Origin of the sequence: Altererythrobacter sp. H2 (genome assembly GCF_035319885.1) — a bacterium.
Lineage (GTDB): Bacteria > Pseudomonadota > Alphaproteobacteria > Sphingomonadales > Sphingomonadaceae > 34-65-8.
Window position 1 is genome coordinate 785,216 of the sequence record NZ_CP141285.1, and the last position, 111,983, is coordinate 897,198.

At 64.7% G+C, this 111,983-nt stretch carries 111 protein-coding genes, 2 tRNA genes and 5 pseudogenes (1 of these 118 cut by a window edge); 46 read left to right on the top strand and 72 right to left on the bottom strand.

The window, feature by feature from the left end:
* Positions 1 to 340: 340 nt before the first annotated feature.
* From U4960_RS03845 to U4960_RS03855, 3 genes are read right to left on the bottom strand one after another with little or no spacing between them, the layout of a single operon-like run.
* Positions 341 to 685, bottom strand: coding sequence for a hypothetical protein (locus U4960_RS03845; RefSeq protein ID WP_324262268.1), 345 nt, complete (start codon positions 683 to 685; stop codon positions 341 to 343).
* 2 nt (positions 686 to 687) lie between these two features.
* Positions 688 to 2,100 (bottom strand): efflux transporter outer membrane subunit, encoded by a 1,413-nt coding sequence (locus tag U4960_RS03850; protein WP_324262269.1) that lies wholly within the window; start codon positions 2,098 to 2,100, stop codon positions 688 to 690.
* A complete protein-coding gene (locus U4960_RS03855; protein WP_324262270.1) occupies positions 2,097 to 4,175 on the bottom strand; it encodes an efflux RND transporter permease subunit in 2,079 nt (692 codons plus the stop codon). Before U4960_RS03855 ends, U4960_RS03850 begins: the two co-directional genes overlap by 4 nt.
* Positions 4,176 to 4,575: 400 nt before the next feature.
* Here U4960_RS03855 and U4960_RS03860 point away from each other — a divergent pair.
* Positions 4,576 to 5,709 (top strand): annotated as a pseudogene (locus tag U4960_RS03860) (SulP family inorganic anion transporter); the annotation flags it as partial.
* A gap of 300 nt (positions 5,710 to 6,009) precedes the next feature.
* Here the strand turns inward: U4960_RS03860 and U4960_RS16050 are convergent.
* Positions 6,010 to 6,462, bottom strand: a pseudogene (locus U4960_RS16050) (NAD-dependent epimerase/dehydratase family protein); the annotation flags it as partial.
* A gap of 89 nt (positions 6,463 to 6,551) precedes the next feature.
* Between U4960_RS16050 and U4960_RS03865 the strand changes: the two are divergent.
* The gene (locus tag U4960_RS03865) at positions 6,552 to 7,124 is read left to right on the top strand and encodes a DUF1269 domain-containing protein (RefSeq protein ID WP_324262272.1); all 573 of its coding nucleotides are present in this window, start codon (positions 6,552 to 6,554) and stop codon (positions 7,122 to 7,124) included.
* Between the two features lie 68 nt (positions 7,125 to 7,192).
* Positions 7,193 to 7,540 (top strand): hypothetical protein, encoded by a 348-nt coding sequence (locus U4960_RS03870; RefSeq protein ID WP_324262273.1) that lies wholly within the window; start codon positions 7,193 to 7,195, stop codon positions 7,538 to 7,540.
* A gap of 443 nt (positions 7,541 to 7,983) precedes the next feature.
* On the opposite strand, the gene U4960_RS03875 is transcribed toward U4960_RS03870, so the two are convergent.
* Both U4960_RS03875 and U4960_RS03880 read right to left on the bottom strand, forming a co-directional pair.
* The gene (locus tag U4960_RS03875) at positions 7,984 to 8,226 is read right to left on the bottom strand and encodes an STAS/SEC14 domain-containing protein (protein ID WP_324262274.1); all 243 of its coding nucleotides are present in this window, start codon (positions 8,224 to 8,226) and stop codon (positions 7,984 to 7,986) included.
* A 151-nt stretch (positions 8,227 to 8,377) separates the two neighbouring features.
* Positions 8,378 to 8,602 (bottom strand): annotated as a pseudogene (locus U4960_RS03880) (efflux RND transporter permease subunit); the annotation flags it as partial.
* A gap of 365 nt (positions 8,603 to 8,967) precedes the next feature.
* Here U4960_RS03880 and U4960_RS03885 point away from each other — a divergent pair.
* The 8 genes from U4960_RS03885 to U4960_RS03920 all read left to right on the top strand — a co-directional run bounded on the left by U4960_RS03885 (position 8,968) and on the right by U4960_RS03920 (position 18,274).
* A complete protein-coding gene (locus U4960_RS03885) occupies positions 8,968 to 9,336 on the top strand; it encodes a hypothetical protein (RefSeq protein WP_324262276.1) in 369 nt (122 codons plus the stop codon).
* A gap of 65 nt (positions 9,337 to 9,401) precedes the next feature.
* Entirely contained in the window at positions 9,402 to 10,631 is a 1,230-nt protein-coding gene (locus tag U4960_RS03890; RefSeq protein ID WP_324262277.1) for a TolC family protein, read from the top strand.
* Positions 10,628 to 11,866, top strand: coding sequence for an efflux RND transporter periplasmic adaptor subunit (locus U4960_RS03895; RefSeq protein WP_324262278.1), 1,239 nt, complete (start codon positions 10,628 to 10,630; stop codon positions 11,864 to 11,866). Before U4960_RS03890 ends, U4960_RS03895 begins: the two co-directional genes overlap by 4 nt.
* A gap of 14 nt (positions 11,867 to 11,880) precedes the next feature.
* On the top strand, positions 11,881 to 15,051 hold the full coding sequence (locus U4960_RS03900) for an efflux RND transporter permease subunit (RefSeq protein WP_324262279.1): 3,171 nt from the start codon (positions 11,881 to 11,883) through the stop codon (positions 15,049 to 15,051).
* 17 nt (positions 15,052 to 15,068) lie between these two features.
* The gene (locus U4960_RS03905) at positions 15,069 to 15,791 is read left to right on the top strand and encodes a HupE/UreJ family protein (RefSeq protein WP_324262280.1); all 723 of its coding nucleotides are present in this window, start codon (positions 15,069 to 15,071) and stop codon (positions 15,789 to 15,791) included.
* Positions 15,792 to 15,821: 30 nt separating this feature from the next.
* Positions 15,822 to 16,445 carry a transmembrane anchor protein gene (locus tag U4960_RS03910; protein ID WP_324262281.1) on the top strand — a complete coding sequence of 208 codons (624 nt, stop codon included), beginning with the start codon at positions 15,822 to 15,824 and terminating at the stop codon, positions 16,443 to 16,445.
* Between the two features lie 22 nt (positions 16,446 to 16,467).
* Positions 16,468 to 16,917 (top strand): YqaA family protein, encoded by a 450-nt coding sequence (locus U4960_RS03915; RefSeq protein ID WP_324262282.1) that lies wholly within the window; start codon positions 16,468 to 16,470, stop codon positions 16,915 to 16,917.
* 22 nt (positions 16,918 to 16,939) lie between these two features.
* Positions 16,940 to 18,274, top strand: a complete 1,335-nt coding sequence (locus U4960_RS03920) for an MFS transporter (RefSeq protein ID WP_324262283.1) — start codon at positions 16,940 to 16,942, stop codon at positions 18,272 to 18,274.
* A gap of 72 nt (positions 18,275 to 18,346) precedes the next feature.
* Here U4960_RS03920 and U4960_RS03925 read toward each other — a convergent pair whose 3' ends face one another.
* The 22 genes from U4960_RS03925 to U4960_RS04030 all read right to left on the bottom strand — a co-directional run bounded on the left by U4960_RS03925 (position 18,347) and on the right by U4960_RS04030 (position 36,955).
* Positions 18,347 to 19,153: a TlpA disulfide reductase family protein gene (locus tag U4960_RS03925; RefSeq protein WP_324262284.1), complete on the bottom strand. Its 807-nt coding sequence runs from the start codon at positions 19,151 to 19,153 to the stop codon at positions 18,347 to 18,349.
* A gap of 26 nt (positions 19,154 to 19,179) precedes the next feature.
* Positions 19,180 to 20,949 (bottom strand): SulP family inorganic anion transporter, encoded by a 1,770-nt coding sequence (locus U4960_RS03930; protein WP_324262285.1) that lies wholly within the window; start codon positions 20,947 to 20,949, stop codon positions 19,180 to 19,182.
* Between the two features lie 5 nt (positions 20,950 to 20,954).
* Positions 20,955 to 21,296: a TIGR01244 family sulfur transferase gene (locus U4960_RS03935; RefSeq protein ID WP_324262286.1), complete on the bottom strand. Its 342-nt coding sequence runs from the start codon at positions 21,294 to 21,296 to the stop codon at positions 20,955 to 20,957.
* Between the two features lie 7 nt (positions 21,297 to 21,303).
* Entirely contained in the window at positions 21,304 to 21,750 is a 447-nt protein-coding gene (locus U4960_RS03940; RefSeq protein WP_324262287.1) for a YeeE/YedE family protein, read from the bottom strand.
* 2 nt (positions 21,751 to 21,752) lie between these two features.
* Complete coding sequence (locus tag U4960_RS03945) at positions 21,753 to 22,181, bottom strand: YeeE/YedE family protein (RefSeq protein WP_324262288.1); 429 nt, start codon at positions 22,179 to 22,181, stop codon at positions 21,753 to 21,755.
* A gap of 12 nt (positions 22,182 to 22,193) precedes the next feature.
* Complete coding sequence (locus U4960_RS03950) at positions 22,194 to 23,096, bottom strand: MBL fold metallo-hydrolase (protein ID WP_324263169.1); 903 nt, start codon at positions 23,094 to 23,096, stop codon at positions 22,194 to 22,196.
* Between the two features lie 33 nt (positions 23,097 to 23,129).
* A complete protein-coding gene (locus U4960_RS03955) occupies positions 23,130 to 23,468 on the bottom strand; it encodes an ArsR/SmtB family transcription factor (RefSeq protein WP_324262289.1) in 339 nt (112 codons plus the stop codon).
* Between the two features lie 152 nt (positions 23,469 to 23,620).
* Entirely contained in the window at positions 23,621 to 24,346 is a 726-nt protein-coding gene (locus tag U4960_RS03960; RefSeq protein WP_324262290.1) for a PepSY domain-containing protein, read from the bottom strand.
* The gene (locus tag U4960_RS03965; protein ID WP_324262291.1) at positions 24,343 to 25,047 is read right to left on the bottom strand and encodes a PepSY domain-containing protein; all 705 of its coding nucleotides are present in this window, start codon (positions 25,045 to 25,047) and stop codon (positions 24,343 to 24,345) included. Before U4960_RS03965 ends, U4960_RS03960 begins: the two co-directional genes overlap by 4 nt.
* A 72-nt stretch (positions 25,048 to 25,119) precedes the next feature.
* Positions 25,120 to 25,920, bottom strand: coding sequence for a DUF305 domain-containing protein (locus U4960_RS03970; protein ID WP_324262292.1), 801 nt, complete (start codon positions 25,918 to 25,920; stop codon positions 25,120 to 25,122).
* 32 nt (positions 25,921 to 25,952) lie between these two features.
* Complete coding sequence (locus U4960_RS03975; protein ID WP_324262293.1) at positions 25,953 to 26,432, bottom strand: DUF305 domain-containing protein; 480 nt, start codon at positions 26,430 to 26,432, stop codon at positions 25,953 to 25,955.
* Between the two features lie 12 nt (positions 26,433 to 26,444).
* Positions 26,445 to 27,134, bottom strand: a complete 690-nt coding sequence (locus U4960_RS03980; RefSeq protein WP_324262294.1) for a DUF2231 domain-containing protein — start codon at positions 27,132 to 27,134, stop codon at positions 26,445 to 26,447.
* 1 nt (position 27,135) lies between these two features.
* Positions 27,136 to 27,630 carry a YybH family protein gene (locus U4960_RS03985; RefSeq protein WP_324262295.1) on the bottom strand — a complete coding sequence of 165 codons (495 nt, stop codon included), beginning with the start codon at positions 27,628 to 27,630 and terminating at the stop codon, positions 27,136 to 27,138.
* A gap of 13 nt (positions 27,631 to 27,643) precedes the next feature.
* Positions 27,644 to 28,438 (bottom strand): copper resistance protein B, encoded by a 795-nt coding sequence (locus tag U4960_RS03990; protein WP_324262296.1) that lies wholly within the window; start codon positions 28,436 to 28,438, stop codon positions 27,644 to 27,646.
* Between the two features lie 493 nt (positions 28,439 to 28,931).
* On the bottom strand, positions 28,932 to 30,914 hold the full coding sequence (locus U4960_RS03995) for a copper resistance system multicopper oxidase (protein ID WP_324262297.1): 1,983 nt from the start codon (positions 30,912 to 30,914) through the stop codon (positions 28,932 to 28,934).
* A gap of 77 nt (positions 30,915 to 30,991) precedes the next feature.
* Positions 30,992 to 31,231: a hypothetical protein gene (locus tag U4960_RS04000; RefSeq protein WP_324262298.1), complete on the bottom strand. Its 240-nt coding sequence runs from the start codon at positions 31,229 to 31,231 to the stop codon at positions 30,992 to 30,994.
* Positions 31,232 to 31,267: 36 nt separating this feature from the next.
* Entirely contained in the window at positions 31,268 to 31,597 is a 330-nt protein-coding gene (locus tag U4960_RS04005; RefSeq protein ID WP_324262299.1) for a hypothetical protein, read from the bottom strand.
* A 97-nt stretch (positions 31,598 to 31,694) separates the two neighbouring features.
* Positions 31,695 to 32,087 carry a Cu(I)-responsive transcriptional regulator gene (gene cueR / locus U4960_RS04010; protein WP_324262300.1) on the bottom strand — a complete coding sequence of 131 codons (393 nt, stop codon included), beginning with the start codon at positions 32,085 to 32,087 and terminating at the stop codon, positions 31,695 to 31,697.
* A complete protein-coding gene (locus U4960_RS04015) occupies positions 32,084 to 34,456 on the bottom strand; it encodes a heavy metal translocating P-type ATPase (RefSeq protein ID WP_416379098.1) in 2,373 nt (790 codons plus the stop codon). The genes cueR and U4960_RS04015 overlap by 4 nt, the downstream gene beginning before the upstream one ends.
* Positions 34,457 to 34,648: 192 nt before the next feature.
* On the bottom strand, positions 34,649 to 35,488 hold the full coding sequence (gene ygiD, locus U4960_RS04020) for a 4,5-DOPA dioxygenase extradiol (protein WP_324263171.1): 840 nt from the start codon (positions 35,486 to 35,488) through the stop codon (positions 34,649 to 34,651).
* 96 nt (positions 35,489 to 35,584) lie between these two features.
* Positions 35,585 to 36,166, bottom strand: a complete 582-nt coding sequence (locus U4960_RS04025; RefSeq protein ID WP_324262301.1) for an NADPH-dependent FMN reductase — start codon at positions 36,164 to 36,166, stop codon at positions 35,585 to 35,587.
* Positions 36,167 to 36,256: 90 nt separating this feature from the next.
* Entirely contained in the window at positions 36,257 to 36,955 is a 699-nt protein-coding gene (locus U4960_RS04030; RefSeq protein WP_324262302.1) for a pirin family protein, read from the bottom strand.
* On the opposite strand from U4960_RS04030, the gene U4960_RS04035 reads away from it, so the two are divergent.
* Positions 36,911 to 37,714 carry an AlpA family phage regulatory protein gene (locus U4960_RS04035; RefSeq protein WP_324262303.1) on the top strand — a complete coding sequence of 268 codons (804 nt, stop codon included), beginning with the start codon at positions 36,911 to 36,913 and terminating at the stop codon, positions 37,712 to 37,714. The genes U4960_RS04030 and U4960_RS04035 overlap by 45 nt on opposite strands.
* 85 nt (positions 37,715 to 37,799) lie before the next feature.
* Here U4960_RS04035 and U4960_RS04040 read toward each other — a convergent pair whose 3' ends face one another.
* From U4960_RS04040 to U4960_RS04070, 7 genes are all read right to left on the bottom strand, one after another.
* Positions 37,800 to 39,278, bottom strand: a complete 1,479-nt coding sequence (locus U4960_RS04040; protein ID WP_324262304.1) for a bifunctional metallophosphatase/5'-nucleotidase — start codon at positions 39,276 to 39,278, stop codon at positions 37,800 to 37,802.
* An 11-nt stretch (positions 39,279 to 39,289) separates the two neighbouring features.
* On the bottom strand, positions 39,290 to 39,937 hold the full coding sequence (locus U4960_RS04045) for a DsbA family protein (RefSeq protein WP_324262305.1): 648 nt from the start codon (positions 39,935 to 39,937) through the stop codon (positions 39,290 to 39,292).
* Between the two features lie 568 nt (positions 39,938 to 40,505).
* Entirely contained in the window at positions 40,506 to 41,027 is a 522-nt protein-coding gene (locus U4960_RS04050) for a DsrE family protein (protein ID WP_324262306.1), read from the bottom strand.
* A 14-nt stretch (positions 41,028 to 41,041) separates the two neighbouring features.
* Positions 41,042 to 41,824, bottom strand: coding sequence for a substrate-binding domain-containing protein (locus tag U4960_RS04055; RefSeq protein WP_324262307.1), 783 nt, complete (start codon positions 41,822 to 41,824; stop codon positions 41,042 to 41,044).
* Between the two features lie 94 nt (positions 41,825 to 41,918).
* Positions 41,919 to 44,075: a protein-disulfide reductase DsbD family protein gene (locus U4960_RS04060; protein WP_324262308.1), complete on the bottom strand. Its 2,157-nt coding sequence runs from the start codon at positions 44,073 to 44,075 to the stop codon at positions 41,919 to 41,921.
* Between the two features lie 85 nt (positions 44,076 to 44,160).
* Positions 44,161 to 44,847 (bottom strand): DsbA family protein, encoded by a 687-nt coding sequence (locus tag U4960_RS04065; RefSeq protein WP_137894155.1) that lies wholly within the window; start codon positions 44,845 to 44,847, stop codon positions 44,161 to 44,163.
* A gap of 1 nt (position 44,848) precedes the next feature.
* Positions 44,849 to 45,622, bottom strand: a complete 774-nt coding sequence (locus tag U4960_RS04070) for a TlpA family protein disulfide reductase (RefSeq protein WP_324262309.1) — start codon at positions 45,620 to 45,622, stop codon at positions 44,849 to 44,851.
* Positions 45,623 to 45,734: 112 nt separating this feature from the next.
* Here U4960_RS04070 and U4960_RS04075 point away from each other — a divergent pair, with 112 nt between their 5' ends.
* Both U4960_RS04075 and U4960_RS04080 read left to right on the top strand, forming a co-directional pair.
* A complete protein-coding gene (locus U4960_RS04075) occupies positions 45,735 to 46,397 on the top strand; it encodes a winged helix-turn-helix domain-containing protein (RefSeq protein ID WP_324262310.1) in 663 nt (220 codons plus the stop codon).
* The gene (locus U4960_RS04080; RefSeq protein ID WP_324262311.1) at positions 46,394 to 47,743 is read left to right on the top strand and encodes an ATP-binding protein; all 1,350 of its coding nucleotides are present in this window, start codon (positions 46,394 to 46,396) and stop codon (positions 47,741 to 47,743) included. The genes U4960_RS04075 and U4960_RS04080 overlap by 4 nt, the downstream gene beginning before the upstream one ends.
* Before the next feature lie 318 nt (positions 47,744 to 48,061).
* On the opposite strand, the gene U4960_RS04085 is transcribed toward U4960_RS04080, so the two are convergent.
* The 8 genes from U4960_RS04085 to U4960_RS04120 form a co-directional block, all read right to left on the bottom strand.
* Positions 48,062 to 48,514 (bottom strand): methyltransferase family protein, encoded by a 453-nt coding sequence (locus U4960_RS04085; protein ID WP_324262312.1) that lies wholly within the window; start codon positions 48,512 to 48,514, stop codon positions 48,062 to 48,064.
* 165 nt (positions 48,515 to 48,679) lie between these two features.
* Positions 48,680 to 49,120, bottom strand: coding sequence for a rhodanese-like domain-containing protein (locus U4960_RS04090; RefSeq protein ID WP_324262313.1), 441 nt, complete (start codon positions 49,118 to 49,120; stop codon positions 48,680 to 48,682).
* Positions 49,121 to 49,224: 104 nt separating this feature from the next.
* Positions 49,225 to 50,763 carry an IS66 family transposase gene (gene tnpC, locus U4960_RS04095; protein WP_431193972.1) on the bottom strand — a complete coding sequence of 513 codons (1,539 nt, stop codon included), beginning with the start codon at positions 50,761 to 50,763 and terminating at the stop codon, positions 49,225 to 49,227.
* Positions 50,764 to 50,825: 62 nt separating this feature from the next.
* On the bottom strand, positions 50,826 to 51,173 hold the full coding sequence (tnpB, locus tag U4960_RS04100) for an IS66 family insertion sequence element accessory protein TnpB (RefSeq protein ID WP_324260343.1): 348 nt from the start codon (positions 51,171 to 51,173) through the stop codon (positions 50,826 to 50,828).
* Entirely contained in the window at positions 51,170 to 51,598 is a 429-nt protein-coding gene (gene tnpA / locus U4960_RS04105; RefSeq protein ID WP_324260344.1) for an IS66-like element accessory protein TnpA, read from the bottom strand. The genes tnpB and tnpA overlap by 4 nt, the downstream gene beginning before the upstream one ends.
* 180 nt (positions 51,599 to 51,778) lie before the next feature.
* Positions 51,779 to 52,453 (bottom strand): SAM-dependent methyltransferase, encoded by a 675-nt coding sequence (locus tag U4960_RS04110; RefSeq protein WP_324262314.1) that lies wholly within the window; start codon positions 52,451 to 52,453, stop codon positions 51,779 to 51,781.
* Between the two features lie 152 nt (positions 52,454 to 52,605).
* Positions 52,606 to 52,944, bottom strand: a complete 339-nt coding sequence (locus U4960_RS04115; protein ID WP_324262315.1) for an ArsR/SmtB family transcription factor — start codon at positions 52,942 to 52,944, stop codon at positions 52,606 to 52,608.
* Positions 52,941 to 53,612: a peroxiredoxin gene (locus U4960_RS04120; protein WP_324262316.1), complete on the bottom strand. Its 672-nt coding sequence runs from the start codon at positions 53,610 to 53,612 to the stop codon at positions 52,941 to 52,943. The genes U4960_RS04115 and U4960_RS04120 overlap by 4 nt, the downstream gene beginning before the upstream one ends.
* A 98-nt stretch (positions 53,613 to 53,710) precedes the next feature.
* On the opposite strand from U4960_RS04120, the pseudogene U4960_RS04125 reads away from it, so the two are divergent.
* Both U4960_RS04125 and U4960_RS04130 read left to right on the top strand, forming a co-directional pair.
* A pseudogene (locus U4960_RS04125) lies at positions 53,711 to 54,352 on the top strand (MBL fold metallo-hydrolase); the annotation flags it as partial.
* Positions 54,353 to 54,422: 70 nt separating this feature from the next.
* Positions 54,423 to 54,887 (top strand): NUDIX hydrolase, encoded by a 465-nt coding sequence (locus U4960_RS04130; protein WP_324262317.1) that lies wholly within the window; start codon positions 54,423 to 54,425, stop codon positions 54,885 to 54,887.
* Positions 54,888 to 55,297: 410 nt separating this feature from the next.
* Here the strand turns inward: U4960_RS04130 and U4960_RS04135 are convergent, their stop codons facing one another.
* Together U4960_RS04135 and traA are read right to left on the bottom strand one after the other, a co-directional pair.
* Positions 55,298 to 56,062 carry a DUF6118 family protein gene (locus tag U4960_RS04135; RefSeq protein ID WP_324262318.1) on the bottom strand — a complete coding sequence of 255 codons (765 nt, stop codon included), beginning with the start codon at positions 56,060 to 56,062 and terminating at the stop codon, positions 55,298 to 55,300.
* 10 nt (positions 56,063 to 56,072) lie between these two features.
* On the bottom strand, positions 56,073 to 58,958 hold the full coding sequence (traA, locus tag U4960_RS04140) for a Ti-type conjugative transfer relaxase TraA (protein ID WP_324262319.1): 2,886 nt from the start codon (positions 58,956 to 58,958) through the stop codon (positions 56,073 to 56,075).
* 172 nt (positions 58,959 to 59,130) lie between these two features.
* Here traA and U4960_RS04145 point away from each other — a divergent pair, with 172 nt between their 5' ends.
* Complete coding sequence (locus tag U4960_RS04145) at positions 59,131 to 59,436, top strand: conjugal transfer protein TraD (protein WP_324262320.1); 306 nt, start codon at positions 59,131 to 59,133, stop codon at positions 59,434 to 59,436.
* A gap of 22 nt (positions 59,437 to 59,458) precedes the next feature.
* Positions 59,459 to 59,695 carry a conjugal transfer protein TraD gene (locus tag U4960_RS04150; protein ID WP_324263172.1) on the top strand — a complete coding sequence of 79 codons (237 nt, stop codon included), beginning with the start codon at positions 59,459 to 59,461 and terminating at the stop codon, positions 59,693 to 59,695.
* On the opposite strand, the gene U4960_RS04155 is transcribed toward U4960_RS04150, so the two are convergent.
* The 5 genes from U4960_RS04155 to U4960_RS04175 all read right to left on the bottom strand — a co-directional run bounded on the left by U4960_RS04155 (position 59,676) and on the right by U4960_RS04175 (position 64,859).
* On the bottom strand, positions 59,676 to 60,836 hold the full coding sequence (locus tag U4960_RS04155) for a hypothetical protein (protein ID WP_324262321.1): 1,161 nt from the start codon (positions 60,834 to 60,836) through the stop codon (positions 59,676 to 59,678). The two genes, U4960_RS04150 and U4960_RS04155, sit on opposite strands and share 20 nt — an antisense overlap.
* A gap of 54 nt (positions 60,837 to 60,890) precedes the next feature.
* A complete protein-coding gene (locus U4960_RS04160) occupies positions 60,891 to 61,808 on the bottom strand; it encodes a nucleotidyl transferase AbiEii/AbiGii toxin family protein (protein WP_324262322.1) in 918 nt (305 codons plus the stop codon).
* A gap of 4 nt (positions 61,809 to 61,812) precedes the next feature.
* Complete coding sequence (locus U4960_RS04165) at positions 61,813 to 62,601, bottom strand: type IV toxin-antitoxin system AbiEi family antitoxin domain-containing protein (RefSeq protein ID WP_324262323.1); 789 nt, start codon at positions 62,599 to 62,601, stop codon at positions 61,813 to 61,815.
* Positions 62,602 to 62,727: 126 nt separating this feature from the next.
* Positions 62,728 to 63,936 (bottom strand): phospholipase D family protein, encoded by a 1,209-nt coding sequence (locus U4960_RS04170; RefSeq protein ID WP_324262324.1) that lies wholly within the window; start codon positions 63,934 to 63,936, stop codon positions 62,728 to 62,730.
* A gap of 11 nt (positions 63,937 to 63,947) precedes the next feature.
* The gene (locus tag U4960_RS04175) at positions 63,948 to 64,859 is read right to left on the bottom strand and encodes a type I restriction-modification system subunit M (RefSeq protein WP_324263173.1); all 912 of its coding nucleotides are present in this window, start codon (positions 64,857 to 64,859) and stop codon (positions 63,948 to 63,950) included.
* Between the two features lie 97 nt (positions 64,860 to 64,956).
* Between U4960_RS04175 and U4960_RS04180 the strand changes: the two genes are divergently transcribed.
* Positions 64,957 to 66,128 (top strand): IS3 family transposase gene (locus tag U4960_RS04180; RefSeq protein ID WP_324262325.1). Its coding sequence is split into 2 segments (ribosomal slippage): positions 64,957 to 65,209 and positions 65,209 to 66,128, totalling 1,173 coding nucleotides; the frame shifts between segments, so codons are not numbered across the junction.
* A 29-nt stretch (positions 66,129 to 66,157) separates the two neighbouring features.
* On the opposite strand, the gene U4960_RS04185 is transcribed toward U4960_RS04180, so the two are convergent.
* The 5 genes from U4960_RS04185 to U4960_RS04205 are packed head-to-tail and all read right to left on the bottom strand — an operon-like array spanning position 66,158 to position 69,611.
* The gene (locus U4960_RS04185) at positions 66,158 to 66,757 is read right to left on the bottom strand and encodes a porin (RefSeq protein WP_324262326.1); all 600 of its coding nucleotides are present in this window, start codon (positions 66,755 to 66,757) and stop codon (positions 66,158 to 66,160) included.
* Between the two features lie 53 nt (positions 66,758 to 66,810).
* The gene (locus tag U4960_RS04190) at positions 66,811 to 67,584 is read right to left on the bottom strand and encodes an alpha/beta hydrolase (RefSeq protein WP_324262327.1); all 774 of its coding nucleotides are present in this window, start codon (positions 67,582 to 67,584) and stop codon (positions 66,811 to 66,813) included.
* Complete coding sequence (locus U4960_RS04195) at positions 67,577 to 68,521, bottom strand: hypothetical protein (RefSeq protein WP_324262328.1); 945 nt, start codon at positions 68,519 to 68,521, stop codon at positions 67,577 to 67,579. Before U4960_RS04195 ends, U4960_RS04190 begins: the two co-directional genes overlap by 8 nt.
* Positions 68,522 to 68,523: 2 nt before the next feature.
* Positions 68,524 to 68,844: a hypothetical protein gene (locus U4960_RS04200; RefSeq protein WP_324262329.1), complete on the bottom strand. Its 321-nt coding sequence runs from the start codon at positions 68,842 to 68,844 to the stop codon at positions 68,524 to 68,526.
* 2 nt (positions 68,845 to 68,846) lie between these two features.
* Positions 68,847 to 69,611 (bottom strand): hypothetical protein, encoded by a 765-nt coding sequence (locus U4960_RS04205; RefSeq protein WP_324262330.1) that lies wholly within the window; start codon positions 69,609 to 69,611, stop codon positions 68,847 to 68,849.
* A 210-nt stretch (positions 69,612 to 69,821) separates the two neighbouring features.
* Here U4960_RS04205 and U4960_RS04210 point away from each other — a divergent pair, with 210 nt between their 5' ends.
* The 4 genes from U4960_RS04210 (at position 69,822) to U4960_RS04225 (ending at position 74,386) form a co-directional block, all read left to right on the top strand.
* A complete protein-coding gene (locus U4960_RS04210; RefSeq protein ID WP_324262331.1) occupies positions 69,822 to 70,754 on the top strand; it encodes a hypothetical protein in 933 nt (310 codons plus the stop codon).
* 34 nt (positions 70,755 to 70,788) lie between these two features.
* Complete coding sequence (locus tag U4960_RS04215) at positions 70,789 to 71,505, top strand: 7TM domain-containing protein (RefSeq protein ID WP_324262332.1); 717 nt, start codon at positions 70,789 to 70,791, stop codon at positions 71,503 to 71,505.
* A 1-nt stretch (position 71,506) separates the two neighbouring features.
* Positions 71,507 to 72,496 carry a sugar-transfer associated ATP-grasp domain-containing protein gene (locus U4960_RS04220; protein ID WP_324262333.1) on the top strand — a complete coding sequence of 330 codons (990 nt, stop codon included), beginning with the start codon at positions 71,507 to 71,509 and terminating at the stop codon, positions 72,494 to 72,496.
* Positions 72,497 to 72,637: 141 nt separating this feature from the next.
* Positions 72,638 to 74,386, top strand: a complete 1,749-nt coding sequence (locus U4960_RS04225; RefSeq protein ID WP_324262334.1) for a DEAD/DEAH box helicase — start codon at positions 72,638 to 72,640, stop codon at positions 74,384 to 74,386.
* 47 nt (positions 74,387 to 74,433) lie between these two features.
* On the opposite strand, the gene U4960_RS04230 is transcribed toward U4960_RS04225, so the two are convergent.
* Positions 74,434 to 74,910: a DUF3422 family protein gene (locus U4960_RS04230; RefSeq protein ID WP_324262335.1), complete on the bottom strand. Its 477-nt coding sequence runs from the start codon at positions 74,908 to 74,910 to the stop codon at positions 74,434 to 74,436.
* 208 nt (positions 74,911 to 75,118) lie between these two features.
* On the opposite strand from U4960_RS04230, the gene U4960_RS04235 reads away from it, so the two are divergent.
* Positions 75,119 to 75,580 carry a ferritin-like domain-containing protein gene (locus U4960_RS04235; protein WP_324262336.1) on the top strand — a complete coding sequence of 154 codons (462 nt, stop codon included), beginning with the start codon at positions 75,119 to 75,121 and terminating at the stop codon, positions 75,578 to 75,580.
* A gap of 10 nt (positions 75,581 to 75,590) precedes the next feature.
* Here U4960_RS04235 and U4960_RS04240 read toward each other — a convergent pair whose 3' ends face one another.
* The 3 genes from U4960_RS04240 to U4960_RS04250 all read right to left on the bottom strand — a co-directional run bounded on the left by U4960_RS04240 (position 75,591) and on the right by U4960_RS04250 (position 79,586).
* Complete coding sequence (locus U4960_RS04240) at positions 75,591 to 76,706, bottom strand: ATP phosphoribosyltransferase regulatory subunit (protein WP_324262337.1); 1,116 nt, start codon at positions 76,704 to 76,706, stop codon at positions 75,591 to 75,593.
* A gap of 28 nt (positions 76,707 to 76,734) precedes the next feature.
* Positions 76,735 to 78,321 carry a phosphoglycerate dehydrogenase gene (gene serA, locus U4960_RS04245; RefSeq protein ID WP_324262338.1) on the bottom strand — a complete coding sequence of 529 codons (1,587 nt, stop codon included), beginning with the start codon at positions 78,319 to 78,321 and terminating at the stop codon, positions 76,735 to 76,737.
* A gap of 137 nt (positions 78,322 to 78,458) precedes the next feature.
* Complete coding sequence (locus U4960_RS04250; protein WP_324262339.1) at positions 78,459 to 79,586, bottom strand: phosphoserine transaminase; 1,128 nt, start codon at positions 79,584 to 79,586, stop codon at positions 78,459 to 78,461.
* 165 nt (positions 79,587 to 79,751) lie between these two features.
* Between U4960_RS04250 and U4960_RS04255 the strand changes: the two genes are divergently transcribed.
* Positions 79,752 to 80,903 carry a glycosyltransferase family 4 protein gene (locus tag U4960_RS04255; protein WP_324262340.1) on the top strand — a complete coding sequence of 384 codons (1,152 nt, stop codon included), beginning with the start codon at positions 79,752 to 79,754 and terminating at the stop codon, positions 80,901 to 80,903.
* Between the two features lies 1 nt (position 80,904).
* Here U4960_RS04255 and U4960_RS04260 read toward each other — a convergent pair whose 3' ends face one another.
* Positions 80,905 to 81,330, bottom strand: coding sequence for a hypothetical protein (locus tag U4960_RS04260; protein WP_324262341.1), 426 nt, complete (start codon positions 81,328 to 81,330; stop codon positions 80,905 to 80,907).
* Positions 81,331 to 81,463: 133 nt separating this feature from the next.
* On the opposite strand from U4960_RS04260, the gene U4960_RS04265 reads away from it, so the two are divergent.
* From U4960_RS04265 to U4960_RS04295, 7 genes and pseudogenes are all read left to right on the top strand, one after another.
* Positions 81,464 to 82,777 (top strand): replication-associated recombination protein A, encoded by a 1,314-nt coding sequence (locus tag U4960_RS04265; protein ID WP_324262342.1) that lies wholly within the window; start codon positions 81,464 to 81,466, stop codon positions 82,775 to 82,777.
* Positions 82,777 to 83,661 (top strand): hypothetical protein, encoded by an 885-nt coding sequence (locus U4960_RS04270; RefSeq protein WP_416379132.1) that lies wholly within the window; start codon positions 82,777 to 82,779, stop codon positions 83,659 to 83,661. Before U4960_RS04265 ends, U4960_RS04270 begins: the two co-directional genes overlap by 1 nt.
* A 52-nt stretch (positions 83,662 to 83,713) precedes the next feature.
* Positions 83,714 to 83,789: transfer RNA gene (locus U4960_RS04275), tRNA-Thr, on the top strand.
* Between the two features lie 155 nt (positions 83,790 to 83,944).
* Complete coding sequence (locus U4960_RS04280; RefSeq protein ID WP_324262344.1) at positions 83,945 to 84,982, top strand: Fe(3+) ABC transporter substrate-binding protein; 1,038 nt, start codon at positions 83,945 to 83,947, stop codon at positions 84,980 to 84,982.
* A 20-nt stretch (positions 84,983 to 85,002) separates the two neighbouring features.
* Positions 85,003 to 86,562, top strand: coding sequence for an ABC transporter permease (locus U4960_RS04285; RefSeq protein ID WP_324262345.1), 1,560 nt, complete (start codon positions 85,003 to 85,005; stop codon positions 86,560 to 86,562).
* Complete coding sequence (locus tag U4960_RS04290; RefSeq protein WP_324262346.1) at positions 86,517 to 87,605, top strand: ABC transporter ATP-binding protein; 1,089 nt, start codon at positions 86,517 to 86,519, stop codon at positions 87,603 to 87,605. The genes U4960_RS04285 and U4960_RS04290 overlap by 46 nt, the downstream gene beginning before the upstream one ends.
* A gap of 101 nt (positions 87,606 to 87,706) precedes the next feature.
* Positions 87,707 to 88,702, top strand: a pseudogene (locus tag U4960_RS04295) (SDR family oxidoreductase).
* Positions 88,703 to 89,088: 386 nt separating this feature from the next.
* On the opposite strand, the gene U4960_RS04300 reads toward U4960_RS04295, so the two are convergent.
* Positions 89,089 to 90,037, bottom strand: a protein-coding gene (locus U4960_RS04300) for an IS630 family transposase (protein WP_324262347.1) whose coding sequence is annotated in 2 segments (ribosomal slippage) — positions 89,089 to 89,698 and positions 89,697 to 90,037 — 951 coding nt in all. Because the reading frame shifts where the segments join, the coding sequence is not laid out codon by codon here.
* 124 nt (positions 90,038 to 90,161) lie between these two features.
* Between U4960_RS04300 and U4960_RS04305 the strand changes: the two genes are divergently transcribed.
* On the top strand, positions 90,162 to 90,956 hold the full coding sequence (locus U4960_RS04305; protein WP_324262348.1) for a hypothetical protein: 795 nt from the start codon (positions 90,162 to 90,164) through the stop codon (positions 90,954 to 90,956).
* Between the two features lie 7 nt (positions 90,957 to 90,963).
* On the opposite strand, the gene U4960_RS04310 is transcribed toward U4960_RS04305, so the two are convergent.
* Together U4960_RS04310 and U4960_RS04315 are read right to left on the bottom strand one after the other, a co-directional pair.
* Entirely contained in the window at positions 90,964 to 91,218 is a 255-nt protein-coding gene (locus tag U4960_RS04310) for a hypothetical protein (protein WP_324262349.1), read from the bottom strand.
* Complete coding sequence (locus U4960_RS04315; RefSeq protein ID WP_324262350.1) at positions 91,202 to 91,468, bottom strand: hypothetical protein; 267 nt, start codon at positions 91,466 to 91,468, stop codon at positions 91,202 to 91,204. The genes U4960_RS04310 and U4960_RS04315 overlap by 17 nt, the downstream gene beginning before the upstream one ends.
* 290 nt (positions 91,469 to 91,758) lie before the next feature.
* On the opposite strand from U4960_RS04315, the gene U4960_RS04320 reads away from it, so the two are divergent.
* Entirely contained in the window at positions 91,759 to 92,211 is a 453-nt protein-coding gene (locus U4960_RS04320; protein ID WP_324262351.1) for a tRNA (cytidine(34)-2'-O)-methyltransferase, read from the top strand.
* Between the two features lie 36 nt (positions 92,212 to 92,247).
* Here the strand turns inward: U4960_RS04320 and U4960_RS04325 are convergent.
* A tRNA-Leu gene (locus U4960_RS04325) sits at positions 92,248 to 92,334 on the bottom strand.
* A 215-nt stretch (positions 92,335 to 92,549) separates the two neighbouring features.
* Between U4960_RS04325 and U4960_RS04330 the strand changes: the two genes are divergently transcribed.
* The gene (locus tag U4960_RS04330) at positions 92,550 to 92,768 is read left to right on the top strand and encodes a hypothetical protein (protein ID WP_324262352.1); all 219 of its coding nucleotides are present in this window, start codon (positions 92,550 to 92,552) and stop codon (positions 92,766 to 92,768) included.
* Between the two features lie 28 nt (positions 92,769 to 92,796).
* Here U4960_RS04330 and U4960_RS04335 read toward each other — a convergent pair whose 3' ends face one another.
* Positions 92,797 to 93,684: a zinc-ribbon domain-containing protein gene (locus tag U4960_RS04335; RefSeq protein ID WP_324262353.1), complete on the bottom strand. Its 888-nt coding sequence runs from the start codon at positions 93,682 to 93,684 to the stop codon at positions 92,797 to 92,799.
* Between the two features lie 130 nt (positions 93,685 to 93,814).
* On the opposite strand from U4960_RS04335, the gene ftsE reads away from it, so the two are divergent.
* The 4 genes from ftsE to U4960_RS04355 are packed head-to-tail and all read left to right on the top strand — an operon-like array spanning position 93,815 to position 96,696.
* Complete coding sequence (gene ftsE / locus U4960_RS04340; RefSeq protein ID WP_324262354.1) at positions 93,815 to 94,549, top strand: cell division ATP-binding protein FtsE; 735 nt, start codon at positions 93,815 to 93,817, stop codon at positions 94,547 to 94,549.
* Positions 94,546 to 95,484 carry a cell division protein FtsX gene (locus U4960_RS04345; RefSeq protein WP_324262355.1) on the top strand — a complete coding sequence of 313 codons (939 nt, stop codon included), beginning with the start codon at positions 94,546 to 94,548 and terminating at the stop codon, positions 95,482 to 95,484. The genes ftsE and U4960_RS04345 overlap by 4 nt, the downstream gene beginning before the upstream one ends.
* Positions 95,481 to 96,011 carry a YdcF family protein gene (locus U4960_RS04350; RefSeq protein ID WP_324262356.1) on the top strand — a complete coding sequence of 177 codons (531 nt, stop codon included), beginning with the start codon at positions 95,481 to 95,483 and terminating at the stop codon, positions 96,009 to 96,011. The genes U4960_RS04345 and U4960_RS04350 overlap by 4 nt, the downstream gene beginning before the upstream one ends.
* Before the next feature lie 7 nt (positions 96,012 to 96,018).
* Entirely contained in the window at positions 96,019 to 96,696 is a 678-nt protein-coding gene (locus tag U4960_RS04355; RefSeq protein WP_324262357.1) for a lysophospholipid acyltransferase family protein, read from the top strand.
* Positions 96,697 to 96,702: 6 nt separating this feature from the next.
* Here U4960_RS04355 and U4960_RS04360 read toward each other — a convergent pair whose 3' ends face one another.
* Together U4960_RS04360 and U4960_RS04365 are read right to left on the bottom strand one after the other, a co-directional pair.
* Positions 96,703 to 97,614, bottom strand: a complete 912-nt coding sequence (locus tag U4960_RS04360) for a prephenate/arogenate dehydrogenase family protein (RefSeq protein WP_324262358.1) — start codon at positions 97,612 to 97,614, stop codon at positions 96,703 to 96,705.
* Positions 97,611 to 98,726, bottom strand: coding sequence for a pyridoxal phosphate-dependent aminotransferase (locus tag U4960_RS04365; RefSeq protein WP_324262359.1), 1,116 nt, complete (start codon positions 98,724 to 98,726; stop codon positions 97,611 to 97,613). Before U4960_RS04365 ends, U4960_RS04360 begins: the two co-directional genes overlap by 4 nt.
* A 96-nt stretch (positions 98,727 to 98,822) precedes the next feature.
* On the opposite strand from U4960_RS04365, the gene metX reads away from it, so the two are divergent.
* Positions 98,823 to 99,923: a homoserine O-acetyltransferase MetX gene (gene metX / locus U4960_RS04370; protein ID WP_324263174.1), complete on the top strand. Its 1,101-nt coding sequence runs from the start codon at positions 98,823 to 98,825 to the stop codon at positions 99,921 to 99,923.
* On the top strand, positions 99,916 to 100,515 hold the full coding sequence (metW, locus tag U4960_RS04375) for a methionine biosynthesis protein MetW (RefSeq protein ID WP_324262360.1): 600 nt from the start codon (positions 99,916 to 99,918) through the stop codon (positions 100,513 to 100,515). The genes metX and metW overlap by 8 nt, the downstream gene beginning before the upstream one ends.
* 6 nt (positions 100,516 to 100,521) lie before the next feature.
* On the opposite strand, the gene U4960_RS04380 is transcribed toward metW, so the two are convergent.
* The 5 genes from U4960_RS04380 to U4960_RS04400 all read right to left on the bottom strand — a co-directional run bounded on the left by U4960_RS04380 (position 100,522) and on the right by U4960_RS04400 (position 104,867).
* Positions 100,522 to 101,082, bottom strand: coding sequence for a hypothetical protein (locus U4960_RS04380; RefSeq protein ID WP_324262361.1), 561 nt, complete (start codon positions 101,080 to 101,082; stop codon positions 100,522 to 100,524).
* Positions 101,079 to 102,422: a sensor histidine kinase gene (locus U4960_RS04385; RefSeq protein ID WP_324262362.1), complete on the bottom strand. Its 1,344-nt coding sequence runs from the start codon at positions 102,420 to 102,422 to the stop codon at positions 101,079 to 101,081. The genes U4960_RS04380 and U4960_RS04385 overlap by 4 nt, the downstream gene beginning before the upstream one ends.
* Positions 102,422 to 103,108, bottom strand: a complete 687-nt coding sequence (locus U4960_RS04390; protein ID WP_324262363.1) for a response regulator transcription factor — start codon at positions 103,106 to 103,108, stop codon at positions 102,422 to 102,424. Before U4960_RS04390 ends, U4960_RS04385 begins: the two co-directional genes overlap by 1 nt.
* Before the next feature lie 80 nt (positions 103,109 to 103,188).
* Positions 103,189 to 104,073 (bottom strand): SH3 domain-containing protein, encoded by an 885-nt coding sequence (locus U4960_RS04395; protein ID WP_324262364.1) that lies wholly within the window; start codon positions 104,071 to 104,073, stop codon positions 103,189 to 103,191.
* A 101-nt stretch (positions 104,074 to 104,174) separates the two neighbouring features.
* On the bottom strand, positions 104,175 to 104,867 hold the full coding sequence (locus U4960_RS04400; protein WP_324262365.1) for a queuosine precursor transporter: 693 nt from the start codon (positions 104,865 to 104,867) through the stop codon (positions 104,175 to 104,177).
* Positions 104,868 to 104,997: 130 nt separating this feature from the next.
* Here U4960_RS04400 and U4960_RS04405 point away from each other — a divergent pair, with 130 nt between their 5' ends.
* The 5 genes from U4960_RS04405 to U4960_RS04425 form a co-directional block, all read left to right on the top strand.
* On the top strand, positions 104,998 to 106,311 hold the full coding sequence (locus U4960_RS04405; RefSeq protein WP_324262366.1) for a NupC/NupG family nucleoside CNT transporter: 1,314 nt from the start codon (positions 104,998 to 105,000) through the stop codon (positions 106,309 to 106,311).
* 19 nt (positions 106,312 to 106,330) lie between these two features.
* Complete coding sequence (locus U4960_RS04410; RefSeq protein ID WP_324262367.1) at positions 106,331 to 107,257, top strand: isopenicillin N synthase family dioxygenase; 927 nt, start codon at positions 106,331 to 106,333, stop codon at positions 107,255 to 107,257.
* A gap of 247 nt (positions 107,258 to 107,504) precedes the next feature.
* On the top strand, positions 107,505 to 110,972 hold the full coding sequence (locus tag U4960_RS04415; protein WP_324262368.1) for a TonB-dependent receptor: 3,468 nt from the start codon (positions 107,505 to 107,507) through the stop codon (positions 110,970 to 110,972).
* A 135-nt stretch (positions 110,973 to 111,107) separates the two neighbouring features.
* Positions 111,108 to 111,830 carry a hypothetical protein gene (locus tag U4960_RS04420; RefSeq protein WP_324262369.1) on the top strand — a complete coding sequence of 241 codons (723 nt, stop codon included), beginning with the start codon at positions 111,108 to 111,110 and terminating at the stop codon, positions 111,828 to 111,830.
* Positions 111,831 to 111,873: 43 nt separating this feature from the next.
* Positions 111,874 to 111,983, top strand: the 5' end (the start) of a protein-coding gene (locus tag U4960_RS04425; protein WP_324262370.1) for a mannose-1-phosphate guanylyltransferase. 919 nt of this gene lie beyond the right edge of the window; 110 of the gene's 1,029 nt are visible here — the first part of the coding sequence; the start codon lies at positions 111,874 to 111,876; its stop codon lies off the right edge, out of view.

Genomic DNA, 111,983 nt, shown 5'->3' on the forward strand with positions numbered 1-111,983 from the left:
TTCAGCCACCAAAACGCATCGCGAAGAAAATTTTTCGACCTATTGCGATTGAAGGCTTATTTTCCTCAATCAGACGAAACTTTGGAACGGCAGCTTTCAGGCTTGTCCTCGCCTGACTTTATGGCCGCTATTGGGGCGCAATGCAGACTGACTGCTATTGGGCCGAAAGCAGACGGACCGCTAAGGGGTGAGCACTTCGCTGAAGCTGACTGAGCCTCGGGATACGCGGAAGCTCCGCACCTCAACTGTTGCCAATCATATGTAAGCGGGACCTTCCCAGGAGTCTCGACCGAGTGCAAGACAGGGAATGACGCCAGCCATCCGTAGACGATGGCCAGGATTAAATAGGACCCTCGCCGCCTTTGGGATCCAGCGCCGTCTTCATCTGATTGATGTCGCCGATGGAGGCCCCGCGGTCTCCCTCTTGGCCCTGAGGAAAAATCGCGTCGAGCCGGTCCCTGAGCACTGTGCTGAATTCGTCTCGATCATGCCGCCGTCCCTGCGTTACCATGATCTCGCTGTGGATCGCCGTCTTGATCCGCTCAACTGCTGCGATGTCGATCGCTCCAGCACGCACCAGCTCGGAGCAGAGTTGGAGCAGGCCGGCCGTGGTCGCGTGTGCGCGCAAGCCGATGTAATCAAGTGTAGCGTGAAGCTGTCGGGTATCGTCGGGTTGTCCGGCCATTATTATAGCTCCTGCTCCTCTCGGCTCGCCTGCTCCCAGCCGCCGCCGAGCGAGAGGAATACCGCGATTTGATAGGTCGACAACTGCGCCTCGGCTTGGGCGAGCGCAGCTTCGGTCTGGGACAGCGACCGCTCGGCCTCCAGAACGACCTGAAAGTTCTCGCGCCCTGCTTGGTAGCGAAGCCGCGCAATGCGTGCGGCTTCGGCGCTGTGCTCGCGCGCGCGCCGCAAGATCGCCACCCTGTCGAGTTCGTTGGCGTAGCGGGTCAGGGCGCTTTCGGTTTCCTCCAATGCGCCGAGCCAGGTGCCGTCGAAGCGCGCCAGCGCGGCCTCGGCGCCGGCTTCCGCCTGGGCTATCCGTGCGCGCGCCACCCCGGTGTTGGGGAAGCTCCAGCTGATCAGCGGTCCGAGCCCGAAGCGGAAGCCGTCGCCCGACGTCAGGCCGCCGAGTGAGGATGCGGTCGAGCCGATCGAGCCGCCCAGAGTGATGTCCGGGTAAAGCTCCGCCGTCGCAACTCCGACCCGCGCCGTCGCTGCGGCGAGCTCTCGCTCCGCTTGGCGGATGTCGGGGCGGCGGGCGAGCAGGCTGGCGCCGTTTCCGACAGGGATCGGCTGCGAGAGTGCAGGCGAAGTGGCGCATTGCGCAACCGCCTGAGAGAACTCCGCGGGCGGCTGCCCGGTCAGGACCGATAACCGATAAAGCGCGGTGCGCTGCTGGGCTTGCAGCGTGGGAAGCTGCGCGCGGGTCTGCTCGAGCAGGGAGCCGGCCTGCGCGGTGTCGAGCGCGGTGCCGCGCCCCCCCGCCACCAGCCGCCGCGTCAGGTCGAATGTCTGCTCCTGGATGCCCACGCTCTGCTCGGCGACATCGAGTTGCCGCCCGGCATTGCAGGCATCGACATAGGCGCGCGCGGTTTCCGCTGCGATGGTCACGCGGGTGAAGTCGAATGCCGCCTGCACCGCCTCCACATCCGCCCGGCTTGCCTCGACGGCGCGGCGGATGCGGCCGAACAGGTCGATCTGGTATCCGACGTCGAGGCCGGCGTCGAAGACCGTGTCCGCGTCGCCGGGGCCGGGCTCATCGGCGTATTGGGCAGCGCCCGAGACTGTGGTCGACGGCAAACGGCCGGCGCGCACTTCGCGCAGCACCGCGCGCGCCTGGGCAAGGTTGGCGGCGGCGACCCGAAGGTCCGTGTTGGCGACCAGCGCCTGTTCGACAAGATCGTCGAGCACCGGATCACCGTACAGGCGCCACCACTGGCCCGGCGGCTCGTCACCGGTGAAGGCGGGCGACGCGGCGCTTACAAAGGGCGCCTGCGCGGGGGTAGAGGCTTCGGGCACCCGATAGTCCGGCCCGACCGTAGCGCAGGCGGCCAGCGCGGAGGCGCTGGCGGCGGCAAATAGCAGCTTGCGGATCATGCTTTCGCTCCATCCTCGGGCAACCCCGGGTGTGGCGTGGTCTCGTCATCGGCAATTGGCCTGGTGCGCGTCCTGCGCCGCAGTTTGCCGAGCCAACCGCCCATCCCTCTGCTCACGACGTAGAACACCGGCGTGAAGATGAGGCCGAACACCGTGACGCCAAGCATTCCGAAGCTCACCGCGGTGCCCAGCGCTTGTCGCATCTCCGCGCCGGGGCCGACCGCGATGGCGAGCGGGATGACGCCGAAGATGAAGGCGAAACTGGTCATCAGGATCGGCCGCAGGCGCGAACCGGCGGCGCTGACCGCTGCCTGCATGGGGTTCATTCCCTCCTCGTCTTCGGCCTGCTTGGCGAATTCCACGATCAGGATCGCGTTCTTGGCCGCCAGCGCCACCAGCACGACCAGCCCGACCTGCGTGAGGATGTTGTTGTCCATCCCGCGCAGCAGCACGCCCACCAGCGCGGCCAGAATGCACATCGGCACGATGAGGATCACCGCCAGCGGCAGGGTCAGCGCTTCATATTGCGCCGCCAGCACGAGGAAGACGAACACTACCGCCAGCAGGAACACGATCGCCGAGCTGCCGCCGGCGGCTTTCTGCTGGTAGGCAAGGCCCGTCCACTCGTAGGTCATGCCCTGCGGCAGGCTTTTGGCGGCCAAGTTCTCCATCGCGGCCAAGGCCACACCCGAAGACACGCCCGGCGCGGCATTGCCCTGGAGTTCCACGGCGGGGGCTAGGTTGTAACGGACCACACGGCCCGGCCCGCTGGTGTCGCTGAGCGTCGCCACCGATGAGAGCGGAACCATGTTGCCGCTCACCGAACGCACCTGAAGTCGGCCAATGTCGGACAGATCGTCACGCGCGGAGGGCTCGGCCTGCGCGGTGACCCGGAAGGTCCGGCCGAGCAGGTTGAAGTCGTTGACGTAGGTTGACCCTAGGTATGTCCCCAGCGCTTCGTAAATTTGAGCGGGCTGGACGCCGAGCAACTGCGCCCGGTCGCGGTCCACGTCGGCCTCCACGCGCGGAGACCCGGTGTTAAACAGCGAGAAGACCTGCGTGACCTCGGGAGTCTGCGCGGCTGCGCCCATCATCGCTCCAGTCGCCTGTTCGAGCGCTTGGTAGCCGGCCCCGGTGCGATCCTGGATCATCATGGTGAAGCCGTTGCCTGTGCCAAGACCCGGCACGGCGGGGGGCGCGATCACGAAGACATTCGCCTCCTGGATCTCGCCACCCATCGCCTGGGTCAGGCCTCCGGACAACTCCGCCGCGGAAAGGCCTTCCCCGCCGCGCTCACCCCAATCACGAAGCTTGATGAACATCGTGCCTGCGTTCGACGACTGCGAGAAGCTGGCGCCGTCGAGACCCGCGAAGGTCGCGGCATCCACGACGCCATGGTTCTTGCGCACGATGGCATAAGCCCGACCGAGAACCTCGCTCGTTCGTTCGAGCGAGGAGCCGGGCGGTAGCTGAACCACGCCGATGAGCACGCCCTGGTCTTGTTCGGGGATGAAGCCCGTCGGGGTCGACGTCAGCGTCACCCCGGTAGCCGCAAGCAGGACTCCGTAGATCGCCAGCATGACGGTCGTCTTGCGCACCAGCTGCCCGGTAAAGCGCCCGTAGCGATCTGAGAGCCAATCGAAACCCGCGTTGAACTTGTCGGCCGCACGCCGGATCGGCCGGGTAAAGCGGTTACCTTCACCGTGGTGCTCCTGATGGGGCTTGAGAAGGATAGCGGCCAGCGCGGGGGAAAGGGTCAGCGAGACGACCAGCGATATCAGTGCGGCAGCGGCGATGGTAACCGCGAACTGTCGGTAGAAGATACCGGGAATGCCGGCGACGAAGCCGGTGGGGATGAAAACCGCCGTCAGCACCAGGCCGATGGCGATCAGTGCGCCAGACACTTCGCGCATCGTTCGGTGGGCGGCCTCGCGCGGACTTAGCCCGTTGCGGATATGCTTCTCCACCGCTTCGACGACCACGATGGCGTCGTCCACGACGATGCCGACCGCAAGAACAAGGGCGAACAGAGACAGCGAATTGATTGAGAAGCCGAGGCCGAGCTGGTGCGCCACGGCAATACGCCTGATGTGTGCCGCGCGCGGTACAGGATGCAGACGCCGGAAGGAATACAACAAGGTGATGCTGTCACAGCGGCCCCTCGACGGTTGGCCTTCAGCGAGGGCTGCGGCATGCGTTGTCAGCAGCAGGACAACGGGCTGATCGTCAGGCTACGGTCGGCTCCCAGAGGTCGCTCTTTATAGGCTGTGACTATCGGGAGCGTGCTACGCTTTCGATTGGCCTCAATGCCTCCGGCGACCGCATAGGCAGCGAGGGGACAGTTTTCCGCTATTGCACGAACGAGGAGTGGGCAGCCGCCAGACAGCGGCGCGCCAGTCCTGTCTGCACCCAAGCTGGGACGCTCGGATACACAGAAGAACTCAATTTGCAGGTCGAGCAGGTGGCTAATCCGTTATGACAGAACGCACTCTCCCCGGCGGCTACCGGCTCTCGAATCTGAAAGGCGACCTATCAGGCGGACTGGTCGCAGGCGTCATAGCCCTGCCGTTGGCACTCGCGTTCGGCGTTCAATCGGGCTTGGGGGCCGCCGCCGGCCTCTACGGCGCCATCGCACTGGGCATCATCGCCGCGGCGCTCGGAAGCACGGTGACGAACGCCTCCGGCCCGACCGGTCCCATGACGGTGCTTTCGGCGTCGATTATCGCGATCGCCATCGAGCGCACCGGCAGCCTGCAAAGCGGTCTTGGCATCATCCTGCTCGCGTTCTTGCTGGGCGGGGTTCTTCAGATCGCGATCGGGCTGCTGGGTGTCGGCAAGTACGCCAAATATTTTCCCTACCCTGTAATCTCGGGCTTCATGAGCGGTGTCGGCCTGATCATCATCGCTCTGCAGGCCTGGCCCTTTCTGGGATCCGCGGCTCCCGGATCCGTTCTGTCCGCCGTGACGGGGCTCGCCGAGCCGATCCGCAATGCGAACCGGGACGCGGTGCTGCTGGGTGTCATCACCGTCGGTACCTACTATCTGTTCCCGCGCATCACCAAGGCCATTCCTGCGGCGCTGGTGGCGTTGCTGGTCGGAACCCTTGTCGCCGTGTTCGCCGGGTTCGATGTGCCGATGATCGGCGACATCCCCGCCGGGTTGCCCGAACTGCGGCTGGGAGAGATATTCGCCGTCGCTCCGGAGCACTACCCTCTCATCGTCCAGCTCGGACTGACGCTGGCTCTGCTAGGTTCGATCGACACCCTGCTCACGTCGGTGATCGTCGATAACATGATCAAGACGAGACACGACAGCAGGCGCGAACTGGTCGGCCAGGGGCTCGGCAACGCGGTTGCGGCGATGGTCGGCGGGATACCGGGCGCAATCGCCACCAAGAACACGCTCGTCAACATGAAGGCCGGCGGAACGACCCGCTTGTCCGGCATCGTCCACGGGCTGTTCCTGCTTGGGGTCCTGCTTGGGCTCGGACAGTTCGTTGCCTACATTCCCCTGAGCGTCCTCGCAGGCCTGCTGATCCCGGTGGGGCTGTCGATCATCGACTACAAGGCGCTCAAGCACCTGCGGCACTTGTCCCGCGCGGACGGAGCGGTGTGGTTCATCGTGATGGCGATGACAGTCTTCGGCAGCTTGATCTATGCGGTAGGCGCGGGCGTGGCGCTGGCCAGCATCCTCTTCATGAAACGGGCGGGCGATCTTGCCGAAGCGAACGCCTCGGTCGCGCCTCTGCCGGAGGAGCCCTGGGACGACGAGCTCGAGATCCGCAAGACCCATTCCGGTCAAGTCTACGTCAAGCATCTTTACGGGCCATTGTTCTTCGGCGCCGTGCCGCGTGCCCTCGACATTGACCTCGCGGTAAGCGGGGCGGTCCTCGCCGGTAAAGTCGAAATAGGCGGCAAGGTGGACAACGCTTGCGAAGCGTCTGCCAAATCGCTTCGTGATGATTTCGAGCGCCGCGTCGACCGACCGCTGGTCGGCCAGGTCGGCCTCGACCAGCGGATAGGGAGCGGTGGCCCCGGGCCGGTCGATTCCGACCACGGTATAGCTATCCTGCAGGGCGGCGACGAGCGAGCGGCCGACGTTGCCGCCTGCTCCCGTAACCAGTACAACCGGTCTTGATCCCGCCATCGCGCAGCCCCCTCCCGCGTCCGGCGAGCGGCTACGCATATCAGCGGACTTCGACATAGGCAAGCCGGGGCGAAACGATCGGTCAGAGGCGTTCTTGGACCCAGCGACCCTTGCCGTCGGGTAGCCACGCTCGCCGAGGTGCAGGCTGAGGCGCGGTCGCTCAGGACTTTGCCACGGGACCGGTCTGCGGCAATGGCCCTGGGCGCATAGAAGCATCTTATCGGTGGATCGCTTCTCTTTCTATTTCCGCAGGACCCGCCCCGTCTCCATTATCGCTCTACCAATTGTGAAGGAGTGATACTGAAATGTCCGATCTCATTGTCGTGGGCTTCGACCGGCCCGAAGAAGCCGACCGCGTGCTGATGCAGCTGAACCGGATGCGCCGTGAATATCTGATTGACCTGGCCGACGCAGTGGTTGTCATTCGCGATCCAGACGGCAAGGTGCAGATCAAGCAGTCGATCAGCATGATCGGGCAGGGGGCGAGCTACGGCACCCTGTCAGGAGCCCTCTGGGGCACGTTGATCGGTTTCCTGTTCCTCAATCCTCTGGCGGGTATGGCAATCGGCGGCGCTGTCGGCGCAGGCAGCGGTGCGCTCACGGGAAGCCTCGTCGATTATGGCATCAACGACGATTTCATCCGCGAGATGGGCCAGACGCTGACCCCCAATTCGAGCGCACTGTTTCTGCTGGTCCGGAAGGTGCAACCTGAGAAGGTGCTCGCGGAGCTGTCGGCATTCAACGGCCGCGTCCTTCGGACCTCCCTTTCGCCCGAGCAAGAGGCACAGCTTCGCGTAGCATTGGCGCGCGAGGGGGCGGTGGGCGACGCCGAGCCTGCCTCCAGCGAACGGCAAAGTCCCGAACCGGCTCTGACCTGAATCGAGGCAGCCGCTGAACGGGCGCCCCCCCGTGAGTGTCCAAACACAACTCGCCGTAAGGAAAAGCCATGACGAGATATATCTTGCCTGCCATTCTCGCGTTCGGGCTCGCTGCATGCGGCAATGATGGCGCTGGCGAAGAGGCTCAGCGCAACAGCATAGGGGAAGCAATTGACGAAAAGGCACTGGTAGAGGCGGTCAACTCATCGATCGACCGAAATGCTGTGGAAGGCTTGGCGCGCGAGGCGATTTCCAGTGCAGTTCAAGAGGCCATACCGGCCGAGGTCCGGGCTGCTGGGGTGGTGGTAGATGAGAAGGCATTGGCCAAGGGCATCGACCAGGCAATTGACGTCAAGACACTCCGCAGCGCCGTCGAGAACGCCGCAGTAGCGGTCGAGAATCCCTCGCAGAGGTGAGCGGATCGTCTCGCCCCGTCAGCACTTCGGAGCAGCCAGCGCCAAGACCGCGCCGAGCGCCATAGTTGGAGAAATGCAAAGAAGCCCAGCCCTCAAGAAAACCCTAAGAAGGATTACGCGCTCATTCAGTTCATCCAGAAGTTCCACCGTCTCGCTGACACGCTGGTCCAGCGCTTTGAAATCAGCATTGCCCGGGCCACCTCAGTCTCGAATGCATGGTTGGGTCCCGGATTTTCAGCGGTCGCAACGAGCGCCGATGAACCTCGGCGCCGCAGATGACGCTGCCTTTGCCCTGCACTCGACGGCTTCCAGAGTTCATGGTGACGCTTAGCGATGTCCCAAGTCCGCTTGAGGATTTTAGCGACTGCCGGACGACAGGGTGATGGCGATCCACAGGGTGCGGCGCTTTTCGGACGAATCGAGGTTGAGTTCTCCTTCGCCGCTCATGCCGCATTCCTTTCGTCTCTCGCCCAACTTTCGGCGGCATCCCGCTCGAGAGGCTCGAAGAATTTCATCTTCGCGCGGAAGTGCGGATCGGAGACCTTCGTGCCCCACTCCTCCCACTTGCGGTCACCGACGATCGCAATCCGGCCGAAACTGTCCTTGTGCTTCGCGTCGAACTTGAGGTCGCGCCAGATCCCGCCGGGATCCCAACCCGTGAAGTCGGGCGACAGCTCGATCAGCATCGGGACCGTACCTTGCTCGCGCATGGCAATGCGCTCGAACTGGGCACGAAGCGATCGTAGTCGGAACTGTCGAGGGTTCCACCGGCTCGCACCAGGATCAATCCGTTCTCTTCGGCGCTGTTCAGCAGTTTGCCTTCTCCATTCTGTCCGGTCACGCGATGTCCGTCAGCTCACGCTGCTCCTGTCGCGTCACGTTGCGGCGCAAGGGCTCCCACCACTCTCGACGCCAGCTCTGCTCGGTATCCGAGCCGTGCGGCACGAGGCGGGCAATCGCGGGCAAAACGAACAGGATCAGCGCGGTCGCCGTGATCAGTCCACCAATAAGCACCGTAGCCAATGGACGTTGCACCTCGGCACCGGTTCCGATGGCGATCGCCCCTATACGATGCATCGCGATTTCGGATGCGGATGCTGCATGGCTTGGGCGGAGCCCGCGCGCACGCGGCTGTCAGCCGAAGTGAAGGCACGCGAAGACATCCCGATGGCGCGCGTCAAAAGCCGACGCGGCGTTCCCGAGGTCCTTTCATCGTGCCACACCACGCTGATCGAAGCATCCGCGATCCACGATCAATGCCCGCTCGCGAGATCGCGGGCTGCTCAAGGATCGGCACGATGACATCGGGCGGGCGCCGGTAAATGCCGCGTGACTCCCGGGGATGGAAGCGGGCAGACGCACACGGCCAATTGAAGTGATCGCGTACGACAGCTTCGGCCGACGCGTCTGCGGACTATCCAAAGCGTATGGCCTACGCTAACGAGCATCGCGTGCGTGCGGTTATCGCCCTTTTCGGCCTCCTTGCGATGGTGCTGTCCGGTCTTCACGCCGGGCCGGTCGCTGCGCACGAGAGCGATGGGACACACTGGAGCGATGTTGCCAGCCACGGGCACGGTCATGGTGAGCACAATGGCGGCGGCGGGGATGATCCGAATGATTCCCCCGCTGACCTTGATGCGGATCAAGGGCATCATCACTGCCCGTCCGCCGCGGCGCCGCAGCTGCCGCAGGCCGAACTGAATAGCCACCTTAGCAAACAGATCCTCTTCGCGGCGGAAGTCTCGTTCCTCCGCCTGGGCGCTGCTGCGCCACCGCTAGACCCTCCCAAAGCCTGACACCCTTGCTTCGCTGCGCGGAGGAGTCCGCGCGACTTGCATTCGGGCGTCAGGAGACCTCCCCGATGAAATATGGAATCGTTGCAACTCTCCTGGCGGGAGTTGCCGGGCTTGCTGCAAGCCCCCTGGCGGCTGAGCCGCTCACGCTGGAACAGGCGGTCGATAGGGCCGTCGCGGCCGCGCCCGAACTTGCAGCCAACGAGGCGAGCGTCGATGCCGCGCGGGCCAGCGCCCGGCAGGCAGGCTTTCGTCTGAATCCGACCGTGGCGGTCGAGGCCGAGAACCTCGCCGGGACCGGCAATTACAGCGTGCTCGAACAACCCGAGGTGACCGTCACCTATTCGCAGCCAATCGAGCGTGGCGGCAAGCGCGCCGCACGGATGGCCTATGCCGCGCGCGGCATTGATCTGGCCGAAGCGCAGACCCGGCTCGCACGATTGCAGATCGGGCAGGAGGTCCAGCGCGCCTACATCGATACGCAAATCGCCGATCAGCTCGTCTGGATTGCGGAGCAGCGCCTCACCACCGAGAAGGAGCTGCGGACCGAAGCGCTCCGTCGGGTCCGCGGATACAAGGATCCCTTGTTCGTCGAGACAGCCGCTTCGGCTCGAGTGACGGCAGCCGAACTTGCTCTGGATGAGGCGAAGTCGCGGGCGGCTTCGGCGCGCAATCTGCTCGCATCCTATTGGGGCGGAAGCGGCACCGGGCTGGATGTCGCGAAGGGGATCGTGAGACCGCCTGTGCGCGACGATCTCGCGTCCGCCGATGCCGCCGTCCGCCAAGCGGCCCTTGCCCGCGCCAGCGCGGAAGTCGTGGTCGAGCAATCTAGGGCCGCGCCCGACTACACCGTCAGCGGCGGGGCACGGTTCTTGCGCGAAACGAACGACGTCGCGCTTGTTGCCGGTGTCTCGTTCCCGCTCGGCCGGTTCGACCGCAATCAGGGCAATATCGAGCGTGCCCAGGCAGAGCGCCGCAGGTTGGAGGCCGAGGCCGAAGCGGACCGGCTGGCGCGCCTGCGCCGTCTGGTCTCGCTTCGCGCGCAGGCAGAGGCCGCTTCGCAGCGTGCCGATGGCCTGATCGAGAAGGTCTACCCACAGGCCCAGAAGACGCTGGCGCAGGTGCGCGAGGGTTACAACCGCGGGGGCTTCCGTTTCTCCGATATCCAGGCCGCGGCCGACGCCATCATCGAGGTCCAGCAGCAGTGGGTCGAAGCGATGATCGCCTGGCGCGACGCCCAATCCGAAATCGATCGTTTGACCGGCCGCTTCGACGTGGCCGTGGAGACTGTGCCATGACCAAGACGTTCCTTGCTCGCGTCGCGCCACTGGTGCTGATCGCGCTCCCCCTGGCCGCCTGCGGATCGGCAGAAACCGACGAAGCGGAGCAATCCGAAGAGGCCGAGGCGCCCGAAGGGCCGCATGGCGGCCGTCTGCTCACTGACGGCAAGCTGTCGGTCGAGGTCACGATCTACGAAGCGGGACAGGACCCGCAATATCGGGTCTATCCGTATCTCGATGGCAAGCCACTCGACCCGGCAAAGGTCAACCTCCAGATCGTGCTGCGCCGGCTCGGCGGACAGATCGACCGGTTCCGCTTCACACCGCAAAAGGACTATCTGGCCGGCAACGGCGTGGTGGGTGAGCCGCACAGCTTCGATGTAGAAGTGATCGCGGTGGTCGATGGCAAACGCAGCCGCTGGACCTACGACAGTTACGAAGGCCGTACGACCATCACCCCCGAGGCCGCGCGGCAGGGCGGGATCGAGGTCACGACCGTCGGCCCCGCCACCATCGGTGACGCGCGCGAGCTGTTTGGCACGGTTCAACTCAACCCCTCGGCGCGATCCGAGATCCGCGGCCAGTTTCCCGGCCGGGTGGTCTCCGTCACCAAGGGCGTCGGCGATTATGTCCGGCGCGGCGAGCTGCTGGCGCGCGTTGAATCGTCGGAGAGCCTCCAGACCTATCCGGTCTATTCCACGGTCAGCGGCGTCGTGGCCGAGCGGCCCGGCAACCCGGGCAATATCACCGGAGACCAGCCGCTCTATGTGATTACCGACCCGGCGGCGACGACGGTGGTATTCAACATCTTTCCCAAGGATCTTGGGATCGTACGCCCCGGCATGCGAGTGGAGGTCGCTTCGCAGGACGGCCGTGCAGTGGGCGCGACCACGCTCGGCGAGTATCTGCCCGAAGGCAATGCGCAAGCCGGCACCGCGCTGATCCGCGCGGCGATACCCAACCGGGGCGGCTGGATCCGGCCGGGGATGACCCTGCGCGGCAAGCTCCAGGTCAACCAGCAGGCCGTCCCGCTGGCGGTGCGGACCGAAGCGATCCAGCCGTTTCGCGATTTCCAGGTCGTCTATGCCCGCTTCGGCAACACCTACGAGGTGCGGATGCTCGAGCTGGGCCGCAAGGGCACCGAATACACCGAAGTCCTTTCCGGCATCGAACCGGGCACGCCGTACGTGACCAAGGGCTCCTTCCTCGTGCGCGCCGATGTCGAAAAGTCCGGCGCGAGCCACGATCACTAAGAGGAACCCTCGCCATGCTTGAACGCATCGTCGGACTATCGATCCGCCAGCGCTGGTTCGTCCTCGCGCTCGTCACCCTGTTCAGCGCGATCGGGGTGTGGAGTGCAACCCGGCTGCCGATCGACGCCGTGCCGGATATCACCAACGTCCAGGTCCAGATCAACACCGAAGCCGCCGGCTATTCGCCGCTCGAATCCGAGCAGCGGATCACCTTCCCGATCGAGACGGTCATCGCCGGTATCCCGAACCTCGACTATACCCGCTCGATCTCGCGCTACGGGCTCAGCCAGGTCACTGTCGTCTTCAAGGACGGGACCGACATCTTCTTCGCCCGCCAGCTAGTCAACGAGCGCATCCAGCAGGTGAAGTCGCAGCTTCCCGAAGGGATCGAGCCCCAGATGGGGCCGATCGCGACGGGGCTCGGCGAAATCTTCATGTTCGCCATCGAGCCCGAACCCGGCGCACGCAAGGCCGACGGCAGTGAATGGACGCCCATGGACCTGCGCACCCTGTCGGACTGGGTCGTGCGGCCGCAATTGCGGACGATCCCCGGTGTCGCCGAGGTTAACACGGTCGGCGGCTACGAGCGGCAGTACCATGTCACGCCCGATCCGATGCAGCTCGCGGCGATGGGTCTGTCGCTTTCGGACGTGGTCGAGGCGCTCGAACGCAACAACGCCAACCGCGGCGCCGGCTATGTCGAGCGCGGGGGTGAACAGATCCTGATCCGCGTACCGGGGCAGGCGGCGAACGAGGAAGACCTCGGCGGCATCGTCATCGCGACGCGCGGCGGCGTTCCGATCCGCGTCTCCGATGTGGCGCAGATCAACATTGGCTCCGAGCTGCGCTCCGGCGCCGCGACCGAGAACGGCAAGGAAATCGTGCTCGGTACCGTTCTGATGCTCACCGGCGGGAACCCGAGCGTAGTGGCGCAGGCCTCGGCCGACAAGCTTGAGCAGATCACCGCCTCGCTTCCCGAGGGCGTCGTTGCCCACCCGCTTTACGACCGCACCGAACTCGTCGGCCGCACGATCGCTACCGTCGAGAAGAACCTCGCCGAGGGCGCTCTTCTGGTCGTCGTCGTGCTGTTCCTGCTTCTCGGCAACCTCCGCGCCGCTCTGATCACCGCCGCGGTGATTCCGATCGCGATGCTGATGACGCTGACCGGCATGCTTGCCACGCGCACCTCCGCCAATCTCATGAGCCTCGGCGCGCTCGACTTCGGGCTGATCGTCGACGGGGCGGTCATCATCGTCGAGAACTGCCTGCGGCGATTGGGCGAGCAGCAGCACCGTCTTGGCAGGCTGCTCGACCGCGAGGAACGGTTCGGACTGGTCGCATCGGCCAGCGCCGAAGTTATCCGACCGAGCATCTTCGGGATAGTCATCATCACCGCGGTCTATCTGCCGATCTTCGCGCTCGAAGGCATCGAGGGGAAGACCTTCCACCCGATGGCGATCACCGTCGTGCTCGCGCTGACAGCGGCGATGATCCTTTCGCTCACGCTGGTCCCGGCTGCAGTGGCGATGTTCGTGACCGGCAAGGTCGAGGAGAAGGAAAACCGCGTGATGCGGTGGATCTCCACGCGCTATGCGCCACTGCTCGATCGAGTGCTCGCACGTCCCCGGCCGGTGGTCGCCGGCGCCCTGCTGCTGGTTGCGCTGGCTGGCGCGGGCGCGACGCGGCTCGGCTCGGAGTTCATCCCCCAGCTCGACGAAGGCGACATCGCCATGCACGCGCTGCGCATACCAGGGACCAGCCTGTCGCAATCCATCGAGATGCAGACGGCGCTCGAAACCCGGATCAGGCAGTTTCCCGAGGTGGAGCGGGTGTTCGCCAAGATCGGCACGCCCGATGTCGCGACCGACCCGATGCCCCCGTCCGTTGCGGACAACTTCATCATGCTGAAGCCACGCGAGGACTGGCCCGATCCGCGCAAGCCACGCGACCAGCTCGTTGCCGAGCTCAATGCTGCGGTCGACCAGATTCCCGGCAACAATTATGAGTTCACCCAGCCGGTGCAGATGCGCATGAACGAGCTCATCGCCGGCGTTCGGGCCGATGTGGCGGTCAAGCTCTTCGGCGACGATCTCGACCAGCTCATCGCCAGCGGGCAGGCACTCGAGGAAGTGGTGGGCGCGGTGCCCGGGGCCGCCGACGTCAAGCTGGAACAGGTAACGGGGCTGCCGGTGCTGTCGATCGTCCCGCGGCGCGAGATGCTGGCGAGCTACGGTGTCAGCGTCGAAACCGTCCAGGATATCGTATCGACCGCCACGGGCGGGCAGAACGCAGGGCAGGTGTTCGACGGCGACCGGCGTTTCCCGGTGGTCGTGCGCTTGCCCGAAAACCTGCGAACCGACCTCGATGGTTTGCAGAACCTGCCGGTTCCGCTCGCCAACGGAGCCTCGGTGCCGCTCGGCGAGCTCGCGGACATCTCTCTCGCGTCAGGGCCGAACCAGGTCAGCCGCGAGAATGGCAAGCGCCGCGCGGTGATCACCGCCAACGTGCGGGACCGCGACCTCGGCAGCTTCATCGACGAGCTCCAGACCCGGATCGGCGAAGAGGTCGAGCTGCCCAACGGGTACTACGTCGAGTACGGCGGGACGTTCGAGCAATTGCAGTCGGCCGCGACCCGGCTGTCGATCGTCGTTCCGCTGGTGCTGCTGCTGATCTTCGGATTGCTCTACACGCTGTTCCGATCGTGGCGCGATGCCGGAATCGTATTCACCGGTGTGCCGCTGGCGCTGACGGGAGGGGTGGCCGCGCTTGCGCTGCGCGGCATCCCGTTCTCGATCTCGGCAGGCGTCGGCTTCATCGCGCTGTCGGGCGTGGCGGTGCTCAATGGCGTCGTCATGCTGTCTTTCATCAGCGACCTGCGCATCCGCGGCGAAAGCCTGCTCGAGGCGATCAGACATGGAGCACTGACCCGGTTGCGGCCGGTTCTGATGACGGCGCTGGTGGCCTCGCTCGGGTTCGTGCCGATGGCGCTCAACGTCGGCGCCGGTTCCGAAGTCCAGCGCCCGCTCGCGACAGTCGTGATCGGCGGGATCGTCTCGTCTACGATCCTCACGCTACTGGTGCTGCCGGCGCTCTACTGGCTGGTGCACCGGCGCGACCGTGATGAGGAAGCCCGTGAATTCGCTGAAAGCGACCGGCAATCTCTGCTGCCAACGCCACCCTTATGAGTACCAGGAGTCTGACGATGACGACCCTAGCTAGGATCAATTCTGCCCATTTCCCGCGCCGCTACCTCGCGGCCGCGATATTCCTGCTTCTTTTGCTTTGTACGAGCGTCGAGGTCTGGGCGCACAATGTCGCCGAGGGCGACAAGGGCTATATCCAGGAGATGAGCGGGGTGCAGATCCTGCCCTACATCTACCTCGGCGCCAAACACATGGTGACGGGATACGACCATTTGCTGTTCCTGTTCGGCGTCATCTTCTTCCTCTACCGGTTGAAGGATATCGGCATCTATGTGACGCTGTTCGCCATCGGCCATTCGACCACGCTGCTGTTCGGCGTGCTGACCGGGATAAGCGCCAACGCCTACCTCATCGACGCGATCATCGGACTGTCCGTGGTCTACAAGGCGCTCGACAACCTCGGGGCCTTCCAGCGCTGGTTCGGGTTCCAGCCCAATACCAAGGTGGCGACGTTGGTCTTCGGCTTCTTCCACGGCTTTGGCCTCGCGACCAAGATCCTCGAGTTCGAGATGCCGAGCGAGGGACTGGTCGCCAATCTCATCGCCTTCAATGTCGGTGTGGAAATCGGCCAGCTGCTGGCGCTCGTCGGCATTCTCGTGGTGATGGGCTATTGGCGGCGAACCTCCAGCTTCATGCGCCATGCCTTTGCCGCGAACGCCATCGTGATGACCGCGGGCTTCATGCTCGTCGGCTACCAGCTCGCCGGTTACGCGGTCAGCTGATCCCCCAGTCTCGAATTCGGAGTTTCCACCATGTTCAATTCGCAACGTCCCAACATCGACGACCTTCCCACCTCGCGCCAGCTCGTTCGGGCAACTGCAATCTCTGCGGCAGTCGCGGGCGCGCTGCTGATAACGGTTGTCCTGCCCGCCGAATACGCGATCGACCCGACCGGCATCGGAGGTGTGCTCGGCTTCACCGAAATGGGCGAGATCAAAACGCAGCTGGCCCAGGAAGCCGCCGCCGACCGCCCCGCCACCGCATTGGCAGCTGAGGCCGCTCCTGCTGCCACTGCCGCCCTAGCCACAAAGTCCGGCGTTGTCGGCGCGGCCACCGGCGCCCGCTCCGACGTAACCGAGCTGACGCTTACGCCCGGTCAGGGCGCCGAGATCAAAGCGACGATGGCCGAGGGAACGACGCTGACCTACGACTGGTCGGTCTCGGGCGGCGCGGTCAACTACGACACCCATGCCGATGCGCCGGGGATCGACTACCACGGCTACGACAAGGGTACGAACTCTGCTGGCCAACGCGGCAAGCTGGTAGCGCCGTTCGACGGCAAGCACGGCTGGTTCTGGCGCAATCGCGGTGACGCGCCGGTTACGGTCACTCTGCGCACCCAGGGCGCCTACACCGAAATCAAGCGCGTCGTCTGATCGCCCGTCCAGATGCCGGGAGATGATCCCCGAAACTCTCTTCGCCGGTTACGCCGGACTGTTCGCGGCCGCCTTCGTTGCGGCGACGATCCTGCCCGCGCAATCCGAGCTCCTGCTCGGCGCGATGCTGGTCTCGGAGCGGTTCGATACCGCCGCGCTGCTGGCGGTGGCGACGGCAGGCAACGTGCTGGGCTCGATCGTCAACTGGCTGCTCGGACGCTATTTCGCTTATTACCGCGAGAAGCGCTGGTTCCCGGCATCGGCTGCCACAATGGCGCGGGCCGAGGCTTGGTTCGCGCGCTTCGGCCCCGCAGTGCTGCTGTTGTCATGGGTGCCGGTGATCGGCGATCCGCTCACCGTGGTCGCCGGGGTGCTGCGGATGCGGTTCGTCCCCTTCCTGCTTGTCGTGACTCTCGCCAAGGGCGGGCGTTATCTGTTCCTGACCTTTGCGGTCATGAACCTGCTGGCGTGAACGGGACCTAGGAAAAATCGCGATGCTAAAGGTTCTCGCCAATCGCCCCTACCGCCACCTGTTCTTCGCGCAGGTCATCGCGCTGGTGGGCACCGGGCTGGCGACCGTTGCGCTCGGCCTGCTCGCCTATGAGATTGCCGGCGCCGACGCTGGTGCGGTTCTGGGGACCGCGCTGGCGATCAAGATGGTCGCCTATATCGGCATCGCGCCGGTCGTGGGCGCATACGCCGACCGCCTACCCCGCAAGAGCCTGCTGGTGGCGATGGATCTGGTGCGCGCCGGCGTCGCGCTTGTGCTGCCCTTCGTCGACGCGGTGTGGCAGGTCTACCTGCTCATCTTCCTGCTGCAATCGGCTTCGGCGGCCTTTACGCCGACCTTCCAGGCCACCATCCCCGAAATCCTGCCAGACGAGGAGGAGTACACCAACGCGCTGTCGCTCTCGCGACTGGCCTACGACCTCGAAAGCCTGCTCAGCCCGATGCTGGCGGCGCTGCTGCTGACCGTCATCAGCTTCCACTGGCTGTTCGCGGGAACTTCGGTGGGCTTCCTCGTCTCGGCGCTGCTGGTCGTGACGTCGGCGCTGCCGCACCGCAAGGCGGCAGCACGCGCGGTCGAAAACGCGTGGCGAAAAACGACTCGCGGGGTGCGCATCTATCTCAAGACGCCGCGGCTTGTTGGTCTGCTGGCGGTGACTCTCGCGGCCGCGGCGGGCAGCGCGATGGTGGTCGTCAACACCGTGGTTCTGGTCAAGGGGATGGGTGGCTCGCAGCAGGACGTGGCGCTGGCGCTGGCCGCCTATGGCGGCGGCTCCATGCTGATTGCGCTGGCGCTGCCACGTGTCCTGCGAAGGCTGAGCGAGCGCACTACGATGCTGATCGGAGCCGGCGTACTGTGCGCGGTGTTGCTCGCGTTCGCCATGGCGACTCCCACGCTGCCGCCCGATGCGATGTGGCCGTTCCTGCTGGCGGAATGGCTGGTCATGGGCGCGGGCTATTCTCTGTGCGTCACCCCCGGTGGACGTCTGCTGCGCCGGTCCTCCAACGAAGCGGACCGTCCGGCGCTATTCGCGGCCCAGTTCGCGCTGAGCCATGTCGGCTGGCTGCTCGCCTATCCGGTAGCAGGTCAGGCCGGTGCGCTTCTCGGGATGCCGGCGGCATCCGGGCTGCTGGCCGCCATCGCCGCGACCGGACTGGTCGCCGGCCTGTGGAAGTGGCCTGCGGTCGATCCCGAAGCGGTCGAACACGACCACTCTGACTTGCCTCCCGGCCATCCCCATCTTCGCGGGCAAGGCGCCGGGCCCCATCGGCACCCCTATGTGATCGACGATCTGCACGTGGAATGGCCGGGCAGGAACTAGAGTCGGAATCTGTCTAGGCACACGACTTATCACCGTTCGGGGTCGATCTTGCGGCGTGGTGCGAACTTCGGCTTACTCGGCGCCGGATCGTTGAAGATCGCTGATCGAAGCCATGAGCGCAGCTCTGGAAATCTCCCCAACGTGCACTTCGGTGACCACGCCATCTGCCGAAACGAACGCAGTCGTCGGCAACGCCGCTGACCCCAGCGCTTGGCCGACAACGCCTTGGGCGTCCCGCAAGACGTTCGAGGAAACCAGTCCCTCTTCTCGAAGAAAAGCGGAAACCCGCTCCGCATCTTCGCCTTGGTTGATCAGCAAGACCGGTACGTCACGGTTTGCTGCGGCGACCTGCGCAAGCATCGGCATCTCGCGTCGACACGGTCCGCACCATGTCGCCCACAGGTTAATGACGAAGGGCCGTCCGCGGAACGAGTCCAGTGCGACCGATCCTCCATCGAGGCGCTCGACCGCAAGCGACATGGGCAGTGGGTTAGGGGGCGGCTGTATCTGGCGATCCGCAATAGCCCAGATCGCGGTGACCCCGATCAACGCGGCAAGAGCGAGCGCAAGCGCCGTGCCGCGTAGCATCACAAGAAGAGCCAGGACGGCGGCTGCGAGGCCGAAGGCCGGAGAAAAGCCCCCTTGCCACAGATAGGCAGCGGTCCAGGGCTCGACGGCAAATGCCGGCCAATTCTCGGCGATGAAACCAGCTCGGGCAGCGACAATCCCGACGGTCATGGCGATAAGGGAAGGCCGGACCGGTTCGCCATCGGTCCACCTGCGGCCATACGAAACCACCGCGACGAACGCCCAAAGCGCTGCGACCGCAAGCAAGCGCTCAGCGGCAATAGCAAGCGGGCCGAATTGGAGCGTGTTCATTGGGTTGTCGCAGCCGCAGCAGTCGTTCAAATGAGGCCGCGCGCGAGCCAAAGGTCCTCGCGCCGTTCAACAGCTTCATCGTCAGCCGATGAAACCAGGGTTGCAAACGCATCGTCCTGCGACAGGAAGATCCGCCCGGTCAGGTCACCGAGCAGGCGCGATCGCCGGAGCCGGTCCATGACGGGTCCCTTCACCTCGGACAGGTGCAACTTGATCCCCGCGTCGGCAAGGCGATGATTGATGGCTTCCAGGCTTTCCAGTGCCGACGCGTCGACCGCGTTGATCGCCGAGCCCATGAGAATGAGATGGCGGACCTCGGGCCTTTCCGCGACGACCTCCAGCACATGCTCCTCGAGCCAACGGGCGTTAAGGTACGTCAAACTTTCATCGACGCGGATTGTCACAATCTTGGGATCGGTGATTACTTTATGCCTTTCGACGTTGCGGAAGTGCTCGGTGTTCGGCACGCGGCCCACGATCGCCGAATGAGGCCGCGAGGTCCGCCACAGCAATAAGGCGAGGCTGAGGCCAACTCCCGCGACGACGCCAGGTTCTACTCCGAGGCCCAGGGTAACGAGAATGGTGGCGGCCATGGCTGCGAAATCGGCCCGCGAATATCGCCACACGTTTCGCACGGTTCCGAAATCGACGAGGCTCAGCACCGCCACGATAATCGTGGCGGCTAGGGTAGCAATCGGGAGCGACACCAACAGCGGGGTCAGAAACAACGCGGCGATGGCGATACCCACGGCGGTCATCGCACCGGCGGCGGGGGTTTCCGCCCCGGCATCGAAATTGACGACGCTGCGGGCGAACCCGCCGGTCACGGGATAGCCGCCCGAGAAGGAGGCGGCGATGTTGGCCGCGCCGAGGCCAATGAGCTCCTGGTCAGGGTCGATCCGCTGCCGCCGCTTCGCCGCCAGCGTCTGGGCGACGGAGACAGACTCTACGAAGCCGATCACTGACAGCAGCAAGGCAGGCACCAGCAACTGCTGCCACAGACCAAGATCCAACAAAGGGATCGTCAAGGGAGGGAGGCTTTGAGGTATCTCACCCACCACCTTCACGCCTTGGCTTTCCAGGTCGAAAACGATGACAGCAAGGGTGGAGACCGCCACAGCGGCAATGGGAGCAGCCTTGGCGACCAGGTCCGCGGGGCGGGCGGGCATGCCGCACTTTATCAGGCTCGGCTTCAAACCCTTGCGCACCAAGAACAGAAAGACGAGCGAGGCGCTCCCGATCACGAGCGTCGGTAAATTGGTCGCGCCCAGATTGCGCGCCAAGGTAACGAGCAGTTCGGGCATCGCCTCGCCCGACGCCTGGATGCCCAAGATCGACTTCAACTGGCTGGTCGCAATGATGATGCCCGATGCGGTAATGAAGCCTGAAACGACGGGATGGGAAAGCAGATTGGCGAGGAAGCCGAGCTTGAGCACCCCCATCAGCACGAGGATCAGACCGGACAGAAGAGCCAGCACCAGCGCCGCGGCTATGAACTCGGCGCTGCCCGGGGGCCCAACGGTGCCGGCCGCCGCCAGGGTCATGAGCGAGATGACCGCCACCGGGCCTACCGCGAGCGTGCGGCTCGTGCCGAAGATCGCATAAGCGATGATTGGAAGGATCGAGGCGTAAAGGCCGACTTCGGGCGGCAGCCCCGCGAGCATGGCATAGGCCAGGCTTTGGGGGATAAGCATGATAGTGACGATGCCCGCCGCCACGCCGTCATTTGCAAGCGTCTGGCGGTTATAGCTCCTGCCCCAAGCGAGGAGGGGCAGATAGCGGTCGAGCTTCGCCACGAAAGTCAACGCGGCTTGTTGGCAAGGTCCCACAGACCAGCGGCTCTCGCCCCGGTTCGGCAGAAGCCGACGACCTTGCCGTCGCACTGACTTACCGCCTCGGCGAACCTGGCGGCGTCTTCGGGGGTGGCCTGGCCTGGCACGACCGGGATATGCGTGTAGGCAAGGCCATGTCGCTTGGCCTCGGCCTCCAGCTCGGCTGATTTGGGTTGTCCGGGCTCTTCGTCGTCTGGCCGGGCGTTGATGATGCCCGTGTAGCCTTGCGCGGCAAGCTCGCTGATCTCTGCCGGTTCGACTTGCGGGCGCACGGCGAGGTTCGGTGAAAGCTGTTTGTATTCCGTCATCATCGGTCTCCTAACTTGCGGATTGTGTTGTCGGCACAGTATTTGCGGGCACGGGCAGCAGGCGATGTGCGATCATGCCGACGAGCATGGCCGCCACGAACAGCCACGCTTGCCACGCGCCCAGCGCCAGCCCCGCCAGCGCGGGTCCGGGGCAGAAGCCGGCAATGCCCCAGCCGATACCGAACAGCGCCGCACCGCCGAGCAGGCGCCTGTCGGGCGCAGCGTTCTCCGGAACAAAGAACCGGCTCGCGAGGACGGGCTGCGCGAGCTTGCGTCGGATCATGTAGGCGAGCGCGGACGGAATAAGGGCTGCGCCCATCACGAACATCAGCGTAGGATCCCATTGCCCGGCGACGTCGAGAAAGGCCCGGACCCTTGCAGGGTTGACCATGTCGGACAGGACCAGTCCCGCGCCGAAGATCGCGCCGACCAACAGCGCTGCCAAGACGTTGCGCATCGTCAGATTCCCAGCAGGTGGCGCATGACGAACACTGTCAGCGCGGCGGTGGCCATGAAGGTCAGCGTGGCAAAGATCGAGCGTGGCGCCAGCCGCGCCATCCCGCAGACACCGTGCCCGCTGGTGCAGCCATTGCCCAGCCGCGTGCCGAACCCGACCAAGAGGCCTGCGACGATAAGAGCGCCGGGTGACGCGTCTATGATCAGATCGGGCCGGCGCACGAAGGTGGCGATCAAGACGGCGCCCAAGGGCAGGCCGACGATAAAGGCCCCCGCCTGCCGCCACGGCGGGCCGCCTGGGTCGACCCGGGTCGCCGTGGCGAGCATCCCGGAGACGCCAGCGATGCGGCCATTCAGCAGCAACAGCAGCGCCGCTGCGGCGCCGATCAACAACCCGCCCGCAATCGCCACAAAGGGTGAGAGTGGTTCCATGTCTCTGGCTTCCTATCGCAGCACGTTGAGCGGCAGCTTCAGGTAAACCTCGCCGTTGTCCTCGGGCTCGGGCAAGTGGCCTGCACGCATGTTGACCTGGATGGCCGGCAGGATCAGCTTGGGCATGTCCAGCGTGGCGTCGCGCTGGGTGCGCATCGCGACGAACTCGTCCTCGCTCACGTCCTTATGCAGGTGTACGTTTCCGGTCCGCTCCGCGAGCATGGTGGTTTCCCATACGAAGTGATCGCGATTGGGCGCCTTGTAATCGTGGCACAGGAACACCCGGGTTGCGTCGGGAAGTTCCATCAAGCGGCGCACCGAGCGGTACAGCGCGCGGGCGTCGCCGCCCGGAAAATCGGCGCGGGCAGAACCATAGTCCGGCATGAACATCGTATCGCCGGTGAACAGCGCGTCGCCGATAACGTAAGCCATATCGGCAGGCGTATGCCCGGGGACATGCAGCGCGATCAGCTGGAGTTCCCCGATCCGCAGCGTGTCGCCGTCGTTCAACAGCACATCGAATTGCGAGCCGTTACGCTGAAACTGCGTACCCTCGTTGAAGATCTTGCCAAAGACGTTCTGAACCGTGATGATTTCTGCCCCGATGGCGAGCTTGCCACCGAGCTTTTCCTGCAAATACGGCGCAGCCGAAAGATGGTCGGCATGCGCATGTGTTTCTAGCAGCCAGTCTATGCTCAGACCTTCCTGCTGCACATAGGCGATCACCGCATCGGCCGAAGCGTGGCTGGTGCACCCAGACGCCTGGTCGAAGTCGAGCACGCTGTCGATGATCGCGGCTTTGCCCGTTGCGGGGTCGCTGACGACGTAGGTGGCGGTAAAGGTCGGCTCGTCGAAGAAGGCCTTGACCAGCGGCGTAGCTTGCGTGCCGGCAAGCACCGCATCGACCTGGGCGATGGCACGTTCGAGATTGATGTCGGTCTGCACGGATCAGCTCCTGTTTTCTTCAATGGTCCCTGCTTGCCCGAGATCGGGGCAGAACAGGTCATGGAGGAGAGCAAGCACCTGAAGCGCTTTTGGATCGCAAACGCTGTAGAAGACCGTTTGAGCATCCTTGCGTGTGTTCACCAGCTTTTGCTCGCGAAGCTTGGACAGGTGCTGCGACAGGGCCGATTGGCCAAGCGCCACTCGGCTGGCCAGCTCGCCAACCGAAAGCTCGCCGCTCTGGGCCAGATGACAGAGAACCAGCAGGCGCGGCCTATTTGCCATCGCCTTCAACAGCCCGACTGCCTCGGCTGCCTGAGCCTCAAACTGCGCAATGAGATCCACACTTCTCTCCATTAGGAGAGTCTAATTTAGGCAATTCTAATGGAGATTCAAGAGGGGCTTCGATATTTGTGTGCGAACGCTGGCCTTTCGATGGAAAAACAGGATGCTGGGTTCGCGGTGTTGAGGAGAAAGGCCGCCCGAGGCCAACCGATTCAAGGGTGACGGGCCATATTTAGGTCTCGAATCCACGAAAGATCGTGCCGCCACATCGTCCGGAACAGCAGCCAGAATCCGGTCACCGCCAGCCAGGCCATCGCCACGCCTGCGGTGATGATCAGCGGATGGTTGAAGCTCGTTCTGTCTGAATAATCCATGTTGTGGAGCATCCAGAAGAAATCCCACCAGCGCCAAGTATCATTCCGCCGCTCGAGCACAGCGCCCGTCGTCGCCGAGACGTAATAGGTGCTGGCGTCTTTGTCGGCGAAATCGACTTGCCAGATGGGCGGCTCGTGGTCCCTGATCGGGAGCGATGGTCTGGTGAGAAGCTTTGCCGGGCCGGGACTTGTCCGATTGGGATGGTTTGACCTCGCGATCGCGCGAGCGGCTTCCGCATCGATCGTCACTCGCACCCCCGTTCGAGCGTCGAACATCCGGGTCGATCGCGCGGTCCGCACTTCGACGACCGGCCGATCGATGAGCGTCCTAAGCCGCAGCCCCTCGATCGTCTCGCTGTTGAGCTGCCGCACGATCGTTGGCCAACCGCTCGCCTCGCCGGCGAGTGCGGATTGGATCGCTTGGGGCCGGGGGCCTCCGGCGACCGTTTCCATGTCGAGCAGCGCCATCGCGGTGCCGCTGATCGCCCAGAGCACGAACTGCAGGCCAATGGCGAGTCCGACCCACTTGTGGATCCTCCGCAGCCAGATCGACTTGATTGTCATGGGGTGCTGCGCCCCTTCTTCTTGCGCTTGGGAAAGGCGTAGAACAGCAACCAGATGCCCGACAGCGCCATTAGCACCGCACCCCAGGTAAAGGCGCGCAGTAGCGGATTGTTGACGTTCTCGCGCTCGTCGTAGTCCATGATGTGGAGCATCCACACGAAGTCGAACACCCGCCACAGCTCGTGCCGCCGCGCGAGAAGTTCGCCGGTGGCTGGTGAGAGATAGAAGGTCGGCCGGTTCCAGTGAGCGAACTCCACGCGCCAGAGCGGCGGCGTCCGTCCGCGGATTTCCCCGGGAACGTCGGTGATGAGTTCGGCCGACGCGATGGGCTCGGAGCCTGTGTAATGGGACGAAGCCAAGGCTCTGATTGCCTGCTCGTTTGGGGGTTGTAGCAGTGCAGCCGAGGTTGCCGCGAAGGCGCGCTCTCCCAACGGTCCTTCGGTCACGTAGATCGGGCGCTCGTCGACCCAGGCCAGCCTGATGCCGGTCGACTCTTCCCGGGCAGCAAGCACGAACGGATCTTGCAAGGCGCCCGCCTCGATGCCCGGACTGGACGCCTCACGAACGAGATGGTCGCCGTGGATCGTATCGATGTGAACGACGGTCATGTAGATGCCGCTCAGCGACCAGACGACCACCTGCAGGCCGATGAACAGGCCGAGCCATTTGTGCGTCTTGCGGGCGATAACATGGGTTCGCATCTGCGGGCGAAAACTCCGGTTCTGGATGAGAATGGCCCCGGCGAAGTCATCGCCGGGGCCATCAAGCGGCGATCAGCAGTGTCCCGCCGCCCGGTGCTCGGGAGCGCAAGTAGGCGAGGCCTCGGGCTCGGCCGCAGACTCTGCGGTTGGCGTGGCCGCGGCCGGCTTGGCGGGGGCCGCCTTTGCCGCCGCGGCTTTGGGAGCAGCAGGTTTCGCGGTAGCCGCCGGCGCGGCCGCAGCGCTCTTAGCTTGCGTCTGCATAGTCATCGGCTCGCCGCGCAGCATGGCTTCGACCATGGCGATTTCCTCGAGCTGCTCGGCCCGCGTCTCCTCGATCTGCGCCCGCACGGCCCCGGTCGCGCCGTTGGCGAGCGCGATGTCCGACATGGCGACAGCGCCGCGGTGGTGGGCAAGCATCTTGGCGAGGTAGGTCTCCGAAGGGGTAGCCCCCGATGCCGCCATCATTTCGCTGTGCATCTCGGTCATCGCCGCTTCGTAGAGCCGGGCGCTTTCGGGATCGGCGGTGCCGTTGCGGGCGAGCGCCTTGAGCGCTTCGATCTCGGCGCCCTGGTTGTCGATCGTCATCTGCGCCATCTTCGCGACATCGGCGGTGGGCTCGAGGCCGAGCACAATCCGCGACATGGCGATCGCGCCGTCATGGTGCGCGATCATCTTCTTGACCCAGGTGTCGCCAGCATCGACGCCGACCGCGGCCTTCATCGCCTTGTCCATCGCCATCTCGGATTTCGCATAGGGGCCGTCCATGTCCATTTCGGCAGCGGGTGCGGTGTCGTCCGCCGGCTGCTCAGGGCTTCCGCAGGCGCCGAGCGACGCGAGGAGCGCGAGCGCGCCGATTCCGGTCATTTTGATCATTGAATATCTCCGTAGTTGTGGGTCGTGTCGGATTACAATCGGTCCATGATCCGCTTCATCTCGGCGATTTCTTCCTTTTGGGCCTGGATGATCTCGCCGCAGAGCTGGCGTATCTCGGGATCGGTGAGCTTGGCTTCCTCGCACATCAGTATCGCGCCGGAATGGTGCGGGATCATCGAGCGCAGGAACTGGTCGTCGCCGACCAGGCTCTGCTGGCGAATGCCGAGGAGCGACAGGACGAAGATCGCGGCGAAGGCGGCGTAAAGCACGGCGTTCAGTCTGCGTCTGCGATACATGCCCCCCATCGTCGCCAGCATGATCGCGCCCATCGGAGCCCACATGACCAAAGCCATGTAGAAGAAGTTCACGTTCTGGATGAACTCCCCCCAGCTCCAGATCATGGCGAACATGGCGAGATACATCACCAGCAGGCTCAGGCCGAGATTGACCGCCAGCATCATGTAGGGCTTCGAGCCGCCCTCGTGATGCGCGGACTTTGCGTGGTCTTCCATCGGTCGTTCTCCTTACCAGTTCAGGTGGTCGACGCCGTGCACGAGCGCACCGCCGAACCAACCCTGCACGAGGATCGCCGCTGTCAGGATCGACAGACCGACGATCATGCGGGAGCCGCGGTCCTGCTCGGGGCGCCTGAGCGCGAACACACCCAAGGCGAACGCGCCGATCCCGATGCCGGTCCCGAGCCAGCGGTGGCTCTGCATCATCCAGTCGTCGAGGCCGAGTTCGAACCCGCCGCTCAGCCAGCCCGACAGCATGGCGAACGGAGCGGTCACCCCTGCGGTCACCACCAGGAACTGGACGGGCTTCGCGAAGCCGGGCCGCTTGCGCCCGACGATGGCGGTGAAGAGCGCCGCCGGGATGAAGGCGATCGGAAAATGCACCAGCATAGGATGGAAGCGGCCGAGCCAGTCGAGCAGTCTGGCCGCGAAGCTCTGCGGCGGATCGTCTGCTGCGTCCATCGCCGCCATGGCCGCGGCATGACCCGGCATCGCAGGATCGTGGGCCATGGGAGCCGCGTCCCGCGTTCCGCCAGCCGCCGCGCGTTGTGCCTCGAGTTGCGCTGCCTCCTGCTTCGCTTTGTGATCCTTGTGCGCCGATACAGGTGCCGCTGGCATCGACAGGACAGCGATGGCTGCAAACATCGCCAGCACCGACCGCGCCAGCAAGCGATGCGATCGTCGGATGAACATGCTCATCTCAGGTCCCCTTCGGCTTGCGCGCCGAATTGTGCATGACCAGGATCTTCCAGCCATCCGCCGTTCTCGTGAGCACGCTCGTGGCGACGCCCCTGCGCATCGCGATTTCCCCGCTCTTCGTCTCGATCCGGTAGTTATAGGTCTCGGTCGCGAGCGCGAGATCGCCTTCGATGCGCACCGCGACCGCGTAGTCGGAGAATGCGAACGAGCGGAAAGCCGCGAGCTCGGGCCCCAGATGGTGCGCGAGATACTCCTTGTAGGTGCCTTCGACACCGCCGGTTTCGAACACTGCGGAATCCTCGGTGAAGAGTGCTTCGGTGCCGCTCGCGTCCAACCGCTCGATCGCGGACTTGTAGCGCGCCAGCACCGCGCGAACGGCGCTCTCGTCGGCGCCAATAGGCGCGGTTTGCGGTGCCGTCGGCCCCGCGTGTGAAGCATGGTGCCCAGGTGCCGCCTGGAGCGCCAGAAAGGCTGCGATCATCGTCGTTGCAAGCATCGTTTTTCTCCCCTCAGAACCACACGCGGATGCCGGCCAGGAAACTCCAGCCACCGGTCGCTTCGCCTTCGTCGCGCAGGAAATCGCGGGTCCTGCCGAAGGCGCGCTCGTATTGGACGCCCACGTAAGGAGCGAATTCGCGGGCGATGTCGTAGCGCAGCCGAACGCCGATCTCGGCATCGGTCAGGCCCGCGCCGACGCCGATATCCTCGCTGCTCTGCGCCGCGAAATTGAGCTCGGCACGCGGCTGCAGGATCAGCTTCTGGGTGATGCGCTGGTCGTAGTAGCCTTCGAGCCGGCCCAACAGCTCGCCCCGATCCGACAGGAACAGCGCGCCCTCGACATCGAAGAAACCCGGCGCCAGCCCCTCGAATCCGACCGTGGCGTAGACGCGCGATGGGTCTGGCTCGAAATCGTACCGGACACCGGCCTGAAGATCGAAGTAGGGGCCAATGGCGCGGCTATAGAGCGCCTGGACCTCGGCGGATTCCACCCCGGCGCCGAACTCGCCTTCACCTTCGGTTTTGACGACCAGCCGATTGATGTCCCCGCCATACCAGGCCTCGCCACCCCATTCGTAAGAGTCCCGTCCGCTCTTGATCTTCACCTCGGCGATGTTGAGCATGACCATCGAAAAGTTCTGGCCGCCGTGATGCAGCGACAGATGGTGACGCCCCATGGCCATCGCGGACGGGCCATAGATCGCGTCCGCGGCGTAGTCCGTGGGCACGGGCGGAGCCGTGCCCGAGCCGGCAGGGAGGTTCGTCCCCTCTGCCGTGATCGTTTCGGCCGGGGTGCAATGTCCCATCGCCGCGTGTTCCGGCGCGCACGTCACCTGAGCCGCAGGTTGCGCTGCGGGGAGTGTGCAGTGCCCCATCGCCGCATGCTCCGGCGAGCAAGTGTTTTGGGCCGGGAACGCGGTCTGTGGCGTCGCTGTGGGAGAGGCAGCGGGACGCGTGCAATGGCCCATTGCAGCATGTTCGGGCAGGCAAGTGCTCCGCGCCTGAGGTACCGGAAGTGGCTGAGCGGCAGCCGGTTGGTTTTCCGGTAGCGTGCAATGTCCCATCGCGGCGTGCCCGGGCAGGCAGGTCGGCGGCGCTTTGGGCGCGGGCTGCGGCTGAGCGACCGCCGATCGATTTGCCGGCAGCGTGCAATGCCCCATGGCAGCATGCTCGGGAGTGCAACTCGCCGCTGCGGGAGGGACCGATGTCTGGTCCGGCGAAGCCTGTTCTTGCGCGACTGCTGGCACGCTGGCGAAAGCCGCCACGGCAAGCAGGGGAAGTCTGTGAAGCCAGATCATCTTACGCGTCTCCCTTGTCGGGACGCACGGTGACGACACGCATCATCCCGGCGGTCATATGGTAGAGGTTGTGACAGTGGAACGCCCAGTCGCCCTGCGCATCGAGGGTGACGTCGAAGGTCGCCGTCCCGCCCGGCTGCACGTTCACCGTGTGCTTGCGCGGCGACCAGGCGCCATGCCCGGTCACCAGCTCAAAGAAGTGGCCGTGCAGATGGATCGGGTGCTGCATCATCGTGTCGTTGACGAGCCGCACGCGCACGCGCTCGTTGTGGCGGAAGGGGATCGGCTCGGCCGGTTCGCTCATCTTCACCCCGTCGAACGACCACATGTAGCGTTCCATGTTGCCGGTCAGGTGGATGTCGAGCTGACGGGATGGCGCGCGCACGTCGGGATTGCGCTCGAGCGCCATGAGATCGCGGTAATTCAGCACGCGGTGGCCGACGTCTTCCAGACCCGTTCCTGGATCGCCCATGCGGTCGACCGGCATCGGCGAGATCGTCTGCACGCCCGGGTTCTTGTCGACCTCCGGCGCGTTTGCGAAGTCGCGCATGCCCATCGAGCCGTGGTCCATTGGCGCCGCTGCCTGGCCGGCGGCCGCCGGGGCCGTGTGTCCCATCGCGGCGTGGTCCATGGGTGCTGCCGCTGGAGATGCCGCAACGGAGCCATGCCCCATCGCCGCGTGATCCATACCCGCCATGCCAGCCGCCGCTGCCGTTGCAACTACGGCGCCTGTCTCTTTCCAGCCGGTCAGCTTCCACAACTCGCCGGAGGCGTTCTGTTGGGCAGTCGGATCGACCCCGCGTACCTTCGCCGGGTTCGATGATCCACTGCCCATCGCGCCATGATTCATCCCGGAATGGTCCATGTCGCCCATGCCCATGTCCTTCATGGTCAGGAGCGGGCGCGGGCGCAGCGGCGGAACCGGCGCGCTCATGCCCTCGCGCGGCGCAAGGGTCGCGCGGCCCAAGCCCGACCGGTCGCTCGCCTCGCTGACAAAACTGTAGGCGCGGTCCCCGGGTGTAACGACGACGTCGTAGGTTTCGGCGGTGCCGATCTGAAACTCGTCGACGGCCACCGGACGCACGTTGAGGCCATCCGCCTGCACCACCGTCATCGGCAGCCCGGGGATGCGGATGTTGAAGGTCGTCTGCGCCGAGGCATTGATGATGCGCAGCCGTACGCGTTCGCCCGGCGTGAACAGGCCGGTCCAGTTGTCGAACGGGCCGAAGCCGTTGATGGTGAAGGCGTAGGTCGATCCGGTAACGTCTGCGATGTCGGCAGCATCCATCCGCATCTGCGCCCACTCCCAGCGCTCCTTCGCCGTCAAGTCACGCCCCGCGAGCAAGCCGGACAGGGTCATGCGCTGGCGGTTGAAATAGGGCCCACCCATCTGCTTGAGCTTACGGTAGATGGTCGCACCGGCGAGCGGGCTGTGGTCGGACAGCACCAGCACATGCTCGCGGTCGTAGGCGACCGGATCGGGCCCGGCCGGATCGATCACGATCGGACCGTAGACGCCATCCTCCTCCTGGTAGGCGCTGTGGCTGTGATACCAGTAGGTTCCGGCATGGCTGAGATCGAACTCGTAGTCGAAGGTCGAGCGCGGCATGATGCCGGGGAAGCTGACGCCCGGGACGCCATCCATCTCGAACGGCACGAGAAGGCCGTGCCAGTGGATCGAGCTGTCCTCATCGAGCGTGTTCTGGACGCGCAGGCGTACCCGCTGGCCTTCCTTGAGGCGGATCAGCGGACCGGGCACGGTTCCGTTGATTCCGATCGCGCGGCTGACCTTGCCGTCGACCTCGACGCTGACCTGACCAATGGTCAGGGCGATCTCGTTGCCGCTGACGGTGGGCAGCGGGCGCACGAGGCCTTTCGAGAGCGGCTGGGCCCAGGCGGGCAGAGCCTGCGCCAAGCCGAAGCCTGCGCCGGATATAGCGGCGGCGCGCAGCAGCGCACGCCGTCCGAGGACGAGTTCATTCATCGAGAATTCCTTGGCTCACTGGCGTTAAGACGATCGTCTGTCGGCGGGAGCAGGCCCCCGCCGGCAGTCAGTCGTGCCTAGTGGTGCGCGTGCCCGTCGGCCGGGGCCGCGGGCGTCATGTCATGGCCTGCATGCGGGTCCGACGAAGACGCGTCGGTGCCGCTGGCGGGCTTGGCCGCCATCTTGTCGCAGCACGCGCACTTGTCCTTCATCTTCTCGCAGCATTCCATCTTCGGCTTTTCCGCAGGAGCAGCCTGGGCGTGCGCGACGCCGGGAAGAGCGATCGCGAGCGCGACCGCAGTGATCAACTTGTTCATGTTCCTGTACTCCGTGAAATCGAAAAAAGGACGATTTCACGCAAGTCTGGGAGGGGGCGTGGGCAGCTTTGCCAGGAACGCCCGATGCCCGCTCGTCCGGAACCCGGCGAGGATGGGTGCATGATAGGCGACCAGTTCGAACGCGGGCGCGCCGAGCGGAGCCAGGGCGGAACACATCGCGACACAGCACTGCGTCATCGCACCGGGCTCGTCGTCCCTGCCGGGTTCCTCGTCGCCGCAATGCCCTGTTTGAGCCATCTCGCGATGATCCATCGGCGTCGCCGCCATAGCCATGCCCGACTGCATCGCCAGCGGTGCGATCAGCATGGCCAGCGCTGCCAGTATGAGATGAAGACGACGGAGCATTACCGAAATGTCCTAGGCCCGGGGGTTAACAGGGTCAATTTTCTTGTGGAGCCAAAGGTACGCGCGTCGTTTCCGCGTTTGCCCTTATGCGCCCGCATCATCCCACGGACTCAAGGTCATCGAGGATGGGGCAGTCGGGCATTTGGTCGCCGTGACACTCGGCGGCCAGGCGCTCGAGCGATCGGCGCATCGAATCCAGCTGCCGAGACTTGGACTTCAATTCGGCCGCACGGGCGAGAGCAAGTGCCTTGACTTCCGCACTGGCGCGGCTGCGATCCTGCCAGAGTCCCAGCAGCTGCCGTATTTCCTCGATACCGAAGCCGAGATCGCGAGCCCGTCCGATGAAAGCGAGCGTGTGAACGTCTGTCCGATCATAGTCCCGGTATCCCGAATCTCTCCTTGGGGCAGCAGTGATCAAACCCACCTTCTCGTAATGCCGGATCATCCGCTGGCTCACGCCTGACGCGTTCGAGGCTTCGCCGATCTTCACAAGTGGATGCTCCGCAACCGCAGCGAATTGCCGATGACCGCCACCGAACTGAACGCCATCGCCGCACCTGCGATGATCGGACTCAGCAGGAGGCCGAACCACGGGTACAGAACCCCGGCCGCGATGGGCACGCCGGCGGCGTTGAACACGAACGAGAAGAACAGGTTCTGCCGGATATTCGCCATGGTCGCGCGGCTGAGCTTGCGCGCGCGGACGATGCCCCGCAGATCGCCCTGCACCAGGGTGATCGCCGCGCTTTCCATCGCCACGTCGGTGCCCGTGCCCATCGCAATGCCGACATCGGCGGCTGCGAGAGCAGGAGCGTCGTTGATACCATCCCCCGCCATCGCCACACGCCGCCCTGCGCGACGAAGCTCCTCCACCTTCGCCTGCTTCTGCTGCGGAAGGACATCGGCCATCACCTCGTCGATCCCGACCCGGCGGGCGACCGCTTCGGCCGTCCGGCGATTGTCGCCGGTCATCATGACGACGTGGATGCCGCTCTGGCGGAGCTCCGCGACGGCCTCGGCAGCGCTGTCCTTGATCGGATCTGCCACCACCACGATGCCGGCCAGCCTCCCGTCGATAGCGACGAACATGACGCCTTCGCCCTCGGACCGATGCTGGTCTGCCTGACTTTCGAGCGGGCCGGTGTTTGCTCCGATCGTTTCAAGGAGGGCTGCGTTGCCCAACGCGACACGGCGTCCATCCACCTCCCCGGTTACGCCCTTGCCAGTGACCGAGGCGAAATCGGAACTCTCCGGCAGCACGATCCCCCGATCGTTCGCGCCTTCGACGATCGCCGCAGCCAGTGGATGCTCGCTGCCGCGCTCCAGCGCCGCGGCGAGGCGGAGGACCTCGTTCTCGTCGAAGCCATCCGCCGGCTGGATTTTGACCAGCTTCGGCTTGCCGACCGTCAGGGTGCCGGTCTTGTCGACGACCAGCGTATCGATCCTTTCGGTAAGTTCGAGCGCTTCGGCGTTCTTGACCAGTACTCCGGATGTCGCCCCCCGGCCGGTTCCCACCATGATCGACATCGGCGTCGCCAGACCCAGCGCACAGGGACACGCGATGATGAGGACCGCCACCGCATTGACCAGGGCGTGCGCGGCGCGCGGCTCGGGTCCGACGAAATTCCAGACGATGAAGGTAGCGATGGCGATCAGGACCACACCCGGGACGAACCAGCCGGAGACCCTGTCCGCAAGCGCTTGGATCGGTGCACGCGAACGCTGCGCGTCGGCCACCATGCGGACGATCTGCGAGAGCATGGTATCGCGTCCAACGCGATCGGCGCGCATGACCAGACCGCCGGTACCATTCACCGTGGCGCCGGTGACCCGGTCGCCTTCCCCCTTCTCGACCGGAACGGGCTCGCCGCTGATCATCGACTCATCGATCGAGCTCCTGCCCTCGACCACGATGCCGTCGACCGGCACCTTCTCGCCGGGTCGGATGCGCAGAAGATCGCCGACCTGGACGAGGTCCAGCTCGACGTCCTCGTCGTTACCGTCGGAGTTGACCTTTCGGGCTGTCTTGGGAGCCAGGCCGAGCAAGGCGCGGATCGCCTTTCCGGTGGCGGAGCGCGCGCGCAGCTCGAGAACCTGACCGAGCAGCACGAGCGTGGTGATGACGGCCGCGGCCTCGAAATAGACCGGCACCATGCCGCCCATCGTCCGGAGCGCTGGAGGAAAAATCTGTGGCGCGACGGTCGCGACCACGCTGTAGCCGAACGCGACCCCGACGCCGAGCCCGATCAGCGTGAACATATTGAGGTTGCGGGTTCGCAGCGACTGCCAGAACCGCTCGAAGAACGGCCAGCCGCCCCACAGGACGACCGGCGCCGCGAGCACCAGCTGCACCCATTGGGACATACGTATGGGCATTACTTCCCAGCCGACTAGCTCCATCAGGACGACCAGAACGACAAGCGGGACGCTGAACGCGGCGCTCACCCAGAAGCGCCGCGTCATGTCTATGAGTTCGGGGTTCGGGCCTTCCTCCAGCGTCGGCTCGAGGGGCTCCAACGCCATGCCGCAGATGGGGCAGGTGCCGGGACCGTCCTGGCGGATTTGGAGATGCATGGGGCAGGTCCAGATCGTGCCGGCGGGCACGTCCGACAGATTGGCCTTCGTAGCTCCCGAAGCCGCGCCGGAAAGGTAGCCCTCCGGATTGGCGCTGAACTTTGCCAGACAACTCGCACTGCAGAACCAGTAGGGTTTTCCGTCGAGCTCGAACCGGTGAGGGCTGGTTCGGCTATCCACCTTCATGCCGCAGACGGGGTCAGTCGTCATGCCGTGCTCGTGTCCGCCCTGCGGGGCCGCGCGCGAACCATGCGTGCAGTCGTGGTGATGATGGTTCTCGTGCATGTCCGGCTCCTTCAGAACGAATCGGTATGCGCGACCTTATGGTGTCTGACATCATGTCAGGGTCAAGCGGATCCGCCAGTGGTGGTTGAACAGGGATGGAGATGTTGCTGGAGCCGCGTTTCTTTGGACCTTTCATAACAAGCAAATGGCTGAAAATACCTCGATGGTTGGCGCGCGATGAAAGCTGGGTAATCACATATTGGTCTGATCGGGCGGTACATCCGCGGGAAGCTCAGCCGCACCGTCAGCGAAGGCTGGCAGGTCGAGATCTGGGCCGACGTTGTAGCTCGTCATCGACAGCGACCCCAGTGAATATCCCTCGATGAATGACTGGGAACGCCCTTCCGCGGCCGCCAGGCCCGCCGTGTAGAGCAGCGGAAGGTAGTGATCGGGTGTCGGCACGGCCTTTGCAAAGTCAGGATGCTCGCCGAGCTTCAGAATGCCTGAAGGATCGTCGGCCATTTGGGCGCGTACGGCCTCGTCGAACCGCTGTGCCCAATCGGCTCCTGCGGTGGGCTGATTCCATTGCACCAGCCTAAGGTTATGGACGACGTTGCCGCTCGACAGGATGAGCACACCCTTATCGCGCAGAGAATTCAGCCGTGCGCCAAGCTCGAGGTGATAGGAGAACGGCTGCGAGGCGTTGATCGACAGCTGTAGAACCGGGACGTCCGCCTTGGGATAGAGGTGCGCCAGAACACTCCAGGTTCCGTGATCGAGGCCCCACTCTTCCTGGTCCAGCCCCACCCACTCCGGCCTGACCGCCTCCACGACTTCCTGCGCGACATCGGGGGCTCCACTCGCGGGGTACTGGAAGTCGAACAGCGGCTGGGGAAAGCCGAAGAAGTCGTGGATCGTGCGTGGCCGGGCCATGGCGGTCACCGCGGTCGCCCCGATGTACCAATGAGCCGATACGACCAGGATGGCGCGCGGGCGCGGCAATCGCTCGCCCAGCGCGCGCCAGGCCTGCGTGTATCCGTTGAGCTCAAGCGTGTTCATGGGGCTGCCATGGCCGATGAACAGGGCGGGCATCCTGTTCACTGGCCGACTCCCAGGGTGACCACCGCCATCAACACCGGCAGACTAACCAAGGCGGCCGAAAACCAGGCCAGGTCCCACTTGTCGCTCTTATCCATGTGACGTCTCCTCACGGCTGACATTGCGATCGATCCATGCGGCGAACGCGTCGATGAAGGTCTGGAAGAAGGCCTCGGTGTCCTTCGCGGCGAGATCGCCTCGGTCGTCGAACATCGCGCCGGCGCCGCCGATATACGCCTCCGGCTGCTGTAGGACCGGCATGTCGAGGAACACCAGCGACTGGCGCAAGTGATGGTTGGCGCCAAAGCCGCCTACTGCTCCTTGCGACAGGCTCATCACCGCCGCCGGCTTTCCGGCAAACACGCTGGCGCCGTAGGGTCGCGATCCGACGTCGATGGCGTTCTTGAGCGCGCCGGGGACCGAGCGGTTGTATTCCGGCGTGACGAACAGCACGGCATCGCTTGCCTTGACCTGGGATCGGAAGCGCTCCCACGGGGCCGGGGCGCCGCCTGCCTCGACATCTTCGTCGTAGAGCGGCAGGTCGCCGATCTCGACGATTTCGAGTTCGACGCCGTCCGGCGCAAGCCCGGCCAGCGCGTGCGCTGCCTTGCGGTTGAGCGAATCCTTACGGAGGCTGCCGACGATCACGGCTACTTTACGGGTCTGGGTCATTTGGAATTCTCCTGATTTGAAATGGGTGCCGGTGAGCGGCAGCGGGGGGTGGGCGCCACTCACCGGCGGGCCGATCATCACGCCAAAACGTCAGCGTGCGTCGACCAGAACCAGTTCACTGTCTTCCAGCGCTGTTACCTCGATCCGTGCGAGCCCGGTGATCGCGGCGCCGTCACGCGCGTTGACCTCCACCTCGTCGATGCGAACCTTGCCCGTCGCCGGCACCAGATACAGATGCCGGTCGGGCGCTGCCTCGTACGTCACGGTTTCGCCCGCCTTGATAGTGGCGCCGAGCACGCGGGCCTGCGCCCTGATCGGCAAGCTGTCGCTGTCTTCCTCGATGCCGGATGCGAGGGTCACGAACTGGCCGTCCCGATCATCCTTCGGAAAGGGCCGTGCGCCCCAGCTGGGCTGGCCTCCGCGTTCATCGGGGATGATCCATATCTGGAAGATCTGCGTGGCCTCATCCTCGTGGTTGTATTCCGAATGCGTCACGCCGCTTCCGGCCGACATCACCTGCACGTCGCCGGCTTCAGTCCGGCCGGTGTTGCCCAGGCTGTCCTGGTGGGTGATCGCGCCCTTCCGGACGTAGGTGATGATTTCCATGTCGCGGTGGGGGTGCGGCGGAAAGCCGGACCGGGGCGCGATGGTGTCGTCGTTCCACACCCGCAGCTGGCCCCAGTTGGTCCGCGCAGGATCGCGGTAGTCGGCGAACGCGAAGTGGTGGCGGGCGTCGAGCCAGCCATGATCGGCCGCGCCGAGACCCGCAAACGGTCGAACTTCTATCATCGTCATTCTCCTGAATGTCTTGTCGAAGCCGATATGGGCCTTGCGGCCATTCAGGATAAGCGGGATAAAGTGGTTCGAAATGATCAGGAAAATCGAACAATGGACGTTGGAAGCCCGACCGTCGACCAGCTCAGGATTTTCCTCGCGGTAGCTGAGCACGGCAGCTTCAATCAGGCCGCCAAGAAGCTGGGCCGCGCGCTATCGGTTGTCAGCTACGGCATCGCAGCACTGGAGCTTCAGCTTGGAGTGAAGGTGTTCGATCGTGAAGGCTCACGGCGTCCCAAACTGACCGATCCCGGACGCGCGCTGCTGGCGGACGCGCGGGCGGTCATCGATGAGGTCGACGGAATGGTGGCGCGGGCGCGCAGCGTCCGGCAGGGGCTAGAGACCGAACTCGCGCTGGCGGTCGACGTGATGGTGCCGAGCACCGCGTCGCACGGCTTCTCTCCAGCCACATCGAGGAACTCGAACGCAAGGATGCTCTGCTCGGCGATGTCTTTGCTAGTGGCCAAGGAGGTCTTCATGGCTAACGAGGCCCCCGTCGATGCGACCGAGCGCCGGCGGCTCACAAGGCTCATCCGCCTCCCCGAGGTGCAAGATCGCGTCGGACTGGGCCGTTCTACGATCTACCGATGGATGGCCGAGGGGAAGTTTCCCAAACCTGTGCAACTGGGTGGGTTCACTGTCGCCTGGCCGGAACACGAGATTGTAGAATGGATAGCCGGTCAGATGGGCAGGCGCGATCGAGGGCCCGGCTAAGCCACGCTTTCCCAGCATGTATCGGGCACCATCATCGCGCGCACGGTGATGCGAATTGAGGGGGTGGGGGTGCAGGCGCGCAAGCTCAGGCGAGGAAAACAGTCTGAACCGGCTCGTGCTTGGTGATCGAGATCATGGCGAACAACCGCCTTAACGCGTCGATTGCCGAGACACCGGTTTTGGCCCGCCCGGTTCCGAATTTCCCGGGTACCCCCTGCTCGGTGACGAAGGCGACCGTGTACACTTGATCCGTTTGCACCTCGGCTGATCCTGCAAACAATCGGTCAATACGCCGCCCACTGGGATTTTCCGCTTTCAGAAAGAGCTTCAGGCCCAGCATTCTCTTCACGTATCCTCCCATTTGTCCAAACGGATCAGCCGAGAAGGTGCGCTCGAGATTCTCTTCGATCATCGTGCGAATCTCCGCACCGGTCAGCTGGACCGTCATAACTTCGGGATTGGTCGGGATGATGTTCCACAGGTCATTGAGCGTGACGGGTCCGGGCGCAATCGGCGCTCCGTATCGCCAGCCATTCGAGAATGCGAGGTCGGTTCCGCCGACCCCGGCGATTGCCCGCAGGAGAATGTCGTCCATAGAGGACTGCGCCATCGCGTAGCGATGCAGGGGCTTGTCGATATGTCCCACCACTTCCGACATTTGGACCCGCTCCGGAGCGAGCGCATCTTCCACCATCGCTGCGACTTTGGCATCGTCGGCAAGGCTGTCATCGATTGGGATAAGTTCGTGGCGATGCGAGGCGACGCGGCCTGCTTCGACCTCTAGATCGAGCCGGCCGACGAACGAGCCGTGGCAGCCGGACTGGAAGATGATCGCGCCGTTTTCGACAATCGCCTCATGCATGCGGTTGTGCGTATGGCCGCTGACGATGACGTCAATTCCGTCGGTTTCACGGGCCAGTTTGACGTCCTGCGGAAACCCGAGGTGTGATAGCACGACCACAAGATCCACGCCCTCCGAGTCGCGCAGGTGCCGGATAGTGCCGGGCAACTCCTCGTTGCCGATCGTGAAACGGACGCCCTCGCTAAAGGCTCGCGGCATAGTCTTGTCGACGATCGGGCACGCAATCCCGACGATCCCGACACGCAGACCGCCGCGTTCCACAATGCGCCACGGTGCGAGCAGCAGAGAGCCGTTGTCTTTCCGGTAGCAGTTGATCGCGAGCATGGGGTAATCGAGCTTGGCTGCAAGATCGCACACCCCTGTGGGTGTGTAAGCGAACTCCCAGTGGACGGTCATCGCATCGATCTTCAATGCGTTCATCATCGGAACCAGGGCATGGCCGCGCGAAGCGACCGCGACATGGGTACCGTGGAACGTGTCGCCGTTGTCGAGCGCGATCACCGCGCCCCCGGTGACCTGCCTTACCCGATCGAAGAGCGTCGCGATGCGGGCGAGGCCACCGAGTTCGATGAATGTCCACTCACCCCCTTCGCGCACCAGTTCGCGATGCGGTTCGATGTAACCGTGAAGGTCGTTGAGCTGAAGAAGGGTCAGGCTGCGCCGCATCGAATGATCTCTTTCAATGATGTCGAAAACTTTCAACGAACACGGAGTCAGACAGCGCGTGCCGAGCGGAACGCTGACTTGAACTCGTCAAGGCTGAGGGCGCCATTCACCAGACGGTGGCCGATCAGGTAGGCTGGCGTTCCCGCCAAACCCAGCGTGAACGCCTCGATACGGGTGTGTGCGATCGCGCGGTCGATGGCTTGTCGCTGCGAGGCGAGGTCGGTTTCAATCTGCGCCCAATTGCCGCCAACCGCTTCTGCTACTTCCCGCAGCACCGTATCCTCGAGACGTCGTGGCTCTGCCATCAGCGCCTGATGGAAGTCGGAATAAATTCCCTGCCAGTCGCTCGCCAGCGCGACGCGCGCGGAGCGTTCGGAGAGCGCGCCAAAGATCGGCCATTCCTTGTAGATCAACATTACCTCACCATCCTCCCCGACGGCCTCGTGAAGAGCGGGGCTTGCAAAACGGCACGCAGGGCATTGATAGTCGCCGAACACGACGACAGCGAGAGTGGCATCAGGCGGCCCAGCGCGAGGGGCATCGGGGTCCTGAAGCGCCGCTTGCGCGGTCGGATTGGCCGCGACATCGACGCCCAATGGTGTCAGTCCGCGCAGAATCGCGCTTGCGCCCCATCCCCCCAGTGCCACCAGTGCGAGCTGCGCGAGGTGCCGCCGGGACAGTCCGGCCTCAGCCACAGGCAGTTCTCCCGCGCCCGAGTGGTGCAAAACCAACCCAAACACCCTCTGCGGCCAGCGGCGCGACGTCGCTTCGACAAACGTTGTGGGTCGAGGAACGGGCCGCAGGCCTTTTGGCGTCCAGACGAGCCGCGCGCTCAGTCGAAATGCTCTGGAGGAACGAGCTGTCGTCAGGGATCAAGGCACTACTTCCAGCTTGGGTGGGAAGATAACCGGCAAGCGCCGATGTCTAATGGTCACGGGCTCCACCCACGAGGAACAGGCCGGCGCGGACGAACAGCGCTGGAAGGAGGCTGTGCAGCTGCATGTGCTGGGCAATCCGCGGCGCCAGGTGCCGCGTGGGAAAGGGCTGCTTCGGGCAGAAAACTGATGTTTGGCGCAAACACTCAGCCGAGGTCGCAGCCAAATCTTACCCCAGCCTTAGCTCCTCGGCGTCGGCGCTTGTTTGGTAGCAACACCATGGCCTCGTCCGCCTACCACATCGCTCGACCGGTATTGGCCCATAACCATTCCCCAGCTCGTTCGACGTTCGCACGATTATGCAAGGGTTTGTCGCCGCCTCGATCCATTAATCGGCAATCAGGGCAAAGCCTCGCAACTGCAATGTCGCAACCGTCGTCAGCGCTGCCAAATCGATCGTCACCGTCGGAGCCACGTCGGATGCCGCGATCTTCTGGGCATGCAGTGCCTGGCCGCAGACGTGAATCTGCGCGCCTGCAGCTTCGAGTTCGGCAATCAAGGCCAGGTTCGGGTTATCCATTGCGAACCGGCTGCGATACGCGGTGTGGGCCACGATGGCGGATGTGGCCGGGCCATGAATGACCGCCACGATGTTGCCGCCAGGGGGTCGGACGCTTTTGGTCGCGAGCAGGTTGAGAAAACGGGCGACCTTCCCGAGCGAGGGATGCGGGGCGCTTGAGTCCGTGGCTGCTGCGCTTATGTCGAACACGACGCGATAGTCGATCGCGGGGTCCGGCTGGTTCGCCGCGTCGGGAAGCGAGACGACCGCGCCGTAATGCGGAACCGGTAAGGCTGGCGGTGTCTCGGCCTCGATTGGCGATGCGAACAGGGCACCGGTTGCCGCCAACATACAGGCCAAAGCTCTCATCGCCGCGCCCTCTCATGTCCGTGCGCTTCGGATGGTGAGCGCCACCCGTGGCGGCGAAATATGTCAGCCCCCGTCTTGCTCGCGAGAAAAGCCGTGAAGGCCTGTGCCTCGGCTCTTTGATCGCTCGAGGTGGTCGTCGCCACCGCCATCGGGCGATACAGCACGATGTCGCGCTCGATCGCCACCTGGTCGGCAATCGCCGGATTGGCGGTCTGCCAGATCCCCCAGATTATCCAGGCGTCGATCCCGGGCTCGGCAATCCATTTCTCCCGCGCCTCGGCGCTGTTGGCCGCGAAGACACCAATCCTCGGGCGGAGCTTCCGGAGAAAACCTATTCCGCCGGCGCGGCTGGCCAGATCTTCCCACAACCCGTCCTGGCCCGCGCCCTCGACGACCATGACGTCGAGATCGCCACGCAGAAGATCGCGGAATCCTTTGATCTTCGCCGGATTGCCCTTGCGGACGAGGATGGCCGCAGGACGATCGTAGAGCGGCTGCACATCGGTTTGGCGCAGGGCGGTTGGCAGTGCGCGCACGAAGTCCGTCATCATCGTATCCGATCCGCTGAAGATCACGTCGGCGTCCTTGCGCGCGTTCTCGATCCATTGCGGGGTGGGGCCGCTCACGACCTCGATATCGATACCGGTGTCCTTCTCGAACTGCGCGGCCGCCTCGCGTACCGCCGGCGCAGGGCCGCCCGGACCATAGACCTTCACCTGCGCGGCAGCCGGGGTTGTGATCAAAGCGGCTACAACCGCTGTGGCGAGCAGATACTTCATATCGGCTTCCTCTCGTTACGGACGTTCTCGATCAACGAAGCAGTTGCAACTTCGGGGCCTGCGGTGCGGCGGGGCACGGTGTCTTGGGGATCGATCATCCGGGAGTCCCCGCCAGTTCGACCAGCATGTCGCTCGACAGCACTTGCGGCAGCTCGCGCAGTTCACCCGACTTTGTCGCAAACAGATAATAGGGAATCGAATTACGGCCCTGCTTGGCAAGGAAACGCGTGATTGCGGGGTCCCCGCGCGTCCAGTCGCCTTCCATCACCACCACACCGGCCTTCTCGAAGGCTGCCCTGGTCTGCGGTCGATCGATCGCGATCCGGTCGTTGACCTGGCAGATCAGGCACCAGTCGGCGGTGAAATCGACGAACACGGGCGTACCGGCCGCGCGCAACTGTGCGAGCCTCGCCTCGCTGAACGGCTGGCGGCCTTTGGCGGTCGCCACCGATGCGGCCGAGGCCTGCGGGAAATCGACCGACGCGGTGAGGATGACCGCGAGCGCCAGCGGCACGAACGCATGGGATACGCTGACCCCGCGCATCTGGCGCAGGCCCGCCCACCACAATCCCAGTCCGGCCAGTGCAGCGATCGCCAGGCCGATCGTCAATCCATCCACCCCGCTCTGCCGGCCAAGCACCCAGGCAAGACCGAGCGCCGTCGCCAACATCGGCACGGCCAGAATCCGGCGGAAGGTCACCATCCATGTGCCGGGCTTCGGCAGCCAGCGCTGAAGGCGCGGTACCCAGGCGATGAGCAGGAAGGGCAGCGCCATGCCCAGACCCAGGCCTGCGAAGACTGTCAGCGCGGCCAGTGGCGGGAGCACGAGTGCCGCGCCGAGCGCCACGCCCAGGAACGGCCCGCTGCAGGGCGTCGCGATCAGCGCGGCCAGCGCTCCCGTACCGAATGCTCCGACGCCCCCACGCCGATCCATCCAGCCGCCGGCAAGGGACGGGCCACGCAATTCGAACAGGCCCGCCAGGTTGAGTGCGATCGCGAGAGATAGCAGCATCAACAGGAGGATGATGCGCGGATCCTGGAGCTGGAACGACCAGCCGATATCGTGACCCAGCGCCCGGGCGGCAATAAGGATGCCGCCGAGTGCGGTCGTCGTGATCACGCTGCCCGCGAAGTAGGATGTGCCCTCGATGCGGGCGCTGCGGGGATCGGCACCGGACTTCGCCAGGCTGAGAGCCTTGAGCGAGAGGATCGGAAACACGCATGGCATGAGATTGAGAAGCAAACCGCCCAGGATCGCGCCCATGAGCGCGATCCGCAACGTCGTCGGCGCGGTGGTGGATGACCCTGGCATGTCCGGCGCGGACGAGGCCGCAGGGAGCGATACGGGTGCTCCGTTTGCGAATGGGAGGCTATTGCTGTTCGCAGCGCTTTCGGAAGGCGCGGGCGCGGGACCCGCGGTGGCTGGCGCATCGCCGGTTCGAATGGCGTAGCTACGAGTGCCGTCGGATATCACCCCGGTAAACCGCTCGGTAGGTGGCGCCCCCGAGGCGGCGACCGTCACGGCGAGGGCGCCATCGGCGTCGCGGGTGACGCTCTGGGCTGCTCCGGCGTCGAACCAGCCGCTGTCTGCGGGAAAAAGACGGGTGCGCTCGGCATCGAGGTTGCCGGCCCCCGCTATTGCGAAAGTCCATCGGCCCCCCCCGCCCGTCATGCTTGCGGCCGCGGCGTCGCGCCGAGGCAGACTAGCCTCGGCGGCGCGGATGATGGAGCGGCTGTCCGCCTTCGCTTTTCCTCCGCCCGTCACCAGCCGAAGGTCGAACGTCGCGCTCTCCGGTACGCACAAGGTGTCCGAGCACACCAGCCAGGAAAGCTGGGCGCGTATCGGCAAGACCGTGCCGGGCGCCACCGACTTGTCGATCGTGAGGTCGGCGAGCAGGGTGAATGCACCCTTGTGAACGTAGCTGGCGAGCCCGGCGAGCCGCAGCAGCGTCGGTGCGGGATGTTCGAGCTGACCGATCCTCACCCCTGTTGGCAGTGTCCAGTTGGCCTCGACCGACAAACCGCTGTCACCCGGATTGGTCCAATATCCGTGCCATCCGGCTTCGGGTACCATCCGAACGGCGAGGCGGGTGGTCGTTCCGGGCGTGGGCTCCTCGCTCTGGGCATGGATCGAGGCGTCGAGATGGCGCGCCGGCTGCGCCGCTGCCGGTACAGCAGCCAGGGCGAGCCACAACCACGAGACGACCAGCAGAAGCCTGGCGTAGCGCAGGATCGATGCGACAACTGACATGACGGTCTCCGGCCTCAGGAATAGGGACATGGCCGGCGCGCACTGGGAGAGGAGGGCGTGCGCGCCGGCCGGCTGGAAGCGCGAGCTACTTCGCAGCCGTTCCGGTCGGGTCCGTGCGCGCCAGCTCGACGGCTTCGCGCAGGCCCGTAATGTCGATCGCTCCGGGGATCAGATAGGGCCCGACGAGCAGGGCCGGCGTGCCCGAAAGTCCCATCATCGCCGCATACTTGCTGGTCCGTCCAAGGGCTGCGTCGATCTCATCGTCGTGCTTCTCCAGATCGGCTTGCAGGCGGTTCCAATCGACGCCGGCCTTGTCGGCCGCCGCGCGTATCCCTGGGGAGGATACCTTGCCGGGCATCGCCATCAGCGCATCGTTGAACGCGGCATGCTTGCCCTGGTAGGTCGAGGCGATCGCGGCGCGGGCTGCTTCGACCGACGGGGCGCCGAAAATGGGCCAGTCGCGGTAGACGATCTTGACCTTGGGATCGGCGCGCTTGAGCTCCTCGAGCACCGGATGCACCTTGCGGCAGTAGGGGCACTGGTAGTCGGTGAACATGACCAGGGTGACGTCGTGGCCTTTCGGCGCGAATGTCGGCGCGACGGGGTCGTTCTGGATCTCGGCGCGGACGCGCGCCGCTTCCTGTGCGTCGGCCGCGGCTTCGCCCGGCCCGGTCTGGGCTTGTGCCGTGCCGTCGCCCTCGGTCCGCAGGACGAGAGTGCCGACCAGCAGCGCAGCAGCGCCGAGCAGGATAAACAGGGACCACTTCTTCATGTCAGGGATTCCTTTCGAGATCGCGGATGGCGGCAGTCAGAGCCGCACGGGATATTTCGCCGGAATGGGTTTTCCGGATGCGGCCGTCGCCATCGATGAACAGCGTCGTCGGCAAGGCGGAGGAGCCGGTGGCCGTTGCGAGCATACCGCCGGGGTCGAGACGAATAGCGCCATCCGGCAGTCCCTCACGCTTCAGATACGCGCGGACCTGCGGGGCGCTTTCGCCCTGATTGGCGAGCAGCACGGGGACTGTCGAACCGGCCGCGACGTCGATCAGCATGGGCATTTCGCGGCGGCACGGCGGACACCAGGTCGCCCAGAGATTGATGACCATCGGCTGACCGCGCTCCGCATCGAGATCGATCGGCGCGCCGTCGAGGCTCGCAAGAGCGAGGCCGGGCGGCAGCGGCCGTGGTTCCGCAGCGAGGAGAACCGTCGCCGCACCATTGATGCCGGCGAGCACTGCGGTGGCTCCCAGCAAGGCAAAACTGGCACGCGTCCGGCCGAGCGTGACGACGATCACGAGCGCGGCGGCCGCTACCCCCAGCCACCATGAGAACCCACCCTGCCACAGGAAGAGCATCGACCAGGGATCCTCGCGGAAAGCGGAGAAGTTGCCGGCGATGAATCCGATCCGGGCTGCCAGGATACCGGCCAACAGCGCCAGCCACGCGGTCTTCGCGGCCCGAATGTCATAGCGGTGCGCCAGCATACCGCCGACCGCGACGAACGCCCACAGCAGAGCGACCGCAACCGCGCGGTCGGTGGCCAGCATAAGGGGACCAAGTTGTAGAACACCGTCCATCCGGCGGTCTGTCGAAGCCGCAGCTTAAGGCTGGCTTAGCGCTTCGCTTAAGCTTCGCGTAAGGTGACCGATGAAAGGCGACATGATGCGAATTCTGCTGGTTGAGGACGACGAAGTGCTGCGCGACGGGATCGTCGCCGGGCTCGGCCTCGACGGTTACGAGGTCGATGCGGTCACGACCCTCGCCGAAGCCCGCGAAGGCGCAGCGAGCGGAGATCATGCAGGGATCGTGCTCGATATCGGCCTGCCCGACGGCTCGGGCCTCGATTTGTTGGCCGAATGGCGCCGCAGCGGCATGAAGCTGCCCGTGCTACTCCTGACGGCGCGCAATCTCGTCTCGGACCGCATCGAGGGCCTCGATTCCGGCGCCGACGACTATCTCGGCAAGCCCTTCGACCTATCCGAATTGTCCGCCCGCCTGCGAGCTATCCTTCGCCGTGCCGCCGGGCGCGCATCGAGCGATATCGAGATCGGCGAACTGGTGGTGAGCGAGGCGCGGCGGGCGGTCCTTCTCTCCGGGAAGGAGATTGCCGTGTCGCGGCGCGAGTTCGCAATTCTGCGCGCTTTGACGGAGCGGCCCGGGCACGTCCTCTCGCGCAGCCAGCTCGAGGACCGCATCTACGGCTGGCAGGAAGAGGTCGAGAGCAACGCGGTCGAGGTCCACATTCACAAACTTCGCGGCAAAATCGGACGCGAACGCATCGAGACAGTGCGCGGCGAAGGCTACCGGATCGCCGGTTCGTGAAATCTCTGCGGGCGCGGCTGTTTGCGTTGGTAGCCGCGGTCACCATGCTTGTCTGGGCAGGCGCAGCGATGTGGACCTCGCTCTCGACGCGCGCCGAGGTCGAGCAAGTACTCGACAGGCGATTGGTCGAAGCGGCGCGGATGGTCGCGGCGCTCGACATACCGATGGACGCAGCACCCCGCCAGGTCGAGCCGAACGCCTATGAAAAGCAGCTGTCCTGCCAGATCTGGTCGCTAACCGGCCGTTTGGTCGGGCAGTCCGCCGGCGCGCCGGACGCACCGCTGGCGCAAGGGCGCCCGGGTTTTTCGGAGCGGCGGCTTGGCGATGCAGAATGGCGCGTCTACACCCATATCGACGAAGCGCGCGGTATCCGGGTCATGGTCGGCGACAATTTGCAGGTGCGCCAGCATCTGGTCACCGACATGATGCTCGGCCTACTTCTGCCAGCACTCGTCGGCCTGATCGCCTTGGCGGGGCTGCTTTGGGTCGGGATTGCGAGCGGTCTTGACCCGCTGGCGCGCCTCGCCGGGGACATCAAGCGCCGGTCCTCCGAAAGTCTCGCTTCACTCGAGGTCGAGCGAGTGCCTGCCGAACTCTCGCCGGTGGTCGATGCGATGAACGGACTTCTGGCACAACTGGAATCGGCCCGTCGCGCGGAGCGCGATTTCGTCGCCAATGCCGCCCACGAACTTCAGACCCCGCTTGCCGGTCTCAAGACCCAAGCCGAAGTAGCGCGCCGCGCCGATGATCCGCAAATGCGTGATCGCGCGCTGACGCAGATTTCCAGGTCGGTCGACAGGACCAGCCGACTGGTGAGCCAATTGCTGGACCTTGCGCGGCAGCAGGGCGGAATTGGGGTTACGCCGCATCGCGCCTCTTCGCTGCGCGCAGTCCTGCATGATCTAAAGCGAGACTACACTGCGATCGCCCAGGCACAAGGCATGGAGATAGAGGTTGCGGCCGAATGCCTTGATGGCCGGCTTGCCATCGACCCTGATGCTCTCCGGCTGGCGCTCGGCAATCTCGTCGAAAACGCATTCTATCACGGCAGTACGGGGACGTTCGTTCGGATCGAATGTGCGGACCGCGATGGCCCGGAACTGCGTGTGATAGATGACGGTGTCGGCATCCCCGAAGACGACAAAAAACGGGTGCTGCGCCGCTTCGAGCGAGGCGTCGGGGTTCAGTCACAAGGCAGCGGCCTGGGCCTGTCGATAGCTGCGGCGGCGATTGCGACCGCGGGAGGCACGCTCGACCTGTGCCCCCGAACCCCGAGAGGACTGGTCGCAATATTGCGCTTTCCGCGACTGGCAGATTGGGAGGATGGATCTGCGGAAGCAGTTTGATCGGCAATAGCCCGCTTGGTCTCATAATCTTAGGATAAAGGTTCGACCTCAGCTCGGCGGCCGGCAAAGGTTTCGATTTCGGCGTCGAATGAAAAGAGACTTCCTCCAATCGGCAGGTTTTTCGAGCATCCTGTTCGCTTCAGCGTGGAACGTGTGTCCCGATCGAAGAGCGCGCTCCGATACTCGAAGAGGATGGCATGACAGGCGCAATCCGCTGATGGATGGGAGAGATGTGCCGCCTGATGCGGGACGGATACTTCAGGCGGCCAGCACCTTGTCCGGCTGGCTGGCCACGACCGGGCCAGGTCAAGGCCCGCGCTAGATCCAGCGCCGCACTTCACGCGTATAGGCAAGGTACCGTGCGCCGAAAACTTCAATCAGGCGCTCTTCCTCTGGCCTGATCTGGAATGCCGTGATGTAGGCAACGAATACAACGATCACGGCCACGTTGACAAACGACCCGAGCAGAAGCGCGATACCGATTAAAACGAGAAGCAAACCCAGATACATCGGGTTGCGCGTGAAACGGTAGAGACCTGTGACGACGAGACTGGTTGCCTTCTCAGGCGCCAGCGGTGTCACTGTCGTTCTCTCCCTGCGAAATGCCAGGATCGAGACGATATCGATCGATATCCCCGATACGATCAACACGTAACCAAGTAGCTCCTGCAACGGAAACGTGAATCGCAACGCGTCGAGTTGGGAGGCGATTCCCCACATCAGCAATGCCGAGATTGCTGCAACCAGCGGCGGGGGAACAAGTAGCTTCATGAGGCTCCACTCCCGCTTAAGTGTAGCCGCCGTCTCGCTATAGCGCGACTTCGCTGCCAGAGAACACGGCGACTACCAAAAGAGACCTCTGTCTCGGTACATCGACAGCCCGTGCCGCAACTGCTGCTGATCGCGATATGGTGCGGCGTTCGACGAGGCATACCTCTACTGCGCCTCCGGATTACCTGCCGCCTTCCAGGCATCGAACCCATCGTCCATGTGAAAGACGTTCTCGAATCCTTGCTTTTGCAAGACTTTCAGGGCCCCGGCGCTGCGGCGACCGGATTTGCAATGCAGCACATAGCGTTCGGACTTGTCCAGCCTGGCCAGTTTCTCGGCAAAGGCATCGTCCGTGAAATCGATGTTGATGGCGCTTTCGATGTGTCCTTCCGCGAATTCAGCAGGCGTTCTGACATCCAGAACGACAAGCGAAGCGTCTTTCGCGAGCAGCTCGTCAGCCTCGGCGGCGCTGACGTCGATCACATTGGTTTTGCTGACCGCAGAGCCTGCGACCGGATCGGCATCCGCTCCCTGCGATGCACGCTCGGCCGAACAGGCCGACAGGCTAAACGCCAGTGTTGTAGCGACGGAGATAATCAGTCTCATTTCGATTCCCTTCCGATGCGGTTATCGCACACTGGTTCATGGATCTCCGTAGAGAAATGGAAGCTCAGCACTCTTGCGAGTAAGCGTGGTCTGAAGACCGCAGCTCAGGCTGCCTGAGCGATGGGTTCATCGATCGGTCGTTGCCAATTCCACGGCATCAGTTCGTCCCAGCGCGCGGCGGGCCAATCGGCGGCGATCTTGCCGATGATGTCGGCAATGTAGGCCTGCGGTTCGAGGCCGTTCATCTTTGCCGTCTCGATGACGGAGTAGATCGCGGCGGCGCGGGCGCCCCCCGCCTCCGAGCCGGCGAACAGCCAGTTCTTCCTGCCGATCGCGATGGGGCGGATCGCGCGTTCGGCGATGTTGTTGTCGATCTCGAGGCGACCGTCATCGAGGAAGCGAGTGAACGCGTTCCATCGCTTGGTGCCATAGCGGATGGCCTTGGTCGTTGGCGACTTGGGCGCGAGCTTCCTGAGCGCGTCGTCGAGCGCGGCGCGAAGCGCCGTCACCAGCGGTCGCGACCGCTCCTGGCGGATGCTTCGTCGGATATCGGGCGGCTGGCCGCGTATCTCGGCCTCGATCGCGTAGAGCTGTCCGACCCGGTCGAGCAGATCGGTGGTAAGCGCGGTGGGCTGTTGCTTGTGGCGCTCGAACAGCTCGCGTCGGAAGTGCGCCCAGCAGGCGACCTCCGACACGCGATTACCGGCGTAGATGCCGCTGAATCCGGAATAGGCGTCGGCCTGGAGGAAGCCGGCGAACCCGGCGAGTTCGCGCTTGGGATGGACGCCGGCGCGGTTGGCGGTGAACCGATACCAGACGAGCGGCGGCGCGGTGGCGCCGCTTGCGCGATCGTCGACGACATAGGCCCAGAGTCTTCCGGTCGCCGTCTTGCCCTTCCCGGGCTCGAGCACCTTCACCGGCGTGTCGTCGGCGTGGATCTTGGTCGCCTTGAGGCCTTCCTCGCGGATGCGCTTGACGATCGGGTCGAGCAGATGCGCAGCCTGGCCGGTCCATCCGGCGAGCGTCGATCGATCGATATCGACGCCCTGCGCGGCCATCATCTCCGCCTGGCGGTAAAGCGGCAGGTGGTGATCGAACTTGGAGACGACGATATGGGCGAGCGTGCCAAACGTCGCCTTGCCGCGCGCGATCGGCTTGGGCGGCGTCGGCGCCTGGACGATCTTCTCACAGGCGCGGCAGCTATACTTGGGCCGGACATGGCGCACGACACGCCAGCTGACCGGCACGACGTCGAGCTGTTCGTCGGCGTCGGCGCCGAGGCGGCGCAGCTCGCCGCCGCACGAGGGACAAGCGCAGGCACCGGTGGCGGGCTCGTGGACGACCTCGTCGCGCGGCAGGTGCGGCGGCAGCGAACGGACCGGCGTTGGCCGTTCGGGCTTGATGACGATATCGGGTGCGCGCGCGTCCGCGACGGCCGCTTCGGCCTCATGCTCTTCGAGCGCCAGCTCCATCTGGGCGATCTCGCGCGCGAGCTTCTCGGACGACGTTCCGAAGGCCATCCGGCGCAAGCGGTCGAGCTGGGCGCGGAGCATCGCGATCACGTGATCGCGAGCGTCGATCTGCGCTTCAAGGCTGGCGATCAGCGCGTCCCGATCGGGGGTGGAAGCGGCCTCATCCGACACGCAAAACTTGTACCGGACCGGCAACGAAAATGCCAGCAAAAACCCCTGAATCCTGCCGATTATCAGCCCGCCAACGCCGGCCGCCAGGTCCGCTCGGGGCGACGCCAGTCGACGCCTTCCAGGAGCATCGAAAGCTGGGCGGCGCTGAGGTGTGCGACGCCCGTCTGGGTCATCGGCCACACGAACTTGCCGCGGTCGATCCGCTTCGAAAACAGACACAGGCCCTGGCCGTCATACCAGAGCAGCTTGACGAGATCGCCGCGCTTGCCCCGAAAGGCGAAGACGGCGCCAGAGTGCGGACTCTGCTTCAGCACCTCCTGCGCCATCACCGCGAGCCCGCACATCCCCTTCCTCATATCGGTCGCGCCGCAGGCGAGCCACACTCTCGTCGTGGGTGGCAGCGCGATCACCGCCCAAGCACCGCGAGCACGCGACTGAGCGCCTCGGCATCGACCGACGCATCGACACTCAACCTGACACCGCCCGGTAGCTCGATCCCGATCCGACCGGGAACCTCCAGGACCGACGGTAACAGGGAGGGCGTCTGCGCTGGCGGCGGGATCGCGACCGCATCCGCGATGCGCACCTCGGCGAAGGAAGGGCCGGGCTCTGCTGCAGGATGTGGCAACGTCTTCAGTGGCGGATCGAGCAGCAGGCCAGACATCGCCTTGCGGCGCCAAGTGTAGAGGAGCCCGCTCGTCACCTCGTGGCGCTCCATCGCCGAGCGCACCGATCCACCCGGACCGAAGGCATCGCGCAGCATCGTCAGCTTCTGCTCGACGGTCCAGAACCGCCGCCCCGACACACGGGCGATCACCTCGATACGACCAGTCATACGACTGCTCGTATGACTACTCACATGCTCAACGACCTCATCCACCGCGCCGCTCCACCCGAAAGCGACAAGCATCGCAGCAATGCCGTCATCGGCAAGGCGGCCTACGGACCACGCTTACTCTTGCGAGGGAGAACCGCCTCTTTGTTTCGGCCTGATCCCAGTGTCCGCTTCGCGCGATCACGATTGCCCGCCATTTAAGCCCGTCGCCGTTTCCGCTGCGGCTGCTACGTCTGAAAATCTCTTGCGTGCAATCAGGTCGATCAGCGCCGATTTGCCCGAGTGGCCGGTGCCTTCCTCGATTTCGGCGTCATAGGACGCGAGACGTTCGATTTCGAAACCGGTGACAGCCTCTCGTAGCACCTGCTCGTTATAGAGGTTCTCAACTGTCGGCGGTCCGCCGGTGCCATAGCCAAGCTGTTCCTCGCGGTAGCCATGGAGAAGCAGGATGCCGCCGGGTTTGAGAGCTTGGCAAAAGCCAGCGAACATTCTTCGACGCAGAGCGGGCCCGGCGAACTGGATGAAGATGCCGACGACCGCGTCGAACGCTCCCACTGGCCAGTTCCAGTCGGCCACATCGACCAGCCGATAATCGACGGCGACGCCCCGTCTGCTCGCGAGTGTGCGAGCCTTCTCGATCGCTACTTCCGATATGTCGGTTGCAACGACGTCATGGCCATGTTGTGCAAGGAAGACACTGTTGCGTCCTTCACCATCGGCGATCGCCAGAACCTTCGATCCGGGCGCCAGCCGATACGCTTCCCTGGCCAGGAAGGCGTTGGGCTGGGTGCCGAACAGGTATCCTTCCGATGCGTAGCGCCCGTTCCAGAATGTGGCTTGATCGGGATCGGTCACTGGCGTTCTGCTCATAGTCTGCTCATGTCCGCACTGTGCCCATCGCGCTGGGGCCGGCGCCTATATGGACGACACACCCAAGTGGTTCGGCGATCGCTCGACGAGCCGGAGATATCGCTATGATGGGGTGACGGACCGCTCACGTGCATCGATCACGCAAGACGCGCGAAATTGGCCGCCCCGGGTGAGCTGGGTCGCGCATTTCCCGCGCGTACACCATCGACGCCGGTCATTTGCTGGAGAAAATCCGAAAGTTGAGCGAACCGTGTTTCATCCAGCCGGTAGAAGACAAGCTTGGCGTCCTTTCGCGTGCTGACCAGGCCTGCATTACGCAGGACCGCCAGCTGCTGCGAAAGCATCGGCTGTCCGATCTGCGCCCGTTCGTCGATCTCACCGACATTGCGTTCGGCCCCAGTCAGCGCACGCAATATCCGCAGGCGAACCGGATGAGCGACCGCCTTGAAGCTTTCGACCAGTTGATCCTCGGTCATTTGCGCGGACTTCCCTTCGCGTCGCGGAGGAACCAATCGGTCTGGTTCCGCGACGCAAACACATCGTCGAGCTTGGCGCTTGGCTGGCGAAGCAGGTTCTGGCCCGGCTCCCAGTTCGCCGGCGCGAGAAACGGACCGGCATCGACCGCCTGCAGCGCATCCAGAGTGCGAAGCATTTCCGGTGTCGAGCGCCCGACGTTGGTGGGATAGCAGGTCATCGCCCTGATGACGCCTTGTGGGTCTATGAAGAACGTCGTCCGCACCGTCGAACTATCGCTGTCGTCGGGCGCGACCATCCCATAGGCGCGCCCGATTACGAGCGTCGGATCCTCCACAATCGGGAAGCGGACCTCGAGATCGAAGCGATCGCGAATGAGCCGCAACCACGCGAAATGGGAGAACAGGCTGTCTACCGACAAAGCCATGAGGGCGCACTCGCGCTTCTCGAATTCCCCTGCCTCCTTGGCGAGGGCCACGAATTCGGTGGTGCAAACCGGCGTGAAGTCGGCGGGATGCGAGAACAGCACGAGCCACCGGCCCTGAAAATCGGAGAGGCGAAGGTCGCCAACCGTGCTTCTGGCGGAGAAATCCGGCGCGCGGTCGCCGATCCGCAGCCCCGCGCACGGCGCGGCTCGGCGTTCGGAGAAGGTAGGGGTGTCACGATCCATGTAACCAGTCATATCACTTGACACGGAGTTTGCAACACATATAATCAGTTTATGTAATCAAGAGGAGATTTCTCGTGTCCGATGATCGCGCGCTCACCCTGGCCACGGACCAGATTCGACAAGCGCAGGCCGACAAGTGCCTAAAGCCTTCAATCGCCGGGTTTTTCGACGAAGCCACGAATACCGTCTCTTACGTGGTCCACGATCCCAAGAGCCTCGAGGCTGCGGTGATCGACTCGGTGCTCGATTTCGAAGCCGCTTCCGGCCGGACGTCCAGCGGGTCGGCAGACCGCATTGTCGAATACGTAACTACGAATAATCTGAAAGTGGAATGGCTGATCGAAACCCACGCGCACGCCGATCACATTTCCGCGGCGCCCTATTTGCAGGACAAGCTTGGCGGCAAGCTCGCCATCGGCAAGGATATCGTCCGGGTCCAAGAGGTCTTCGGCAAGCTGTTCAACGCTGGAACCGATTTCGAGCTCGACGGCTCGCAGTTCGACAAGCTGTTCGATGACGGCGAGACCTTCCGCATCGGGGGGCTTGAGGGCATTGCCCTCCACGTGCCGGGCCACACGCCGGCCGATATGACCTTCATCATCGGCGACGCGGCGTTCGTGGGCGACACGATCTTCATGCCCGACTTCGGCACCGCGCGAGCGGATTTTCCGGGCGGCGACGCCGGCCAGCTCTTCCGTTCGATCCGGCGCCTGCTTTCCCTGCCGAACGAAACGCGTCTCAGGAAATCGGCGCATCCATAGCGCTGGTATCGGTTACGTTGCCTTAACGGTCGCCAGATAGCCTCGGCCCATGGCAGTCTATCTTCACGAAGGCGGACTGAAGCTCCGCCAGAAAGTTCGTGCGATCGTCGTAAGCAATAGCGGTCAGTTCCTCCTCGTTCGCCCACATGGGTATGAGGATGGCGAATGGACGCTGGCAGGTGGCGGGGTGGAACAGGGTGAGACACCGCACCAAGCGATGCGCCGCGAGATCTCAGAAGAGCTTGGTGTGACGCTAGAAGAAGCTCTCGAAGCCCTGCCGGTCAGCAACCGGTTCATCTATGAACCCACCTACAAGACCTCCCGCAACCTCGACCATGACGGACAGCATGCAACGATGTTCATTGTCCGCCTGCCACGCGACACCCCCCTCCGGTTGCAAGCGGAAGAGGTTGTAGATGCGCGCTGGTTCAGCCTGGAAAAAGCTCTCGGCGCATTCCCAGTCGCCAAGCAGCGAGAAGTATTCGCAGAATGTGTGGCCGGACTGGCGGCCTGAGTTGGTAATGTGCCCAGCACTAGCGCTCACAGCTTTATCCCACCGTGGCCCGTAAGCGTACGACTAGAACAAGGAGCGATCGTGGTTTGCCCGTGCTGGAGCGGGGCAAAAGTCTGGTCTCGAGTCCCGAAAAAGGCATCGAACCAATGTCTTATTCGCCTTCTGCGGGCTTTTTCCGGGCTTTTCTAGAAAACCAAATCACGGAAGTGGCTGTTACAGAACCAGAAAACAGCTAGAATTGGATGCCTCTTCTGGCACCAGTCAACCACTTTATCGTGTTGTTTTTACACGATAAAGTGGAGTTTCTGAAAATCTGATCCCACTTTAGTTCCCACATTTTGCATGGGCCGGATTGATCTTTTCCGGGCCAAGGCGGGACTATAATGCACGGTCTCTTGTGGGCGAGTATATCACTGCTCGGCTTTGTTTTCTGCCCGAATCCGCACCGTGCAGCGGACGGGCTGTCGCGACGTTGTGGCGGACTTCCTGCAAGCCTCAATGGCTTCCCGGTTATCGCGCTGGATGTCCGCGGAATTAAGCAACGCGTTCCATGCCTGTGGATCACCAGCCTTCATCATCCGCGCTCCCGCGTCCCATAACGAGGATGCGCCAACCATCCGTGTCGCGATGCGCTCCGGCCAGTGCCAGCTTTCCGGCATGGTGCGGGCGATGGTGCCGGGAAGGAATGACCAGAGGAATATCCCGGCGAGCATACAGCCACCTGCCACTTGGAAGAGTTGCTGGCGTTGCTCGCCTGCCGTTCGCGCCTGAGCAGTGATAGCGTGCAAGTCCTGTGTCGCATGATTCAGGTCCGCTCGCGCCTGCCTGATTCTGTCGTGGTCTGATCGCCGCGCCGATTCCGCCACGGCTTCAATGCGCGCCCCAAAGCTATCGGGCGTCAACTGCATAGCAGGGTGGTCGGCGATGGTGTTGATGCCGCGTGAGATTGCACCCAATCGCTTGGCCATGTCTGTCAGCGTCGTGCCGTAGTCGGGTATCACAATATCCGCGCGCTCGGCGGCAAGATGCTGCACAGCGCGGCGCATCAGGGCTAGCTCGCCTTCAAGGCGAGCGAACGCTTCGGCGGCGGGATCGCTTGCGGCCTCCTGGGCGGGAGGATCGGGTTCCGGCTCAAGGTCCAGTGTCAGTTCCACGTCATCAGCATCGGTATCCATCTCACTTCTCCTACAGGCCCATGCCGATTGACCGGCTCCGCTCCATGGTCACGGAAGCGGCAAGGTCGCGGGCCAGATCGCGACCGAGTTCTGGTTTGACGCCAAGTTCGTGCGCTCGTCCGCGCACCAGGGATTCGACTTGCGCGTCCCGCTCCAGGCCCTTCGTCATATCGACCATACAGCTGGAGACCTGGCGCGCTCCGTTCGTGTCGCCACGCTGCTGCATCGTTTCTCGAAGCCGCCCCAGCCGCTGCCAGTCATTGACGAACCGGTCGGCACGCTGCGCCGGATCGACGCGGATTTCGGCTTCAAGCTGCATGGCCCCCATTGCGCCCTGAGTGCGGCCATCGGCGGCCTCGCGCGCCAACTCCGGCTGGCGCTGCATGGCGCTGACAAGATCGGCGGCGGCATGGGGCCGGATTGTGTCGAGAGCCTTCCCGGCTTTCTCCAGCGCGTCGCGCTGGTGTGGCAGGATGGGTAAATTCTGCTCGCGCATCTGGCCGATGTCGGCGGCGGCACGGGCATAGCGTTCGACCGCTCGGCGCTGATCAGACAGCCCGGTCTGTTCGGTCGGCGAGACTTCGAGCTTCTGCGCTTGCGGACGGAAACTGGCGAAGATGGATTTCGCCCGCTCCGGCACCTGCCGTGCAATCTCGACGATGCGTTCGCGAAACGTGATCCCGCGCCGCTCAGCGAACTGGCGTTCGGGCTTGTAGTCGCTCGCCATCTCCTTGCCGCGCTCCCGGCTGAGCGTGCGGACGAGTTTTGACTGATCGGCGAAGTCGTCACGGCCATAGTGCAATGCCAAGCCTTCGCGGTGGCGCGACATGCCAACGTAAGCTCCGTGGCTGTCCATACCGGGGGTGGCGAGCACATGGGTGCGGTCCACCGTCATGCCCTGCGCCTTGTGGATCGTCGCAGCATAGCCATGATCGATGTGGGCATAGTTTTTGGTGTCAAAGGCGACGCTGCGGCCATCGTCGGTGCGCACGGCCATGCTTTGCGCGCTGATCCGCTCGACCGTGCCCAAGGTGCCGTTCTTGACGCCTAGCCCGCGCTCATTGCGCAGGAACATGATGCGGTCGCCGCTGGCGAACTGGCGCTCGCCGCGATCAGCTTTGATCGACACGTCCATGCCTAGTTCGCCCGCGTCACGCAGTCGACCGCGCGCGGCGTCATTGAGCTCGCGCACTTCGTCGTTGGTATGGGTGAGAATGATGCGCGTATCGCCGGGGCTGGCCTGCCGGTCACGATCCCAGCGCTCGATCAGCGCGCTGCGTGCCGCTTCCCTCGTCTCGGCGGCATGCACCATCTCGCGCTCACCATAGGCCTGAATGGCAAGGCCGGTGCGCCCGGTGGCAAGGTGCCGCGTGGCGTCCTGCTGCCAGCCGTCATGCTGACGCCGCACCTCGCTGATTTCGACGCCGCCGTGCCGTTCATGGATCGACCGGAACGCAGCGCCTGCTTCGATGGCCTGGAGCTGCTGCGGGTCACCGACCAAGACAACTTTCGCGCCTGCATCGGCGGCATGGGAGAGCACGCGCTCCATCTGGCGCGTGCCGACCATGCCTGCTTCATCAATGACCAGCACATCGCGCGACGTGAGCAATTCGCGGCCCTGGCCCCACTGATGCTCAAGGCTGGCGATGGTGCGCGACGCGATGCCAGAACCATGCTCCAGCCCCTCGGCTGCAATGCCGGACAGGGCGGCACCGCGAACGGTATAGCCAGCGCTTTCCCAGGCCTCGCGCGCCACGCCCAGCATCGCGCTTTTGCCGGTCCCGGCATAGCCGACGACAACGCTCAAACCCCGCCCATCGGTCACATGCTCGAACGCCGCGCGCTGTTCGCCGGACAGAATCAGGCCGCGTGTCTCGGCACGCGCCAGCGCTCCTTCCCGGCCTTTCTGATCGACGCCAGTCCGCTCGCGCTCCGCCATCAATTCCGATGCGCGTTGCAGCCGCTGTTCGGTTTCGATCATGGCGCGCGAGGTGAACCGGTCTTCGCCGCGTCCGTCCTTGCCCAGCGCAATCATATCAGGCGAGCCGCGCACCGCGCTCATCGCCAGTTCGAACTGCTCTTTCCCGTCGCTGTGCCGGTGCACGAACATCGCCAGGTCACGGCCCGTGAACGTGGCTTGGCCGTGCGTGATGGCGTCGAGCGCGACAGCGGGGTTGGCGATGATCCGTTCGCCATTGCGCTGCGCGACGGCGCGGTGTTCTTCGATCCGCTCTGCCTCAAGCCCGCGTACCCCCATGCGCGAAGCGGCGGGGCCGATCTTGTCCTGCGGCTCCAGCGCAATGCCCTGCGCCTCCAGGCTGCGGTGATCGATCCGCGCGTCGATATCGAGTTCGGCCAGCCGCTGGTTGACGTGATCGGCCCAGCGCTCGCGCCACTGCTCCACTAGCTCAGCCTTGTTCCAATCGCGCACCTTCGCGCCGAACCCGTCTTTGCCGACTTCGCGCATGGTGAGCATGACATGGGCGTGCGGCTTGGGCTGGCCGTCCGCGCCGATATCCCAATGGACATTCAGATCGGCGATCATACCCTTTTCGACGAATTCGGCTTCGGCAAATTCGCGCGCCAGCTCGATGCCCTGTTCCCTAGTCAGCTCGCGCGGAATGGCGAATTCGACCTCGCGGGAAAGCTGCGCGTCCTTGCGCTTTTCGGCGGCCTCAACCGCATTCCACAGTTTCTCGCGGTCGCCGAATTCCTCCGGCGCACCTTCCGGCAACATTATTTCGGAATGGACGACTCCGTCCTTGTTGGTGAAATCATGGTCGCGGTCGAGCCGGTCGTCGTGCAGCCGTTCGGCCCCACGATAGGCCGCTGCCGCCACAGCGCTACGCCCGCTCGAACGGCTGATGACTTTAACGGAGAGGTGGAAGATCGCCATGACGGCAATCCATCTACGCCACCAAGCGCACGTCGGCACGACGTATAAGCGCGCCCTCCCATGATAAAATCCTGCTCGGGACTATTCAGTATCAAGCCGTCTCGACACCACTACAGCATTGAACACGATCCGATATTATCATCGACGCATCACCTCTCGATGGAGCCAGAAGATGCGCAAACCCCGTGACTTTGATTCGGAACTGAAGGCGCTCGCCGATAAGGCAAAGCAACTTAAGGAACGCCGCGTGCAGCAGCTTGGCGAACTGGTGATCGCAACCGGAGCCGATACTACTGACGCGGAAACGCTGGCCGGTGCGCTGCTCGTCATCGCCGATACCACTGACGCCGGAAAGAAGGAGGCGTGGCGCAAACGCGGCGCTGCATTCTTTCATAGCAAGGCGCGCAAGCGTGGCGACGGAACTCAGGGCCAGCCGGACGGCACTCTCCCGCTTGACGGCGGCGCGGCATCGGCTTGAGGCGGTCATGGCCCGCACTGACATGCGCGAATGGCAAGTCCAGCGCCGCGAACGCACGCGGCAACTGATCGAACTGGGTGGCCTCGTCGTGAAAGCCGGACTGGTCGAACTCACCGACGATGATCGCGCCACGCTCTACGGCGCGTTTCTCACCGTTGCAGCCAAGCTGCGCGGCGAAGAACGCGAACAGGCGCTGGTGTTGTGGAAGCGGAAAGGCCAGCGGGCGTTTGAAAGCGAGTCTACTGAAGCAGGTTTTTGAGTTTTTCCATCGAGGCGATCATCTGGCTCAATATGGCAGAATAGAGCGCATCGAGCCGCGCATCTTTGGCTAGGCCGAGGCGATCGGCCGCAGTGTCCAAAAGTTCTTGGCGCCGACTGGCCGAGGTGAGGTGCGAATAGGCAATGCGCAGGTCATAGGTGACGTAAAAAGGTGACAATGCGGTGGCCACCAAGCCACTGGTATCTTTGCTTTCAAGAATCGCCTGCAGGCGCTTGAGCGATCCACTCGAAGTCAGCTTCAACCCCAGCGTCCTAGCCAATTTTTCGAGGCCTGCATTGTCGAGCGATTCGACAAAGATTCGGTTCAAGCTGTCAAAAGCGTGTTTGCGTTCCTTTTCGGTATCGATGACTGGTGGGGTCAACCGGGCGATTGTATCGACAAGCTCGTCGTCGAGATGGAAGAGCTTGGCTGAGAATTCTACCTCGAACGCTTTTGCCAGGGCGCTTCGCCCCTTGATGGCGATGGCCTCGATAGGCGGATCAGTGAAAATGCACGAAATTTGTCCATCATAGAATTCGCTACCAATCGCATGGTCGGAGGGGACGTTTTCAGAGCGAAGATAAAATTGTTCGGACTCCGGCAGCTTGGAAACGTCGCCGAGCCACATGATCACTTTGCCATGCCGATTGATGCCAAACGGGATATAGTCCTCGCTCATATTGATCGTGCCATAGGATTGCGAAGCGAAGCGCACTTCGTATCCTGGCAAGGTATCAAATTTGCTCAGCACCGTTTTGTTGAAGAAGAGCGGCGTCAGGAAACCGGGATCGAAGCTCCGGTAGAGGCCCGGGATGTAGTAATAATCGTCGGCATCGACGAGGAACGGCACGTCCGTGAATTTGTAGTCGGCTTGCCGCTTTTTGCGGTTAACGCGCACAAGGTCCGAACCCTTCGCGACCGCCTGCCGGTGCAATTCCACTATTGCGAAGGTGCCGTTGTCTGTCAGATAACGGCTGGAGCAGGCCGGGCAATCGAGATGCGGCAGGTTTGAAATCTGGATTTGCACGCCGGAGACATAATCCGTGAAGTCGGGAAAGGTCAGGTCCATGCTGTGGCCGCAATCGTCACAATAGAGCGTACGGACTTCGCCTGACTTGGGGATTATTTCGGCTAATTCCACCTTTGGTTCCTTCACGCGTTTGGACATATGGTCAGACGCACAACAAATATTTGCTCATCGAAACAACAATTTTTCCAAGAGATCGGTCAACTCACGCCGCTTTCCGGCAGGTAGTCTGTCTAGGTTGCGTTGCTTCCACATGACGGCGGGCAACTGCCGAGCTTCCGGTATCCCGAGAAGTTCCCAGTCCGGTTCCCCGCGCTTGAAGCCGATAAGAAAACGCCGATGCGCTTCCGGCATGTCGGTCACCATCGCGGCAATGATTGCCTCACGCGCAGCTTCAAGATCGGCAAGGGCGACCGGTTCTTGTGTCATGCCGACGAAGCCGCGCGCGAATTCCTCTGCCATTGGCTTTCGGGTCGGTGCCAGCACTTCGGCCATCGGGCGATTGTGGCTGATGAGATAGACAAGGAATGCGCGCCGAAGTTCGTCGCTTATGCCTTCGTGCGCCAACAGGTCGCGCACGTCGAAAAGATCGCGCGGATGCTGGCGGTCGAGCGCTGCCACAATCTTGCCTGCATAGAGGTCGGCGAAGGACACAACCTGCATTTCAGCAAAGCCGAACTCGTCCTCCACGGTCGGCACCACGGTTGTCACCACGGGATCGTAAACCGTGCCGCGCAGCACCGGCGTAATCTCGATCTTGATCTGAACGCCTCCGGCGCGAACGATTAGCTTCGTGACGATTTTCTCATCCGCCGAGCGGGACGGATTGACCTTCGCGCCGGGGATTCCAGCCTCGATCCGTTCGGCGATCCGCAGCATTGCCGCGTCAATTGCGGCAAGTGATGCGGTGCGGTCCTCGACAGGCAGATATGTCAGGTCGATGTCCACCGACAGGCGCGGCATGTCGCGCACGAACAGGTTGATTGCCGTGCCGCCCTTGAGCGCGAAAGCCTCTTCTTTCGCCACGAATGGAATGGTGCGAATGAGAAGTGCGACCTGCTGCCGGTAGGTTTCGAGAAAGGCCATGAATTCACTGGCCTCCCAGGTCGGACGGCACGGTTATATGGTAAGTGGGGTCTAGCCTGCCGCCTTTGACAAGGACGCGCTTGCCCGATCCGAGATCAACGCGGGGCACGTCGAGCCGGGATCGCCAAGCATGGCGGTGGCGGTCGGCAAAGAACAGGAAAAGCCGCTTCACCTTCACGCTCGCGCACGCTTCCAACAGGGTTTGCAGGCGGCGCGGACTGAGGTCGCTCAGCCCCTCCATCAGAGCGTCAACCTGGTGGAAGCTTTCGCGCTCGGGCAACTCGTCGAGCAATTCCAGCACGGCCCGTTCCTTGCTCGAATATCGGATCGGCAAGTGCATCCCTGCGGCGCTTAACATGACGGGACTCGGCTCTGGTGGTGCATCAGCATCGCCCGGAAACAGCCGTATGCTGTTATGCCACTGGAATTTAACGTCGAGCGGAAGATCAGTTAGCCAGGTCGGGGGTCGCTTCGGCCCGTAGAGGTGGATTTCCTGCACCTGCGCCGAAAGGTAGTGCGCATAGCCCAGTTGTTCGAGCGCCGTGCGTCCGCCAACGGCTAGCGGTAAATTCAGCAAGGTTTGGAGAGATATGACGGCCTGTTGCCATGTCAGCGCCGTTCGCGAACGGCGATAAACGCGCCGCGCCGGGTTATCGAGCCATCCGGCACGAACATACTGGCTGCGGAGCGCCGATGAATAGCCGTGGGCTTCCAGCCACCCAGCATCGGCCAGCAGGCCCTCGGGGAGTTCCTGCTGGAGGCGGTTTAGCTTGTTGTCAGAACGCGTAGCCATGCTTAGCGTTTTGGCATATTTTCAAACCAATGTCGATTTTATAAAATCGTCATTATACTAAGTCTGACTTAGCAGACTGAGGTGGAGTCAAACCATAACTCCTGCTCGCGCACGCCCAACGATCAGTTACACGGCCTCATAGTGGATGGCATCGACTAGCGCTGCACGACAATCCCATGCTTCTGCATCAGCACCTTCAGGACGCGGCGCATTGTACCATTTGGCAAGCCTGATCGGCTCAATCACACGCTCCCAGTAGTTGTCCAGGCTCAACGTGGACGGGGCAAAATGTAGCGCTTCAGCCAAGCTGGCCTTGTTCCCATTGTTGACGCACACGAACACATCTGGCCGTTTCATCGCCAACAATCTTGTCGCGGTTGGGTAGCGCCCGGTCCTTGCGGAGTCTGCGAAAGCTGATTCAAACAACACGCAAAACCGGTCGAAGTCTTCTTCCGTGACGGGGCCTCGGCGCGGGATGCAGTCAATCGCTTTGGCAATCCTGCTATCCTTGTTTGCAATGAGCTTCGTGAAGGAACCGGAGCCCTGCATCGAACCAAACCAGCCGATTTGATACTTTTCCAGCCCGGAATTCGCGACCGCATCCGGGTGCACGATCCCCGCGACCGCTTTCCATTCCGACACGGTCAAAGATTCGAAAGATTGCTCTCTGGCGAAGAGAGTTTGCAGGTAACGCAGGAACTTCATGCGCGTTTCAAAATGATGGTTGGGGTCCTTCCGCGCCTCATGAATGAACGCAGGCCAGCTCATTTTCAGGAGGTCAGAATCGATCCGCTGAAATTCCGCCGTTTCGCTCGGCAGAACCGGAGAAGGCGCGCGGGGGCGGTTGGCTGCAATGTCGGCCTGCCGTCGATAGGCTTCAGCCAGTTGCTTGGTAACCGGCTGACGATGGGGCGCGTATGAATCCAACGTCGCGAGCAGCTCCGCAATTGCCGCCTCGCCGTCATCGCAGGTCAGATGCAAGCAAGCTTCGACATTCGTACCCAGCCCACCCCTCGTGAAGTTAGCACTGCCGACGATGGCATCGACATTTCGGCCTGTCCGGAACAGATAGATTTTTGGATGGAAACACGTCCCGCTTTTCTTGAAAACATAGGTATTGGGCACCTTGCGCAGGGCATCGACGAAATCTGGGTCAGTGGCGCAAAAATCGAGGCCCACGGTGACCGATTTGAATTTGTGTTTGTTCTCAATGAGCTTGTCCGCCACCGGCCCCGCATTCGCCCATGCAACAGCCATGTAGATTTGCTCATGTTTCGGAATCAAACGGAGCAGCGTCTTTCTGAGCGAAGCCGCGTCAAGAACTGAAATCTTCAAACTGCATTCCTTCACGGCAAGAGCGGCCTACCCAGTTCTTTAAGGAACACGTTATGATCGCTGGTCGCTAAGGCGATCTTGTCTTCCGCCGCTGTCAGCCTCTCATGCACTGCATCAAGGTCGATTTCGTCGTCCGCCGTGGCCGTGCTGATGTAGCGCGAGATGTTGAGGTTGAAGTCGTTGCCTTCGATCTCTTCCATGGGCACGCAGCGAGAATAGCGCGTTTCCTCTGTGCGGAATTGATAGGTCGAGACGATTTTCCGAATATGATCTTCGGTCAGGTTGTTCTGCCGTTTGCCCTTTTCGAAATGCTCCGCGGCATTGATGAACAGCACGTCGTCAGGCTTTTTGCACTTCTTCAGGACCAAGATGCACACCGGGATGCCGGTGGAATAGAACAGGTTGGCGGGCAGGCCGATAACGGTGTCGATATGGCCGTCCTTGAGCAGCTTCCTGCGGATTTCAGCTTCCTTACCGCCCCGGAACAGCACACCGTGCGGCAGGATGATGGCCATCACCCCATCGTCCTTGAGGTAGTGAAATCCGTGCAGCAGGAACGCGAAATCAGCGGCGGACTTTGGCGCAAGGCCGTGGTTCTTGAAACGCACATCCTCGCCAAGCGCTTCCGAGGGTTCCCAGCGATAGCTGAACGGTGGATTGGCGACCACGGCATCGAAACGCGGCATCTTGGCCGGGTTCGTTTCGCGCAAAATGTCCCAGTCATTGGTCAGCGTGTCGCCGTGGAAGATCTCGAACTCGGTATCCTTCATCCCGTGCAGTAGCATGTTCATGCGTGCCAGGTTGTAGGTGGTGATGTTCTTTTCCTGCCCGAAAATCTTGCCGATGCCGTGCGTGCCCATGCGGTGGCGCACGTTGAGCAGCAGCGAGCCGGAGCCGCAGGCGAAATCCATAAGGCTGTCCATGTGGACGCGTGGGCCGTTCTTCGGCTCCTGCTGACGTGACCCCCTGATTTTCCTCCAAGTTGGATTAGAGTCCGGCCCTGACAGAAGGACGGACGAGATGAAGAGAACGAGGTTTTCAGAAGAGCAGATCATTGGCGTGCTGAAGGAAGCTGAGGCGGGCGCGAAGACCGCCGACCTGGCTCGGCGGCACGGAGTGTCGGAAGCGACGATCTACAACTGGAAGTCGAAGTATGGCGGGCTGGAGGTGTCCGATGCCCGGCGGCTGAAGGAGCTGGAGAGCGAGAACGCGAAGCTCAAGCGGTTGCTGGCCGATGCGATGCTGGACAAGGCTGCGCTGAAGGATCTTCTGGCAAAAAAGTTCTGACGCCCGCCGCGCAGCGGGAAGCTGTTGCTCATCTCCAGGCCTGCCACGGGATGAGCGAACGGCGGGCGTGCCGTGTCATCGATGCTGATCGCAAGAGCGTGCGCTACCGTTCCACCCGGGACGATGACGTCGATCTGCGTGAGAAGCTGCGCGAGCTGGCCAACCAGCGTCGCCGGTTCGGCTATCGCCGTCTGCACATCCTGCTGCGCCGGGAGGGGATCATGATCAATCGGAAGAAAACCCAGCGGCTCTACAAGGAGGAAGGCCTCGCGGTCAGGCGACGACGCAGCCGCAAGCGTGCTGTAGGCACAAGGGCGCCTGCTCCTGTTCTGGCGTTGCCGAACCAGCGCTGGAGCTTGGACTTCGTGCACGACCAGATGGCCTCAGGCAGGCGGTTCCGGGTGCTCAACGTGGTCGATGACGTGACCAGGGAGTGTCTGGCAGCGGTGCCGGACACCTCGATCTCCGGTCGCCGTGTCGTGCGTGAACTGACCGAGCTGATCGCACAGCGAGGCAAGCCGGGGATGATCGTCAGCGACAACGGAACCGAGCTCACCAGCAACGCCGTGCTGGCATGGTGCGGCGAGATCGGCGTCGAGTGGCATTATATCGCGCCCGGAAGGCCGATGCAGAATGGCTATGTCGAGAGCTTCAACGGTCGCATGCGGGACGAACTGCTCAACGAGACGCTGTTCTTGAGCATGGCCCATGCCCGTGTCGAGATCGCCGCCTGGGTGGATGATTACAACCGGGAGCGACCGCACTCATCGCTTGGCTACGCAACACCGGCGGCGTTCGCCGCCGAACTGGATAAGCAATGGCCTGCTTCGCTACGCCCTACGGGCTCCGCTACGCAGCCCATTGCTTCAACCGCGCTTATGCGCGAAACAACCGCCCGGCTCTAATCCCAGCTGGGGGAAAGCTGGGGGTCACGTCACCGGTCGCGCGGGTCGACCGCGTCGGACCCCTGACGCACTTTCGGCGACCACGAGATGCCGCCACGCAGACCGCCGATCGGGGGGGACAGGTAAATGACCTTGAAAGCATCGCGGGTATCGAGTGCGCGCAGCAAGGCCTGTGTCCCGGCATAGCGGGAAAACTCGCCCCGGACCTGGCCAAGCGCCACCAGCGGTGCGGCAAAGGCAAGGGTATCGGCGGGCCCGTCCTGCTGGCCCACTTCCAGTCGCCCGTAATCGCTTGCCACAAAGCCGTACAATTCGCCGGCCTGGAGCACCTCGCTTTCGCGGCTGCGGTTGGTCTGCTCCAGATTGACCCCGATGACAATTCCGTCCGGCGAGGTCCACTGCGCGTTCAGACGGGCAAACAGGTCCAGTTCCGCGTCGGACGATTTGTCCGATATCCGGTCCTCGTCGAAAGCGCCGACCTGGCCGGCCACACCGCCGGTCAGGCGGATGTCAAACCCGCCTGACTGATATTCCAGCCGCGGAAGCTCGGCCAGGGCCGCCGACGAGCAGCCCAGCGCCAGTGTGGCCGCCGCACTGCGCAGCAAGCCGAATCCGATATTCGAACGCATTCCAATTCCCTCCGTCCAAGCGGTTGATTATCATAAAGTAAGAGATGGATAATCTAGAAAATCGCCTCGGCGACCAGATCGATAAGATTGCCGTTTCGCGCGCAATCGCTGAAATCGTGTGACATCGCGGGTAAGGTCAGCAGCCTGATTCTGGCGGGGCGGCCGTGCATTTTGCCGAATTTCTCGACCGAACTCACCCAGGCCCGGGCCCGCCGCAGGCGGTTGCGCCCCTGATGCTGGAGGATCAGGGCATCCTGCCGCACCGAGGCATCGACCCTGGTGTCGCGATTCCCGACCATGACGGCGGTAGGTATGTCGACAAACCGTGCCTGGACCTGCGGCTGCCCGCTATCGTTTCCTATGCCATAGGGGTAGGGCAGATCAGGAACGGGCATGCAATACCATCCCGCCGAGACCACGCAGAGGCGGGCGACCTTGTCCGGATGGAACATGGCAAACCGGTGCGCCATCTGCGCCCCGCCCGAAAAACCGAACAGCAGGATCCGCTCAACGCCACCGCCCAGTTCGGGCTTCAGGGAGGCAAGCAGGCCGACCAACCCGACATCGGATGGCGTTTCGTCGGCTTTGCGGGTGAGCAGCTGCTGATATTTGCCGAACCTTTCCCGCGTGAACAGGGGGGCAACGATCGTAACCCCCTCAAACGCAGGATGTGCGGCGAACCGGCTCGCGATCTCGGCTGCGTTGCGGCTGATGCCGTGCAATGCCACCAGCACGGGCTGGCCGGCGCGGACATTGGCGAGGAAGCAGTCGGGGACACCCTCGGCGGTCGAAGGCCGGAAGCTGGGGATCGGGGCGGCTCTAGACATCGGACAAGCTCCGTCGGGAATTGCGGTTGGCCGCAGCACCACGCTGCGGCGGGATGGACAGCAGGCGGGCGAGCCGCTCCAGCGCGATTGCCCCACCGAGCCGCGCGTGAAGCGCGCGCGTCCATTCGAGCAGCCGCGCAGCGACAAAGGCGATCAGGGTCAGCGGGCCGGCAATGGCGGCGCCATCAGCGAGGCCAATTGACTGCCACACCACGATCAGTGCTGCGGCCAGCCCGGCAACGGTGGCGGCCGTCTCCATGGCGCCTGCGATTGTTGCGCGTTGTACGGATCGCGAGCCGAGCTGGCCCGAAAGCGCAGCCAGCTTGCGAAAGCCATGCCCTTTCGCCGAGACGGCCCCGGCGAGCTCGGCGCGCACCCGGCGCACCAGGAAACCGTTGAGCTTTCCGCGCTCACGCCGCTGGTGGCGGATTGTCCGCGACAAGGCGCGCGCCATCAGGGCAATCCCGGCCAGACCCGACGCCAGTGCCAGCAAGGCCGGGCGTGCCTGCGGGAGCGATGCGAGAATCCACAATGAGGCAGCCGTGCCTGACAGGGCGCTGGTCCAGAACCTGACCGAACCGCGCAGCGCATAGTTGCGCAGCGCGGCCATGTCATTGACCAGCCCGGTCAGCCAGCGTGCGTCCCCCCCTTCACCCGCATGGCGGGTAACCGCCTGAAACAGCGCCGCACGGCAATCGGTGACGAATGATTGCGCGAACAGCTCCCCTACCCAGCGCTGGGCTACGAGCGCGAGGCCAGCCAGCAGCGCAATGCCGATCGCCACCGGCATCGCTGGCCCGGATAACCAGTCTCCGCTGCTCACGATCCTGTCCAGGGACTGGGCAAACAGGACCATCAGCGCGGCTTCGGTCAGGGCCAGCACCGCCAGTGCGGCGGCCAAGGCTCGCCGGTTGCCATGCAGAAGAGCCGGCGACATGGTCAGGCCGCCTGGACGTCGAGCGGCCTGCTGAAGGCGATGCGCGATACGGCGACCGGATCGCGCAGCTCGGCCAGCGTTGCAACCGCAAGTCCGGTCGCACTGCGCGTTTCGCGCGCTGCAAGGGGTGAGGCGGAGACCAGTCCGGACACCGCGAGCGGCACGATCCCGCGATCCTGAAGCCAGCGACAGCCGAAGGCAGCGCCCATTGCGTCCGCCGCGGCGAACACGAAACCGTCCACCCATCCCTGTGCCGTGGCCTGCTCGACCAGACTGGCAGTTTCGGACTGGAGCAGGCCGTCGGCAATCTCGACAATTCCCACGTCTACCTGTTCCTGCGCCAGACGGGCCAGCAGCGCGCAGGTAATTGCGCCCAGATTGTGGCCGCCACACCGAAGGTCGAGGCATGGCCCGCATCGGTGAAGTCCACTGCCAGTTCTGCCCCGGCATCGCGCATGGTCCACAGGTCACCGCCCGAACCGGTCCCGGTCAGCTTGGCCGCCCCGACCCTGAAACCTGCGCGGGTCAGGCCATGGACCAGCCCTGCCACAGTGGTCGTCTTGCCGGCATTCATCGAACTGCCGACAACGGCGATCACCAGCGGGGGCCGGTCGCTTGCCGGCTGCACGGTGGCAAAGTCCCGAAGGTTCAGGGCGCGGCCGTTTTCTCCGACGAGCACACCGATTACTTCGATGTCGGTCGGGGCCTTCACCGCCGCATGGCGGTTGACGGCCAGCGCGGCCACGCCGCCGCCGGCCACGAGGTGGCAGGGTTCGAGGGATTGCGGGACATAGGCTTCGAACTGGTCCGGAGCATAGCGATTGCCGAAGGCGACAATGATTTCGTCGCCGACATAGAGGTCGCCCCGGCGGCCGTGAATGTTCTCCAGCCGGCGATGCTGACCGAGCCGGATAACCCTGGCGAGGATGAGATCGCCCGGCTCCGGCCGCCAGCCCGAGCGCACCAGCCGGGTCGCTGCGGCCAGGTCGACATTGCGGGTGGTGAAGGCGCGCTTGGCGGCCGTCAGCCGGTCCTGAAGGCGGGCCGACCGGGCGGCGGTATCGATAGAGGTGATTTCCTGAACCAGCATCGTCTGCTCCTGCGTCTTGGTGTTCGCAGTGCAAACGGAACGAGGCCGCCGGTTATTCCCCGGGAATCGCAAAAAAAGGCCTGCAGGGCAGCCCGCAGGAATTTTGCAGACCAGCGGGAATAAGTGCCTGAGCTGCCCCGTTTAGCCTCCCGACACCAGGCCTCGGTGCGATCGGTTCGCGCTCTGGCAGATCTCAGGGAGTAACGCATTGTGACAGACAAGCAGACACGCAGGATCATGGTTCTTGCCGCTATCGCCGTTCCCGTGTTCATCACCGCCGGTGCGGCCCTTGCCGCAGAAGGGCCGGATGGCGAAAGGTCATCCTGGCGGCTCGATCCGTCGCTCACCCTGAGCGGCCGGGTCGTCACGGCAGAGTCCGCCGCCCGCTTCGAGGATGAGACGATCGACGGCACTGCCTGGGCCGTCCGGTTGGCGCCCTCGCTCGAACTGGCGAACGACGACGTCACCCTGACCTTCCGCAATGCGACCACCCGGCTCGAATTCCGCGATGCTGACCGCACTGACCGCTGGCAGAATACCGCGCGGCTGAGCGGCCGTTTTGCTCTCGGCGACGAAAGTTCTGTCACCGTGTTCGGCGAACGGGCCGACAACATGCTGTCGGCCGAATTCAGCCTGACCGACGAGTGGGAGGCAGGCGGCGAATTCGAATATGCGCCGGACAAGTCCAATCGCATCCAGCTGGGAGGAAGCTGGCGGGAGCGCAGCTATGACGACGGCGAGAATTCCAGCGGCCGCGGTCCACGCGTCGATGCCGAATACCGGTACCGTTTCGGGGCAAACCACTACGCCTATCTTCGTGGTCGCTATGACGAGATCTCGTCCGACAATCCCCGCCGGGAGGTAACGCGCTGGCTCGCATCGGCCAGCTACCAGTATCCCCTGGCGCAGGATATCCGGGTCCGCCCGGAAGTGTCTTACCAGAAGCTCGATTATCGCGGTCGCCCGGTCGCGGCCGGAGGCTTCCGCAGTGACAAGGTGCTGAGCCCGGAGCTGACCATTCTCTACAGCCCCGGCCCCTGGCAGGTGTCGGCTGAAGCCCGCTACATTATCCGCAGCTCCACCGATCCGCAGTTCGATCGCTCCGGTTACCGGCTCGCGCTGGAGATGAGCTATGACTTCTGAGCCGGCACGCGCTGCAGCCAGTGCGTTTTTCAGAATGTCCCACCTTCTTGCAGGGCTTGCTCTCGCCGCGTTCCTCGCTGTCGTCTGGGCACTGTTTGACCAGTCGGGCTCGCCGATCACCCGCGCGGTCACGGTTGCGCTGGGCGATCCGGGGCGTGAATGGGAGCTGCCGGGTCTGTACCTCCTGATGGCGCTCCCGACCGGCGCGGTGGTGGTGGTGTTTGTCCGCACGATCCTTGGTTGGCAGACCTTCGGCCTGTTCACGCCGATGTTGCTGGCGCTGGCTTACCTCCAGTCCGGTCCCGTCCTCGGCCCGACAATCTCGACGGCTGCAATCCTAGTCGGGATGGCATCTGCCCCGGTGCTGCGCCTGCTGGAGATGTCGCGTGTCGCATTCCTTGGCGCGCTCATTGCAATCGTGGTCACCGCACTCGGTACGCTCGCGATCAATTTCAACCAGCTGGTCCTGATCAGTGCCTTTCCGGTGGTGGTTACCGCGCTGGTGGTCGAGCGGTGGTGGAATGCCTGGGAATCAGAGGGCGCGAGCAAGGCGATGCGGATGACTGTCACCACGCTTGTCGTCGCGCTTGCGATCCAGTGGATCGTTGCTGCGCCGCCGGTGCTCCACCTTGCGGAAACCGCTCCGCTGGCGCTGCCGGTGATGTCCCTGTTCCTGATGATCCTGCTTGGCCGGTACAAAGGCCTGCGCTTGTCCGAAATCGCGCGGTTCCGCGCAGTGAAAGGAAAGTGATATGCCCATCCTCGGAATGAACCACCGCAACGCCCTGATCCAGCGCTACAATCCGCGCGAGGCGATCAAGCGGGTCAACCAGAAGTTCCAGACCAAGCAGCGGCTCGCCGAAGCGGGGGTCCCGGTCCCGCAGACGCTGGCCCTGATCGAGGATGGCGCACAGCTGACCGCATTCGATTTCGCCAGCCTGCCCGATGCATTCGCCGTCAAGCCCAACCGCGGGCGCCGGGGGGAGGGCGTCATTCTGGTCGATGGACGGACCGACGGCGGCTGGCGCCAGCTGAACGGGGAAACGCTGACCATCGGGGCACTGCGCCGGCATATCGGCCGTATCCATGAAGGCGAGCTGTCGCTTGAAGGCGCTGACAGTGACGCGGCCCTGTTCGAGCCGCTGATCCGCCCGCACCCTGATTTTGCACGGTTGGTGCCCTTCGGCTTGCCGGATATCCGGATCATCTGTCTGGGCGATGCTCCGCTGATGGCGATGACCCGTCTGCCCACGGAAAAATCACGCGGTCGGGCGAACCTCCATCAGGGGGCGGTCGGGGCGGCGCTCGACTTGCGCACCGGCGATATTTTCCGTGCTGTCCTGGGATCGGAAGCCATCGAGCATCATCCCTCGACCGGCGAACGCCTGATCGACCAGCAGATTCCCATGTGGAGCGATGTCATCCGCGCCGCCCGTCGGTGTTCCGCCGCTCTGGAGCTGGGCTATGTCGGTGTGGACCTGGTTATTGACGCAACGGCAGGGGTGCAAGTGCTGGAATGCAATGCCTACCCGGGCCTCGAGATCCAGAACGTCAATGGCGCAGGCCTGGCCGGCCGGATCGAGAAGGTCAGGAGAGCCCGGCAGGGCCGCAGCGTGGCAAGAAATCTGGCGAACCTGGCACCGCAGCCGGGAAGCCTTTACCGGATGCTCGCGCCGCCGGTATTGCCGATCATGAAAGCTGCCATGATGGGGGCATTCCAGCCGAAGGCCACTGCCGTGTGAGGCCAGTCCCGCTGCCGCGCTGCCCTGCGGCAGGGGCAATTCGCCGCGGGATTGCGCCGATTCAGCCTGCCCCATGATCATCGGGCAAGAATGTTTGCACCCAGCAGGTGCGTTCCTGACGAAAGTCGCTATGGAGCGCGAATGCCTTTCCCTCAACTACCGCCAGCCCTTGGCGAAACGCTCGCCACCCGTGGCTATCTTGAACCCACGCCGGTCCAGGCCGCCGTCCTCGAACCCGGCGCTGCCGGCCGCGATCTGCTGGTCTCGGCGCAGACCGGTTCCGGCAAGACGGTTGCCTTCGGCATGGCCATGGCACCTGAACTGCTCGGCACGGACGGGCTGGCCCAACCGGTCAGCCAGCCGGTCGCGCTGGTGATTGCCCCGACGCGCGAACTGGCGTTGCAGGTCAGCCGCGAACTGATGTGGCTCTATGGCACGGCGCGGGTGCGGGTGGCGACCTGTGTCGGCGGAATGGATCCGTCGAAGGAACGCCGCGCGCTGCGCGACGGGCCGCACATCGTCGTCGGCACGCCCGGGCGGCTGCGCGATCACCACGAACGGGGCGCGCTCGACCTTGCCGGCCTGCGCACGATCGTGCTCGATGAAGCCGACGAAATGCTCGACATGGGCTTTCGCGAGGATCTGGAGGAATTGCTCGACGCCACCCCCGAAGGGCGGCGCACCATGCTGTTTTCCGCCACTATTCCGTCGCAGATTGCCGCTCTGGCGCGGCGTTATCAGCGCGATGCCCTGCGCATCTCGACTGTGGGGGACGACCGCGGCCACGGCGATATCACCTATCAGGCGGTGACCGTCAGCCCGGCTGAAATCGAACATGCGGTGGTCAACCTGCTGCGCTTCCACGAAGCCGAAACGGCCATGCTGTTCTGCGCCACGCGCGAGAACGTGCGCCGCCTCCACGCCTTGCTGCAGGAACGCGGCTTTGGGGTCGTTGCCCTCTCGGGTGAGCATTCCCAGTCCGAACGGAACCAGGCCTTGCAGGCCCTGCGGGACCGGCGCGCGCGGGTCTGCGTGGCGACCGACGTGGCCGCGCGCGGCATCGATCTGCCCACGCTGAGCCTGGTCATCCACGTCGAAATTCCGCGCGATGCGGAGACCCTGCAACACCGTTCCGGCCGGACCGGCCGCGCGGGCAAGAAGGGCACGGCGGTGCTGATCGTTCCTTACCAGCGCCGCAAGCGGGTCGAATCGATGCTGCGCGGCGCCCGGGTCGAAGCCCAGTGGATCGATCCCCCCAGCGCCGAGGCGATTCGCCATAACGACCGCCAGCGGCTGCTCGATGCCCTGCTCCAGCCGGTCGATTTCGATGAGGAAGACCGCGCACTGGCGGCCCGTCTGCTGGCCGAGCGCAGCCCCGAGGACATCGCTGCTGCCCTGGTGCGGGCGCATCGCGCCGCCTTGCCGCAGGCCGAGGAACTGGTGGCCAACACGCCCGCAGCCCGCGAAGCGCAGCGTCAGGAGCGGCACCGCCCGGGGTTTGAGGATATTGTCTGGTTCCGGATGGATGTCGGGCGGCGGCAGAACGCCGATGCACGCTGGATCCTGCCGCTGCTTTGCCGCCGCGGGCACATCACCCGCAACGAGATCGGCGCGATCCGGATCGGCCCGGCTGAAACCCATTTCCAGATACCCCGCGCGATTGCCGACAAGTTCGCTGCCGCAGTCTTGCGCACCGTTGGCACCGAAGAGGGCGGTGACATCATGATCGAGGTCGCTACGGAGACGCCGCGCGAAACCGCTCGGCAGCATCGCAAGGCGGGCGGCCCGCAGGAGCGGCATCGCGGCGGACCGGGCGGGCCGGGTGGCCCGGGCGGCGGCCGCAAGGTCTGGCCGAAGAAGCCGCACCGCAAAGGCCCCAAGCCAAATTAGCCAAGCCAAATTAGCGAAGCCAAATTAGAATGCACTGACCCTTCAGTTCAGATGCGGATAGTGCCGCCGACCATCGAACTGACCATTTCATCGCTGTTAAGGTTCAGCTGCGGCAGCAGCGTTTCCACGTCGCTGTCATTGGCCGCCAGCCATACGCGCGTGCTGCGGACGATCTTGCCGGGCAGGGCTTCTGCCCATTCGATGGCACTGGCGATCTCGGCATCGGTTGCTGGATCTAGGAAACCGGCCTCATCACATTCCTTGACGAACAGGGTCAGGCTGCTGCCTTCGCTGTGGCGCTCCCAGGCGAAACGGACCTTGTTGCTCAGCCTGCCTTCGCGGTGCGATGGGTTGTCGTTCGGCTGGGGATCGCTGCGGCTTTCGATCGCGGCCAATTCGCCCGTCCGCTCGCTGTCGTCGAGCACCAGTACCCATTGGATCACATGGCAGGGTACGGGGAGCAGCGGCCACCGGCGCAAATGCATTTCGCCGACCGCCCGCAGCCTGAGCTCGTGATTCTCCATGCCGGCCCGCTTCCCCCCAGATCCTTCTCGCAAACCATAGCATAGAACGCCGCACGTCAACTGCCTCTCTGTGAAGAGTGCGCGCGCAGCATGGGAACCGAGGGCAAGCTACATGGTGCGGTGTTCCGAGAAAGGAACCAATTCAGGTCTCGCTTCTTTGATTGGGCAGGCTGCCGTTCAACGCAGCACCCCCAGATGGAGAGAACCCATGCATCATGACAACAACCGCAGGCTGCTCGAAACGCTGATCGATACCGTGTACGATTCGCTCGAAGGCTATCGCCGCGCGAGCGAGACCGCGCGTTCGCCGCAGATCAAGGACGCCTTTACCCAGCAGATGGCCCGTCGCCGCGACACGCTCGACCGGCTGAACCAGGAACTGGTCCGTCAGGGTGGAGACCTGGTCACCAAGGGCACACTTACCGGCACGCTCCACCAGACCTGGCTGGCGATCACCGACCTGTTCGGTGATGACGACAAGACCGCGGTTGAGCGGGTCGAGGAAGGCGAGGATTACCTCGCCGGGAAATTCGAGGCGGCGCTGGAGGATGACGACCTGACGCCCGAAACCCGGGCGGTGATAACCGCTGCCTATGCCGAAATCCGCGAGGGCGAGCGGCTGGCCGACCGGCTCAGCCTGATGGCTCAGGGCACCTTCGGCCGGGACTGATCGGCGTGTGCTATTCGTGGTCCAGTGGCTGCACCTGCGTTCCGATGAGAACGTGGGTGCAGCCCAGCCCGGCTGGGTCTTCGCCTTTGGCCAACCCGGCAACCGTCCGCCAGCCTTCGCTGCGCAGCTGCTCCGCGGCGTCAAATTCATGGCCGAGCGGAAGGTAGATGGTGGGGCGGCGTTGGGGCGATTCGAGCGCTTCGATCAGTGAATCGAGATAGAGTGAGAAGCCGGTAGCCGGTTCCTCGCTGCTCCGTATGACATAGGTGCCGCCGCGACCCAGCGCGCCGCGAACGCCTTCGGCGTACAGGGTAAAACCAAACCAGCTCTGGTATTCGAACCCGTGCCGTTCGGTCGGATCAAGCGTGACGCGGGCATCAACTCCGGCGCGGGCGGCAATCTGTCTGAGACCCGCGATCCGGCTGGCCAGAGCGCCGCCTGCGTCAATCGCGGCTATCCGCTCGATCGCGTCGTCGAACGGGCCCGCCGCATAGAGCAATGGCAGGTAAGCGGCCCCGCCGACTTCGCGCAGGGCGCCTGCATCCTTCATGTCGAGTTCCCGCCGCACAGCGTCGACCTGCTGCGATGCCAGCGGAAGGGCCTGTTCGGCGAGGGTGTCGACCAGATCGGGCAGGGTGAAGTCGACCGAAATGCCGCTGGCACCGGCGGCGGCCAGAGCCTTGATTGCCAGTGCGACTACTTCGCCGGCCGCTTCCGGGCTGTCGCTACCGATCAACTCCGCGCCAAGCTGGAGTTTCTGCCGCGCCGGATCGAGCTGGTCAGCGCGAATCGTCGCCACCTCACCGGCATAGCACAGGCGCAGAGGCCGGGCGGCCCCGGCCAGCGAGGTCGCTGCGATCCGCCCCACCTGTACGGTCATGTCGCTCCGCAGTGCCAGCGTACGCAGGCTTGCCGGATCAACGAACCGGAACATGCGGCGGGGGGATACCCCGTCCATCCGGGTCGCCATCGAGCGTTCGAATTCCACCAGCGGCGGGCGGACCCGGTCATAGCCGTTGCTGTCCAGCACATCGAGCGCAGCCCGCATGGCGGCGGTCACCAGGGCGGCTTCGGCGGGCAGCCGGTCAGCCAGGCCTTCGGGCAGGAGATCGTCGGGATCGGTCATCACGCGCGGCCCCCTGCCCGATTGCTGATCAGAACTCCAGCGCCTTGACTACCTTCACGCCTTCGACGGCGCAGGCGGCCTTGACCAGTTCGTCCGGGATGGCTTGGTCCACGCTTAGCAGCAGCACCGCCTCGCCCCCGGCTTCGCGGCGGCCGAGATTGAAGGTGCCGATGTTGATGCCGTGCTCGCCCAGCAAGCTGCCGATCCGGCCGATGAAGCCCGGCGCATCCTGGTTGACGATGTAGAGCATGTGCCCCGCCAGTTCCGCCTCGATCCCGATGCCGAAGATCTCCACCAGACGCGGGTTTTCCGCCCCGAACAGCGTGCCGGCCACCGAGCGGTCGCCTTGGCTGGTCGCCACTGTGACGCGCAGCAGGGTGTTGTAAGCGCCGTCGCGTTCGTGCCGGATCGAGCGGACATCCAGCCCGCGCTCGCGCGCCAGGTACGGCGCGTTGACCATGTTCACGGTGTCGGAATACTGCTTCATCAGCCCGGCCAGCACCGCAGCCTCCAGCGGCTTGCCGGAAAGTGCGGCGGCTGCGCCTTCGCGTTCAATGCTGATCTGGGTCAGATTGCCGTGTGCCAGTTGCCCCACTAGCGAGCCGAGCCTTTCAGCCAGCGCCATATAGGGTTTCAGCTTGGGTGCTTCCTCGGCTGAAAGTGACGGCACGTTGAGCGCGTTGGTGACCCCCCCGGTGACGAGGTAGTCGGCCATCTGCTCGGCCACCTGAAGCGCCACATTGACCTGCGCTTCCGTGGTCGAGGCGCCAAGATGGGGCGTGCAGATGAAGTTCTTCGTGCCGAACAGCGGATGGTCGGGCGCGGGCGGCTCCTGTGCGAACACGTCGAGCGCTGCGCCCGCCACATGGCCGCTGTCGAGCATGTCCTTGAGCGCCGCCTCGTCGATCAGGCCACCGCGCGCGCAGTTGACGATCCGCACCCCCTTCTTGGTCTTGGCGAGGTTTTCCGCCGACAGGATATTGCGGGTCTGGTCGGTCAGCGGGGTGTGCAGGGTGATGAAATCTGCCTTGGCCAGCAGCGTATCGAGATCGGCCTTCTCCACACCCATTTCGACCGCGCGCTCCTCGGTCAGGAAGGGGTCATACGCAACCACCTTCATCTTCAGCCCGAGGGCCCGGCTCGCCACGATCGAGCCGATATTGCCCGCCCCGATCAGGCCCAGCGTCTTGCCGGTCAGTTCCACGCCCATGAAGTCGTTCTTGGGCCAGGTGCCAGCCTGCGTTCCCGCATCGGCAGCCGGGATCTGGCGCGCGACGGCGAAGATCAGCGCAATGGCGTGTTCGGCAGTGGTAATCGAGTTGCCGAACGGGGTGTTCATCACCACCACGCCCTTGCTGCTGGCATAGGGAATATCGACGTTATCGACCCCGATACCCGCGCGTCCGATCACCTTGAGGTTGGTCGCCGCGTCCAGGATCTCGCGCGTCGCCTTGGTGGCGCTGCGGATGGCAAGGCCGTCGTATTGGCCGATCACGGCCTTCAGCTCATCCGGCGTCATGCCCGGCTTCACATCGACATCGCAGCCGCGCTCTTCGAAAATGCGCGCGGCATTGGGGTCCATCTTGTCGGAAATGAGGACTTTTGGCTTGGTCATTTGAAGTCTCCCTCTCCCCTTCAGGGGAGAGGGCCGGGGAGAGGGGAACGCCTTCCCGGCCCTTGATTAGTTAAAACTATGAGGAGGGGCACCCCCTCTCCCGACCCTCTCCCCTGAAGGGGAGAGGCTATTGGACGTCAGACAGAAACCCGCGCGTAGGCCCAGTCGAGCCAGGGGCCGAGCGCCTCGATATCGGCGGTCTCGACCGTTGCGCCGCACCAGATCCGCAGGCCCGGCGGGGCATCGCGGTATCCGGCGATGTCATAAGCTGCGTCGTTCTCTTCGAGCAGCTTGGCAAAGGCCTTGATCATCGCTTCGTCTGCGCCTTCGACCGTCAGGCAGACGCTGGTGTTGGAGCGGCTGGCGGGATCAGCCGCAAGATGGCCGAGCCAGTCGCGTTCCTGCACGATTGTGTCGAGCGCAGCAGCATTGGCATCGGCGCGGGCTTTCATTGCAGACAGGCCGCCCAGACCCTTCGCCCATTCGAGCGCGAAGATGGCATCTTCCACCGCGAGCATGGACGGGGTGTTGATTGTCTCGCCCTTGAACACGCCTTCGGCGAGCTTGCCCTTGCTGACGAGGCGGAACACCTTGGGCAGCGGCCACGCAGGGGTATGGGTTTCCAGCCGCTCGACCGCGCGCGGGCCGAGGATCAGCACGCCGTGCGCGCCTTCGCCGCCAAGCACTTTCTGCCAGCTGAAGGTGAGCACGTCGACCTTGTCCCACGCGATGTCCTGCGCGAACACCGCGCTCGTCGCATCGGCGATGGCCAGGCCTTCACGGTCTGCCGCGATCCAGTCGCCGTTCGGCACGCGCACACCGCTGGTCGTGCCGTTCCAGGTGAAGATGACGTCGCTGTTCCAGTCGACCTGACCGAGGTCGGGCAACTGGCCATAGTCGGCGCGGATCACGGTCGGATCGATCTTCAGCTGCTTGACTGCGTCCGTCACCCAGCCTTCGCCGAAGCTTTCCCAGGCCAGTGTGGTGACGGGACGTGCGCCGAGCATGGTCCACATCGCCATTTCGACCGCGCCGGTATCCGAACCGGGCACGATGCCGATGCGGTGCGAGGCGGGAACCTCCAGCACTTCGCGGATCAGGTCGATGCAGTACTGCAGACGCGCCTTGCCGATCTTCGAGCGGTGAGACCGCCCGAGTGATTGCGTGGCCAGCTTGTCAGGGGACCAGCCCGGCGGCTTTGCGCAGGGACCGGAAGAAAAGAACGGGCGCGCAGGTTTGCGCGCCGGCATCAGGTGTTCAGTCATGTAGTCTCTCCTTACAGAGAGCTCGCGCGGCGTTGGGACCGCGTGGCCCGTCGGCCGCTCTAGTGTCGGGTTCCCTCCAGTCAAGTTGTAATGCGGTTGCAGGGGAAACGATCCCGCTTCGCTCCCTCTCGCCAAGCGCCGTTTTGCCGCCTAAAGGGCCACGCGATGCAGACGTCCGATCTCCGCATTGCCCTCTTCAGCGGCAACTACAACATGACGCTGGATGGCGCCAACAAGGCGCTCAATCGCCTGGTTGAATACCTGCTGCGACAGGGCGCAGCGGTGCGGGTCTATTCGCCCACTGTACCCGAACCTGCCTTCGCGCCGAAGGGCGATCTGGTCAGTTTGCCGTCTTTCGCCATTCCTGGCCGCAGTGAATACCGCATGCCGGTGGGGATCAGCGCAGCGACTCGCGCCGATCTGGAGGCTTACGCTCCCAACCTGTTGCATATCGCCTCACCCGACTTCAGCGCGCGGGCGGCGGTGCGCTGGGCAAAGGCGCGCGGCCTGCCGGTGCTGGCATCGGTGCATACGCGGTTCGAAACGTATCCTCGCTATTACCACATGGGCTTTCTGGAGGCACCGCTGGAAGCCTGGATCCGGGAACTTTACCGCCGCTGCGACGCGCTGGTCGCGCCATCGCAGAGCATGGTCGACACCCTGCGCGAACAGCGGATGCATCATGACATCTCGATCTGGTCACGCGGCGTGGACCGCGAGGTGTTCGCGTCGGACAAGCGCGACCTCGTCTGGCGCCGATCGCTCGGGCTCGCAGACGAGGACGTGGCGATTGTTTTCCTTGGCCGGCTGGTGATGGAAAAGGGGCTCGACGTATTCGCCGAAACCATGGCGGCGCTGCGCCAGCGGGGCGTGCCGCACAAGGTGCTGGTGATCGGCGACGGGCCGGCCCGCAAGTGGTTCGAGGCAAATCTTCCCGGGGGGATCTTCGCCGGTTTCCAGACAGGCGCTGATCTGGGCCGTGCGCTGGCCAGCGGAGACGTGTTCTTCAACCCCTCGATCACCGAGACGTTCGGCAATGTGACGCTTGAAGCGATGGCCTGCGGCCTGCCGGTGGTCGCCGCCGGTGCAACCGGGGCGTCCAGCCTGGTCGAGGATGGCGTGACCGGGCGGCTGGTGCCGCCTGATGGCGCAGAGGCCTATGCCGCTGCGCTTGCCCCCTATTGCACCGATTCCGCGCTTCGGAACGGCCATGGCGCAGCGGGCGAAGCGCGCAGCAAGCAATACGACTGGGACGCGATCAACCAAGCTGTGGCCGATACCTACCTGCGTCTGGTCTCCCCGCGCTGCGGGCGATAGGTCAGGCGAGCACGCCTTCGCGCCGCATCCTCACCGCGTACCACAGCGTGAACAGGGTCGTGACCCAGATCGTCGCGTCGAGCGCCGGGTTCGCCAGTTCTGCAGGCACCGTTGCCACGGCATAGTTGAACCAGGTCGTGCCGATCAGACCGATCACCGAAATGGCCGCTGAAACCACGGCCCAGCGGCTGCGCAAAAGCAGCAGCAGCGAAGTGGCAAATGCGCCCCAGATGCCCAGTGCCCATACGGCATTGGCCCACATGGGGAAGCTGTCGAACCAGGCGATCTGGTCCGGCGTAAGGCCGAGCGTATCCAGTTTGGCGAGCCGGGTCATCATGTAGCTCATCACTCCCACGCTGTTCCACAGCAGGGTGACGATGCCCACGGCCCAGAGATGCCAGGGCGCGGGGTGGCGTGAACGGTTCATGGCTTTGTCCTCTCTCCCGAGGCACGCTTTGTATCACTTCCGGCGCCGCGGCCCAACGCGATTGGCGATTGCCGGTTGTCTTTGTCTTCAAACCTTCGCTGCAATTTGCCCGCCGCCTGCCTATACAGTGACGATGAGCGACCTGTTTGCCGACACGCCCGTACCTGCGAAACCCGACGAGCCGCGCCAGGACGCTCCTCTGGCTGACCGACTGCGCCCGCGCCTGCTTGCCGAGGTCATCGGGCAGGAACACCTGACCGGGCCCGAAGGTGCGATCGGGCGCATGGTTGCAGCGGGCAAGCTGTCCAGCATGATCCTGTGGGGCCCGCCTGGCACGGGCAAGACCTCGATTGCCCGCCTGCTCGCCGATGCCGTGGGGATGCGGTTTGTCCCTGTCAGCGCAGTGTTTTCGGGCGTGGCGGACCTCAAGAAGGCCTTTGCCGAAGCCGACCTGGCGGCGAGGGCGGGGCAGAAGACCCTCCTGTTCGTGGACGAGATCCACCGGTTCAACCGCGCCCAGCAGGATGGCTTTCTGCCGTTTGTCGAACGCGGCACAGTGACGCTGGTCGGTGCCACCACCGAAAACCCCAGCTTTGCGCTCAACGCCGCCTTGCTCAGCCGGGCGCAAGTGCTGATTCTCGAGCGGCTGGACGAGCCGGCGCTGGGCCATCTGCTCGATCGGGCAGAGGAACTGGCAGGCCCCTTGCCGCTGACAGAAGATGCGCGCGCCGCGCTGGTCGCCAGCGCCGACGGCGACGGGCGGTTCCTGCTCAACCAGGCGGAGACGCTCTACAACGCCCGGATTTCCGAGCCGCTTGATCCCGCTGCCCTCGGCGCGTTCCTGCAGCGACGTGTGGCCGTGTACGACAAGGACCGCGACGGGCACTACAACCTGATTTCCGCCCTGCATAAATCGCTGCGCGGCAGCGATCCGCAGGCGGCGCTCTATTACCTGGCCCGGATGCTGACTGCCGGGGAGGAACCGCTTTACGTGCTGCGGCGGCTGGTGCGCTTCGCCAGCGAGGACATCGGCCTGGCTGATCCGCAGGCGCTGGTCCAGTGTCTCGCGGCCAAGGATGCCTACCAGTTCCTAGGCAGCCCCGAAGGCGAACTCGCCGTTGCACAGGCCTGTCTATACTGTGCCACCGCGCCCAAATCGAACGCGGCCTACAAGGCGCAGAAGGCAGCCTGGAAGAGCGCGAAGGAGACCGGCAGCCTGGCCCCGCCGGCCAATATCCTCAATGCGCCGACCAAGCTGATGAAGGATATCGGCTATGGCGAAGGCTATGCCTATGACCACGACGCGGACGAGGGTTTCTCCGGTGCGGACTACTGGCCCGAAGGCATGGCGCCGCAGACCTATTACACCCCGGTCGAACGCGGGTTCGAGCGCGAAGTGGCCAAGCGGCTGGAATATTGGGAACGCCTCAGGGCCGGCCGCGCGTGATAGGAGGCCGCTTCCGGCATTTCCTTGCCATTGACTGGTCCGGAGCGAGGGGGGAGCGGCATAAGGGCATCGCGCTTGCGCTGGCCCACGCCGATGGCGGCCCGCCTGTCCTGATCGAGCGCGCGCGTGGCTGGAGCCGGGCCGATGTCCTTGCCCTCCTTCGCCATGACCTGCCCGGTGATACGCTGGTCGGCATGGACCTGGGCATTGCCCTGCCATTTGCCGATGCCGGGGCATTCTTTCCCGGATGGGAAGAGAGCCCGCCCGACGCCCGCGCGCTGTGGGCGCTGATCGATGGCATCTGTGCCGGCGATCCGCATCTGGAGGCGGGCAGCTTCGTGCGCCATGCCGAGGCTGGGCGGTATTATCGCCACGGCAAGGGGGATGAGGGCGACCGGTTCCACTTGCCCGGCGCGGGAAATCGGGAAGGACGGTTCCGGATCGCTGAACATGCTCAGCGCGCCGCAGGTGTGCGGCCGGTCAGCAACTTCAACCTGGTCGGCGCAGCGCAGGTCGGCAAGTCCAGCCTGACAGGCATGCGCCTCCTCCACCGGCTGGATGGCTGTTTGCCGGTCTGGCCGGTCGACCCGTTGCCTGCGCGGGGATCGGTGCTGGTGGAGATATACACCTCGATCGCGGCGCTGGGCGGCGGAGCAAGGGGCGGTTTGACCAAGCTGCGCAGCTATGAGGCGCTCAATCGGGCGCTCATGGCGCTTGGCTCTCCACCAGTGCGGGGGGAGGGCGCACTGGACGACCATTCCTCCGACGCGCTGGTGAGCGCGGCCTGGCTGCGCCGGACCGGACCGGAACCGACCTGCTGGACACCGAACGGCCTGACTGAAGACGTCGCCCGCACCGAAGGCTGGACTTTTGGCGCGGTTTGAACGAAGGGCGCATCCACATTTTGCCCGGTCGGATGACCGGCTCCGGGCATGGGCCGGCTTAGCTCAGTTGGTAGAGCACCTGATTTGTAATCAGGGGGCCACGGGTTCGAATCCTGTAGCCGGCACCAGTTTCGACCAGAGGAAACCGTCCGGGGGACGGTTTTCCGTCGAAACTCCCGAGCGCAAGCGAAGCAGCACTTGCGCCAATTGCTTTTGCGAGTTATTCGCATGTAGCAATCCTGCAGCAGCCCGCTGGCTGCCGATCCCGCACCGTGAGGCTCACATGTTCAAGCGCACCACCCTTTCTCTCGCCCTTGCCTCGCTCGCAGTGGCGGGCTGTTCCGGCCAGGCCGAGGGCGATGGTGCCGATCAGGTGGTCAACCTTTACACCGCCCGCCATTATGACAGCGATCTGGCGCTCTACGAGCAGTTCACCCAGGAAACCGGGATCAAGATCAACTGGATCGAAGGCAAGCCGGATGAGCTGGTCGCGCGGATGAAGGCCGAAGGCGCCAACAGCCCGGCCGACCTGTTCATCACCGCCGATGCCGGTGCCCTGTGGCGGGCGCAGCGCGAAGGCCTGTTCCAGTCGGTCACCACCGACACGCTGACCGCGCGCATTCCGGCCAACCTGCGCGAGCCGGAAGGCAACTGGTACGGCTTCACCCGCCGCGCCCGCGTGGTCGCCTATGATCCGGCCAAGGTGAAGCCGGAGGAGATCGACGACTACGCTGACCTGGCCGATCCGCGTTTCAAGGGCCGGATCTGTGTCCGTTCGTCCGACAGTGTCTACAACCTTTCGCTGGTTGGTGCCCTGATCGAGGCCTGGGGTCCGGACAAGGCCGGGGACTGGGTCAAGGGTGTGGTCGCCAACATGGCCCGTCCTCCGGAAGGGGGTGATCGCGACCAGATCCGCGCCGTCGCCGCCGGGGTGTGCGACGTGGCCATTACCAACAGCTACTATTACATCCGCATGGCAAGCGGCGAAGACGCAGCTGACCGGGCCATCACCGACAAGGTCAAGCTGGCCTTCCCCAGCATTGATGGTGCTGGGACTCATATCAACATCTCCGGTGGCGGCGTGATCCGCAATGCGCCCAACAAGGCCAATGCGATCAAGCTGCTGGAGTTCTTCGCTTCCGCCAAGGCGCAGACGCACATCTCGGCCGAGAACAACGAGTATCCGGCCTCGCCTGACGTGCCGGCCCCGGCCCCGGTTGACGCCTATGCCGCCTTCACCGCCCACCCGATGGGCGTGGCCGCGTTCGCAGCCCGCCAGCCGGAAGCCCAGTCGCTGATGAGCGCAGCCGGCTGGCGCTGACCGAAGGCAGTTCGCTCCGCTTGACCCGCTTTTCGCCTCTGGCTGCCCTTGCGGCCATCGCGGGGCTGGCGGTCTTGCTGCCGCTGGCAGGCGTAGTGCTGGCCTCTTTCGGCTCGGACACCGCCGACATCGCCGGGCGGGATCTGGCGCGCTATGCCCTGACCAGCGCGGGGCTAGCGCTGGCAGTGGGGGCTTTCACCGGGCTGGCCGGAACCCTGTCTGCCTGGCTGGTGGTCATGCACCGCTTCCCCGGACGCGGGCTGTTCGCCTGGGCGCTGGCCCTGCCGCTGGCCATGCCGGCCTTTGCCATCGCCTATGGTTATGCCGACCTGTTCGACGTTGCCGGCCCCTTGCGCACGGCCTTGCGCGCTGCGACCGGGCAGGACCTGCCGTTCGAACTGCGCAGCATTGGCGGGGCGGCCTTCGTGCTGTCGGCCGCGTTTTACCCCTATGTCTACCTCGCCATGCGGGCGGCGTTCCTGAGTCAGTCCGGCAGTGCGCTGGAGGCGGCGCGGATGCTCGGGTGCAGCGGGCGGAGCGCATTCCTGCGGGTGGCCCTGCCGATGGCGCGGCCGGCGCTGGCAGCCGGGGTGGCGCTGGCGGTGATGGAGACCCTGGCCGACTATGGCGCGGTGCACTTCCTCAGCGTGCAGACCCTGACCACCGGCGTGGTCCGGGCCTGGTCGGTCTATGGCTCCACCGTCAGCGCGGCGCGCTTTGCCCTGCCGCTGCTCGCGGCGGCCGCGCTGTTGCTGTGGATCGAGCGCGCCAGCCGCCGGGGCCGGGCGCACGAATCCGCCCGCGCCCGCTTCCGCGAACTGGAGCCGCAGCCGCTCGGGCCGGTGGCGCGGTGGGGGGCGGCGTTGTTCTGCCTTGCACTGGTTGGCGCCGGGCTGCTGATCCCGGCCGGGTGGCTGGCGTGGAACCTGGGGACCTACACCCCGGACTGGACCCGGCTGGCCACCGCCATGCGCAACAGCCTGGGCTTGGGCCTTGCGGGCGCGGTGGTGACGGTCATGCTCGCCACCATGCTGGCGCTCGGGACCAAGCGTCTGCCGCTGATCGCGCGACTGGCGAGCCTCGGCTACGCCACGCCGGGGGCGGTCATGGCAATCGGCCTGCTCGCGCCTGCCGGGGTCATCTGGTCGATGGCGCCGGGATCGGGCATGGGCATCGCCCTCGTGCTGCTGGTGCTGGCCTATGCCGCGCGGCTGATGGCGGCGGCGCTGGAGCCGATCGACGCCGGGCTCGCCCGCGTCACCCCGTCGATGATTCAGGCCGCCCGCACGCTCGGCCATGGCGAGACCCGCGCTGCCTTTGCAGTGGAACTGCCGCTGGCGCGCGGGGCCATGCTCACGGCCGGGCTGATCGTGCTGGTCGACGTGCTCAAGGAACTGCCCGCCACCCTGATCCTGCGCCCGTTCAACTTCGACACGCTGGCCGTGATCGCCAACAACTATGCCGCTGATGAGCGGCTCGGGCAGGCCGGGCTGCCGTCGCTTTTGATCCTGGCATTGTCACTGCCTGCGGTTATGTGGCTGACCCGGCAGATTTCCGCTTCGGCGCCGGGCCGGGGCTAGTGGCGAGACCGGCGATGGACGCAACCGATCCGATCCTCGAGCTGTCTGCGGTGACGCGCCGCTATGGCACCGTTGCAGCGGTAGACGCGGCTGGTTTCGCGCTGCAGCGCGGGCGGATCGCCTGCCTGCTCGGCCCCTCGGGCTGCGGCAAGAGCACCCTCCTGCGGATGATCGCCGGGCTGGAACCGGTCGACGAAGGTACCATTCATCTCGCCGGGCAGGTGGTCTCCGCACCCGGCAGCCAGGCCGCGCCGGAGCATCGCGGGGTCGGGCTGGTGTTCCAGGACAACGCCCTGTTCCCCCACCTCGACGTGCGCGGTAATGTCGGCTTCGGGCTGGGCCGCCTGCCCCGCGCCCAGCGCGAGACGCAGGTCACCCGCCTGCTGGACCAGTTCCACATCGCCCATCTGGAGAAGAGCTGGCCGCACATGCTCTCGGGCGGGGAGCAGCAGCGGGTGGCGATCGCCCGGGCGCTGGCGCGCGAACCGGCGCTGCTGCTGCTGGACGAACCGTTCTCCGGCCTCGACGGCTCGCTCCGCGCCAGCGTGCGCGACGCCCTGCTGGCCGACCTGCGCCGCGCCGGGGCCACCGTGCTGGTGGTCACCCACGATCCGGACGAGGCAATGGCGATAGCCGACGACCTGGTGCTGATGGCGGGCGGGCGGGTGCTTCAGACCGGCAGCCCGGACGAATGCTATCGCCGCCCGGTCAGCGTGACCGCCGCCCACCTGCTGGGCGATCTGGTGCTCCTGCCGGGGCAGGTTGCCGCCGGGCAGGCCGAAACCGCGCTCGGCACCCATCCAGCCCCGGGCCTGCCCGATGGCCCGGTGCTGATCGGTCTGCGGCCCGAGGCGCTGTCGCTGATGCCGGGCGGCGTGCCGGCCACGGTCAGGGAGGTGCGCTTCGCCGGGCACGGCCACCGCTTGCGGCTCGACCTTGGCGGCACGGAGGTCATGCTCCGGCTGACGGGCACGCCGCCAACGGTGGGCGAGACAGTGGACGTGGGCCACGATCCGGCGGCGGTAAGGGTCTTTCCGGGCTAAGCGCAGCACCACGGGCACGGCTCGTCGCCCCCTGCCGGAACGATCGCATGGCAGGCCTATTGGTCGGGTATCAACCAACCCGAAGCCTATGGAGAGCCACCATGAAACTGAAGTCGCTTGCCGAGCAGACCATCGTCGTCACCGGGGGATCATCCGGGATCGGCCTTGCGACCGCGCGGATGGTCGCGCAGCGCGGGGCGAACGTGGTGATCATCGCCCGCAATCAGGAAGGGTTGGACAAGGCCGCCCAAGAAGTCCGCGCCGCTGGCGGACGGTGCGACACCATCAGCGCCGATGTCGGCAGCCGCGACGAGGTCAGGGCCGCTGTCGAGCAGGTGATCGAGCGCCACGGCGGCTTCGATACCTGGGTCAGCAATGCGGGCGTCGGCCTTTATGCCAAACTTGAGGAGCTGAGCGACGAAGACCATCGCCGCCTCTTCGAGACCAATTAATGGGGCGTGGTCCATTGTGCCACCGAGGCGCTGCCGCACTTGCGCGAACGCGGGGGTGCGCTGATCACCACCGGGTCGATTTCCTCGCAGATGCCCGCGCCCATCCTGTCCTCCTACACCGCCAGCAAATATGCCGTGAAAGGCTACATCGATTCCCTGCGGCTGGAACTGATGCACGACAAGGCCCCCATCTCGGTCACCCTGATCCAGCCGAGCGGCATCAACACCCCGTTTGGCGAGCATTCGCTCAACCAGATGGAAGACCGGTCGAAGGTTCCTCCCCCGGTCTATGATCCCGACATCGTCGCCGATGCGATCTGCCATGCCGCCGCGCATCCGACCCGCGACCTGATCGTGGGCGGGGCGGGGCGGGCGATGACTCTGCTGGCCACGCTGGCACCGGGGCTGGCCGACCGCGTCTTCGCCGCGGCCTTCTTCAAGACCGCGCGCGACACGTCCCGGCCCAAGCGCGAGGTCAGTGGCGGCTTCCATCACGGCGGCGGGCGGGGCGAGGTCTATGGCGACCAGGGCAAATGGATGCGCCGCACCAGCCTCTACACCACCGCCCGCACCCATCCCGTGATGGCGACAGTCGGCCTGCTGGCCGCAGCCGGGGCGACGGGATTGCTGCTTTCGCGGCGCTGAGAGGTGGCGCAATCCGAAGCCTCGGTTCGGTGTCCTTGAGGCTGGGCGCTGGTCCGGGGCGTCGGTGGGTCGGCGAGACGGATCATCGCCCATTAACCTACGGCACAGATCGGATTTATGGCCTGAACGAGCCTGTCCGTCGGGTCGCCGGCTCTCAACCATAATTCGGCCAATGCTTGAGGATCCTATCCCGGAGTAACCGGTTAACAAGCCCCCAGCCCTGTCCGCCCCTTGCCTAATTTAATAGTCTGAATATACGGAATAAATATCATTAGTATCAGTTAACCTGCGAGGGCGTGTCCGGGTAATGTCAATGCCTACATAATAACTAAGTGTTTATACTTATAGAATCTTCCCGGATCATGAAAAACTAGAGCAGAATCCGATCACTCTGGTTCGTATCCTGCGGCGGTGAAGTAATTCGCGCATTCTTCCGGTGTGAAGCGAGGAAGCGCGTCGCCGATGGCGTCCCAAAGCTCTGGGACCGTGCGGGCCGCGGCCTTGCGCAGGATTGATTTGAGTTTTGCGAAGGCGTTTTCGATCGGATTGAAGTCTGGGGAATAGGGCGGGAGGAAGAGCATCCGCGCACCTGCCGCTTCGATGGCTTCGCGAGCGCCACTGGCTTTATGGGCCGGCAGATTATCGAGGATGACGATATCGCCTGTTCGCAGTGTCGGCGCGAGCACCTGTTGCGCATAGGCGACGAACCATTCCCCCGTCATAGGTCCGTCCAGGACCATCGGTGCGGTCATACCGGTGAGACGCAGCGCGCCAGTGAAGGTTGTCGTCTTCCAATGGCCATGTGGAATTGGTGAGCGGCACCGCAGGCCACGCTTTGCTCGTCCCCGCAGCCGAGCCATCTTGGTTGTCGCGCCGGTCTCGTCGAGGAACACCAGCCGTTCGGGATCGAGATCAGGTTGCGCCCGGAACCACGCGCGTCGCCGCGCGGCAACGTCGGGCCGCTCCTGCTCGCTGGCGTGCGCCGTTTTTTTTGACGGTCATCGCGTGACGGTCGAGAAAGCGCCAGATCGTGCTCGGGGCGAAGGTCACGTTATGCTCTGAGCGAAGCAGTTCGGTCAGCTCGACCAGTGTCAGATCAACCTGACGGTCGATCGCCCCCAGAATGATGTCACGGTAGGCCTCGATCCGCTGAGAGCGTTTGTCGCCGCCCTGAGGCTTCGCACGTGTCGCCCCGCTTTCCCGCCACTCGCGAACCCAGCGCACTGCGCTGGCTACAGCCACTCCGAACCGCTGTGCCGCCGCTCGGCGGGAAAGACCACCATCAACCGCTGCGATCACACGACTACGCAGATCCTCCGATATAGACTTCGCCATGCCAGGCTGGCCTCCTCGTCCAGCCGACATGTTGAATCAGAATTTCCCCCTGGTGGGAATCCCCCGGGTGATTCAATAAGATCGGATTATGCTCTAGACCGGAGAAGCTGAAAAAGAGAGTGACGTGGCCCGAACACCTGTCGATCGCCTTAAAGACTTGGTCCCTGCTCGCGTCAACGAGGAGGGCAGGATTTTTCTGTGGGATGAAAATGGCAAAAAAGGCCCGGAGATCGACCTGGTCAAATATGACCGTCCGCTCTCCCAGGTAAATATCAATATCGTTTCCATAAGTGATCGTGGCAGCGAAGAGCGGCGGGAATATATCAGCCATCTCTTTCCGTCTCGTCCGGTCCGGGATGTTTCCAGCTTTGATATTCAGGCCCTGTCTCAGGCGGTCGAATCGTACGACATGCTTGTTGTAAGCCTTGATGATATCGGGCGATTCAGGAAGGTGTTTGCCAAACCGGCTAAAACCCTGATCATGAACAAGATCTCAATCGCAGTCGGCACCCGCTTCAGTCCTGCCGACAGGGCGGTGCTGTTGAACTTCGGCTTTGACGATGTTTTCCAGCTAACGATGCCGCTTGAGGAGGCGATGGTCCGGCTGATGGGGATACTTGCCCGTCATCAGATCAATCAGTCGATACGATCGCGCTCCGAAGAGGTGAACCTGGACGAGTTCAGCGAGCAGCACGTGATCGGAATTCTGTCGTACAGTCAGAAACGGATCGTCAAGGAGCTATTGAAGCATGAAGGGTCGCCCGTAAAATTCAGCCAGCTGGCAACGTTCGATTATGTGACCCGGGAATACAATCTGAATGCCTTGCGAGTGGCGATAAGCGGCCTGCGTCGGCGATTGTTCAATTGCCGAATCCGCACCGTGAAGGGCATTGGCTACGCTCTGGACGTGTACCGGTAACGGCTGATCAGCACAGTACCGCGAGGCCGCCGGTAACGATCAATGCTGCCACCGCAGAACTTGCGATCAACTGCGCGCCCTCACTCCACAGGTCGAACGGCTTGATCCAGCGGTTCGCATAGCGCCGCCGCCGTAACTGGCGTGCCAGCTGGTCGGCCAGTTCGTAACGCTCCACCTGTTCAGCCATTGCGCGAATGTCACAAAGGCGATTCTTCTGTTCCCGTGTCAGCACGGAAATGTCGGGATCAGGAATCACAGACATTCTTCCTCAGCGTGCGTTGGCCCTTGAGTGTCAGCGCTGCTGCGCGGACGACAAAATGCCCCTCCCTGGTTCTGTCTATTTGTTCGAACATGAGTAGCCCTCCAAGCTGAAGGTCGCCGAGAAGTTCGATGACTTCCGGCCCGGTCCCGTGCGCTGGCGCAGGTACAAAGATGTCGCGTGCATTTGGCCAGGCTTCTCGCAGAACTTCGATGGCCGATGCCGCGTCGCGGGATATCAGGTCCTCGTCCATCTGCGTTCCCCTTGGTTGTTGCGGCGGAGCGATCTGTTCTTCGTTCCGCCGGACGAATGGACCCTGGCAGATTAGGTCTGGAGGTCCGGAAACCTTAAGCTCGCTTAAGTGAAGCGGCGCAGGCGAACGCCCGCGAGCTCTGAATCGGCGCGGGATTATCGCAGCAACCACGACGCCTTGCGCCGATGCTGCCTCGCCTGGGGGGCACTTCCCCACCTGTCGCCTGCCGCAGCTGGTCGTGCAAAACCGCCGCCCTTGATCGGGCGGAGCGCAGGCGCCATTGAACCGCGATGCGTCTTGCCCTGTACGAACCCGAGATTGCCGGCAATGTCGGCGCCGTGCTGCGCCTGGCGGCCTGCATGGGGGCCGCAGTCGACCTGATCGAGCCGATGGGGTTTATCTGGGATGACCGGCGGGTGCGGCGCGCGGCGATGGACTATATCGACCATGTCACCGTTACGCGGCACGCCGGGTTCGATGCCTTCCGCGCCGAGGCCGGGCCGCGCCGGCTGGTGCTGTTCACCACCAAAGCCGACGGCTCGCTCTACGATTTCGCCTTCCGGGCAGACGATGTGCTGCTGTTCGGCAAGGAAAGCGCGGGTGTTCCCCCGGCCGTGGCCGATCGGTGCGCGGCCCGGCTGCGCATTCCGATGCGCGCCGGGGTCCGGTCGATGAACCTGGCTTCGTCCGCTGCCGTTGCCCTTGGCGAAGCGCTGCGGCAAACCGGCGCTCTTCCCGAATAGGAACGCGGGGCCTTCCGATACCGGAATGTCAGGAGATGGTGCGGTCGAGAAGACTCGAACTTCCACGGGCTTTCGCCCACAACGACCTCAACGTTGCGCGTCTACCAATTCCGCCACGACCGCACACTAGTCAGGGCGAAAACGGTCGCCCTGCGGGGTAGGAGCGGGCCCCTAGCAAAGCGGTCATGGCCCCGCAAGCGACTTGTTGGCGCGATGCCCAAGCGCGGCTACGCTTGCAGCACCCTACGTAGTCACCTCTAGGTATCGGTCCGTGTCAGGCCGGTACAGGTCCGGCGAGCGGCTTGCCGAAGGTTTCTTGCCGTCCTCAACCATGAGGGGTGAGTAGCCTTGCTGTCCTTGCTCTGGTCGCAGCCCCGCTGGCGACTGCGGATAATCCGCCTGCCGGGGCGCCTGCCGGGGCTGTAGTGACTGCGCGGGCGTCGGCTACGATCGTGCGGGGAGCGGCGGTGCGTCAGTCCGGTCCGCCGCCGCAGGAAGGGCCTTCGGTCCAGATAACCCGCACAGCAGATGGCGAGGTGCTGGTCGAGTTCACCTGACCATTCTACCGGTTCGGCCGGGGCCGGGTCAGGACGGCTTCCAACCGAATTCGGCAAACTTGGCCGATTTGGGCACATCGGTCACCGCTTCGTCGATCCGCATCACTTCGCCGGGCGCCAGTGTCGGCTGGGGCGGGGCGACTTCCCACGAATAGACGATCCTTTCGCGCGCATCGCGCATCACGATCAGGATCGAGGGCACGGGCAGGGTCTCGCGCCCGGTGTTGGTGATCGTGCCGCTGGCGCCGAAGAACTCGGTCTGGTTGGGCAGGGTGCGCCGGTCCTGCTGGTCGGCCGGGAAATCGAGCACCAGATCGCGGTTGCCCGCGGCAAAGGTCGGGCGGCTGACCGGCACCCAGTCCGGCAGGCCCCAATAACTTGCGGCCAGCACCGTTCCCGTCGCGAGCAGGGCGAAAGCGACCCCGGCGGCGGTCCACAACTTGAGCGGGTTGCGGCGCGGGCGGAACGGCGGCTCGGCATCGAACGGGCTGTGGCCATCGTCGTCGGCATCGTCCGCGTCGCGGAAAGAACGGAACGGGGCGCTCTCTGCCTCGACCACGCTTGGCGCGCTGGCGGGATAATCAACCTGCGGCGGCGGAGGGGCCGGGGGCGAAAGCGGCGCCGTGTCAGCCACCGTGTCAGCCACCGGGGCAGCCATCGTGTCAGCCACCGGGGCAGGCGCAGCAGGGTCCACCCCGGGAATCGGCGTCTGCGTGTGCGGCGGCATCGGCTCCGGCGCAGTCGCCCGCTCTGGCGGGAGTGCAATATCCGGGCCCTGCTGGAACCAGCTGTGGCGGCATTTGGCGCAGCGGACGGTGCGCCCGTCCACGCCGACGGCGCTGTCAGGAACGACATAGCGCGTGGAACAGGCGGGGCAGGCGATGATCATGGTAACCACCGGCTTTATGCCTGCCATTCCGATGCAACAAGGCTTCGTGGAGGGGGAGGGCGGCAGACGGTGGCTTTTTTCCACATCGAAGCCTCGCTATAGCCCCTCCACCCATGCTCAAGCCCCGCAACTTCCCGGTCCAGGTGCGCCACCCACGATGAGCGGCGCCGATGATGAAGTCGTCAACTTCGACAACGTCGGGCTGCGCTATGGTGCCGACCGCGAAGTGCTGAGCAATGTGTCGTTCACGCTCTATCCCGGCAGCTTCTATTTCCTGACCGGCGCCAGCGGCGCGGGCAAGACCTCGCTGCTGAAGCTGCTTTACCTCGCGCAGCGCCCCTCGCGCGGGGCGATCCGGATGTTCGGCACCGATGTGATCACCCTGCCGCGCAAGCGCCTGCCATCGTTCCGGCGGAGGCTGGGGGTGGTGTTCCAGGATTTCCGGCTGGTGCCGCACCTCAGCGCGTTTGACAATGTCGCCCTGCCGCTGCGCGTTTCGGGCGTGCGCGAAGGCGATCTGGCCAAGCCGGTGAACGACATGCTAGACTGGGTCGGCCTGTCGAACCGCAAGGATGCGCGGCCCGCCACACTGTCGGGCGGAGAGCAGCAGCGGGTGGCCATTGCCCGCGCGGTGATCGGCCGGCCCGACATGCTGGTGGCGGACGAGCCCACCGGCAACGTCGACCCTGAGATGGCGCTCAAATTGCTGCGCCTGTTCGAGGCGCTGAACCGGCTCGGCACGACCGTGGTGGTGGCGACTCACGACGTCCACCTGCTGCGCAAGGTGCCCGATTCGCTGATCATGCGGCTGGACAAGGGGCAACTGGCCGATCCGACCGGCGCGCTGCGCTATCCACCGCGCCCGGCCCGGCGTGACGGGGGGGCAGCATGAGCGAAGCCCGTCCTCCGGCCATCGGGCGCACGGTGGCGCGCGGCTTCTCTCCCTTCGCGGGAGAGCGGGCGGCGCAGCTGGTGCCCCATTCGCGGCTTGCCGGGCCCATGCCCTGGGTGATCGCGATCATGGTGGCGTTGACGGTGATTGCGGCGGCTGGCGGGCTGGCGCTCAGCAACCTGGCGCGCGAGGCACGGGCCGAGCTGTCGGGCGGGGTGACCGTGCAGATTGTCGAGGCCGTGCCGCAGGAACGCGAGCGGCAGGCTGCGGCAGCAGAGCAGATCCTGGCAGAGCACCCTGCGGTCGGCGGGTTGAAGCGGGTCTCCGATGCCGAGCTTGACCGCCTGCTGGAGCCCTGGCTGGGCGTGGGCGAAGAACTGGAAACCGTGCCGATCCCGGCACTGATCGATGTGCGTCTTGTCGGGGATGCTGATCGCGCCACCCTGACCGAGCTGCAGCAAAGCCTGCTGGCCCAGGCACCGGGCGCCCGGGTCGATGCGCAGGCGGGCTGGCTTGGCCCGGTGTTCTCCGCGATTGCCTCGCTCCAGTGGCTGGCGCTGGCGCTGGTGATCCTGCTGGCCGCGACCAGCTCGGCGGCGGTCTGGCTGGCGGCGCGCAGTGCGCTCGGGGCCAACCGCGAGACCATCGAGATCGTCCACCTGCTGGGCGGAACAGACAGCCAGATCGCCCGCATCTTCCAGCGTGCGGTCGGCTTCGATGCCACGCTGGGCGGGACCGTTGGACTCGCCCTGGGGCTGGCCGGGGTTCTGGTGCTGGGCCAGCAGTTTGCCGCCCTGGGGGCAGGATTGATGGGCGGCGCGGGGCTGACCTGGCTGGACTGGATCCTGCTGGCACTGGTCCCGGTAGCGGCGGTCGCCATCGCCATGCTGACTGCGCGGATGACCGTGCTGTCTGCCTTGAGGACCATGCTGTGATCCGCCGGCTCTTCGCTGCCTTGCTGGTGCTCTGGGCAATCGGGTTCCTGTGGTTCGCCACGACCCTGCCGCGTCCGGCCGGACGGACGCAGACCGATGCGATCATCGTGCCGACCGGAGCGGCGGGCCGGATCGAGCGCGGTCTGAACGTGCTGGAGCGTGGCGATGCCCGGACCATGCTGATAACCGGGGTGGACCGTGAGGTGCGTCCCGGCGAATTTGCCGCCGAGTTTGACGTTCCGGCCCCGGTGATGGACTGCTGCGTCACGCTGGGGTTTGCTGCGGTCGATACCCGCAGCAACGCCGCCGAAACCGCGCAGTGGGTGCGCCAGAACAAGGTCGGCTCGTTCCGGCTGGTGACCACCGACTGGCATATGCGCCGCGCCGCAGGCGAGTTGGAGCGGACCCTGCCCCCGCAAGTGGTGGTGGTGGAGGATGCGGTTGTCTCGGAGCCGTCGCTCAGGATACTGTTCGTCGAGTACCACAAGCTGCTGGCGAGCACGCTGGCCCGCAGCTTGCCCGGATGACCCGCCGATGCTGATCCTGCGCAACCTTGCTTTCTACGCCAGCTTTTACCTGCTGAGCCCGTTCTATGTGCTGGCGGCGCTGGCGATGGCACCGTTCGGGCGCAAGGCCTTGCGCACGGTGGTGGGCAAGTGGTCACGCTTCCACCGCGATTGCCTGCGCCTGGCCGGTATTCGCGTGGTCGAGGAAGGCGTGATGCCCGAAGGGGCCGTGCTGTTCGCCATCCGGCACGAAAGTTTCTTCGAGGCGATCGACGCACCGGGGATGTTCTCCAATCCGGCCCCTTTTGCCAAGCAGGAGCTATCCTGGATTCCCGGCTGGGGGCTCGCCGCATCGTGGTATGGCATGGTCTGGGTGGCACGGGATCAGGGCGCGAGCGCCTTGCGGACGATGGTGCGCGAGGCCCGATCACGGGCAGCGGACGGGCGCCCGCTGGTGATTTTTCCCGAAGGCACCCGGATGCCCCATGGGGAGCCGGGCAAGCTGCAGGCGGGCTTTGCCGGGATCTACAAGATGCTCGGCCTGCCAGTCATCCCGGTCGCGGTGAACAGCGGCCCCCTCTATCACCGGCGGCTGAAAAAGCCCGGCACCATCACTTACCGCTTCGGGGAACCGATTCCGCCGGGCCTGCCGCGCGAGGAAATCGAAGCGCGGGTGACCGAGGCGATCAACGCGCTGAACCGTTGAGCAGGGCTAGTCCGCCACGCTTCCACGCCCGAAGTCGGGCCGGGCATCGTCCTGGCCCTGCTCGATGATCGAGCGGCGGATTTCGCGGGTGCGGGTGAACAGGTCGAACAGCTGCTCGCCGTCGCCATTGCGGATCGCCCGCTGGAGCGCGGTCAGGTCTTCGCTGAAGCGGCCCAGCACTTCCAGCACTGCCTCGCGGTTGCTGAGGAACACGTCGCGCCACATGGTCGGGTCGGACGCGGCTATGCGGGTGAAATCTCGGAAGCCCCCGGCGGAATACTTGATCACCTCGCTCTGGGTCACGTCCTCGAGGTCACTGGCGGTGCCGACGATGGTGTAGGCGATCAGGTGCGGGATATGGCTGGTCACCGCCAGCACCAGATCGTGATGGGCCGCATCCATCCGCTCTACCTTGGCGCCGAGCGCCTCCCACAAGGTGGTCAGCGCGGCGACCGCCGCTTCCGGTGCATTCGGGGCGGGGGTGAGGATGCACCAGCGGTGGCGGAACAGGGTAGCGAAGCCAGCCTCGGGGCCGCTCTGCTCGGTACCCGCCACCGGATGGGCGGGGATGACAATGTGGTCTGGCAGTGCTTCCGCCAGCACGCGGGCGACCGACAGCTTCGATGAGCCGACATCGCTGATGATGGCATGGGCGGGCAGGTCTGCGGCAATGTCTCGCGCCGCCTGCGCCATTGCGCCCACCGGCACGCACAGGACGACAAGGTCGGCCGCCGCGACAGCCTCGGTCGCGCTCCCGCAGACTGTCCCCACCAGTTGGCGCTCTTGCGCCCTCAGCCGCACCGCCGGGTCGGCATCGTACCCGGTGGTCACCACTTCAGGCAGGCAGTCGCGCAGGGCGAGGCCGAGCGAGCCGCCCAGCAGCCCCAGGCCAATGATCGCGACGCGCTCGATGGTCATCCCGCCTGCTCCGCCGACGCGCGGATGATCCGGGCGATGTCGGCCATCTGGGCATGGGTGCCGATGGTGATCCGCAAGGCCTGGGGCAGGCCCTGGCCGGGCAGGTGACGCACCGCGTAGCCGCCATCGGCCAGCGCCGTCAAAGCATCCGCCGCGCTGAGCGCGCCTTCGAACAGCACCAGCAGGAAATTGCCCTTGCCCGGTACTGGCCGGATGCCGTGGTTGCCGAGTGCAGCCATGGCATCACTGAAGCGGGCCAGTTCAGCGGCGTTGTGCGCGCGGCTGGCCGTAACGAAATCCTGATCGCCAAGCGCCGCCAGCGCGGCAGCCTGGCCGCCTTCGGTCAGGTTGAACGGCCCGCGAATGCGGTTGAGCGCATCGACCAGTGCGGGGGCACCAGTCGCCCAGCCGACCCGGACCCCGGCAAGCCCGTAGATCTTCGAAAATGTGCGGGTGACGAGCACGTTGTCATGCACGGCTGCCAGTTCCAGCCCGCCATCGTCTTCGTCCGGTGCGAGATATTCGGCATAGGCCTGGTCGACCACCAGCAGGACATCGGCTGGAAGGCCGGCGTGCAGGCGGGCGATCTCGCTGCGCGGCAGGAAAGTGCCAGTCGGATTGTTGGGGTTGGCGACGAACACCACCCGTGTCCTGCCGGTGACCGCGCCGAGCAGCGCATCGACGTCGGTGGCGAAATCCCGGTCGGGTGCTTCCACCGGGGTCGCGCCGCAGCGCCGCGCGGCGATATCATAAACCGAAAAGCTGAACCGGCTGAACAGCACCTCGTCATCCGGCCCGGCAAAGGCCTGGGCGGCCAGATTGAGCAGCTCGTCCGACCCCGTCCCGCACACGATCCGCGCCGGATCGACTTTGTGCACCGCCCCGATTGCATGGCGCAGGGCGCGCGAATCGGGGTCAGGATAGGTCGCAGGCGTGCCCGCTTGCGCCAGGGCAGCGAGCGCCACCGGACTGGTGCCGAGCGGGTTCTCGTTCGCCGACAGCTTGACCAGCGGCTTGCCATCCGCACCGGTCGCCTTGCCCGGGACATAGGCATGGATTGCGGCGATCCAGGGTTTGATTTGGGGTGCTTGGGCCATGACGAGCGCGCGCATAGCCGCTCGCCGCGGCAAATCGAAGCAATTCCTGTTTTGCCCCACCCTTTGCCAGAGTTGACAGCGCCCGGTGCTGCGCCCAAGTCCGCCGCCGCCATGAACGCCGCCCTGCCGCACCGGACCTGCCGCCTGCCTGCGCCCCTGCCGCTCGACAGCGGGCAGGTGCTCGAAGGGGCGGAGATCGCCTACGAAACTTATGGCGAGCTGGCAGCTGACAAGGGCAATGCGATCCTCGTCTGCCACGCCCTGACCGGCGACCAGTACCTGGCCAGCCCGCACCCGATCACCGGCAAGCCGGGTTGGTGGGAACGGATGGTCGGCCCCGGCAAGCCGATCGATACGGACCGGTTCCACGTGGTCTGCGCCAATGTGATCGGCAGTTGCCTCGGCTCGACCGGGCCGGCCAGCCTCGCCCCGGATGGCGCGCCGTACGCGATGCGCTTCCCGGTCATCACCATTCGCGACATGGTGCGGGGCCTCGTCGGCCTGCTTGACGAACTTGGCATTGCGCGGCTGCATACGGTGGTGGGCGGCTCGATGGGCGGGATGCAGGCGCTCAGCCTCGCCGCCAACTGGCCAGACCGTGCCGCGCGGGTGCTCGCCATTGCCACCACAGCGCGCCACTCGGCCCAGAACATCGCCTTTCATGAAGTGGGGCGCCAGGCCATCATGGCCGATCCTGCCTGGCAGGGCGGGGACTATTACGGCAAGGGCGCTTCGCCCGACGCCGGGTTGTCGGTGGCGCGGATGGCAGCGCACATCACCTACCTCTCCGAAGAGGGCCTGACCGAGAAGTTCGGCCGCCGCCTGCAGGACCGGGAGGCGAAATCGTTTGGCTTCGATGCCGATTTCCAGGTCGAAAGCTACCTGCGCTATCAGGGCAGCGGGTTTGTCCAGCGGTTCGATGCCAACTCCTACCTCTATATCACCCGGGCGATGGACTATTTCGACATTGCGGAAGAGCACGGCGGCCTGCTGGCAACGGCCTTCGCGGGCACAGGTGCGCGGTTCTGTGTGGTCAGCTTCGATTCGGATTGGCTCTACCCGACCGCGGAAAGCCGCCACGTGGTCCATGCGCTCAACGCGGCCGGGGCGCCGGTCAGCTTTGTCGAACTGTCCGCCCCGTTCGGGCATGACAGCTTCCTGCTCGACGTGCCTGCGCTCGACCGGGTGATTGCGGGCTTCCTCGATGGCTGAGGCGCTGCGTCCCGACCTTGCGGCCATTGCCGCGCGGGTGCCGCAGGGTGCCCGTGTGCTCGACGTTGGCTGCGGCGATGGTGCCTTGCTGGAGAGCCTCCGGCAGGAGCGCGGCGTCGATGCGCGGGGGATCGAGATCGACGGCGCGCTGGTGGAGCGGTGCGTGGCGCGCGGGCTCAGCGTGGTACAGGGCGATGCCGACCGCGACCTGACATTCTATCCCGACGGCGCCTTCGACGTCGCCATTCTCAGCCAGACGCTGCAGACCGCGGCCCGGCCCGATCACATGCTGGCCGAACTGCTCCGGGTCGGCCGCCGGGCCTTCGTCAGCTTCCCCAACTTCGCCTACTGGCGGATGCGCTGGTCGCTGCTCAGCCGCGGGCGGATGCCGGTGACCCGCCACCTGCCGGTCAGCTGGTACGCAACCGCCAATATCCACCACGTCACGGTGAAGGATTTCGAGGAGCTGGCCGACGCCCTCGGCATCGCCATCGAGAACCGCTGGTTCTTCACCCGCGAGCGCGAGGTTTCGCCCACTGGTGCCAACTGGCGGGCCGAATATGCCCTGTTCGAAGTCAGCCGGAAGGCCTGAGGCGGGCTACTCGACCACCAGGTAATAGGCGCGCGCCTGACGTGAGGTGTTGCGCAGGGTGATGGCGTAGCGTTCGGTAAAGACCGGTGTCCAGCGGCAGCGCGCTGCGCTTTCGCACACGGTCGTTCCCGAAGCCGAAACCACCCGCAGCGCCGGCGCATTGCCCGCAGGCGAGGATACTGCGATCACCGCTCTTCTGCCGGACAGGAACGTCTGGGTCAGCTCCAGTTCGCTGTCAGCGGCCAGGGTGCCGCGCCGATAGGCCGGGCCTAGGGCACGCCCGCGAAAGGGGATGGCCTCGCTGCCGGTGCTCGCCCGCCATGCCGCCACCGGGTCTTCACCGGCGTCTTGCGCCGGACGCGCGCCAAGCGCCTCCAGCCGGGCGACGCGGCGGGCGAGTGCGCTGGTCCTGCCTGCCCCGGCATCGGCTTCGGCCCCGGCCAGCAGCGCGGCGACGGTCTCCGCCAAGGCGGCAGGCTCTTCGGCCGCTGCGGTGCGCGGGGGTTCGGACGCCGCACAGGCGGCCAGGAGCAGGGCGAGCAGGCCTGCGAGGGCTGGGCGGGTCATGGGCGGTCCTCTGGCTGGAGCCGGAAATGCGCGCCTTCCCGGCTGGGCACAAGGGTGAGCGACAAACCGTGCCGCTGGGCGATCGCCCGCGCGAGGGCGAGGCCGAGACCGGCCCCGCCCTTCGTATCGCCGTGGGCGCGGCCGAACCGGGCAAAAACCGCTTCGCATTCGGCGGGCGGGATGCCGGGGCCGCTGTCCTCGACCGAGAGGCGCGGGCCCGGTTCCAGCGTCAGCCGGATCGCGCCGCCCTCAGGCACGTACTTGAAGGCATTATCGAGCAGGTTGGTGACCAGCCGGGCAAGTTGCATTTCCTCGCCCGGCAGGGTGACATCGGGGGCGATCGTACATTCGAACCGGTGGCCCGATTCCTCCGCGCTGTCGGCATAGAGATCGCCGATCCTGCGGACCATCGCGCTGAGATCGACCGGCTTCAATCCGCTCCGGTCGCCGATCTTGGCCTCGCTTGAGGCAATGTCGAGCAGCGATTCGAGCAGAGCGACGAGCGCGCGGATATCACCCCGTGCAGCGCCGAGCGCCTCGGCTGCGCCCGGCTCGGTGCTGGTGCGCGCCAGCTTCACCAGCCGGGTATCGAGGTGCATCAGCGGCGTGCGGATTTCGTGCGCGATCTGGTCCGCCGTGTCGCGGTGGGCCTGGGCGAGGCGCGCGGTCTGGGCCAGGGCATCGCCGCTGTGGCGGGCCAGTTCGCCGATCTCGTCGCGCCTGCCTTCGTCGACGGCAAGCGCGGCAATCGCTTGCGGCTCGCGGCGGCGGAAGGCCTGGTTGAGGCGCTCGATCCGCCGGTTGAGGCTGCGCGCGGTCAGCCAGCCGAGCAGGGCGACGCTGGCGACTGCGGCAAGACCAGCGAACAGGAAGCCGAAGGCGAGCCGCCGCAGCAAAGCCGCCGTTGCGCGATCCTCGCGGGCTACCAGCAGGCGCAGGTCAGGGCCGAGCTGGGTTGCCCGCGCCTGTGCTTCGCCCCCGCCGGGCAGGGCAATCCGCTGGCTTTCCGAAATGCGCGCATTGAGCCCGGGCCACTGGTCAAGGTCGCCGGCCAGCCGCTCGCCACCGGGTCCCAGGAGAAGATAATGCGGCCGGTTCTCCCCGCTCGGCACCAGTTCCAGCCGATCGCGAATGCGGGCGATCAGCTCCGCCTGCCCGCCGCTGGCGTGGATATCGGCCAGACCGGCCAGGTCGACATCGACCGCCCGCTCCAGTGCGGCATCGCCGGTCGCCCGTACGGTCCAGTGGGCCAGGGCCCACAGGAGCGCGACCAGCAGCACCGATACCAGTGTCGCACCCAGCGTGATCCGCCCGAAGATGGAATGGGTGCGTCTTTCCATCAGCGCCCGTCGAGCAGGCGGTAGCCCGTGCCCCAGATCGTCTCCAGCGCGGGTGTGGCAAAGCCATCCTCCAGCTTGCGCCGGAGCCGCCCGATACTGACATCGACCACATTGGTCTGCGGGTCGAAGTTCATGTTCCACACATCGCGCAGCAGCATTTCGCGGGTGATCACCTCGCCTGCGTTCTCGATGAAATAGCGGAACAGCTCGAACTCGCGCGGGCTGAGGGCCAGGTGCCGGTTGGCGCGGAACGCGGTGCGCGCTTTCACATGGCATTCGAACGCGCCGTAGATGATGACCGCGCTGTGTTCGCGCCCGGACGAGCGCCGATGCAATGCGCGCAGCCGGGCGAGCAGCTCCTCCGCCTCGAACGGCTTGGCAAGGTAATCGTCGGCCCCGGCGTCCAGCCCTTCAGCCCGGTCGGAGGTCCGACCGAGGGCCGAGAGCATCAGCACTGGCGTACCGACGCCGCTTTCGCGCAGCCGCTGGAGGATGGTCAGCCCGTCGACATCGGGCAGCATCCGGTCAAGGATGATGACGTCGAACTTGTCCATCCCGGCGCGGAGGAGCCCGGCGCTGCCAGTGCATTCCCAGGTGATCCGGTCACCCTGGCGGTGGGCGAGTTCGATCACCTCGCCCGCCACCCGCGCATCGTCTTCGACATAGAGGATCGTCAGCGCCGCCATGGTTTCCGTCCGTGGCGATGGTTGCACGGCGGCGGGCTGCCCGCAAGCACCCGCCGACACGCTCTGGAGCAACTGCCCGCTCATCCCAGATATTCTACCGAGACCCAGCCCCTGGTGCCGAAGCTGTCCTCGACTTCGATGAACAGGCCATCGCGCTTGCCCGTGGGGGTGAGGGTGGTGCCGGCCCGCAGCTTGCGCACTTCGGCGGCGCCGGCAGCAGGCGCGGCCCGCATGGTGGTCTCGGACACGACGCTGGCCCCGGCTGCGGCGGGTGCGGCAGCTTTGGGCGCCTGCGCCAGGGCCGGGCCTTGCGCCGCCACTGCGTTGAACGCGATGATGAAGGCTTCGGCCAGCATCTTGCCGTCCTTGCTGGTGCCATAGCCCGCGTTTTGCACGCCCTGGGCCCACCCGCCCCCTACACCACCGGCACCGCCAAGGGTCAGCGAGCTTTTCCGCACTTCGCCGGAGCCGGTGGCGATGGTCTGGCCGGTGGCTGGGCTCAGCACCTTGATCCCGGCGGCGACGATCTTCTTCTTGCCGCCCAGCCCGCCGAATGCGCCCAGCAGCGCGCCGCCCATCGGCACGCGGGTCAGCAGCGAACCGGCAGCGCCGGAGCGGATCAGCCCTTCGGTTGCGGCCGACTTGGCGAGGTCGATCGACTTGTCGACTTCCTCGGCATCGCCGGCAATCACGTTGAGCAGGAAGTCGGCCGGCTTGCCGCCGGCCGGATTGTGCGGGGTGAAGCAGCCCGATTCCATGGCGAGGGCATTGATCAGTTCGCGCGGGCTCGAGAGGCCGTACTTGGTCCAGCCCTGGGTATCTCCCTCGACCACGGCGATGGTGCCATAGGCCTGGGTGCAGGTGGTCAGCTGCACGGGTTCCTTGCCCTTCTTCTGGGCAAGGGCGGGGCTGGATGCGCCCATTATCAGCGCGGCAGTGGCGAGAGCGGAAACGGTCTTGTTCATGGCAACCTCCTGTTCGGGATGGTTGCCAATGTGACGGTGCGGGGCGCTGCGTCCCACACACCAAGCCTGTCAGGGAGATGACAAGTGCGGTTAGGGCGGTGTCAGCGCTCTGCCGACCGGTCCAGCCAGCGCGCGAATGCAACCCCGCCGCTGATCAGGAACGGCACCAGCACGATGCTGAGCACGACCTTTGCGATCACCTGCCCGATCAGGAGGTTGGTGATCGGGAACAAGCCATAGAACGCCAGAGTGATGAAGATGACGGAATCGACCGCCTGGCTGAGCGCCGATGCAATGGCCCCGCGCACCATCAGACCCAGCTGGGAGCCTTCGCGCGCGCCGGACAGCTTGTCGAAAATCCACACGTTAAGCAGCAGCGAGACGATATAGGCCGCCGGCCCCGCCGCCCAGACCCGCCACACGGTGTTGTGTACCCGCTCGAACGCGGCAAGATCGTCTGCCCGGCCCGCTACCATTTCGGTGGAGGCGGGCAGGTTGAGCACCAGTTGCATCAGCAGCGAAGCGATCAGCAAGGGCAGGAAGCCCCACCACACGATCCGTTTCGCCAGCGCCGTGCCGTAAAGCTGGGCCACGGTGCTGGAAATCACCACCAGCAACAGGAAAGCGAAGATGCCGGCCTCGACCGCCAGGTCGGTCGGCGGGAGCTGGACCTGCTTGAACGCCAGCACGCCTGCCAGCACGGTCATCCCGCCATAGAGCATGAGGTAGACGAGCAGGCCGCGGGGGGTAGTAGCGGCGGCGGATTGCCCGGGGCGTGCATTGGTCAGGTCCATCCCGGCTGACTATGGCGGCGGCTGGGAAAAGGAAAGCCACCGTTTTTCGTGTTCCCCCGTTTGACGAAGCCGCGCGCAAAGGGGCATGAGACGCGGCGACGTCACCACCCGCCTTGCATGAAGGGGCTCCATGCACCCGATCCTCACCAGTCTCATCGGCATTGTCGCAATTCTCGGCATCGCCTTCCTGCTCTCGACCGGCAAGCGCCGGATCAGCCTGCGGGTGGTTGGCGCGGCCTTTGCGCTGCAGGCGCTTATGGCGCTGCTGGTGCTGCGCACACCATGGGGCGTTAGCGCGATCCAGGGGCTGTCCAACGGGGTGATTGCACTGCTCGACTATTCCAAGGTGGGGATTTCGGCGGTGTTCGGGCCGATGGACGCCAACCCGTTCGTCAACACGTTCGTGATCGCGGCGCTGCCGGTGATCGTGTTCTTCGCCGCGATTGTATCGATCCTCTACCACTGGGGCGTGATGCAGCGGCTGGTGCGCTGGGTCGGCGGGGCGATCGGCTGGATTACCGGGATAAGCAAGGTCGAGGCCCTGGGTGCTGCCGCCAACATCTTCGTCGGCCAGTCGGAAAGCCCGCTGGTGGTGCGGCCCTATCTGGCGGCGCTCTCGCCCAGCCGCCTGTTTACCCTGATGACGGTCGGCATGGCCGGGGTCGCGGGCACCATCCTGGCGGCCTACGCCAGCTTCATCGGTGAAGATGCGGTGCCGTTCCTGCTCGCCGCAGCCTTCATGTCAGCCCCCGGCGGCATCCTGATGGCCAAGATCATCATGCCTGACGACGAGGGCGAGCCCGCGCCCGAGGGCCGGATCGTGCTGCCCGATGCGCGGATCAGCGCCGAAGGACCGGCCGCGATCACCGAAGGCACCAAGGCGCATGAAGTCGAGGTTGCCGAAACCTTCGAGGAAGGGCATCGCCCGGCCAACCTGATCGAGGCGGCGGCGCAGGGCACCCAGACCGGGGTCAAGCTGGCGGTTGCCGTGGGCGCGATGGTGATGGTGTTCGTGGCGCTGGTGGCGCTGGCCAACGGCATTCTGGGCGGCATCGGCGGCTGGGTCGGTTATCCAGAACTGACCTTCCAGCAGATCCTGGGCTGGGTGTTCGCCCCGGTCATGTACCTGATCGGGATTGCCGACTGGCAGCAGGCCCAGATCGCGGGCGGGCTGTTCGGCACCAAGATCGTGCTCAACGAATTTGTTGCCTTCATCGAACTGGGTCAGCTCGAAGGGCTGACCGAGCGTAGCCGGGCGATCGTCACCTTTGCGCTGTGCGGCTTTGCCAATTTCAGCTCGATCGCGATCCAGATGGCGGTGACCGGCGGCCTCGCTCCCAACCAGCGCCCGGTGATCGCGCGGCTCGGCCTGCGGGCACTGGCAGCCGGGAGCCTCGCCAACCTGATGAGCGCGGCGCTGGCGGGGCTGTTCCTGCCGCTGTGACGGTTGTATGGGGCGCGGCATGACAGTCGCATCCGTTTCCATCGCCCGCCCGCTGCCGCAGATCGCCGACGAACTGGGGCAGAGTTTCGCCGAATACGGCTTTGCCATCATTCGCGACCACGGCATCCCCCAGCCGCTGATCGACCGGGCGCAGGCCATGGCCAAGGCGTTCTTCGACCTGCCGGAAGAAACCAAGCGCGCCTACCACAAGCCGGGCGGCGGCGGTGCGCGGGGCTACACCCCGTTCGGCACCGAGAAGGCCAAGGATGCCGAGGTGTTCGACCTCAAGGAATTCTGGCACGTCGGCCGCACCCTGACGCCGGGCGACCCCTTGGAGGAGTTCATGCCGCCCAACGTCTGGCCGGGCGAGATCGAGGGTTTCCGCGAAACGTTCGAATCGCTCTACCGGGAGTTCGAGCTGGCAGGCGACCGGATCCTGCGCGCCATCGCGCTGCATCTGGGCCTGGCCGAAGACTGGTTCGTTCCGACGGTCGACCAGGGCAATTCGGTCATGCGCCTGCTGCACTATCCGCCCCTGCCGGAAAGCGCGCCTGCCGGCGCGGTGCGGGCTGCCGCGCATGGTGACATCAACACCATCACCCTGCTGCTCGGGGCTGAGGAAGCCGGGCTGGAGCTGCTGACCCGGCAGGGCGAGTGGCTGCCGGTCCAACCGCCTGAAGGTGCCCTGGCGGTCAACATCGGCGACATGCTCGACCGGCTGACCAATTCGCGCCTGCGCTCCACCACCCACCGGGTGGTCAACCCGAGTGGTGAGGCAGCCCGGCGCTCGCGCTATTCGATGCCGTTCTTCCTCCACTTCCGGCCGGACTTCGTGATCGAAACGCTGGACTCGTGCATCGATCCCGAATCGGCTGACGCGCCTCCTGAACCGATTTCGAGCCACGAGTTCCTGCTCCAGCGCCTGCGCGAGATAAATCTCGCCTGAACGGGCGACTGACCGCCGGAAAAAACGCCCCACCGCAGAATCTTATCCTCTGTTGCAATGCAGCAACAGTGGTTAAGTTGTTGTATATATATCCAAAAGTGCTGCCGCTCCGGTCCCGGCCCAATCGTCTCGTCGTTTGTCATTCGGCGGTAACAAAAGATACTTCTGTGCGTAGCGCATCGCCCGTAACGGGCCAGCATCCAGTTTACGCCTCCATGTTCTTGACCACCGAGGGATAACCTTAATCATGAAGCTCAAGTATCTCCTGGCCGCCAGCGTAGTCAGCCTTTCGGCTGCCGTTGTCCTCCCCGCTCCTGCCGCCGCGCAGCAGATTACCTCTTCGATTCAGGGCACCGTTCAGGATGATGCCGGCGCCCCGCTCGGCGGCGTGACCGTGGTCGTGACCGACACCCGCACCGGCGCCTCGCGCACCACGGTGACCGGTACGGACGGCCGTTTCTCGGCGCAGAACCTCGTGGTTGGCGGCCCCTACACCGTGGCGGTCAACGCCGACGGTTACGAAGGCCAGACCGTGGGTGAACTGTTCACCTCGCTCCAGGGCGCGACTGACCTTACCTTCACGCTGTCCTCCGGCGCGGGCGAAATCGTCGTGACCGGCAGCCGCGTGCAGGTGACCCAGCTGGCCGTCGGCCCGGGCACCAGCTTCGGCCTCGAAGTGCTGGAGAGCGCGCCCAGCTTCAACCGTGACATCCGTGACATTATCCGCCTCGATCCGCGCGTCAGCCTTGACCGCGAAGATGCCGCCACCGGCGGTTCGGGCGCTGACCGCATCAGCTGCCTTGGCGGCAATGATCGCGGCAACGCCTTCACCGTCGACGGCATCAGCCAGGGCGATATCTTCGGCCTTAACGACACCGGCTTCAGCTCGCGCAGCTCGACCCCGATCCCGTTTGACGCTGTGCGTGAAACGCAGGTCCAGTTTGCGCCGTTCGATGTCGATTACGGCCAGTTCACCGGTTGCGCGATCAACGTCGTCACCAAGTCGGGCACCAACGATTACCAGTTCGGCGGTTTCTTCGAATATTCGGACAATGGCCTGCGCGCCAACAACCTCGTGTCGAAGGGCCGCACCAGCCAGGTTGCGCCGATTGAGCCGGAAAAGCGCTGGGGCGTCTATCTCGGCGGCCCGGTCATCAAGGATCGCCTGTTCCTGTTCGGTGCCTACGAGCACCAGGAAGCAGGCCAGTCGCAGGATTTCGGCCCTGACGGGGCAGGTTTCCCGAACCCGCAGATCGGCATCTCGATCGACCAGTTCAACGACGTGCGCGAGGTGCTGAACGATGTCTATGGCATCGATACCGGAGACGTCGTGACCAGCCGTCCGTTCACAAATGACCGCTATTTCGTTCGCGGCGACCTTCAGATCACTGACGATCACCGCCTTGAGGCGACCTACCAGCGCCTTGAGGAAGGCACCACTCTGCCTGATGACCTGTTCTCGGGCAACAACCCGCAGGCAGTGGGCCGCAACACCTTCCGCATCAGCGGCACCGAGTCCAACTACTATTCGGCCCGTCTTTTCTCGCAATGGAATGACCGCCTTTCGACCGAGCTGCGTTATTCACGCGCGGACATCCAGGATCTCCAGGATCCGATCGGCGGCGGTGAAGCGCAGTCGGCCAACCCCATCCCGCGTATTATCGTCGGCATCGACAACCCGACCGGGATTGACGGCACCGTCCTGGCCGGGCCCGGCAACTCCCGCTCGGGCAATGATCTGAAGACGAAGGTCGACCAGTTCCGGGCGGCAGCGAACTTTGATGCTGGTGCACACCGGATCAAGATCGGTGCCGAAGTCAGCAAGGTCTCCTTGTTCAACCTGTTCGTCCAGAATGCTACCGGCACGCTGGTGTTCCGCAACATCGACGATCTGCGGGCAGGCCTGCTGTCGCCAGGCAGCACCGGCACCACTTCGACCCTGCCGGGCAACGTGGTAGCCGGCCGCACCCTGGGCGCATTTGGCAATTTCTCGGCTACAGGTGATGTGAACGATGCCGCCGCCAATTTCGGTCGCGTGGCCTATTCGGTGTTCGCCCAGGACGAATGGGAGATCAACGATCGCCTCGATGCCGTGATGGGCCTTCGCGTGGACTGGTATGATGGCGGCGCGCCCTCCATCAACCCCAACTTCGTGGACCGCTATGGTTTCGGCAACAACACCGGGTTCAGCGCTCTTGAACCGATCGTGATGCCGCGCTTTGCGCTGACCTACGATCTGGACGATTTTGCCGTATTCTCCCGCGCCCAGCTGCGTGGCGGCGTCGGCATCTTCTCGGGCGGCGATCCGCTGGTGTGGTTCAGCAATGCGTTCTCGAATGACGGCCGCGGTTTCGCCCAGGGCGGTACCAATGATGCGCCGTGCCCGGCTGGCCAGATCGACGTGGTCGTCAATGGCCAGTTCACCGGCGTACCGAGCTGCTTCCAGGCAGCCGGTTCGGCGCGTGCTGCTGCTGGTCTGGGGGATACCCAGTCGATCAGCCCCGACATCAAGATGCCCAGCGTGCTGCGCGCCAACATCGGCTTCGCATCGGACCTGAACTTCAGCGAAACCGGCTTCTTCAGCGGCTGGAACCTGGTGCTGGATTACATCTACAGCAAGACCCGCAACCCCTTCACGGTGGTTGACCTGTCGCAGACGGTCAATCCGGCGCTCGGGGTCAACGGCTTCACCATCGACGGTCGTCCGATCTACCGCGCGATCGACCCGACGGTGGCTGGTTGCAACGCGGAACTGGTGGGCCTCAATCCGGGGCCGGTGTACCAGGGCGTTACTTCGGCCTGCTTCAACACCGGTCGTGACGACGAACTGATGCTGACCAATGCGGGCAGCTTCGAAAGCCACATCGCTTCGGTTATCCTGTCGAAGCGGTTTGACGGGGGCCTGTTCACCGAAGGTGGCTCGGTCGACTTCAACCTGGGCTATGCCTACACCGACTCGCAAGACCGGCGTAACATGCTGAGCTCGACCGCCGGATCGAACTATGACTCGACCGCTGCGTTCGACCGGCAAAATCCGGAAGCCACACGTGGCTTCTATGCCTCGAAGCACAACATCACCTCGCGGCTCTCATTCAGGGAAGAGTTCTTCGGTGACCTCGCGAGCCGTTTCTCGGTGTCGTTCGTTGCCCGTTCGGGCCGTCCCTACAGCCTGACCTTCACCGGTGGTGGGACGTTCAACGACAGCGCTTCCGGTAACGACAACGCGCTGGCCTATCTGCCGACCGGCCCGAACGATCCGAACGTTTCGCCCAGCTCGAACATGGGTGCAGTGCAGGCGCTGGCCGATTTCGCCAATGGTCTCGATTGTGCGCGCGAGTTCGTCGGTCGTTCGGTGACGCGTAACCACTGCGAAAACGACTGGTATTTCGACATGGATCTGTCGATTTCGCAGGAAGTGCCCGGCCCCGGCCGACTGTTCGGACGGGATGACAAGCTGCGGCTCTACGCCACCGTCGACAACTTCCTCAACATGCTCGATTCCAGCTGGAACGTGCAGACCCGGCGCAATTTCGCCGGCTTGCAGGATGTCGCCTCGGTGTCTGGCGTCGATGCCCAGGGCCGTTACATCTTTACCAGTGCGGCCGGGATTACGCCGGACGCAACCACCGGGCTGTCCTCTTTTGACAACGACAACTTCGTCAACGTCAGCTCTTCGGCATGGCGGATCAAGGTTGGCGTGAGCTACGACTTCTAAGTCAGGCGCTACCTTACGAGCAAAGCAGCGGCGGGGCCCCTCTGGGGCTCCGCCGTTTGCTTTTGTGGTACGGGGATTTTGCACTGGGCGGATCGGGCGCTAGAGTTGCGGCCGAAACCAGCGGGAAAGGTCGCCATGCCCGAAAGCGCCAACTACGCCAGCACCCGTCGTCGCCCCCGTCCGGCGCTGATCGTGGTGATCGTGCTGGCGCACCTGCTTGCCATCTACGGTTTGACCCGGGTGTTTGCGCCGGGGGTTGTGGCCTCGGTGGAGGAAGCAGTGGTCGCCGCTTTCACCGTCACCATCACCGCCCCGCCTGAACAGGAGCCGGAACCCGAACCCGATGCCGGCGCCGCGGGCGAGCAAGGCGTGGAAGCCGTGCCCAAGCCGGTCACCGCCCCGCCGCCAAGGCTGCCGGTGCCGCAGACCACGCCCGTTCCGCGCGCTTCCTCCACCGGAGCCGCCAACACATCAGGCGCGCGCGACAGCGGTGAGGGCACCGGCGCCGGGGGCGATGGGCTGGGGACGGGCAGCGGCGCGGGCGGAGGCGGGCAGGGCGGCGGAATCGCGGCGAGGCCGTCGGTCCGCTCCGGCGAGCTCAACCAGGCACGCGATTTCCCGGTGCCTGAAGGCGGACGGCAGGCGCGTTTCGGCAAGTCGGTGACAGTGGTGTTCACAGTCACGGCCGACGGCCGGGCGCGCGATTGTGCGGTTGCGAGCACCCAGGTCGATCCGGACACCACCGCGCGGGTCTGCCCGCTCGTGGTCGAGAAGATCCGCTTCAACCCGGCTACGCGGGCTGATGGTACGCCGGTCGAGGCGCGCTATGGCTATCGGGTTGATTTTCGGCCGTTATGAGCCTGCTACGAGATGGTAACCGGCCTGTGTTAGCGGTGCCGGCATGAGCGCGATTGTTCCGGTTATTCTGTGCGGCGGCAGCGGCACCCGCCTGTGGCCCCGCAGCCGCAAGGCACGGCCCAAGCCGTTCCTGCCACTGGTGGGCAGCCGCAC

Coding starts and splice junctions, on each gene's coding strand:
- U4960_RS04000 (WP_324262298.1), bottom strand. CDS start 31,231: ATGAACAAGTTGATCACTGCGGTCGCGCTCGCGATCGCTCTTCCCGGC.
- U4960_RS04220 (WP_324262333.1), top strand. CDS start 71,507: ATGCCCATCCTCGGAATGAACCACCGCAACGCCCTGATCCAGCGCTAC.
- U4960_RS04205 (WP_324262330.1), bottom strand. CDS start 69,611: ATGCTGGTTCAGGAAATCACCTCTATCGATACCGCCGCCCGGTCGGCC.
- metW (WP_324262360.1), top strand. CDS start 99,916: ATGGCTGAGGCGCTGCGTCCCGACCTTGCGGCCATTGCCGCGCGGGTG.
- U4960_RS03945 (WP_324262288.1), bottom strand. CDS start 22,181: ATGGAACCACTCTCACCCTTTGTGGCGATTGCGGGCGGGTTGTTGATC.
- U4960_RS04265 (WP_324262342.1), top strand. CDS start 81,464: ATGAGCGACCTGTTTGCCGACACGCCCGTACCTGCGAAACCCGACGAG.
- U4960_RS04085 (WP_324262312.1), bottom strand. CDS start 48,514: ATGAAGCTACTTGTTCCCCCGCCGCTGGTTGCAGCAATCTCGGCATTG.
- U4960_RS04090 (WP_324262313.1), bottom strand. CDS start 49,120: ATGAGACTGATTATCTCCGTCGCTACAACACTGGCGTTTAGCCTGTCG.
- U4960_RS04115 (WP_324262315.1), bottom strand. CDS start 52,944: ATGACCGAGGATCAACTGGTCGAAAGCTTCAAGGCGGTCGCTCATCCG.
- U4960_RS03985 (WP_324262295.1), bottom strand. CDS start 27,630: ATGCTTGCAACGACGATGATCGCAGCCTTTCTGGCGCTCCAGGCGGCA.
- U4960_RS04380 (WP_324262361.1), bottom strand. CDS start 101,082: ATGACCCGCCCAGCCCTCGCAGGCCTGCTCGCCCTGCTCCTGGCCGCC.
- U4960_RS04190 (WP_324262327.1), bottom strand. CDS start 67,584: ATGTCTAGAGCCGCCCCGATCCCCAGCTTCCGGCCTTCGACCGCCGAG.
- U4960_RS04025 (WP_324262301.1), bottom strand. CDS start 36,166: ATGACCCAGACCCGTAAAGTAGCCGTGATCGTCGGCAGCCTCCGTAAG.
- U4960_RS03960 (WP_324262290.1), bottom strand. CDS start 24,346: ATGACAATCAAGTCGATCTGGCTGCGGAGGATCCACAAGTGGGTCGGA.
- U4960_RS04065 (WP_137894155.1), bottom strand. CDS start 44,847: ATGAAGAAGTGGTCCCTGTTTATCCTGCTCGGCGCTGCTGCGCTGCTG.
- U4960_RS03915 (WP_324262282.1), top strand. CDS start 16,468: ATGATCCCCGAAACTCTCTTCGCCGGTTACGCCGGACTGTTCGCGGCC.
- U4960_RS03875 (WP_324262274.1), bottom strand. CDS start 8,226: ATGCTGATCGAGCTGTCGCCCGACTTCACGGGTTGGGATCCCGGCGGG.
- U4960_RS04075 (WP_324262310.1), top strand. CDS start 45,735: ATGATGCGAATTCTGCTGGTTGAGGACGACGAAGTGCTGCGCGACGGG.
- U4960_RS04355 (WP_324262357.1), top strand. CDS start 96,019: ATGCTGATCCTGCGCAACCTTGCTTTCTACGCCAGCTTTTACCTGCTG.
- U4960_RS03965 (WP_324262291.1), bottom strand. CDS start 25,047: ATGCGAACCCATGTTATCGCCCGCAAGACGCACAAATGGCTCGGCCTG.
- U4960_RS04400 (WP_324262365.1), bottom strand. CDS start 104,867: ATGGACCTGACCAATGCACGCCCCGGGCAATCCGCCGCCGCTACTACC.
- U4960_RS04050 (WP_324262306.1), bottom strand. CDS start 41,027: ATGTTGGCGGCAACCGGTGCCCTGTTCGCATCGCCAATCGAGGCCGAG.
- U4960_RS04320 (WP_324262351.1), top strand. CDS start 91,759: ATGCGTCTTGCCCTGTACGAACCCGAGATTGCCGGCAATGTCGGCGCC.
- U4960_RS03905 (WP_324262280.1), top strand. CDS start 15,069: ATGACGACCCTAGCTAGGATCAATTCTGCCCATTTCCCGCGCCGCTAC.
- U4960_RS04195 (WP_324262328.1), bottom strand. CDS start 68,521: ATGTCGCCGGCTCTTCTGCATGGCAACCGGCGAGCCTTGGCCGCCGCA.
- U4960_RS04130 (WP_324262317.1), top strand. CDS start 54,423: ATGGCAGTCTATCTTCACGAAGGCGGACTGAAGCTCCGCCAGAAAGTT.
- U4960_RS03975 (WP_324262293.1), bottom strand. CDS start 26,432: ATGGAAGACCACGCAAAGTCCGCGCATCACGAGGGCGGCTCGAAGCCC.
- U4960_RS04005 (WP_324262299.1), bottom strand. CDS start 31,597: ATGCTCCGTCGTCTTCATCTCATACTGGCAGCGCTGGCCATGCTGATC.
- U4960_RS04390 (WP_324262363.1), bottom strand. CDS start 103,108: ATGGCGGCGCTGACGATCCTCTATGTCGAAGACGATGCGCGGGTGGCG.
- U4960_RS04315 (WP_324262350.1), bottom strand. CDS start 91,468: ATGGACGAGGACCTGATATCCCGCGACGCGGCATCGGCCATCGAAGTT.
- U4960_RS04145 (WP_324262320.1), top strand. CDS start 59,131: ATGCGCAAACCCCGTGACTTTGATTCGGAACTGAAGGCGCTCGCCGAT.
- U4960_RS03910 (WP_324262281.1), top strand. CDS start 15,822: ATGTTCAATTCGCAACGTCCCAACATCGACGACCTTCCCACCTCGCGC.
- U4960_RS04055 (WP_324262307.1), bottom strand. CDS start 41,824: ATGAAGTATCTGCTCGCCACAGCGGTTGTAGCCGCTTTGATCACAACC.
- U4960_RS03870 (WP_324262273.1), top strand. CDS start 7,193: ATGACGAGATATATCTTGCCTGCCATTCTCGCGTTCGGGCTCGCTGCA.
- U4960_RS03850 (WP_324262269.1), bottom strand. CDS start 2,100: ATGATCCGCAAGCTGCTATTTGCCGCCGCCAGCGCCTCCGCGCTGGCC.
- U4960_RS04280 (WP_324262344.1), top strand. CDS start 83,945: ATGTTCAAGCGCACCACCCTTTCTCTCGCCCTTGCCTCGCTCGCAGTG.
- U4960_RS04175 (WP_324263173.1), bottom strand. CDS start 64,859: ATGGACAGCCTTATGGATTTCGCCTGCGGCTCCGGCTCGCTGCTGCTC.
- U4960_RS04060 (WP_324262308.1), bottom strand. CDS start 44,075: ATGTCAGTTGTCGCATCGATCCTGCGCTACGCCAGGCTTCTGCTGGTC.
- U4960_RS04035 (WP_324262303.1), top strand. CDS start 36,911: ATGATCGGCCGCGCCGAGACCCGCAAACGGTCGAACTTCTATCATCGT.
- U4960_RS04030 (WP_324262302.1), bottom strand. CDS start 36,955: ATGATAGAAGTTCGACCGTTTGCGGGTCTCGGCGCGGCCGATCATGGC.
- U4960_RS04335 (WP_324262353.1), bottom strand. CDS start 93,684: ATGGCAGGCATAAAGCCGGTGGTTACCATGATCATCGCCTGCCCCGCC.
- U4960_RS03925 (WP_324262284.1), bottom strand. CDS start 19,153: ATGAACACGCTCCAATTCGGCCCGCTTGCTATTGCCGCTGAGCGCTTG.
- U4960_RS04310 (WP_324262349.1), bottom strand. CDS start 91,218: ATGTCTGTGATTCCTGATCCCGACATTTCCGTGCTGACACGGGAACAG.
- U4960_RS03890 (WP_324262277.1), top strand. CDS start 9,402: ATGAAATATGGAATCGTTGCAACTCTCCTGGCGGGAGTTGCCGGGCTT.
- U4960_RS04365 (WP_324262359.1), bottom strand. CDS start 98,726: ATGCGCGCGCTCGTCATGGCCCAAGCACCCCAAATCAAACCCTGGATC.
- U4960_RS04135 (WP_324262318.1), bottom strand. CDS start 56,062: ATGGATACCGATGCTGATGACGTGGAACTGACACTGGACCTTGAGCCG.
- U4960_RS03995 (WP_324262297.1), bottom strand. CDS start 30,914: ATGAATGAACTCGTCCTCGGACGGCGTGCGCTGCTGCGCGCCGCCGCT.
- U4960_RS03970 (WP_324262292.1), bottom strand. CDS start 25,920: ATGATCAAAATGACCGGAATCGGCGCGCTCGCGCTCCTCGCGTCGCTC.
- U4960_RS04360 (WP_324262358.1), bottom strand. CDS start 97,614: ATGACCATCGAGCGCGTCGCGATCATTGGCCTGGGGCTGCTGGGCGGC.
- U4960_RS04385 (WP_324262362.1), bottom strand. CDS start 102,422: ATGGAAAGACGCACCCATTCCATCTTCGGGCGGATCACGCTGGGTGCG.
- U4960_RS04160 (WP_324262322.1), bottom strand. CDS start 61,808: ATGGCCTTTCTCGAAACCTACCGGCAGCAGGTCGCACTTCTCATTCGC.
- U4960_RS04185 (WP_324262326.1), bottom strand. CDS start 66,757: ATGCGTTCGAATATCGGATTCGGCTTGCTGCGCAGTGCGGCGGCCACA.
- U4960_RS03885 (WP_324262276.1), top strand. CDS start 8,968: ATGGCCTACGCTAACGAGCATCGCGTGCGTGCGGTTATCGCCCTTTTC.
- traA (WP_324262319.1), bottom strand. CDS start 58,958: ATGGCGATCTTCCACCTCTCCGTTAAAGTCATCAGCCGTTCGAGCGGG.
- metX (WP_324263174.1), top strand. CDS start 98,823: ATGAACGCCGCCCTGCCGCACCGGACCTGCCGCCTGCCTGCGCCCCTG.
- U4960_RS04255 (WP_324262340.1), top strand. CDS start 79,752: ATGCAGACGTCCGATCTCCGCATTGCCCTCTTCAGCGGCAACTACAAC.
- U4960_RS04405 (WP_324262366.1), top strand. CDS start 104,998: ATGCACCCGATCCTCACCAGTCTCATCGGCATTGTCGCAATTCTCGGC.
- U4960_RS04230 (WP_324262335.1), bottom strand. CDS start 74,910: ATGGAGAATCACGAGCTCAGGCTGCGGGCGGTCGGCGAAATGCATTTG.
- U4960_RS04150 (WP_324263172.1), top strand. CDS start 59,459: ATGCGCGAATGGCAAGTCCAGCGCCGCGAACGCACGCGGCAACTGATC.
- U4960_RS04260 (WP_324262341.1), bottom strand. CDS start 81,330: ATGAACCGTTCACGCCACCCCGCGCCCTGGCATCTCTGGGCCGTGGGC.
- U4960_RS04015 (WP_416379098.1), bottom strand. CDS start 34,456: ATGCACGAGAACCATCATCACCACGACTGCACGCATGGTTCGCGCGCG.
- U4960_RS03940 (WP_324262287.1), bottom strand. CDS start 21,750: ATGCGCAACGTCTTGGCAGCGCTGTTGGTCGGCGCGATCTTCGGCGCG.
- U4960_RS03990 (WP_324262296.1), bottom strand. CDS start 28,438: ATGGGACATTGCACCCCGGCCGAAACGATCACGGCAGAGGGGACGAAC.
- U4960_RS04240 (WP_324262337.1), bottom strand. CDS start 76,706: ATGACCGATCCCGACGATCTCCTGCCCGAAGGCCTGGCTGACCGGCTG.
- U4960_RS03920 (WP_324262283.1), top strand. CDS start 16,940: ATGCTAAAGGTTCTCGCCAATCGCCCCTACCGCCACCTGTTCTTCGCG.
- serA (WP_324262338.1), bottom strand. CDS start 78,321: ATGACCAAGCCAAAAGTCCTCATTTCCGACAAGATGGACCCCAATGCC.
- U4960_RS03895 (WP_324262278.1), top strand. CDS start 10,628: ATGACCAAGACGTTCCTTGCTCGCGTCGCGCCACTGGTGCTGATCGCG.
- U4960_RS04235 (WP_324262336.1), top strand. CDS start 75,119: ATGCATCATGACAACAACCGCAGGCTGCTCGAAACGCTGATCGATACC.
- ygiD (WP_324263171.1), bottom strand. CDS start 35,488: ATGCCCGCCCTGTTCATCGGCCATGGCAGCCCCATGAACACGCTTGAG.
- ftsE (WP_324262354.1), top strand. CDS start 93,815: ATGAGCGGCGCCGATGATGAAGTCGTCAACTTCGACAACGTCGGGCTG.
- tnpA (WP_324260344.1), bottom strand. CDS start 51,598: ATGACTGGTCGTATCGAGGTGATCGCCCGTGTGTCGGGGCGGCGGTTC.
- U4960_RS04070 (WP_324262309.1), bottom strand. CDS start 45,622: ATGCTGGCCACCGACCGCGCGGTTGCGGTCGCTCTGCTGTGGGCGTTC.
- U4960_RS04120 (WP_324262316.1), bottom strand. CDS start 53,612: ATGGATCGTGACACCCCTACCTTCTCCGAACGCCGAGCCGCGCCGTGC.
- U4960_RS03980 (WP_324262294.1), bottom strand. CDS start 27,134: ATGAGCATGTTCATCCGACGATCGCATCGCTTGCTGGCGCGGTCGGTG.
- U4960_RS04420 (WP_324262369.1), top strand. CDS start 111,108: ATGCCCGAAAGCGCCAACTACGCCAGCACCCGTCGTCGCCCCCGTCCG.
- U4960_RS03845 (WP_324262268.1), bottom strand. CDS start 685: ATGGCCGGACAACCCGACGATACCCGACAGCTTCACGCTACACTTGAT.
- U4960_RS04410 (WP_324262367.1), top strand. CDS start 106,331: ATGACAGTCGCATCCGTTTCCATCGCCCGCCCGCTGCCGCAGATCGCC.
- U4960_RS03935 (WP_324262286.1), bottom strand. CDS start 21,296: ATGATGACGGAATACAAACAGCTTTCACCGAACCTCGCCGTGCGCCCG.
- U4960_RS04250 (WP_324262339.1), bottom strand. CDS start 79,586: ATGACTGAACACCTGATGCCGGCGCGCAAACCTGCGCGCCCGTTCTTT.
- U4960_RS03865 (WP_324262272.1), top strand. CDS start 6,552: ATGTCCGATCTCATTGTCGTGGGCTTCGACCGGCCCGAAGAAGCCGAC.
- U4960_RS04415 (WP_324262368.1), top strand. CDS start 107,505: ATGAAGCTCAAGTATCTCCTGGCCGCCAGCGTAGTCAGCCTTTCGGCT.
- U4960_RS04165 (WP_324262323.1), bottom strand. CDS start 62,601: ATGGCTACGCGTTCTGACAACAAGCTAAACCGCCTCCAGCAGGAACTC.
- U4960_RS03900 (WP_324262279.1), top strand. CDS start 11,881: ATGCTTGAACGCATCGTCGGACTATCGATCCGCCAGCGCTGGTTCGTC.
- U4960_RS04395 (WP_324262364.1), bottom strand. CDS start 104,073: ATGAACAAGACCGTTTCCGCTCTCGCCACTGCCGCGCTGATAATGGGC.
- U4960_RS04215 (WP_324262332.1), top strand. CDS start 70,789: ATGTCCCACCTTCTTGCAGGGCTTGCTCTCGCCGCGTTCCTCGCTGTC.
- U4960_RS04345 (WP_324262355.1), top strand. CDS start 94,546: ATGAGCGAAGCCCGTCCTCCGGCCATCGGGCGCACGGTGGCGCGCGGC.
- U4960_RS04225 (WP_324262334.1), top strand. CDS start 72,638: ATGCCTTTCCCTCAACTACCGCCAGCCCTTGGCGAAACGCTCGCCACC.